We start from the raw sequence: 115,343 nt of genomic DNA, 5'->3' as shown, positions 1-115,343 counted from the left end.
GGTCATTTCTCCATTATTTATTTTATTAGTATCATAACCAAAACCTTCTGTTGGGATTCCGTTACTGTTTGCTAATAAATCCTGTCCTTTTTTATTGTACAGATCAAAAGTTCCGCTTAATCTGTTACTAAAAAATGAAAAATCTAAACCGATATTGGTTGTCGTTGTTTTTTCCCATGATAATTCAGGATTTGGTCTTGAATTAATATAACCCTGATTTCCTCCAACATTTGGATTAGCATAATAACCTGCCGTTAAATAAGGTGCTGAGTCTTTGGCCACGTTTCCTCCGATACCATACGAAGCACGAAGTTTAAGTGCGTTTATCCATTCAACTGCAAAAAAAGATTCTTTATCAATATTCCAGGCTGCTCCGGTAGACCAGGTTGGCTTATTTTGATATTTATTATCTGTTCCCCAAAGGTTAGAACGGTCCCAGCGTAAACTTCCTGTTACTGAATATTTTCTGTCATAAGTATAACCACCTGTTCCATAAAAAGAGACATAACGGTTTACCAATTCACGATCTCCTGCGAAATCATTAACTCTCATAGATCCTCCAAAAACAGACCCGTACACTTTAAGCAAATCTGCCTGATTTACGGGGGTAAAAGATAAAGTCTGCTCATCCCAGCCGTAACGTGTGTTGTCACCATATTCTACTTTTGCGTGACGTATTTCCATACCTGCAATGGCAGTTACGTCGTGCACTTTATTAAAAGTCTGATCAAAATTTAACTGCTGACGGAAATTGTAAGCATTAGAAAACTGATTCGTTTCTTTTAAAATATCTCCGTAAGGCAAATTATAAACCGCTTTGTTATTAGCAATCGTTGCCAAACCGTTTACTGTAGACCTAACATCAAAAGATTCTTTTTCTCTTATTAAACTGCCACGGTCAACACCATACTCGTACTGAAACATTGCATTGTAAGTAAGTGCTTTACTAAACTTTACATTAAATTTTGCAAAAGTTCTGTTCAGGAAGTTTTGCCCTTCATTTATATTTCGTCCAAATTCTTCCATTGGCGTAATATCCATGTTGTAAAGACCATACGTCTGCATGGACTGCAATGTAAAATTATTGAATCGGGATGCTGCGGTAGAAATAAAATTTGAGCCATCATTATTTACTAATTGACTGTACATCTGAGTTTTAAATCCTGGCACAAAAGCATTGTACGTTTGTGTATTACTTTTGCCGTAATTGATGTAAGTACCTAAATCTAAAGTAAGCCAACTCGTAATTTCTGTTGAGTTTTTCAGGTTTAAACCAATAGACTTATTATCAGAATACTTGTCTTCCAGTTTATTATCTTTATAAGTCAAAGAAGCATTGAAACTGTTCGTTTCAGAAGCTTTCCCTAAACTTACGTTATATTGTGTCATAAATTGACTGCGTTTTGCGTATCTGGCAATATCATCATAATATTTATAACCTTGTCCAGCCAGTGCATTTAAACGGTTATTTGCTTCTGTCTGCGAAATATTTCCAGCATATCCATTTAACTGCGCCTGCATTCCTAAACTTGTAAATACAGCATTATTTAGTAATGATTTTGCATAAACAGCACTGTTTGCTCCTTGCAAATTAGGGTTTTTAGCAGCCCATCCTTTTTCTAAATCAATTATATCTGCTGAACTGGTTAGGTTTCCGGTATAATTTCGATAAGGAGTAATGGTTAAATTACTTGAAAAAGAAATATTTGTTTTTCCGGCTTTTGCTTTTTTGGTGGTAATTACAACTACACCATTTGCTGCACGCGCACCGTAAATAGAAGATGCTGCTGCATCTTTAAGAACAGTAATACTTTCAACATCCTCTAAGTTTAAGTTAGGAAGATTTTCCTCTATACTAAAATAAGGAGTGAATTTTGTATTTTCTATCGGAAAACCGTCAATTACATATAATGGAGTTGTTAACCCATTCATAGTCGTAGTCCCACGGATTTTACCATCCTGATATCCAACAATACGTCCTTCTAATATTTTATCTAAACTGCTTAAACGCTGTTCCTGAAAATCTTTTGCTTTTAAATTAGAGAAAGATCCTGTTGACTGCTCTGCTTTAATATTCTGATATCCGGTTGTTAATACCACCTCACCTAATTCCTGAATATCTTCCTTCAATACCACATTGATAACACTTCTTCCTTCCACTTTTATTTCCTGTCTAACGTATCCTAAATAAGCAAAAGCCAAAGTAGTTTCGCTGTTTACAGTAATAATCTGATAGTCTCCGTTAAAATCGGTTTGTACACCTCTTCCTGAACCATTGTCAGAAATGGCAGCACCTACTAAAGGCATCCCTTTCTCATCGGTTACCCTTCCTTTTACGATAAAATCCTGTACAAGTACTTCTTTTACTGCAGCTACAGGTTTTTCAACAGGTGCTTTTTTTGGTGTCAAAACAATATGGGATCCACTCACTTTGAAATCAGTACCTGAATTTTTAAAAATCGTATTCAATATCGTTTCAATAGATGCATTAGTTAAGTTAACATCTATTTTGCGGTCTAAATCAACCGATCTTACGTTATATACAAATCTGTAATCACTGGTGTACTCAAGCTTTTCAATTGCTTTTCCAACAGTCATATTGCTGGCACTGAAAGAAAGTCTGGCCTTTTGAGAATAGGTCACACCCGCTTGCATAACAGACAAGGTGGTTAGTAATAATAATGTCGTCAGTTTCATTTTTAAATCAAATTTCAAAAAAGGCTTGTCGAACCTGATTTTGTTCAATAGTTTTTTCATACTTTTAAAATGTTTTTTAGTGTAATTGGTTATTTAACTGATTGCATTCATACAACCGGGAAATGTTGGCGCATTTTCCGGTTTTTTATAAACAGCAATCCTTATTTTGGACTTTTGTTACATAGGCATTTAATTTATTTTAGATTGTTGATTTTAGATTTTTCAATCTTGTCTCTTTATTTATTCTCTTTATTCTCTATTTAATCGTAATTTTATCTCTGTTAATAGTATAATCTATTGCGTAACTGTCGCTAAAGTATTTCAGCACCACTTCAATTGGCTCATTATCAAAACGGGCATTAAAAATTTCTTTTCCAAGCATTTTATTCCTGTTAATGAAAGTCACATTATAGCGACGTTCCAATTTTTTGATAATATCACTAAATGAAGCATTTTTAAATACTAAACTTCCTTTTACCCAGGCTGTATAATAATCTGTATTTACTTCTTCTGTCGTAATTGCAAACTGTCCTTTTGTATTTGAACCTTTTGAACCCGGTTTTAAATACACCTGATTTTCATTTGTTCTCTGACCTTTATAAAGCGAAACTTTACCCTCGACCAGCACAATATCAGTGCTACTATTATCCCTGTACGCATCTGCATTAAACCTGGTTCCCAAAACCTCAACACTTACTTCCTGTGTCTTTACCGTAAACGGATGCGCCTTGTCTTTGGCAACATCAAAAAAAGCTTCACCTGCCAATTGTACCATTCTTCCCTGATTTTTTAAAAACTGTACCGGATATGTCAATTGAGTTCCGGCATTCAGATGTACAAGGGTTCCGTCTGATAGCTGTACTTCAAATTTTTTACCGTACGGAATTTTAATGGTATTGTAAACCAATTTCCCTTCAGCATACGCTTTATTGTACACCAGCCTGTTTTTTTCCTGTCTTCCAATTATGTTGCCATCTTTATCGGTTAGGTTTCGGGTGTCAGCGGTATCAATTTCCTCTTCCGAATTGTTATCTAATTGCAATACAATTTCATCCTGCCTCGGAATAATAACATTTTGTTTCTCATTTGATACATTCGAATTTTTATAAAAATAAAATCCGCCTAAAGCAACCACCAAAATCGCAGCATATTTATAATAAGAAGAAAACCTTCTTTTATAAAAAACATTATTTTCTTTCTGAATCCTTTCTGATAGCTGTCTTCTAACCTCAGCAGAATCAAAACTATTCACAGCGGTATCAATTGCGTAATTTGTCTTTACAAATTCCCTGAACTCAATTTGGTTTCCCTCATCCTTTAACCACTCCGTCAGCATTTCAATCTCATCCTGACTGGCCTGATTTGTGATAAATTTCACCATTAATTCTTCTGACTTTTTTACTGTCATATTATCTTTTTTTAATATTATTACGAAGCCAAAAAGAAAAACCCTAACAATTTGATAAAGTTTTTTTGATTTTGCTGATTTTTTTATTTTTCACAAGTCTTTTCTTTCAATAAATTCTACTAATTCGATAGAATTAAATACATAAATACTCTATCTTTGCAATTTTATGGTTTTTTTATTTGTAATAAAATTCAAATAGAAAATCTAAATAAGCGCCAATTTTAAAGAATTATACCTGCTGATTTAAGTCTTAAAATTTTAAATTTATATATTTGTTACTATGAAAACCGATGATTACAACGATAACAACACCCTAATTGAGTCTCTAAAAAATGGAGATGAAGGTGCCTATACTTATCTCATCGATACTTACCATCATAAACTTTGTGTTTATGCCAACAGCCTTGTCAAAAATATTTACAGTGCCGAAGACATCGTTCAAAATGTCTTTATAAAAGTTTGGGAGCAAAGAGCCCGTTTAAAAACCGATCATGCCATCAAAAGTTTTCTTTATAAATTAGTTTATAATGAATTCATCGATTTGTACCGAAAAAATCAATCCTTGTTTTCTCTCGAAAAAACCTATCATGATGCCTTAAATTCGGTTGTTGCTGAAGATGACTCTGAATCTTTTCAACGCGTATTAAAGGTAGTAAATAAAGAGATAGAAAGTTTACCTCCTAAGTGCAAGGAAGTTTTTATTTTAAGCAAAAAAGAAGGTCTGACCAATATCGAAATTGCGGAACATCTGGAGGTATCCATTAAAACCGTTGAGGCTCAAATTACCAAAGCCTTTTCAATTCTGCGTTCTTCGCTTGAAGAAAGGGTAAAAAGTGCCTTGTTTTTATTATTCGGAAAAAGAAAAAAATGGGGCATTAATTAGACCTTTTAAATTTCATTAACGAATATCTTTCTTGTTTTAAAAAAATTAAACACAACTTTGCAAAATTTCCAAATTAAGATCCTTACATTTGCAACTTAGTTGCGTTACTGTGACTGAAATTCCCAAACCAAGAATGAATAAAAAGAAATTCGTCATAATTAATCTTTTAATGTCTGTAACGGTATTGTTCGCAATGCTTTTTCAGACGGTTCACTCTTACGAGCATATTTATACGCAAATTCATGAGAAACATTGCGACCATAAATACACTCCGGGTCAAAAGCAAATCACCCACAGCCATGATGTAGAGAATAATTGTTCTATATGTCATTTTGGATTTAGCACATTTATTCCCAACACATTTTCTACTTATACCTTTCATAAAACACACATTCCTACTGTACAGGAATTCGCTTACAACCTAATAACTGCAGCGTTTTTCAAGGGCAGTCTTTTTTCTTTAAGAGCACCTCCTGCTCTGGCTTAGTTTACTATATTACTTTAAAAAGAATCATTCATTTGCTTTTAACAGAAAGTGAAGAACACTCCTATTCGTACGTCTTTTTCTAACGGAAACTTTTCCGCTGAAATTATATTACGCCTTTTTTTTAAAATATTACATCGTAAACTCCTTCCTTATTCCGACAATACGATTTGGTTCAAAAGCGCCTTGGTGTTTTTGTGGATCAAATCATTCCATATTCATAATTCCAAACAAATATAAAAGATGCTTACCGCAGAAAACCTGACTAAAAAATACGGCGATCAAATTGCTTTGAATGCTTTGAATTTAACCATTAAACAAGGAGAAATTTTTGCGCTGTTGGGACAAAATGGTGCCGGAAAAACGACTACCATAAATTTGTTTCTGGGTTTTATAAAACCAACCCATGGCGAAATTAAAATCAACAATATTTCGGTAGTTACCGATGCAGATAAGACCAAAAAAGATGTGGCATACATTCCTGAAACGGTAATGTTATACCCAAATCTTACTGGACTGGAAAACCTGAAATTCTTTTCGTCCCTTGCCGGATTTAAATATTCAACCGGAGAACTGACTTATTTTTTAACCAAAGCCGGTTTGCAAATTACGGCTCATGACCAAAATCTGGGCGGTTACTCAAAAGGAATGCGCCAAAAAGTGGGTATTGCAATTGCTATAGCCAAAAGAGCAAAAGTGTTATTGTTAGACGAACCTACGAGCGGTTTAGACCCGAAAGCTTCCAACGAATTCTCTCAAATCCTGAAAGAACTTTCGGCAGACGGAACGGCTATTTTGATGGCTACACACGATATTTTCAGAGCCAGAGAAGTCGCCACACACATCGGAATTATGAAACAAGGCAATCTGGTGACGATTATTGAAGCCGAAAAAATATCAGCAAACGAATTGGAAGATTTGTATTTACAAACTGTTTAAAAAGGAAGAATTTCCATCTACATAAAAAATGAAACATATATTTATAGTACTGTTTTTTGTCTTTAGCTCTGCTTACTTAAAAGCGCAGACAAATACAAAAAGTAACGACAGTATCGCTAAGGATTCCATTAAAACGGAAGCCAAATTAAACGAACTCCAAGCCGTAGAAATCATAGGCCGTTCTTCCCGAAAATACAACAGCGATTATTCTTTTGGCGCAACAAAAACGGCTTCGCTTAACAAAGACATTCCACAATCAATTTCTACGGTTACCAAAGAATTAATTGCAGACAAAGCCGCAATTTATCTGGCCGATGCGGTAAAAATGACAAGCGGTGTGATTCCGGCAAGTTATTACAATCAATACACCATCAGAGGGATCAGCCAGAACGAAGAGGGACAAATCATCAACGGAATGCGTACCCGCCAATATTATTTCCTGCAGCCGCTTACCAGTAATATTGAGCGTGTCGAAGTAATTAAAGGCCCGTCGAGCGCCACTTTCTCATCTGTAGATCCGGGCGGAAGTATAAATTTAGTTACCAAAAAACCTTTGGCAACTGACCGAAAAGAAATAAGCCTGAGTGCCGGAAGCTTTAGCACATTCAGAGGAACGCTGGATTTTACCGGCCCTTTAAATGAATCAAAAACATTATTGTATCGTGTAAATGCAGCGTATCAGGAAGCAAAATCGTTTCGTGATTTAGTGGGCAATAAATCGTATTTGTTCTCCCCGTCTTTCAGTTATATTCCGAATGAAAAAACGGCTGTCAATACCGAATTGATTTTGAGCGACATGACAGGAATTCTGGATCGCGGGCAGCCTATATTTGGAGCTGTTGCCGGTGTTACAAGTCTGAACAAAACACCAATAAGCCTGAATTTAGGTGCGCCAAGTGATTTTTTTAAATCGAAAGAAATGATTTTCACTACCAATTTCTCTCATAAATTCACTTCAAAAATTGGTTTTAATGCCTCTTACATGAAACAATCCTGGAGAGAAGATTTGCAGGAACACCGAACCACAAACGGATTTGCCGTAGACATGAACAACCAGCCTGTAACAAGCCTTGCGATGATGCAGTTTGTACAGCGCCAGCAATACTGGAATGTGGACAACTTAACCGCCTTTTTAAATTTCGATTTCAAAACCGGAAAACTGCATCATAAACTACTAACGGGTTACGATTTAAGCAGCTGGAACAAAACAAAAGGCGGCGGACAAAACGCAGCCAGAGGTTACCTGTTGAAAGACGGAACTGTTGCAAGCACTTTTGTACCCGCAAATGCATCAAATTATCAAACTACTACAATTGACGGCGTTGTTTTCCCAAAACCAAATGTGAATTATTTTAATTTAAATAATCCGACTTATACTGTAAGAAGCCCTGATGATTATACTTTGAATGTCAGAACAGCATTACCATCGGCTTTAACCACTACGAATGCTATTTATATTCAGGACCAGATTCAATGGGACAAGTTTACGTTTCTTTTGGGATTACGAAACGAATGGTTTGAAGACATCACCAATTACGAGACGAATAACGAATTAACCGTTAAGAAATCGGCTTTACTGCCTCGTGTGGGAATTACGTATGCAGTTAATACCGCTATCAATGTTTATACGACTTATCTCGAAGGATATCAGCCACAATCGAACACTGTTACGTTGATGCCACAAACAGGAAGTTTACCAGGTGGAAGTTTGTTTGATCCACTCGAAAGCAATTTGAAAGAAGCAGGTTTAAAAGCGACTTTTTTAAACAATTCAATGAGTTTTAACGCAGCTGTTTACGAAATAAACCAACGCAATATCCTGATGAATGCCAACGATCCTGTAAATCCTGATTTACTGGTAACCAGAGGTTCTGAGCGCAGCCGTGGTTTCGAATGTGATTTGGCCGGATACATCACCCCGGACTGGCAAATCAATGCTTCGTACAGTTATATCGATGCCAAAATTACCAACGATCGCAATGCTTCCTTAATTGGCGCCAGAAAACAAAACACGCCAAAAAACAGCGCCAACTTATGGACCCGTTACAATTTCAAATCCGATTCTGCTTTGGATAATTTCGGAGTTGGTTTTGGAATGCAGTATCAAAGCAGCAAAATTCCATGGTTTACAAGAGATTTTACACTTCCTGATTTTACCATTTTTGATGCCGCTGTCTATTATAAACCAGAGAAAAGCAACATTCAGGTTGCTGTAAATGCAGGAAACATTTTCAACAAAACCTATTGGCTGGGCGCTCAGAATTATTTGAGATTATTTCCCGGAGCCCCAAGAAATGCTACGCTTACCGTAACTTATAAATTTTAATCTGTAGTTATGTCATTACACATAGAAAATTTAATAGCCCAACATTTCAGAAAATCTGTTTTTAAAAATCAGGCTGTTTATATCATTACGCTTTTTATTGGTATTTTATTGCTGTACGCTGCTTTTTCGGGCTGGGAGAATTACACGAATCAAAATGAAACCAGCGAAAAATACCAGCATGAATCCAGGGAAGACTGGTTGAAAAACCCGGATAAAAACCCACACCGAATGGCACATTACGGAAATTTTGCTTTTCGAAAAAGTACTTCGTTAAGCGTTTTTGAATTTGGAATGGAACCTTTTTTCGGAAATGCCATTTATCTGGAAGCTCACAAACAAAATACAGCCAATTTTTCTGAAGCCGGATTTTCAAACAGCATGCTTCGTTTTGGAGAAATCAGTATTGCTATGGTTTTACAAATTTTGCTGCCATTATTGATTTTTTTCCTCGGATTTAATTCGGTCGCAGCCGAAAGAGAAAACGGAACATTAAAATTACTTTTGAGTCAGGGTATCAGCTGGAAACAGCTTTTAATCGGCAAAACACTCGGCATTGCATCTGTCATTATGATGCTTTTTATCCCTACGATTATTATTTTGGCTTTCGTTTGGCTATTGCTTCAGAACTTTGCCGTTTCATTTGACGAGACTGTTAAAATGCTCTTGTTTATTGGTTTTCATTTTCTATATCTGTTATTTTTTTGCGCCATTGCCGTTTTGATTTCGGCGCTAAGCAAAACTTCAAAAAAAGCGTTGATTTCGTTAATTGGGATTTGGTTGGTTTTTACCATTATTCTACCGAGAACAACGCAGGCAATTGGCGCTTATATTTACGAAGCGCCTTCAAAAATTCAGTTCAACAGCGATATTGAAAAGGACATTCTGAAACAAGGTGACAGCCACAATCCGAATGATCCGCATTATAAAGCGATAAAGGATTCTCTGCTTCGGACTTACAAAGTAGATTCGGTTCAAAAATTACCCTTCAATTATTCCGGTTTTATTATGACCGAAGGCGAAAGAATAAGTTCGAATATTTACAACCAACATCTTGAAGATTTATTGGAGATTTATAAAAAGCAAAACAGTTTTTCAAAAACAGTTTCGTTTATAAATCCGTATATCGCCATGAAAAATGTATCGATGGGATTGTCGAATACCGATTACGATTCGTACATCGATTTTCAGAAACAGGCTGAAGCGTATCGTTACGACATGGCACAAAAAATGAATGCTTTACAAATCAAATATATCAGCAACAAAAAGCCGGGACCAAATGACAAACCGCTCACAATTGGCAAGGAACACTGGGCTGACGTACAGGAGTTTCATTATGAACCAAAAGGGATTTTTGATATTTTGAAAAGCGAAATCATTTCAATTATCTCTATTATCCTCTGGATTAGCCTGCTTTTTATCTTTATAAAAATTGCTGCTAAAAACCTAAAAGCCATTTAATACCGATTGTATATTCAATATAGTACAATTGCATTGTACTATTTTCATATTACACCGGTATTATACCAGAATATTTTGAACTAAAATATAAATCAAATTGATATAATATGTTAGCATTATTATTTAAAAATTTCATACGCTCGAAAGGAACCAAAATTGGATTACTTTTTTTGCTGGGTATCGGGTTCATAAGTCTTTTGATTGGGCATCAGTTTCAGGAAAAACAAGGCCGGAATATCAAAGAAGCAGCGACTTATCAAAAAGAACATATTGCAAGAAATGCTGCATATCATTCAGACGAAATGGGACTGCTGCTCTATTACATCAAATTCTCTCTGGTCAATAAAACCTTCCCGATAAACAGTCTGGCAATTGGGCAGCGGGACGTAAATCCATCCATACAAAGTGTTACGATTCGGGGTCTGGAAGGTCAGAAATACGATTCGGAATTAAATAATCCGAACAATTTGATGTTAGGAAACATTGATTTTAGTTTTGTACTGATTTATCTTTTTCCGCTCCTTATTATTGCTTTTACGTATAATGTAGTTTCCGAAGAAAAAGAATCCGGAACTTGGAAAATCGTGGCAACACAAAGCGATAATACGTTTTTGTACATCCTGAAATTGTTTTATATCCGAATTTTAAGCTTAGTTACACTTCTAACTATAGTACTATTTATTGCCATTTTCTTACTCAATATCCCATTTAACAAATCACTTTTTACTTTTTACATCATCAGTATTTTATACATCTTTTTTTGGTTTGCAGTTTGTTTTTTTATCGTATCCCTGCAAAAGAATTCCAATTTCAACGCCGTGATTTTATTAACGATCTGGCTGTTTCTGATTATTATTCTTCCGGCAACCATCAATACCTATATCGTAAATAAATACCCTGTTCCGGAAGCTTTGGAGCTGACGCTGAAACAGCGAAATGCGTACCACGAAAAATGGGACATGGATAAAAAAGCGACAATGGAGAAATTCTATAGTCATTATCCGCAATTCAAAAATTATACTTTGCCCGATGAAGAATTCAGCTGGCTCTGGTATTATGCGATGCAGCAAATGGGCGACGACGAATCGGCAGTTCAGTCAAAAGAACTGGAAACAAAACTGAAGCAGCGAAACGAAGCCGGTCAAAACATCGCACAATTTATCCCGACGCTGCACACTCAGATTCAGTTAAACGAAATTGCCAAATCTGACTTAGGAAACCAGCTTTTGTTCATGGAAAAAACAAACCGGTTTCATGAAAAACTGCGCTTGTATTTCTACCCAAAAATCTTTGATAATGCCGATGTAAAAAAAGAAAACTGGTCTAAATTTAAGGTAGAAACTTTTGAAGATACTTCAGAAACGAATTTCATAAAAACCTTTTTACCGTTGGTATTATTCAATTTAATACTGATGGGTTTGGGATGGAGGAATTTCAGAAAAGAAAAACAAATCGTTTAAATTACCTGCTAAAACTATAGAGAAAAGCATGTTATTTCAATGCCCTCAAAAAGTGAGATTCACTTTGGGGGCATTTTTTATGGAAAGATAACCAAATCAAATTACAAACTCATTATATCATTTAAGATTTAAAAAATCATATTTTGTTATATAAAAACAATTTTTAGCATTAAATTGATTAAAAAAACTATTTTTTCACATATTAAAAACAGAAAAAACCTACTTTAAACACTCGTTTATGATTAAAAGATTAATTATTAAATCTATTTTTATGGGAAAATTTTTCCGAATCTACTATTTTTAAACAGCTAAAAAAACTTTTTAATAACTAAAAAACTACAATTGATAAATTTTCACTAAAAACAATTGTAGGTATTGTACTACACTTTTATTTATCCTTCATTTGCACTTTTTAACATTTATCGAATACGAATAAACATCATAAATAATGAAAAGCATACTAGCAATTTTATGGTTTGGAACTTTTTTTTGTTCTAATGCCCAGAATAAAATCACCTTTAGTTATGATTCCCTGACAGGAAATCAAGTTGTGAGATCTCTTTGTCTAAACTGCCAGACAGGTAAACCGGCGAAAAAAATTGAAGCCATAACAGACGAAGACTTACTTAAATTTTCTGCTGAAGACGTTATTTCTTATTATCCTAACCCTGTAAAAGAAGAGCTCTACCTAAAATGGGAACTTACTAACGAAAATTTTCTTACTTCCATACAAATAATCGGGATTTCGGGACAAGTATTAAAAACATACCAAACCTCTAAAAGTACTAATTATCAAAACGTTCCTTTTCAAAGTTACCCTGACGGGATTTATATTGTTTCGCTGGCCTATAAAAACGGGGAACAAAAAACAATAAAAATTATTAAAAAATAATAATAGTATGAAGCAATTTTACCTTTCAATTTTATTCATAAGTTTTACTGTTTTTTTATCTGCCCAAACCAATCCTACAGGTTCTTCTGCAGAAACAGGTGTTACTGCCGGAAATCTGGCTGTAACTTTATCAGGAGGAGCTTCGTATACGATCCCCATTGCAGTACCTCCGGGAATTAACGGAGTTGTACCGCAAATTAGTTTGTCCTACAATAGCCAGAATGGCCCCGGCCTTGCAGGTTATGGATGGAATGTTTCCGGAATCTCTAAAATTACCCGAATTCCTACTACAAAATTCCATGATGGGAAAATTGATCCTGTGGATTATGTAAATGACCGTTTTGCCTTAGATGGTGAACGATTACTTGTAAAAAAAGGAACAGGAGGAGTTTATGGTGCTAATGGTACTCAATATGAAACTGAAAATTTCTCTAATGTCAAAATCACCTCGTATATAAATCCAACCTATCTCTATTCAGGGCCAGTATATTTTCTGGTAGAATATCCTGACGGTTCAAAAGCTCATTATGGACACCAAAACGGCGGAGGTACATTTTTGGAATGGGGAATTACCTATTGGGAAAATGCCCAAGGTATCAACATTCACTACGAAAATTACGGAGAAAAAATACATAAAATTACATACGGAAGCCGCGGTTTAGCTACACCTATAAATGAAATTAAGTTTAAGTATCAACCCAGATCAAGGAAAGAAAATTTTTATATTGGCGGAGTTAATGAGATTAAATATGATAAATTAAGTGAAATTGAGATAAAAAGCAATAATATAGGATTCAGGAATTATTCTTTGGAATATACCCAATCCTCTCAAAACTATGACCAATTAAGCAAAGTCACAGAAAAAAACGGTGATAAATCAAAGAGCTACAATCCGACCGTTTTTCAGTACGACAATACCGAAAGCACAATCAATTATATTGATAATCCGAATACCTTAGACGTTAATAACGTCTCTTCTTTAAATGCCAATACCATAACAGGAGATTTTGACGGAGATGGTAATATGGATTTTATCTTATATCCAACTACGGGATCTAACGCCAGAAATAAATCTTGGTTATTTACAGGTATTAATCCTAACGGTAACGCAAAAACAACTATAAACCAGGGTCTTCTCTTAAACACAGGCCCTTTTGATGAAATTTTTCCCGTTTCCTTTTTGACCTGGAACAATAAATACTGGTTTAGTAAAGGCTGGACTGTCTTAAAAACAGATGCAACGACAAATATATCAACCTTTACAACATATGCTACCGATGGCTCTTCTTTGGTTTATTCCCAAGGTTCCAAACAGCATACATTTCCTAAAATAACACATAGTTTTACAGCGTGCAATAATGCTCCGGTTACTGTAGAAGAAGTTATACCGAAAAATTATTTAAATGGTGATTTTAATGGCGATGGTTTAACCGATCTTATCATTATAGAAAAACCATTTTCTTATACCACAAAAGTTAATTGCTCGGTTAAAGTTATAGAAACACAAACGTTTCCGGGAGGTAAATCATACTTTGTCAATTTAGACAGCAGAATCAATTCTAATTTTGTCAATCCGGCAGGAATTTTACCAATTACCCCAAACAGCAAATGTTATATAGCCGATTATAACGGAGACGGAAAATCTGATATTTTCATATTCGATACGGGAGTATTGAAAGTTTATACCCTGATTGAAAATAATACTTTGGTCGAAATATCTAAAACCATTAATTCTAATATTAGAGTGGATGTCACAATTGTAATTGGAGATTATAATGGAGACGGAAAAGCAGATTTTATAATACCAAGCCCGGAAACTCCTAACTGGTGGTATAGATTTCCATCAAAAGGAGGTGCAGATGAAAAAGGGAATGGATATACCATAGAAAGCTTACCTAATTATGCACCATTTAACGCTAATAACCCAAATAGCAGCTATAACTACTTTGCCACTGATTATGATAATGATGGGAAGAGTGATTTAACTATTGTAAAAAATACTGTAAAAACTCAATATTTCTTCAACCCTCTAAAGGTGATTAAAAAAGGAACTATACAAGTTAGTACCTATACAGAAACAGCTTTAAATACTTTTATAAAAAAAACAGCTATTACTTCTGAACAAGAAAATATCGACATTTACGCTTTACCAATTTACTTACCTTCTACAGATAGTAAGCAACCACGACTTGAAATTGCATTTATAAATCAAAATAAACTACATTTTTTCTATTCGCCAAAAGACAGTTCTAAAGATGGTTTGTTAAAAAGTATCACCGCAGGAAATGGCGTGAAGGAATCTATAACCTACCAGCCTTTAGACGAAATATACGAAAATGATTACTATCCCATCTATAAATCAAGCCAGGGAACAGAAACCTACCCTTATTTTGATATCGTCTCCTCGCCCGATTTTCAAATCGTTTCTAAAATAGAGAAAAAGAGCGGCAATGTCTCCAAAAAGCAATTATACGGGTATTATGGAGCCGTAACCCATCTGAATGGTCTTGGTTTTATGGGATTCAGATCTATTATGAAAACCAACTGGCATGACAGCAATACCCCAATAATGAGTTCTGTAAGCAATAGAAACATAAAATTAAGAGGAGCAACAACTGAGAGTTATGTATTACCTTATTTAACCTATCCTTACGATGGTTTTTCACCGTCAAGCTTTACCTCTAAAACCACTTTATCTTATACGCCCTCAACTGCAGAGGCCGCTTTGCAGGAAAATAAAGTTTTTAAACTGCAAAATACAGGCAGCGTACAGGAAAATCGTTTAGAGAATACTAGTGTAACTACTACTAATACTTTTGATTCTGATAACAATATCAAAACCATCACTAGTGTTACTCAGGGATCAGGCGACACTCAGACTGCCATCACCTCAATAGATTATCAGGACGTCATCACAAGTCCTCTTTATATATTAGGAAGACCTTACCAAAAAACTCAAAGTGTCAGCGTTACCGGTGCTCCTACAATGAGCAATACGGAAGTGTATACCTATAATTCTAATCAGTTATTATCGGATATAGAAAAGAGCGCAACAGGAACAGCTACGATAAAAGAACATAATGATTATGATTCATTTGGGAATGTTACCAAAAAGACTATTATAGCACCATTTCCTTTACAGCCCAGAAGTACACAGTACGAATATGATGCATCCGGACGCTTTGTAACCAAAATAACGGACAACGATTTATTGGCATCAACCTTTGGATATGATTTGAATAATGGCTTACTAAAAAAAGAAACCGATTCAAACGGAAGGTCAACCTCATATACTTACGATTCGTGGTTTAAACCTTTAACCGTAAAAGACGATCAGTTAAACTTAACAACCTCGACATCTTATACAAAATCACACGATAATCATAGCGGGTCACGAACCACTATTATAACAAATGCTCCTGATGGCCCTGTTTCCTTTCAAATATTTGATGACCTGGGACGAAAAATAAAATCCGGAGTTACAGATATAAATGGCGATTATTCTTATATGGATTTCGAATATGATCTATATGACAGAAACTACAAAACAAGTGAACCTTATTCCGAATCTGATCCCATACAATGGAATGAGACCAAGTTTGATCTCTACGGCAGACCAACAGAAACAAAACTGTTTAATCAAAGAACGACTACTGCCAGTTATTCAGGGCTTGTTTCTACGATTACTGACGGATTAAAAACCAAAACCATCACTAAAAATGCTGTTGGAAATGTAATTTCTACTGACGAAACGCTGGGCGGGACAATTAATTATTCCTACTTTGCCAATGGGAATTTAAAACAGACCCGTTACAACGGCATCAGTATCAATATGGAGCAAAATGGCTGGGGCCAAAAAACAGCTCTTATTGATCCTTCGGCCGGTACATTTGGATATAAGCACAATGATTTTGGAGAACTTGAAGAAGAAACTTCGCAAAATGGCAATGTAAAAACGACTATTGCCCGTGATGCAAGCGGAAGACCTTCCAAAAAAACAATGACAGGACCGGGTACCAATAGTGAAACCACTTATACCTATGACGCTGCAAAATTACCATTAACAATAAGTTACAAAGATTTAAATGATCCTTCGGGAGCAAATGATATTTCAACTTCTATCGTTTATGATGATACATTTAAACGTCCAACTTCGATTACAGAACAAAAAACCGGTGTTTATAAATTTACCAGAACTTTTAACTATGATAATTTGGGAAGGGTTATTACCGAAACCAAAACCGCCGAGGCCGGCGGAAAAAGCAGTACTGTCGTAACTAAAAATGTATATAAAAATGGCGCTTTGTATCAGATTCTGGATATTAACAATAAAACATTATGGCAGGTAAATACCGTAAATGCTAAAGGACAGCTATTGGAGAGCATAACAGGTAATGGCATCAAAATGACCAACACCTATGACACTAATGGTTATATATCTAAAATACAACATGATAAAACAACAAACCCAACCGGAAATATTATAACCCTTACTACTAAATTTGACAAAAACACAGATAATTTGGATAGCCGAATCAACAGTGCTTTTGGAAATTATACAGAGGATTTTGATTATGACGAACTGGGCCGATTAAAAGAGTTTAAGAATAAATATGGTGTTCAGGAAACCCAAACTTATAATGCTTCCGGAAAGATAACCGGCAATAATTTAGGAACATACGATTATGATCCGGTTAAAAAATACCAGAATACCTCCATCACATTAAACCCTGAAGCATTAGACTACTATACTGCCAGAGGAAATATTTTTAGTGATAACATGGAAAGTGAAACAGGCTGGTTCAATTATTATGGAGGATCAACAGTAACATTTGATAAAACCACAGCAGCCCATTCAGGCTCAACTTCATTAAAAATCAGTAATGATGACACTTATGAAAAAATAACACATACTGACAAATGGATTGATGTTGATAATACAGCTGATACTGAATATACTTATTCTGCTTGGGTTTATGGAGATAGCCCTGTAGCCGAGGTTTTCCTGTTCATGAAAACTTCACAGGAAACCGGTTATTATTCGGTTGTTGATCATAAAACCATAGCAGCTACCAATCAATGGACTAAAGTAGAAAAGACATTTCTGGTTCCTGCCAGTATCAAAAAATTAAGCATTCGTCTGGATAATGACGGAATTGGGAATGTCTGGTTTGATGATGTACAAATTAGAAAAACCAACAACAATCCTAAATTAGACATTACCTATAACGCCTTTAAAAGCCCGATACAAATTGAGGAAACCGGTGTAGAGAAAATCAGTTTTACTTACAATGCCGATGACCAGCGCAGTACCATGTATTATGGAGGTTTAGAAGACAAAGAATTAAGACCGTTACGTAAACATTATGCTGCAGACGGCAGTATGGAAATCAAACAAAACACCACTACCGGTGCCATAGAATTTGTAACTTATATTGCCGGTGATGGCTACAGTGCCCCAATTGCTGTAAAAAGCGATGGTGTAAACCCTGCAAATTATTTATATTTACACCGCGACTATCAGGGAACCATTTTGGCCATAACCAATGATGCTGGGGCTGTTGTCGAAAAAAGATTATTTGATGCCTGGGGCGACCTTATAAAAGTACAGGACGGTGCCGGTAATACCCTTAACGGCTTAACTGTCCTGGACAGGGGCTATACCGGACACGAGCACTTACAAAGTGTAGGACTGATCAATATGAATGCAAGGCTATATGATCCTTTACTTCATAGGTTTTTACAGGTTGATAATTACATACAGGATCCTGCCAATACGCAAAATTACAATCAGTACGGGTATGTTTTAAATAATCCGTTGTTATATACAGATCCTAGTGGGAATACTTATGGAAATGATAAAGATTGTGTAAATTGTTGGCACGAAATTAATAACCAAATTGGTGGAGGTGCTTTTAAGTCTATTGCTAATCTCTTTAAGGATGGTAAAAACGCAGAATGGTTTAAAAAAAATGCCGGAGAAATTGGTAGATTTGCTGGTCGTAATTTACAAGAAGCGGCTAACTACGTAGGGCGAAACATAGAGTCCCTTGGAAGAGATATAGGAAAATTTTTGGGTATAGGCGGAGGAGACGGACCACCACCTAATTTGAGTAGTTATGTGAATTTGAATACTCAAACTGGCAGCGGACAATATTATGGAGGTGACGGTAGTGGCAATTTTATGGATTATCTCAGTAGATTTGTTTATGAAACTGATCAATACAATCCAATAGCTCTATTGTGGGATGGTATTAAAGGGAACATAACCGGAACTGACAGATATAATAATGAATTATCAGGGTTTGAGGCTAACATGAAAATTGTTAGCGCAGTTCCTATGACCAAGGTTGCTAGTATAGCAACAAATAGTGGGATAAAAGGAATTTCTATGATGAGCTCAAGAGCTCTGACTAATGGACAATTAGTTGAAAGTGCCGCTATTAGGGCTGAAAGAGCTATTGGAGGTGTTGGTGGCGTAGCAGGTACTGCAAAACATCAATATGCAAGTACACTCTTAAATCGTTACCAAAGAATCTATGGAAATAGAGGTTTAGAAACAGGATTATCTTTTAACAATAATTTAAGATTAGGTGCGGGTAATCGTGGTTTTCTTGATGTAATTGATCATACAAATGGAGTTATATATGATTTTAAATTTGGAAAAGCATTTATGAGTCGAGCTCAATACAATAAATATTTTAACAACTTCGGATTACCGATATATATAATCAGACCCTAATAAATAATGGCAATAGATAAAGAAATAAAAAAGAAAGTCACTGAGGAATGGTTAAATGTCTTTCCTCAGCTTTCAGCATTTGCACAGAACAAATTATACAAGATTTTAGGTTCTTGCATAATAGGGATAGAGTTAATAAAGTCTCCATTCTCTGAAGAATACAGCCCCTATTTTGTAATATATTCATTGTGGGAAAAAGATATGAAAACTTGTTTGAGTGGACCTATTTTGCTGAGCAGATTAAAAAATAAAAAAGGTTTCGAATATAATATCCCCTATGAAAAACACAGTATGTTTTTTGATGATGTATTAGATAGCATTCAAAAACAAAGCACATTGTCATTTGATGAAAATATTTCTTTGAAAAAATTAATATCCATATTGGATGAATATTCCAAAACATCACCATTAAGTGCTGCTCCTAATTCGTACCTGCAGGCAGCACTTCAGGAAGCAAAACTAAAAATAGCTTTATTTGTTGGAGTTGCAGAAGCAAAAAGCATATTGGAACAAATCAATAAAAGAAATTGGGACTTAAACCACTTTAAAGCTTGTGGTATAGATGTAAACGGATGGCTTCAAAGTTTACAGACAACTATAATCAACAGAGATGAATTTTTAAAGCAAATAGAAATAAACAAACAGGATAAAAAAATTGCAAAATTAAAGAGTTCAGAGCTTACATTATAAATAAAGAGGTGGCTCTAAGAGAAATAATCAGACCTTAAAATTAATAATGGCAATAGAAAAAGAACTAAAAAAGAAAGTTATTGAGGAGTGGTCAATCACGCTTCGGGACAAAGAGTTGCACAAAGAATCAGTACTGAATTTAATCATACATTTATTACTCCCCGCTCCCCGAAGAGTTCTTTTTGAAAAACTGCGCAAATGTCTCTGACTTTGCGCAATTTTTTTTGCTTCATATTGAACACAAAACGTCTCAAAAGTCTCCGACTTTTTCCGTTTATGTCTTGATAGAATTTTATATTATGAAGTTTTGTTTTAAAATCAGAGACTTTGAGATGTCTACGGTTTTTAAATATATTTGTTTAGAATAGCGCAAAGTCGGAGACATTTGCGCAGCGTGTTTAGATTTTTGAATGAAGACTTCGCGGAGCTGAGGGATACTTCTGAAATAGATTTTGCAAAAACCTTTTTACCGTTGGTATTATTCAATTTTATACTGATGGGTTTGGGATGGATTAATTTTAGAAAAGAAAAACAAATCGTTTAAATTTATCTGGTTAAAACCCCCGCTCCCCGAAGAGTTCTTTTTGAAAAGCTGCAAATGTCTCTGACTTTGCACAATTTTTTTTGCTTCATACTGAACACAAAACGTCTCGAAAGTCTCCGACTTTTCCGTTTATGTCTTGATAGAATTTTATATTAAGAAGTTTTGTTTTAAAGTCAGAGACTTTGAGATATCTACGGTTTTTAAATATGTTTGTTTAGAATAGGCAAAGTCGGAGACATTTGCTGCAGCATGTTTAGATTTTTGAATGGAGACTTCGAGGAGCAGAGGTGGAAACTTTTGAAGATACTTCAGAAACGAATTTCATAAAAACCTTTTTACCGTTGGTATTATTCAATTTAATACTGATAGGTTTCGGATGGATAAATTTCAGAAAAGAAAAACAAATCGTTTAACATCTATCTTCAAAACAAAAAGACTGCTCCAATCCGGGCAGTCCTTTTGTTTTTAATCTCTAAAATAAATTACGCTCTAAACAAAGCATATTTATTGTAATCATATAAAACTTTGTCGTAAGGCACTAATAAGGTTTCTATTTTTTCTGAAGATTCTTCAAAAGTGATTCCCGCTCCCCGAAGAGTTCTTTTTGAAAAGCTGCGCAAATGTCTCTGACTTTGCGCAATTTTTTTTGCTTCATATTGAACACAAAACGTCTCAAAAGTCTCCGACTTTTTCCGTTTATGTCTTGATAGAATTTTATATTATGAAGTTTTGTTTTAAAATCAGAGACTTTGAGATGTCTACGGTTTTTAAATATATTTGTTTAGAATAGGCAAAGTCGGAGACATTTGCGCAGCGTGTTTAGATTTTTGAATGAAGACTTCGCGGAGCTGAAAATCTGACTTAGGAAACCAGCTTTTATTTATGGAAAAAACAAACCGGTTTCATGAAAAACTGCGCTTGTATTTCTACCCAAAAATCTTTGACAATGCCGATGTTAAAAAAGAAAACTGGTCGAAATTTAAGGTAGAAACTTTTGAAGATGCTTCTAAAATAGATTTTGCAAAAACCTTTTTACAGTTGGTATTGTTCAACTTGCTGCTGATTGGTTTTGGATGGAGGAATTTCAGAAAAGAAAAACAAATCGTTTAAATTTATCTGGTTAAAACCATAAAAAAGACTGCTTTTTAAGGCAGTCTTTTCTTTTTAAATTCTATAAATAAATTACGCTCTAAACAAAGCAAATTTATTGTAATCGTATAAAACTTTGTCGTAAGGCACTAATAAGGTTTCTATTTTTTCTGAAGATTCTTCAAAAGTGATTCCATTGTGCTTTCTGAACAAATAAATCTCTCTCAGGCAATTAGACAAACTCTGATGAATTTCGGATGTAAACAATGGTAATTGCTTATCTCCTACTAACAAATCTATCTGGTAATTTGAACTGCTTTTTGAAAGATTGTTTCCAATTATTCTAATGGTGAACTTAGTACTTTTTCCGTGTTGTTTTCCCTGATAATGTATTACCATGACTTTATATTTAAAGGGTTAGAGTTTATTTTGTTGTTAACTTAAAATAGCTTTTCAATTCAATAATTAAAATTATAAAAAAAAACAAAAAGCTACAATTTCTGGTATTAAATTATATTTTTTTTAGCATAGCAGTAATTTAGACTTTTTACGTTTAATCAAAAAGCCTAAATCACTTCATAAAAAAAACCGTAACGAATTACGGTTTTTTCACAATTAACTAAATATATTTAATCAACTTTTTCACGAGTAAAATTCATTCATAAGCACGATTAATTTTTTGTAATTATTGTATAATATCTTTTTCTGCATTTATTTCTAATAAAAAAGGATTTCCGTTTTTATCAAACATTGTCATATTTAAAGAATCTAATAACGCTATTTTTTTGGAAACTGTTCCCTGAAATTGATTATAAGAGAGATTCATTTCTTTTAAATGCTGAAGATTTTCCAAATCTTTTGGAATTTCTCCAATAAAACTGTTATCAAATAGACCCAGGTTTTCTAAAGAACTTAAATTCCTTATCTTATTACTCAGACTGCCCGATAATTTATTATTATTTAAAAGCAATATTTTCAATGTTGAAATCTCGTATAACGAACCCGGTAATGAGCCTTCTATCTGATTACTAAAAAGCGAAAATACTTCCAGTTGCTTCAAATTGCCAATACTGTAAGGTAATTTTCCTGATATTTTATTATTTGAAAAGTCTATAACTTTCAAGTTTACCAGATTAGAAAATTCATCAGGCAATTCTCCTTTTAAGTTATTATCGGATAAATTTAGCCCGACAACTTTCTCATTATTTGTTTCAACGCCAAACCAGGTAGAAACCGGTAAAGACAAATCCCATTTTACTTTCCACTCAGCGCCGTTTGTTGCATGATATATTTTAACAAGGGCATCTTTCTCTCTATCAGAAACCGTATCTGCAAATGCTGAACATGATAAAAAAAACAATAATAACAAAAAGGTTATTTTTCTCATAGATTGCAAAATTATTTCGAGTTCAAAATTATAGGTTTTTAAATTACAGGGCAAGGAATGTCGATAAAGTGTTAATAACTAAAAAAACAGCTTTAATGCCCCAAGACAAAACATCCTTCAGTATAAAATTTTGACTAAATTTGATTAACTAATTATAAAACCTCATAATCATGGAAATTAACTTTATCACCTTTTTGGCTGCAGCAGTTGTTACACTTGTAATTGGATTTATTTGGTATCATCCGAAAGTCTTCGGCAAAATCTGGATGAAAGAAAATAATTTTACTGAAGATGATCTCAAAAAAGGAAATATGCTCAAAATATTTGGGTTTACCTATATTTTCTCGGTACTGATTTCTATGGCTTTGATGCCTTTTGTAATTCACCAATCAGGTGCTTTAGGAATGATTGGCGGCCTACCTATGATAGAAAGTGCAAAACCATCTTTTCATGCTTTTATGGCTGATTACGGAACGGCTTTCCGTACTTTTAAACACGGTGCTCTTCATGGTTTTATGGCGGGTTTATTTTTTGCTTTTCCTGTCATTGGCATCAATGGTCTGTTCGAAAGAAAATCATGGAAGTACATTTTTATTCATGCAGGATACTGGATCGTTACACTTACCATCATGGGCGGAATTGTATGCGCATACGCTTAATAATCATAAAAAATAAATCCGTTTGAAATCTAAATTCAAACGGATTCTCTTAATAATAACTTAAAGCAAATACGTTATTGCAAATATTGTCTAATTTTGAATAAATTAGCTCACACCTCTTGAATACAACTTATTCTTTCCAAATATACAAAAGCGCTTCATTACTTCCTTTAGAATGGAATTTACTGGCTTCAGATAACATTTTTTTGACCAGAGAATACCTCGAAGTACTGGAAAATTCCTGTCCGGTAAATATGATTTGCCATTTTATTGGAATTTTTGAAGAAGAAAAACTTGTCGGCATTGTTATAACCCAATTTCTATTTGCAGAAAAACTGGAATCATTTGGAGAACGAGACAAATGTTTAAAAACTTCTGTCCGAAATTTTGCTCTCAAGAATTTCGCTTCACATGTCTTATTTATTGGAAACAACATGCTTACCGGACAAAATGCTTTTGCTTTTGATAAAAACGTAAAGCAATCAAAGGCAATTAAAACACTTCATAAAGCAATTAACCAGCTTAAAAAAGAGTTGAAAGCTAATGGAAGAAAAGTTCATATTACCAGCATTAAAGATTTTACTGAAACAGAAATCAAACCCTTACAGGCTGAATTCAAAAATAATTATACGTTTTCGACACAACCCAATATGATTTTCGAAATAAATCAAAATTGGAAAACAGAACAGGATTACATAGACGCCTTATCCAAAAAATACAGGGATCAATACAAGCGTGCAAGAAAAAAATCAGATGGAATCGAAAAGCAAAAAATGTCTTTAGCAGATATTAAAAGGTATGAAGATGTTATTTATGATTTATACTTTCATGTGGCAAAAAATGCGCCTTTCAATACTTTTTTTCTCGCCAGAAACCATTTTAGCTTTTTTAAGGAGATCATGAAAGATAACTTTTTATTGTATGGTTATTTTTTAGATGGAAAACTAATTGGATTCAATACCTTAATAAAAAACGGAGAGGTCATGGATACGTATTTTTTAGGTTATGACGAAAATTTACAACGCGAGAAAATGCTTTATCTAAATATGCTTTACGACATGATTGGATACTCTATTAAAAAAGGTTTCAGAAAAATTGTTTTTGCCAGAACTGCTCTTGAAATTAAAAGTTCTATTGGAGCTAAACCTTTAAAAATGTATGGTTTAATCACCCATAGTAACACTTTAATTAATCACAATATAGCAAGATTCTTTAATTATCTGGAACCTAAAACCGAATGGCAGGAACGAAATCCATTCAAATAAACTGCCGAAAAATTTTTACCGGTTTAAGGAATCGCAATTTTCATTTGCTTGTGCAGTATATGAATTTCCAAGGAAGTCTGGGCACCGCAATATTCGCCATCAATCTGAAAACTTACCGGATAATCAGTTTCTATAAGAGCTTTATCTGTTGAAATAATAACAACATCCTCTGAATCTATAGGCATATTGCCGGTAATAATTTTTCCGATTAAAAGTAAATCCAGGTTTTTTAAGATAACCAATTCAAACTTACCATCATTCATTGCTCCATTTGGATTGATAGTCACGCCTGTTCCGTATTTTTGAGAGTTGGCAATTACGATCATTCTTGCAGTATGTTCAACCGTTTTTCTATTTGCTGTAATTGTTGCAGTAAATGGTTCGTTTGATTCTGTCAGGGTTGTAAATGCCTGCAAAGCATATCCCCAAAAACCTCGTACATCACTCTCCTCATAGTTTTTTACCAAATCGGCATTTAGCCCTAAATCGCTTAAATGAATACTTTTTTTGCCGTTAATGCAGATCATATCCATTTCGATATAATGATGCAAAAAAGCAATTTTAAGATTTTCCTCAATTGTTGAAGGCAAATTTAAATCGACTGAAAGTCCATTTGCAGAGCCGGCCGGTAAAATACCAATAATTACATCGTGCTTCTCCATGGATTCGGCAACCATTTTTATAGTTCCATCACCTCCTGCAACTATAATTCTTTCAGGTAAATATTGACTGTAAAGTGATTGTATTTCTTTTTGATCACTTTTTCCCGTAGTTTCATATACTTCTAAATCAAAATGATTTGTAACTGCAAATTCGCTTACAGCCTCGATTAAATCTGATTTATCCAAATCTCCGGAAATTGGATTTACAACAAATAGGATGTTCTTTTTCAAAATTTTATTCTTAAAACCAATTAAATTAATTAAATTACGATTACATAAATATACGTAATTAATGAAACCAATTTTACAATTATATCGCGGTTATGCAAATGAACAAGAGTTAATTGTAATGGGGCATGTTTTGAGAAGAGAACACAATTACGATTTTGAGAAAAAGAAACTCAAAAACGCAAAATCGATTCTTAGATTGTTCCGAATAAAAACCATTCAAAATTTTGATGTTTATCTTCATTACAATAATGAAGTAATCCATACTAAAACTTTAGAAGATGGTTATTTTAAATTTTGTATTCCGTTAGAAAAAGAAACCCATTTTGGATGGATGCCGTATGAAATCAGTTTGAAATACAAAAATGAAACAGTTCGCTGCGAAGGCAGTTTTATAAGACCTCACAAAGGTAAACTCGGGATTATATCGGATATTGATGATACTTTTTTGATTTCACATACGAATAACTTCTTTCGAAAAATTTATATTTTACTTTTTAAAAATGTTAATGACCGTAAAGTTTTTAAAGATGTTGTTTCACATTATCAGGCATTGAGTTCTGCAGGAAGAAATAATACCGAAGAAGTAAATGCTTTCTTCTACATTTCGAGCAGCGAATGGAATTTATACCGGTTTATTGCTAAGTTTTCCCGAATCAACAAACTTCCAAAAGCCGTTTTTTTACTGAAAGACATCAAGAGGGGAATCACCGATTTTTTTATGAGCGGAAGAGGAAATCACGATCATAAGTTCGATAAAATAAAACATGTTGTCGAATTTTATCCTACCTTAAAATATGTTTTAATGGGTGATGATTCACAACACGATCCGATTTTGTACGAACGGATCTGCAAAATATTCCCTGTTACTGTAATTGCAGTTTACATCAGGCAAACTGGAAAATCACAGAAAAAAAAGGTCAAAAAGATTTTAAACAATATAGAAAGTCTTGACGTTTCAGTTTGTTATTTTAAAGAAAGCAGTAAAGCGATTGAACATTCAAAATCTATTGGGATTATTAAATAGATTTTGTTTCAGGTTTCAGGTTTCAGGTTTCAGGTTTTAAGTTTCAAGCTTTGAACTGAATAAAATATTTAACCGCAAAGCACGCTAAGATTTTTTGATCGCGGGGTTTCATAAACGCAAAGTTCGCAAAGCTATCTATTAATAAAGCTTTGCGAACTTCGGGTATTATATGCAAACTATAAAAAAACTTAGCGTGCTTTGCGGTTAAATTTAATCGTCAAGATTACAACCTGAAACCTGAAACAAAATTTTTAAGCATTAAAATTATCAATCTCTTCCTGAACGATTTCCCAGTCCAAAAGCAATTGATCTAAATCTGCTTTCTTTTTGTTGTAAGCGGTAAAAAATGAAGCGTCTTCAATATGTTTATCATAATTGGAAGCCAGCATTTTATCATCATGCTGAATGTCTTTTTCTAATTGTTTGATCTGACTTTCAACTTTACTCAGACGGTTTTGAAGTGCTTTTCCTTTTTTCTTATCTTCATAAGATGTTTTGTTATTCTCTTTTGGAGCAGCGGCTTTTACAACATCTTTTTTCTCTACTTCACGCATGTTTTCCAGATTACGCTGTTCTAAGAAATAGTTGATATCACCCAGATATTCCCTGATTTTCTGATCTTTGAATTCGTAAACGATATTTGACATTCCCTGAAGGAAATCCCTGTCGTGAGAAACCAGTAATAAAGTTCCGCCAAATTTTTGAAGCGCCGCTTTTAAAACGTTTTTAGATTTAATATCCAGGTGGTTCGTAGGCTCATCCATCAGCAACACGTTTATTGGCTGCAGCAATAATTTACAAAGTGCCAGACGATTACGCTCGCCTCCGGAAAGTACTTTTACTTTCTTCTCTACATCATCTCCACGGAAAAGGAAAGATCCTAACATATCACGTACTTTCATACGATTCGTGTCGGTTGCCGCATCTTCCATAGTTTGAAGCAGCGTAATTTCTCCGTCTAAATATTCAGCCTGATTTTGAGCAAAATATCCTAATTGAACATTGTGTCCCAATTTGATATTTCCCTGATATTCAAATTCGTTTACTAATGCTTTAATGAAAGTCGATTTCCCTTGTCCGTTTTGACCAACAAAGGCAATTTTACTTCCTCTTTCAACCAATAAACTAATATCTTTAAGAATCGTTTTGTCTCCGTAAGCTTTTGTAACGTTTTCAGCTTCGATTACTACTTTTCCTGGCTCTTTAGAAACCGGAAACGAAATATTCATTACCGAATTATCATCTTCATCAACTTCAATTCTTTCTACTTTATCCAGTTTTTTAATCAATGATTGTGCCATCGAAGCTTTTGAAGCTTTTGCACGGAATTTCTCGATTAATTTTTCTGTTTCTTCGATCTTTTTCTGCTGATTCTTTTGAGTCGCTAATTGCTTTTCGCGAATCTCATGGCGCAATTCTAAATATTGAGAATAGGGCTTATTAAAGTCGTATGCCTTTCCTAAAGAGATTTCGATTGTACGATTGGTAACATTGTCCAGAAACATTTTATCATGCGACACAATTACCACAACGCCGGGATAATTTCGAAGAAAACTTTCTAACCAAATGATACTCTCAATATCCAGGTGATTCGTTGGCTCATCCAGAAGCAAAACATCATTTGACTGCAATAAAAGTTTTGCAAGCTCTATACGCATTCTCCAACCTCCTGAAAAAGTTTCGGTTTGGTTATTGAAGACTTCTCTTTTAAAACCTAAACCTAAAAGAATTTTTTCTGTATCCCCAACATAATTATAACCTCCAAGAAGTTCAAAACGATGTGTATAATCAGATAAATCTTCTATGATTTGTCCGTATTCTTCACTTTCATAGTCCGTTCTGGTAACCAATTGATGATTAACTTCTTCCAGCTTTTTTTCTACAATTTTAATTTCAGTAAAAGCTTCATACGCTTCTTCCAAAACTGTTCTTCCCTGTTCAAAATCAATATCCTGACGCAGGAATCCCATTTTGATATCTTTCTCCTGAGAAATAACTCCTGAATCAGGTTTAAAATCTCCAGCCAGCATTTTAAGCATTGTCGATTTACCCGCCCCATTTTTACCAACAAGACCTACCCGGTCACCGGCTCCTAAACGAAAAGTAACTTCTTCAAATAAATATGTTCCCCCAAAAGAAACCGAAAGATTGTGTATATTAAGCATTAAAATGTTGTTTAAAGTTTAAAGTTTCATATTTTGACACCTTAAACAGAGAATGAAAATTGTAAATTTGCATTACCGGGATAAATGGTAAACTAAATTTTTTGCAAATGTTAAAAAAAGGATCGAAACTAAATAGTATTTTAACAGGAAGTTGTCCTAAATGTCAAAATGAGAGCATGTATTTGGATAAAAACCCGCTTCATTTGACTAAAGTTCTCAAAATGAACGAAAATTGCAGTCATTGCGGATTAAAATACCAATTAGAACCTTCCTTTTTTTATGGTGCAATGTATGTAAGTTACGGACTAAATGTAGCTGTCGGAATTGCTGCTTTTATAGTTTCGTTCGTATTTTTCGGAGTCACGATCGAACAATCTTTTTTATCGATTGTAATTACTTTAATCGTTTTATTCCCTTTTGTTTTAAGACTTGCCAGAAATTTATACATCAATATGTTTGTCTCATATGATCCTAAGTCCGTCCAGAAATAAGAGACTTTAAATATCTTTTATGGAATCGTTTAATATCTGCTTCACGATCGATAGGCTCACCATTTTCGATATGATCAAATAATTTCTGCGCAAGAGACGGGCCAAGCATTACACCTCGAGTACCCAAACCATTCAGAATATGAAGTGTTTTATGTGCTTCATGAGTTCCTATAAGAGGTCTTCTATCAGCAACAGTAGGACGAACACCTCCAAAATGTTTTACAATTTCAAAATCACATGTAATAATTTCTTTTATACGCTCTAAAAGTTCTTTTTTACCTTCTTCAGTAGGCCCTTCGGTCTTATCATACCAATTATAAGTAGCACCAACTTTAAAAAGTCCTTCACCTAACGGCAATATAAAAACACTCGTATTTACAATAACATCCAGATCTAAATCTGGTGCTTTTATTACAAACAACTCTCCCTTTGTACCGTCCAAAGGCAAATAATTAAAAAAAGGATTTTTATGCAAGCCAAAACCTTCAGCGAAAATAATATGCTTTGCCTGAATATTTTTATATTGAATCCCTAAATCTAAGAATTCAATATCCTTACTTTCAAAAGTTTCTTCACGCAACAAATTATTATCAATCAAATATTCTTTATATTTTTCTAATAACAACGATGTATTGATATATCCTGTATGCAAAACCTCACCATAATCGTACGGAGAATCAATACCATTAAACTTTTTAGAAATTAATTTAGTAGATAAAAAGGGTTCCAGATTTATTCTATCTGAAGCTGCAAACCAATTATTCTGCTCTTCAATAGAGAAAAACTTTCTCAAAACAGGCATTTTAAAATTAAATTTCTCCTTCAACTTATCTTCCACGTGATTATAAAAATCATTCATCAAAACTAATTGTCGACTAGCATCCCAAACTTCACTAAAACGCTTTAAAATCACTGGATTATACAACCCACCAGCTACTCTTGAAGAATTTTGAGATTTATCATCAATAAGCAAAATAGTTTTGTTGTTTTTTAGGGCAACTTCAGCAAAAGAAATTCCGGCTAATCCAGATCCGACAATTAAATAATCAAGCATTGTGTAATATATAAAATAAAAAACTCTTACTACAAAGGTAGCAAGAGTTTTTGTTATAATGTAACATTGAAACTTAGTAGTTCCACATATCTTGTTCGAAATTACGAATCTTTTCTTTTACTCTTTCAGACTCTAACAACTGATTTTGTGCATTATCTTTCATGTATTCTTTAATCTCACGATCACCATACATGTTTTCCTCTTTATACACAACAGCGTTAAAACGTCTGGAGTTCAGGATTTGATCGAATGAAATTGGAAGAGCAGAGTTGCTGTCGTTAAAAGCTTTTGCTTCATGTAAAGCCTCTCTTGAATTTGGATAAAAAACCCAAAATAACTCAATATAATCCTTTTCATCACTGTTCATCGTATAAACATCAGGAGTTACAGGACAAATTCCAAGTAAACGATATTTCAATTCACTCTGGCGTTTGTCAAAATACCAGTATCCTTTAATTTTATATTGTGAAACATCGGCTGCAGTAAGATCTTGTTTTAAAATATACTCAGATGGTACTGTTCTTGTTGCACCAACAACTTCATCAACATAAGTAACTACTTTCTTTTTACCTGTACCAGTAACTACTTTTTTCTTAACCACATGTGATTTGTAATCATCAGGGTATTGATTAATTAGTTCTCTACCAGCATCAGTTGTATCAATACGAGATAATGACCCTTCGATATCTTTCAAAGATTTTTTAGTATTGAAATAACTATCAGAATAAACCTCAGTTATTTTGCCATTTTTCATAGCCTTCGTCAAAACATCGTAAAGAGAACGTCTATCTGAACCAATATTAGCCGTATCTACAGGAAAATATAATGGAAAATTGATTTTTTCATTTAAATCAATAATTTCCCAAGTAGTTTTTCCCATTAATACATCTCTATCATCTACATAACCATAAGCCAAAGGCTTGTCATTGTCTGAGATAAGCTGTGCAGGAGTTTTTAGCCCAATTTGCGCAGGTGTCTTCGCGTTAAGCAAGTTTGATTGCGCATTAGAAGTATAACTTCCGGCGATAGAAACAACAGCTATTAAAAAATTTCTTACTTTCATCATGATATCATTATAAGATATTGAACGTAGTTTTACCTACTTTATTATTGTATTTCGTAAATTACCGGAGCAGTTCTTGGTAATAAATAACTACCAGCCCCAACAAGTTTAGTTTTAATTTCAGAAATAGTAACCTGATCTCCTCTTCCTGCTTTAGAAAGAACTGATTTACATTGTGCATTTAATCTATTACCATTAACAACAACCGTAGGCTGTCCGGCAATTTTTAAATTAAATCCAACTACATCTAAACCAACTTCAAAATCAAAATCAAGTAATTTAGCTCCAATGGTAGCAATTTCTAAGTTAGATTTAGGCCCTTTAACAACACCCATTTCACCTCTGATTGTACCTGTTGGACCAGGAATACCTTTAATTCTGAATGTTTTCTTATCTGATACTTTATCACCGTTAGGTAATGTTCCTGTAACAGAAATTGTCGCCTCTGTACCTGAACCAGGGCTCATATTATACTTTCCTGGTTTACCCGCAGAAGATAATCCCGGAGCACTAGCTACAACTTTATTATCAGCTACACCTGCAAAAGATACAGAAATTGGGTTAACAACTCCTCTATAAACAACATTCATTTTATCCGCAGAAATTGTAGCAGAATTTGGTCTTGGCACTACAACGTATGTTCCACTAAAAGGAAGAGGAATTGGCTTACCATTTTCAATAAAATTAAATGATCCACTGATATTTTGCTCTCCTACTCCACCAGCAGTCATTTCAAGTACAGCCTGACCATTAACTAATTTCCCAGGACCTTTGAATCCAGAAAATTGAGCATTTGGGTCATATTTTCCTAAAACTACCTTACCTGTAACTTTTTCTCCTTGAAAATAAGCATTTTTATCTAAAACTACGATTGCTTGAAATTTACTATAAGATGCTTCAGAAACAGCAGCTTTACCTAAGGCAGCACTGTAAACATCAGATTCTGTCTTTTGCACATCATTTTGCCAAGCTGAAAGTTTAGCTAATGAAGCTACAGCTGGAAACCCTTTAAAATGATAAGCAAGATATTTGTCTTTCAAACCTTCTTTATTAGCCACATCAGAAACATCAAATTTCTTTTCAACCTCTGCAATTATCGAAGCATACTTATTGTTTTTATCTGTTAATGCAGCTTTTATGTCAGATTTATACTTCTCGATTTTAGAAATAACTTCATTTCCTTTAGCTGTATATCCTTCTCCTGTAAACCAGTTATCGATATTATCACCTTTATCCATAGACTCATAAGGTAATTTCCCAGTTTCTTTATCATTTTCAAACCCTTTTAAAACATCACCTTTTAAGCCTCCGATGTATGCATAAAATTCCTTTGAAATCTTTTCAACTTTATGAGCTGTTACTGCTGCTGTAGCAAATTCTCCTTTTGATTCAGAAGCTTTTAGATCCAATGAAGACAACATAGTTGCATTGTTTGCGACTGAAGCAGTATTTGCATTTTCAAACTTTTCATTCATTAATCCAAAAGCAGATAAAACTTCTTTGGACATATTCATTGCTAACATTGCGATGAAAACCAGATACATCAGGTTAATCATCTTCTGTCTAGGGGTTAATTTTCCTCCTGCCATTTTTTTCTAATTAGTTTTTATTAATAAATTTAATATATAGTTAAAAACTAATTATCCTTTGTTACTCATTGCAGAAAGCATACCACCATAAACATTGTTTAAAGAAGCAATATTAGCAGTCATAGATTGCATTTGCTCTTTTAATTTAGATGCATTCTCAGCGATTTCTTTGTTAGCGTCAGCATTTCTTGCCGCACTTTCTAATTGAACTTTATATAAGCTGTTTAATGATTCCATTTGAGCAGCAGCCATTGATAATTCTTCACTGTATTTTTTAGTTGAAGCAATAGAATCTACAGTAGGGGAAATAGCTTTAGCAGCTCCTTCAAAATTTTTGATACTGTTTCCTAAGCTTGACATTAATTCTCCATCAATCTTAGCTTCTTTAAGCATAGCATCTAATTTTTGAGACAACAATCCCTGAGCATCAGATGGAGCTTCAACTTTATCTGCTTTCTTTTTTGCCTGACCATTTGCTAATTCAGGATACACAAGAGTCCAGTCTAATTCATCCTCTACAGGTTCAAAAGCCGATAGTGCAAAAATTAACGCCTCTGTAACTAATCCGATTGAAAGCATTAGAGTCCCTGTTAAAGGTCCAATCTCAAAGTGAGTAATTTTGAATAATGCTCCAATAATTACTACTGCCGCTCCCATACCATAAGCGAAATTCATTGCTTTTTTACTTAATAATGCCATAATAATACTCTTTTTTTAGGTTTTAAATAGATTTGGTTATTGAATTTAATTTACTTTTTATTTTTTACTACCAGTTGCCTGAGTTCCCATATAATCCTGTACAGTTCTGAACCCAATATAACTTCTTGCAGAATCTGCATATTCATGATCACGTGTTCCTACTTGTAAAAAGTAAGCTACATCTTTCCAAGAACCACCACGAACAACTTTTCTCTGATTGTTTCCATCAATAACATTTGGATTCATTGTAGAAACATATTCATACGCATTTGGATTATAAGCTGAATCTGTCCATTCTGAAACATTACCAGCCATATTATATAATCCGTAACCATTCATTTCATATGATTTAGCCTCAACTGTATATAAAGCTTCATCTGCAGCATAATCTCCTCTACTAGGCTTGAAGTTAGCTAAGAAACAACCTCTATCACTTCTCGTATAAGGACCACCCCAAGGATAAGTTGCAGATTCCAGACCTCCTCTTGCAGCGTATTCCCATTCTGCCTCTGTAGGCAATCTGAAAGCATTAATTAAATCACGTCCTTTTTTCTTTGATTTAATATAACTATTTTTATTTAAAGTTCTCCAAGCACAGAAAGCTTTAGCTTGTTTCCAGGTTACTCCTACTACAGGATAATCACCGTATGCTTTATGCCAGAAATAATCATTATGCATTGGCTCATTATACGAATAAGCAAAATCTTTAATCCAAACAGCTGTATCAGGATAAATTGGCACCTCTTCTGTTTTCACAAAGTCCTTTCTCTTACCAACTTTAGCTTTTGCAGCAGCCTGAATATCCATCCATGAATAACGGAATTTCAATTTATTCACATCAATTGTTCTTAAACCATTATACGATTCTTCAATTGGCAAATACATCGAATCCATTACCTCAGCATAATACTCATCCGGATAAGCTTTTGTATCTTTTATTAACTTAACTTTTTTGTTTAATTTTCTTCCAGCATAAGGATCATCTTTTGTACCTACACTGTAATAATTATCATACATATACTTATCATAAGCTGTCATTTTATCAGGCTCAGAATCATTAAATGCATAATCTGCAATACTACCGGCATTTTTACCTTTACCAGTGCTTCCTGCCCCTGATTTTTGACCAGTTTCATCAGCTAAAATAGCTAAACGAACCCTCATTGTAGAATCTTTTACCCATTCTACAAACTGACGATATTCAGCATTGGTAATTTCTGTTTCATCCATATAAAAAGAACGAACTGTTACTGTTTTTGTCGGAGCATCTTCTACCGCAGCTAAATCACCATCTGATTTACCCATAATAAAAGATCCACCTGGAATCAAAGTCATTCCATACGGCTTTTCAGGATGCCACTTTCCTCCTTGCACACCAACTAATTCGCCTTTATCTCCGGATTTACCGCAGCTAATTACTAGTGTTAACATTGTCGCAAATGCAATAAACTTCTTCATATAAATTTGGGATTTCTATTCATTATTTTAAGTCGTAAACGTATTTATTATTTTTTAAAAAAACAATACTAAATCTATATTTATTTTAAGGTTCAAAATTAATGTTAAAAAAAATAAAAAAAAAATATATTATCGATAAAGCGTTTAAAATAACCGACAAATAACAGATATTTTCATTTTACATATTCTTAATCCTACTAAAATAAATATAACAAAATCTTTATAAAATCAAAAAATCATGACTTTTCGGTAAAAAAATTGATTACAGAGCGTTTTTTCGTTGTGCTTTCCACCATCTTTCCGGCAATTCCTGATTACAAGCACATAAATATTCATCATAAGAACAAGGTAACAACGTATTTCTTTTCAATTTATTGTTTCCATTAGATAAAAAAGGAATTTCAATCCACCAACGATCTGTCTTATCACTTTTATAAAAAATCAATTCTTCATCTTCAAGCGGAACAATATACTTTAAATAATTTGTTCTGCTGCCAAAAGGATATTCCTTAGAACGATAATGATAACCTTCAACAAAATACCAAATTATCTGAGCAATTATAGCAGATTCCTGGATACTACTATTGTGATTAAAGATTCCAAATGAGGAAACCTTATCACTAATTCCGGCATAACGTGCCAATGAACAAATCTCTTTTCCATTAAATCCGTTTGGCTCAAAAGAAACTGTATTTCCTGAATCTGAAGACTTTACCGAATTCAGATCGATACTAACCAAATCTGCATCTCTAAAAACCGGCTCAGCCAAAGCTATTTTGTTTGAAATTTCACCTAACCGATAAGCATCAAAAAACAACTTTTCGATCAAATCAATTTCTTCCTGAGAATTATAATAGGTTTGATACCCTATATTACAATAATTAAAAAGATTATTCGGTTCGTCAATTATGATTTTTGTCAGATAAGAATTTGAGGAAACAGTTTCATTTTCTTTACCAAAATCAAATCTGTTATCCACAGAAACCATATTAACCATTTGCTCCAGATCATCGTAAGCACGGTACAAAGCATAAGTCAAATCCTGTGAACCTCCTATAACTATCGGAATGACTTTATTTTTTATTAAAGATGAAGTTATTTTTTTTAGTGCAAAATAAGTATCTTCTACCGACTCCCCTGCCAAAACATCTCCTAAATCAGCAATAGACGCATCCCAATTCCCAGGAAACATACCGTATAGTTTTTTACGAACTGCTGTCAGGTTAACTTCATTAACAATATCAATATTTCTACGATCTTCTAAAACACCAATAATAGCAATATTAATCTTGCTAATATCAGGGAATTGATCCTGAGTATGCAAAACAATTTTACTACCCAATTCTTGAGAAGATAACGAACTAATATATTTTAAAACTCCTTCGTTAACTGGTTCCAGAAAATCAAATTCCATTTTTTATTTCTTTTTAGCAGCTGGCTTTTTAGCCGGGGCTTTCTTTGCTGTTGTTGCTTTTTTTGCTGGTGTTTTCTTTGCCGGAGTCTTTTTCGCAATCATCTCCTGAACTTCCGCCAATGTTAATTTAGTTGCATCAACATCTTTGCTTAATTCAATTTTGATTTTTCCTTTAGTAATAACAGAACGACCCCAACGTGCTTTTTCAACCAAGATTCCTTCGTCCTCCCAATTATGAAGAACCTTATCTATATTTTTTTGTAATTTATCCTCAATTAACTCCTCAATATCCGCCTGCGATAAATTATCAAAATTGTATTTTTTACTAACATTTATAAAAAGACCATTCCATTTGATAAACGGACCGAAACGTCCCGCACCTTTTTGAACTGCCTCTCCTTTATAAACTGCAATCGGTGCATCGGCAAGCGCTTTTTCATCTATTAACTCCTTAGCTCTTTCTTTTGTAACCGCCAAAGGATCTTCGCCTCTTGGTAAGGAAATAAAAACACTTCCATGACGTACATAAGGTCCGTAACGCCCATTACTCACTTCAACTTCCTCTCCTTTATACTCCCCTAAATTTTTAGGCAGTAAGAATAAATTCAAAGCTTCTTCTAAAGTAATATTTCCAATATTCTGATCTGCCATTAAACTGGCAAACTTTTTATCTTCATCATCCGCTTCTCCAATTTGAGCCATCGGACCAAACTTTCCTAAACGAACAGATACCTGTCTTCCATCAGCATCTTTTCCAAGAATTCTTTCACCGCTTTCTCTTTCCGCATTTGCTTCAACATCTTTAACATTTGGATGAAACTTATCATAGAATTCCTGCATCATGGTTGCCCAATCAATATTCCCTTCGGCAATTTCGTCAAAATCCTGCTCAACCTTTGCTGTGAAATTATAATCCAGAATATTTCCAAAGTTTTTTACCAGGAAATCCGTAACGATTGTTCCGATATCTGTAGGAACTAATTTTCCTTTATCTGAACCTGTATTTTCTTTTAATATCTTTTCACCAACTTTACTGCTTTGCAAAGTTAGCTGTGTATAATTACGTTCCTGACCTTCAAGCGTTCCTTTTTCAACATAATTTCTGTTGATAATTGTAGAGATTGTTGGCGCGTAAGTAGACGGACGCCCAATACCTAATTCTTCTAGTTTTTTCACTAAAGATGCCTCTGTATATCTTGCAGGTGGTCTTGAATATCGTTCTGTTGCTGTAATATAATTATTAGCTAATTTTTCATTCACTTTTAAAGCTGGCAACATTCCTTCCTGTTCTTCTTCGTCATCATCATGACCTTCTAAATACACTTTTAAGAAACCTTCAAAAAGTAAAACTTCTCCGGAAGCTGTAAAAATTTCACTATGATTATTTGCTTCAATTTTTACGTTTGTTCTTTCAAGCTGCGCATCGCTCATTTGCGAGGCAAGAGTTCTTTTCCAGATCAAATCATACAAACGAGCCTGATCACGATCGATATTTACTGTATGACGTGACATATCAGTAGGACGAATTGCTTCGTGTGCTTCTTGAGCTCCTTTGCTTTTATTAGCAAATGTTCTGGGTTTTGAGAACTCTTTTCCGTAAGATTTTATGATCTCAGCTTCTGCAGCATTCATTGCCTCTTTAGAAAGGTTCACGCTATCCGTTCTCATATAAGTGATAAGTCCGGCCTCGTATAAACGTTGGGCTAATTGCATTGTGATCCCTACCGGCAAATACAATTTTCTTGCTGCTTCTTGTTGAAGCGTAGAAGTTGTAAAGGGCGCTGTTGGAGATTTTTTGGTAGGTTTAGTTTCTAAATCGGCTACCTTATATTGTGATCCGATGTTTTGATTTAAAAAATCCTCGGCCTCTTTTTTTGTATTGAAATTTTTTGGCAATTTAGCTTTGAAAGCTTTTCCGGATTCATTCACAAATTCTGCCACTACAGAATAACTTGCAACTGCATTGAAATTCTGAATTTCTCGTTCTCTTTCAACAATCAAACGAACTGAAACTGACTGCACACGTCCGGCAGAAAGCCCCCCTTTAATTTTCCTCCATAAAACCGGAGATAATTCATAACCTACTAGACGATCCAAAACACGACGTGCCTGTTGCGCATTTACTAAATTATAATCAATTTCTCTTGGGTTATCAATTGCTTTTAGAATCGCAGATTTTGTAATTTCATGAAAAACAATTCTTTTGGTTTTTTTTGTATCCAGTTTCAGTTCTTCCGCCAAGTGCCATGAAATAGCTTCTCCTTCGCGGTCCTCATCGCTTGCTAACCAAACCATTTCGGCATTTTTAGATAGTGATTTTAGTTTCGTTACCAAGGCTTTTTTATCAGGAGAAACTTCGTATTTAGGCTTAAAACCATTTTCGACATCTACTCCTATTTCCTTGGAAGGTAAGTCGGCTATGTGACCATAACTCGACTCCACCTGAAAATCACTCCCGAGAAATTTCTCGATCGTTTTTGCCTTTGCAGGTGACTCCACTATTACTAAATTCTTTGCCATTGCTCTTTTTTTCTGCAACAAAAGTAGAAGTTTTTTTTAAATATCAACTCCGATAATTCATTTTTGAAGTATTTTGATATTATGTTTCTAAAAATTGAAGATTTATCTGAAAAGAGATTCATTATATATAGGTACAATTTTTAAAGGTTGATGTCTCTGAAATGTTCTTTTTAATACTAAAGTTTCTAGCCCGGATTGAAGTGTAAAGCCCGGAGTTAAAAAGCAAAAGTTTCCTGTTTTAAAAAAGCGACCAGCGGAAGCTCTTTTTAAAACATTTAGAAACTTTGCTTTTTTAACGAGGACTTGAAACGGAAAGCCGGAAATAGCTCCTAATAAGTAAAATGTAATTTGTGAAATGTATTTGTAAAACAATGCTAACAAACGATTCTGAAAACATTGTTAATTCTTTATCTGACATCTTGTCATATTAATGGTATTTGCGCTATCTTTGCACTTTGAAATTTTACAATGGAAAAGATTATTGAAGAAAGCAAACAAGGCGAAAATCTTGTTTTAGAAAATAAACCTGAGAATACTAAAAAACTATTTATAGAAAGTTATGGTTGTGCGATGAATTTTTCGGACAGTGAAGTCGTTGCTTCCATTTTATCTGACGGAGGATATAATACTACTTCGGTATTAGAAGAAGCCGATTTGGTTTTGGTAAATACTTGTTCTATTCGGGACAAAGCTGAGCAAACCATTCGTAAACGTCTGGAAAAATATAATGCTGTAAAACGTACGAATCCGAAAATGAAAGTAGGCGTTTTGGGCTGTATGGCGGAACGTTTGAAAAGTCAGTTTCTGGAAGAAGAAAAAATAGTTGATCTTGTTGTGGGTCCGGATGCTTATAAAGATCTGCCGAATTTATTGGCAGAAGTTGAAGAAGGTCGCGACGCCATCAATGTAATTTTATCCAAAGAAGAAACTTACGGAGATATTTCGCCTGTTCGTTTAATGAGTAACGGAATCACAGCTTTGGTTTCGATCACTCGTGGCTGCGATAATATGTGTACGTTTTGCGTTGTGCCTTTTACACGCGGACGTGAACGTAGTCGTGAACCACAAAGTATTATGAATGAAATTCAGGATTTGTGGGATAAAGGCTTTAAGGAAATCACACTTTTAGGACAAAATGTTGACAGTTATCTTTGGTACGGTGGCGGTTTGAAAAAAGACTTCGTAAACGCTTCTGAAATGCAAAAAGCAACTGCGGTTGATTTTGACCAATTATTAGAAATGGTTGCGGTTGGTTTTCCTAAAATGAGAATTCGCTTCTCGACTTCGAACCCTCAGGATATGCACGAAAGTATTTTGCATGTTATGGCAAAATATCCAAATATCTGTAAACACATTCACTTGCCGGTTCAGTCCGGAAGCAATAGAATCTTGAAAGAAATGAACCGTTTGCATTCCCGTGAAGAATATATGGCTTTGATTGATAAAATCAGGGCGATTGTTCCGGACGCTTCGATTTCGCAGGATATGATTGCCGGTTTCCCAACTGAAACAGAAGAAGATCACCAAGATACGATGAGTTTGATGGAATATGTGAAATACAATTTCGGTTATATGTATTCGTATTCGGAACGTCCTGGAACTCTTGCCGGAAGAAAAATGGAAGATGATGTTGAAGAAGAAACCAAAGCCAGAAGACTACAGGAAATTGTCGATTTACAACAAAAACACGCCTGGTTTAGAAGTGAGGAATTTGTTGGAAAAACAGTTGAAGTTTTAATTGAGAAAGTTTCTAAAAAATCTAAAGAAGAATTCTCAGGAAGAAATTCTCAAAGCATCACAGTAGTTTTCCCTAAAGAGAATTATAAAATTGGGGATTTTGTAAATGTGAAAATAACGAGCTGTACAAGTGGAACTTTAAAAGGTGAAGCGGTTGGGTATTCTGAGATGAATTAAAAAATTAACAATTGATAATTGATAATGACCAATTTTGTTTTTCGTTATCTATAATAATTATCAATTGTAAACTATCAATTAGTAATTAATATGGAAACAGTTCAAGCAATAAAACAACGATTTGAGATTATTGGTAATGATCCGAAATTAAATCGTGCTATCGAAAAAGCCATTCAGGTTGCTCCAACTGACATTTCAGTAATGGTAACCGGGGAAAGTGGTGTTGGTAAAGAAAATATTCCTAGAATTATACATTCGCTTTCGCACAGAAAGCACGGAAAATATATTGCCGTAAACTGCGGTGCCATTCCGGAAGGAACTATTGACAGTGAACTTTTTGGACACGAAAAAGGTGCTTTTACAGGTGCAACCAGTACGCGTGAAGGTTACTTTGAAGTAGCCGATGGCGGAACAATTTTTCTTGACGAAGTTGGTGAGTTGCCTTTAACAACCCAAGTTCGTTTACTTCGTGTTCTTGAAAATGGCGAATTTATAAAAGTAGGTTCTTCACAGGTTCAAAAAACCAATGTGAGAATTGTTGCGGCAACGAATGTGAATTTATTCAATGCTATCGAAAAAGGAAAATTCCGTGAAGATTTGTATTATCGTTTAAGCACTGTCGAAATCACATTACCTCCTTTGCGTGAACGAAATGAGGATATTCATTTATTGTTCCGAAAATTTGTAGCTGATTTTGCTCATAAATACAAAATGCCACCTTTAAGATTAGATGATGATGCTGTTCAGCTTTTACAAAAATTCAGATGGAGCGGAAATATTCGTCAGCTTCGAAATGTTGCTGAACAAATCTCCGTTTTAGAAACCAATCGTGATATAAAACTTGCTACTTTACAATCGTATTTACCTGCTGAAGGAAGCAATCTCCCTTCTGTTATCAGTGACAGTAAAAAAGAAAGTGATTTCAGTACCGAAAGAGACATTTTATATAAGGTACTTTTTGACATGAAAAGCGACCTGAACGATTTGAAAAAACTGACTCTTGAACTGATGAAAAACGGTTCATCAAAAGTACAGGATATTAATCCGAATTTAATTCAGAAAATATACGGAAATCAGCAAAACGACAGTGAAATTGATTTTGAAGAAGAACCAAGAACAGCAGTCATGAAACCGGCAACACATGAAGATAATTATCATATACAAGATGACAACAATTATTTAGACGCTGAAACGATTGAAGAAGAAGAGATTTTACGCTTAGAACAAAAAGAAATCGAAATGATTAAGAAATCATTAGAGAAGAATAAAGGTAAACGAAAGGCCGCAGCTGATGAATTAGGAATTTCTGAGAGAACCTTATATCGAAAAATCAAACAGTTCGACTTGTAATTTACCACAAAGACTAAAATGTTTTTACCAAAATAAATATCTTTGACCCGGACGTTGGCGAACCGGCAAACAACTCTTAAACTAAAAAATGAAAAACTTAAAATATATTTTAATCCTGTTAATCGCTACTACCTTTAGTGGCTGTGGTATATATAATTTTACAGGTGCAGCACCGATTGATGCCAAAACATTTCAGGTAAACTTTTTTCAGAATAACGCAGATTTGATTGAACCGGGAATTGACAGAGAATTCACACTAGCATTACAGGATTTGATTATGAACCAGACCAATTTAAATCTGGTAAGTTCTAATGGCGATTTACTCTATGAAGGCGAAATTACAGATTACCGAATTACACCAATGACTGCAAGTGCAGTGACAAACAACGGGGATGCTGCGGCCTCACAAAACCGTTTAACAATCCGTGTAAATGTTCGTTTTTCAAACAAAAAGAAGGAAACAGACGATTTTGAAAAAACATTCGAATTTTATCATGATTATCCTGCTCAATCGCAACTTACCGGAACTGTTTTAAATGAAGCTATCAAAGATATATTTGAAAGAATTACTCAGGACATCTTTAATGAGTCATTAGCAAAATGGTAAAACTATTGGTTTGTTTAATCGTTAAATCGATGAACAAAGACTAAACAATTAAACATAAAAACGATTAAAAAATAAATAATGAACGTAACAAATTATACTTACCTAATTAACAAACCTGATGCTATCACAGAAAAGCAGACAGAAGCATTAGGAAGTGTTTTGAATGAATTTCCCTATTTTCAAAGTGCACGTGCATTACGACTGAAGGGACTTTACAACCAAAACAGCTTTAAGTATAATTATGCCTTAAAAGTTACAGCTGCCCATACATCAGATCGGTCTGTTTTGTTTGATTTTATTACTTCTGAGACTTTCACTTCTATTCAGGGCGAATATTACGACCGTAAGCTTAGAGATCTTTTAAACATTACTGTTTTTGACAGCGAAATTGTTTCAGCAGAAGAAAAAAAGAAACTGGCAGAGATGCATATTGATCCTATTGAAAAGTCTATTTTAGATTCAATTAAAGAAGCTACAACCGTGGTAACTTTTGAAGAACCTGTAAAAACTGAAGAAAAATCAATTGAACCAATTACGAAACAATCTATTTTAGATTCTTTCAAAGAAGTAACAACCAATATTTTTGAAGAGTCTGCCAAAATTGAAGAAAATCCAATTGAATCAATTATAGAGCAACCGACTTTAGATTCTTTCAAAGAAGTAACAACCAATGCTTTTGAAGAGTCTGCTAAAATTGAAGAAAATCCAATTGAAACAATTATAGAGCAACCGACTTTAGATTCTTTTAAAGAAGTAACAACCAATGTTTTTGAAGAATCTGCCAAAATTGAAGAAAATCCGATTGAATCAATTATCGAGCAACCAACATTAGATTCTTTTAAAGAAGTAACTCCAACTATTGAAGAAACACCTATTATAAAGGAAATAACACGAACTTTTTTTGATGAAATTGTAGAAGATGAAATTGCAGAAGTAAGAATTGAGCCAATTGAAAAATCAACATATACTTCATTACAAGAAGCCTCAGCAGTTATTTTTGAAGAAGTACCTGTAGTTGAAGAATCCAAAGTAACTGAAGAACCAAAAGAAATTGAAGTTCCGGAAACAGTAAAAACTGCCGAAGAAAATCTGGAAATAGGAAAACCATTGGATTTTTCTGTTAATGAAAAACACTCTTTTCAGGAATGGCTGCAATTAGCCCGACCAGAGCCAATTGACAGAACAAATGAAGATTCAATAGAAGCTGTAAAATCAGAAACAAAAGTTGAAAACCTAGTCGAAAATGAAATGATAGACGAAGAAAAAAAGAAAAAAGCAGAAATAATCGATAAATTCATCGAAACAAATCCAAAAATCTCTCCTATAAAACAAACTGCAATAACTCCGGCGGTACAACCTGATTCTTACAAAGAAGATAATTCTTACTTAATGACAGAAACCTTAGCCAGAGTATATTTGGAACAAAAAAAATACACAAAAGCAATACAAGCATATGAAATATTAATTTTGAAATATCCAGAAAAAATTACTTTCTTTGCAGACCGCATATCGGACATAAAGATTTTACAACAAAATAACAATAACAATAATTAAGTAATGAGCACATTTTCAATTTTTTTAGTTTTAATCACAATAGTTTGTTTTCTATTGATCGTAGTAATCATGGTGCAGAATCCTAAAGGTGGAGGATTATCATCTACAATTAGCGGAACTCAAATGTTAGGTGGAGTACAAAAGACAACTGACTTTTTAGACAAAAGTACCTGGACATTAGCTACTATTTTGATTGCTTTAATTTTGCTTTCAAGTTTAAGTTTTACAGGATCCCTAAGCGATACCGATTCTAAAATTATTGAAAAAGCTGAAGCGCCTGCTGCAACTACACCAGCTGCTCCGGCTCAAGGAACTCCTGCTCCGGCAACTCCTGCAGCTAAATAATAATTTAAAAAAAATATTAAATGCCAGCCTGTCAAAGCTGGCATTTTTTTTAGGAAAAAATGTCAGTTTTACGAGCATGGCATAATTTCTGAAACTCAACTGAACATTAAAAATCGTATAACTTATAATAATATAAAATCATGGCCTTAAACATTAAACCGCTTTCAGATCGCGTACTTATTGAACCTGTTGCTGCTGAAACTAAAACTGCCTCAGGGATTTTTATTCCGGATACTGCCAAAGAAAAACCACAAAAAGGAACTGTAGTTGCAGTAGGAAACGGATCTAAAGATCACACTATGACCGTAAAAGTTGGCGATACTGTACTTTATGGAAAATATGCAGGAACAGAATTAAAACTGGAAGGAACTGACTATTTGATTATGCGTGAGGATGATATTCTTGCGATTATCTAAAATAAACATTACGTATTAAGTACTCAGTATTAAGAATTAAGACTAAAGTAACTTGAAACAAATTAAACTTTAAACAAAAAATAAAAAAATGGCAAAAGATATAAAATTTGATATTGAAGCACGTGACGGATTAAAACGTGGTGTTGATGCATTGGCAAATGCTGTAAAAGTAACACTTGGACCTAAAGGTCGTAATGTAATTATCGGGAAATCATTTGGTGGACCAACGGTTACTAAAGATGGTGTTTCTGTTGCAAAAGAAATCGAATTAAAAGACCCATTAGAAAATATGGGCGCACAAATGGTAAAAGAAGTTGCTTCTAAAACCAATGATTTAGCGGGTGACGGAACTACAACTGCTACAGTTTTAGCTCAGGCAATCGTAAAAGAAGGTCTTAAAAACGTTGCTGCAGGTGCAAATCCAATGGACTTGAAACGCGGAATCGATAAAGCAGTTGAAGCGATCGTTGCTGACTTAGCAAAACAAGCTAAAGTTGTTGGAAGCGATTCAGACAAAATCAAACAAATTGCTTCTATCTCTGCTAATAATGACGAAGTTATTGGTGAATTAATCGCTACTGCTTTCGCAAAAGTAGGAAAAGAAGGAGTTATTACTGTTGAAGAAGCTAAAGGAACTGACACTTTTGTTGACGTTGTTGAAGGGATGCAGTTTGACAGAGGATATCTTTCTCCTTACTTTGTAACTAATCCTGAGAAAATGGAAGTTGAATTAGACTCTCCATACATCTTATTATACGACAAAAAAGTTTCTTCTTTAAAAGAATTACTTCCAGTTTTAGAACCAGTTGCGCAATCAGGAAAACCATTATTGATTATTGCTGAAGATGTTGATGGAGAAGCTCTTTCTACATTAGTAGTAAACAAATTGAGAGGTGCTCTTAAAATTGCTGCTGTAAAAGCGCCAGGCTTTGGAGACAGAAGAAAAGCAATGTTAGAAGATATCGCTATCTTAACTGGAGGAACTGTAATTTCTGAAGAAAGAGGTTATACCCTTGAAAATACCACTATCGAAATGTTAGGAAACGCAAAAAGAGTTTCTATCGATAAAGACAATACAACTATCGTAAGTGGTGCAGGTGAAGCTGATATCATCAAAAATAGAGTAAACCAAATTAAAGGTCAGATGGAGACTACTACATCTGATTATGATAAAGAAAAATTACAGGAACGTTTGGCTAAATTAGCCGGAGGTGTTGCCGTTCTTTATGTTGGTGCTGCTTCAGAAGTTGAAATGAAAGAGAAAAAAGACAGAGTTGACGATGCTTTACACGCAACTCGTGCTGCTGTTGAAGAAGGAATCGTTGCCGGAGGTGGTGTTGCTTTATTAAGAGCCAAAATTGCTTTAGCAGACTTAAAAGCAGACAATGCTGACGAAGCAACCGGAATCCAGATTGTTTCTCGTGCTGTTGAAGCTCCTTTAAGAACTATCGTTGAAAATGCCGGTCTTGAAGGTTCTGTTGTTGTAGCCAAAGTTTCTGAAGGCTCAGGCGATTTTGGATACAACGCAAAAACTGACGAATATGTTGATATGCTTGCAGCTGGAATTATTGATCCTAAAAAAGTAACTCGTGTTGCACTTGAAAATGCTGCATCTGTTTCTGGAATGATCTTAACTACAGAATGTGCATTAATTGATATTAAAGAAGAAAGCGCTGGCGGTATGCCAATGGGTGGCGGTATGCCGGGAATGATGTAATCATTTCTTTTCTTAAACTTAAAAACGCCAATTAGCTTAATGCTAATTGGCGTTTTTTAATTAGAAAATGTAGCAATTAGAAAATTAGATAATTGGATTTTTAGATTACTGGATTATTTGAAAATAAGATAATTTGTATCCATTAACTAATTTTCACATTTCTTAATTGAATTAATTATCTCAAAATAAAGCCTTTGCTTATTATATTTTTTAACTTTAGTAAATATTCAGAAGCCTTTTGATTCATTCACTAAATACTACACGATGAAAAAATTATTCTCACTATTGCTTTTACTCGTTTTTATAAGTTGTAAAAAAGAAGTTTCTAATCCGGCAGATGCCATTTTTTATGGAGGTGATATCATAACCATGGAAGGCGAAAAGCCAATTTACGCAGAAGCTATAGCTGTAAAAAAGGGAAAAATATTTTTTGTTGGAAAAATGGCTGAAGCCGAAAAATTTCAAAGCAATGAGACTACTATAAATGATTTGAAAGGAAAAACACTACTTCCTGGATTTATTGATGCTCATGGCCATGTTTGGAATGCAGGTTTTCAAGCTGTATCAGCCAATTTATTACCTGCGCCAGACGGAACTGCAAATGATATTCCAACCATAATTTCTTTATTGAATGAATGGAAAACAAAAAATTCGAAAACCGTTGGAAAATATGGCAGGATAATAGGTTTTGGATATGACGATGCTCAACTAAAAGAAAAACTTCCTCCTACGGCAGATGATCTAGACAAAGTTTCTAATACGGTTCCTGTTTTAATAATTCATCAATCTGGTCATTTGGCTGTTATGAACCATAAAGCATTAGAATTGGCTGGTTATTCTGCTGCTACAAAAGATCCTGCTGGTGGTGCCATCCGAAGAAAAGAAAACTCACAAGAACCAAATGGCGTTTTAGAAGAAATGGCAATGTTTATTCCGTTATTTAAAATAATGGGAACGCTGGATACGGTTGCAAACGAAAAAATAGCCGCAGCTGGTATTGCTGCTTACACCAAATTTGGATTTACAACTGCACAAGAAGGCAGAGCCAGCAGTGACGCCTGCAACACCTGGTCGAAATTAGCCAACGAAGGTAAACTTTCTATAGATATTGCTGCTTATCCAGACATTCAAACTCAGATGGATTATATGAAAACTCACGGGGTTCAGAAAGAGTATAAAAATCATTTTAGAATTGCAGGTGTAAAACTTTCGTTAGACGGTTCACCACAAGGCAAAACAGCTTGGCTAACAAAACCATACAAAGTACCGCCTCCAGGAAAACCTAATACCTATTTGGGCTATCCTGCATTTCCAAATAAAAGTGATGCAATAGCCCTGGTAGATTCGGCTTATGCAAATAACTGGCAAATTTTGGCACACTGTAATGGAGATGCTGCAGTTGATGAATATATTACAGCTGTACAACACGCCAAAAAATTGTATGGCAAAAAAGACCGAAGATCTGTTGTCATACACGCACAAACGGCTCGTTTTGATCAATTAGACAGCATGAAAGTATTAGGTATTATACCTTCCTTTTTTGGAATGCATACTTATTATTGGGGCGATTGGCACAGAGATGAAACTTTAGGAAAAGAAAGAGCTTATCGTATTTCGCCAGCGGCCACAGCACTAAAAAAAGGAATGCTTTTTACCCAACATCATGATGCTCCAGTTGCATTACCCAATAGTATTATGATATTATATTCGGTGGTGAATAGAATTAGTAGATCGGGAGATGTTATTGGCCCGGAAGAAAGAATTAGCACTTATGATGCTTTGCGATCTATAACCAGTTGGGCTGCATATCAATATTTTGAAGAAAATTCTAAAGGTTCACTTAAAGAAGGAAAACTAGCCGATTTTGTTATTTTGGATAAAAACCCATTAAAAGTTACACCCAAAAAAATCATCGATATTCAGGTTTTAGAAACTATTAAAGAAGGGAAAACTGTTTACAAATTACCCAATTAAAGAATGTGACAATTAGAAAATGTATTATAATTAGATCATGATTCTTCACTATCTATAAATTTTCTAATTGTCACATTCTCTAATTAACTAACCACCTTATAAGTAGGATCTTCAATCACATTCACTTTAATAACTGCTTCGGCATTTTTGAGTAATTCTCTGCAATCCGGACTTAGATGCTGTAGTTCGATGGTTTTGTTGAGCTGATTGTATTTTTTTGTCAGATTATTTAAAGCTTCAATTGCCGACATATCAGAAACCCTGCTTTCTTTAAAATCAATTATAACGTGATCAGGATCGTTTTGAACATCAAATTTCTCTATAAAAGCTGTCACAGATCCAAAAAATAATGGCCCGTAAATTTCATAATGTTTTACGCCATTTTCATCTATATAATGTCTTGCACGAATTCTTTTGGCGCTTTCCCAGGCAAAAACCAAAGCCGAAATAATTACCCCAATTAAAACTGCCAGAGCCAAATTGTGCAAAACAATTGTAACCAAAGCAACTAAAATTCCAACGAAAATATCATGTTTTGGCATTTTATTAATGATTCTGAAACTCGCCCATTCAAAAGTGGTAATTGCCACCATCATCATTACGCCTACCAAAGCGGCCATTGGCAATTTCCCGATTACAGGTGCTCCAAAAAGGATAATTACTAAAATGGTTAAAGCCGCAATAATTCCGGATAGTCTTGCTCTTGAACCTGCACCCAGATTTACCAGAGTTTGTGCAATCATAGCACAGCCACCCATTCCGTAAAAAAAGCCGTTTAGAATATTTGAACTCCCTTGTGCGATACATTCTCTATTACTGTTTCCGCGTGTTCCGGTAATTTCGTCGACTAAATTCAGCGTAAGCAAACCTTCTGTCAAACCAACAGCCGCTACAATTACTGAATACGGGAATATCACTTTTAAGGTTTCAAATGAAAAAGGAATATTAGGAATATGAAACGGAGGAAATCCGCCCTGAACTGAAGCAATATCTTCAACAGTTTTAGTTTCGATATTAAAAACAATTACCAAAGCAAAAACGACAATAATGGCAACCAAAGAAGCCGGAACTGCTTTTGTAATCTTCGGAAAAACTAAAACAATTGCAATGGTTAAAGCAACTAATCCAAGCATGATATACAAAGGCGTTCCCTGCAGCCACAAAACCTGACCGTCTACCATGGTTTTAAACTGTTCTAATTGCGACATAAAAATCACTACCGCCAAACCGTTTACAAACCCAAACATAACAGGCTGCGGCACCAGCCTAATAAATTTTCCAAGTTTAAAAAGTCCGATGCAAATTTGTACAATTCCTCCAAGTGCTACGGCTGCAAAAACATATTCTATTCCGTGCGATTTCATCAAAGCAATTAAAACAATTACGGTTGCTCCTGCCCCACCGGAAATCATTCCGGGTCTTCCACCAAAAACAGCTGTTACCAAACCCGCAATAAAAGCCGCATACAAACCCACCAAAGGCGGAAATCCTGCCAAAATAGCAAACGACAACGATTCCGGAATCATGGTCATGGCTACGGTTAAACCTGCTAAAATTTCGTTTTTGTAATTGACTTTTTGAGTAAAATCGAAGAGTTGGAATGCTTTTTTCATAGGAGCGTAAAATTAGGAAATTTGAGGATTGGAAAATGAGATAATTTTTGATTGTTGTGATACCCATATCAAAGACTGTAAATTCTCCATAAAACATTTCATGAATCATGTCTTAGATTTTCTTTTAAAACAAAAAACATATATATCTAAAAAACAAACAATTAAATCCAAAAAAACTGTATTTTGTAATAAAAAACCGTATAAATACCTATTAATAATACTTAAACAAATGTTAATATTGCTTAAGCCTAATTTATTAATCAAAAACTAATCTATTATGAAAAAAATATTACTTACGACATTTTTCTTCTCTTTTGCAATTAATTGTTGGGGACAGGAAAAAGAAAGACATACAAGTGTAGAAAAAGACTATCACGATAAGGATTTAAAAAACGAAAAAAATACTTCTATTAGAGGTCGAGTAAATCGAAGTGTAAAACCTGAAGAAACAAACACTTATGTTATTGAATACGATTTTAAAAATGGCGTTTATAATCGTAATCTCTTAAACTTAAAAGTTAACACACCTGTAGTTTTCAAAATTGTAAACATTAATCGTCTTGCTTATGATGTAAAGGTAACTCCACGAGATTCAGTTTTGGCAGATACTGGCTGGGAAGATGGAGTTTTGGAATTTCTTAAAGAGAATGCTTTACCAACAGCAAACGCTGCGAAAGAAAAAGAAGAAGCTAAAGTCACAGCAAGTACAGAAATTAAAAAGTTAGACGATAATGATGTAAAAAACATCCTACCAGACAATACAAACAAAACAACAATGATAAAAAATATGAATGATATTTCATATAATATGAATTTGGGAATTAATCAATTGGAACAAAAAATTGCAGATAATAAAATAGCAAAATTAGAACTAGAACAAAAAAAAACAGAAACAACAACAAAAATAAATACAATTGATTTAGAAATTAACAAAAATGATTCAGGCTTAAGCAGTGAAAAAGTAGACATTCTTAAAAAAGAAAAAGAAAATCTACAAAAGAGTTTAGCCATAATAGAACAAAAAATTGGAGATAATAATTCAATAAATAATCAAGATTCACAAAAACTAGAGGAAACAAGAAAAAAATTAAAAATCATTGATGCAAATTATCAACAGTTAGAATTAGATTACACTGCACTTACTACAAGTTTTTATAAGCTAAAAGAAATCTATTTTAAAATCCTAAAAGTAAATGATTGCTACAATGAAGTACGTCTTGACATGAGCAATCCATTATTAGCAAAAACAATTACAGCAGAAAAAGCAGCTAAATTAAAATCTATGTTTCCGGAACTCCGGACAGAGTATAAGGATTTTCTAGGAACTTATATACAATTGGGACATGAGTTTTATATACTAAATCATAATGAAAAAATCTTTAATTTAGATTTTGGAGGTCAAAGTAAATTTTTAGACCCTAGTAAAAACATGAAACTATTGGCTGATAATTGGAATGAAGAAATTAAAAAAGCAGATGTACCAGCCCTTATACATGAAATGGACAGAGCTTTGGAACTATTACAAAGCCCTGAGGTTTATACCTATGTTTCAAAACCGATACAGCCTGTAAAAGATATAGTGATTTTTGATGTAAAAATTAAAAAGCACAATCAGGACAAGCCAGATCATAATGACAATAGAGAATTTTCATACAAAGAATACACAAAAGGAGGAATGCGATTTGATGCAGGGGTAGGTTTTGCTATAAGTTATTTTGATGATGCAGCACAATATGAAATAGCACCAAATGATAAAGGTATTGATGTAATTACATTAAAACAAAAAAACTTATGGGTTCCCTCTTTTGTTGGAATTTTTACAGCCGGTTTTAGAAGCAACAATTTAGCTTCCTTTGGTATTAGCGCAGGTTTGGGACTTAGTGCAAATGAAGGAAAAGTTCAGATAAATAACTTTTATTTTGGTCCAAGTATTACGCTAGGGAGAGAGAATAGATTATGTATTACTGGAGGAATAACAGTGAAAGGTGTGGAAGAACTTAAAAGTAGTTTGACAGAGGGCACACCTGTTACAAACACCAATGAAATAAGCAGTTTTACCAACACTGCATATAAATTTGGACCTTTTGTTTCCTTAACATATAACCTTACCAAAGGGATAAGAAATAACGTTAAATATCTTAAAAAATAATTATTGATTCCAACAAATATTAAGATGTAACTTATAAATCTGCGTAAAATATATTCTGTTTTTACGTAGATTTTTTTTAAATTATCAATCATCTCAAGAACAATTATTCATACCAAAAAATCACTAATTTCAGTGACTAATTCCTACAAAATAATAATTTACTTTTATCCTGTTTAAAAATAATTTTAAACGTTAAAAACTAAATTATGCCATTAGAAAACCTAAACGGATTACATTACACCGCTGCTGAGAAAACCGCTGTTGCAGCAAGTTTAACTACTATTGAAAATGCACTGCTTGCAAAATTTAAAAACCTTTCGGCTGAGGAGCGCACTAAGTATGGAAGCGTAAACGAACAAAATAAACTCTTTATTAATAAGGTTAAAGACTTTAGAACCAATCAGCCCGGTTTGAGCAGCCCTGATGTTGACTGGACTGAGTTTCAAAATGATATCGATTCGCGCGAATTTCTTCAAACTACTATCGCCCGTTTAGAAAGTATGACGCAAAGTTTAAAAAACAATAAAATCCTGCATGATTATGATTGCTATCAGACAGCCTTAATCGAATACGATTACACCAAATACAAGGCCGGAACTAAAGCAACAGGTTATGAGGTAAAAGCAGCCGAATTGTCGCAGTTCTTTTCAAAAAACTCAGCTGCCAAAAAAGCAGAAAAATCAGAAATTTAAACCATTAATAAGAACCTCCCGAGAAACAATTTCGGGAGGTTTTTTATTGTTTTACATTCAAAAACCTCTCCATTTCGGTTAAAAGCTAGTCGCTTGGGGTCTTAAGGCGCATCGTTCGGGTTCAGAGCTATTCTATTGAGGTCTGACACCTCGATAGACAGGTTCAGAACCGCAAAATTAGGGTTAATAACCACTTCTTTTAGGCAGGATAACGCCATCGAATAAGTTTATAACCTAAATCCCGGGGTTAAAAACCGCTTCAATTGTATTTAAAACCCCATAAGACTAATTAAAATATTTTTTCAGATCTCAAAAAATGTTGCTAAGTATCGTAAATTCCGTACAAATACTAACGATTGTTCAGTCATTTATTAGTAATCTTGTAGTACAAATTCGTCAAAAAACTAACGAGTCACCTGAACAAAATTTAATTAGTAATCTAATCCTAGAATTATGGAAATTGAAAATTACTTTATTGGAAAAAATAAGAAAGAAATTTTTATAACTGTTACGGTTTCAACACATGGTATTGCTGTGACAGAAGTAAAATTGATTATTAATGGCAGTATATTTAACAAAGGCGCTTCAACCAATGGAGCCGGATTAATTAGCAGAACTAGTTTGGGATTTGCATCACAATTAGACGGAGGTACTATAAAGATTGAAACGGATATTGTACTTACTAAAATTCCAAAATCTGCCTGGGGAAGTTGTTTTGAAAACTTACAGATTCATTATTATCTGGAAGGTGGAGAACCAGATCAAAAAAATCCGTTTGAATTGCTTTCTGCCGAAAAAAAGAAAAGCAGTAGTGGAGAAACTATTATCGCAACCAAAAGAATCAATTTAGTCAATAGATAAAAAACCATAAAATCTATTCCTATTGTATTCATATTCAACAACCAAAAATTCAATTACCATGAAAAATATTCTTATTATAACAGCTGTAATATGGAGTACGTTTTCTCTGAAAGCCCAAAATATTGAACTTAAAGATTTGAAAAATCTTAACACTCCCGGGTTTCAAATTCTTGATATAGCACCAGGCACTATAGACAGACCGGCAAATCCCAAAGCATTTGCTGCAAGTGTTATGAGTTTAACCAATAATGGCACAGCTATTCCTAAAAATTTTGCATTAGAAGTAACTCCATACTGGTATTTTAAACCTAAAAACGCTACCGTTTTTCAATATTTAAACATAAAAGATGAAGCAGGTAAATCTAACACATTCACGGGTATTTTTAACAAAATGAGTATTTCTTTAGCTTCGGTTTTTAATGATTCTACTTCGGGAAGTTTAATTAAAAACACAAACTATATTGCGTTTGGCCTAAAGACAAATCTGATTACTTACAGAAACGAAAAGCAAAATCAAAAATTAAAAAATGCTTTGGCTAATTTTTCTAAAAGGATATCAGATCTACGACCGCATCAAAATGATGCTGATGCTCTGGAGATAGAGTTAAACAGGATTGATAATAAAATCAGAGCACTCTACACAAAACTAAAAGATGAAACTGATAATGCTGCAAAAGACAGTATCAATACAGAATATCAAAACGCAATTGCAAGCAGGGCACTTCTACAAAAAAAGATAGATGATTTTGAAAATCAGGCTCCGGATTTGCTGGAAGAAAACATTAAAAAAGATACTCTGATTCAGAATTATTTAAAGGAGCTGGATGATCTTCCTTTACTTCAGGTAGATGTTGCATTTGCTTATTCTGAAGCCTTTCCGGACAACACAACAAAAGACAAGCGGTTTAACAGAAGTGGTTTATGGATGACTGCTGCACTAAATGCTTTTAGTGTTGATAAAGCTGAACTCAATGACAATCTTGCCTTTATATTGTGCACCCGATTTATAAATGACAATGTATTAAAAGAAGGTTCTTTAGATGTTTTTAAGAAGGAAAATGCATTTGATTTGGGTTTTAAATTAGAATATTCGATCAAAGATTTATCCATTTCTTATGAGTACATAAAAAGAGATTATTCAGATAAAAGTAACTTAAACAGTGAAAGAAAGGTGGGGGCAATACAGTATAAAATAAGTGACGGATTATATGTTACCGGTGCTTATGGTACTAATTTTGGAATTGACAAAAATCTTTTTACCCTATTTGGAATAAATTATGGCTTTGGAAAATCTTCCTTAAAGACAAATTAAAATTGAGATTATAAAAAATCAACATAACCAATAATAGCTTGTAATTCTATTTAAAATTATTCCTACAAGATAACTCATAAATAATAATTTAAAATTCTAAACTTTTTTCAGCCAAAGGCAAAAACAGGTATTTATACGTATATCCAGAATTAAAATTAGTTTGATACTTGCAAAGAATAATTTTAACGCTAATTTTTAGTTATCCGTAAGGAAATTGTAAATGATTTTTTTTTTGAAACAACTAGTGAGATTTTAATCCTTAACACGATTTAATCTCACTTTTTATTTTAAGAACCTGTTTAAAATCAGTATCATTCTAATAAATTATCCCTCTCCAAATCCAAAATTTCTTTTGTATTGGCTTCAATTAACAGATCCAGAAATTTGTTGTAGCCGTTTTCAACTTTATATTCTAATTCGTTTTTGTACACCGGAAACAAACTGTAGATATTTATTTGTCTGTCCTCGCTGTAGAATTCTGTAAATTCTTCGTCAAAAGTCACCGATGGCAGTACGATACAACCTGAAAATTCGGTTTCTTCACCATAAGGTTCAAAATCTGCTGTAGCCTGTAAACTATGTCCGACAGCCAGCCAGGATTCATTATAATGAGGAACTCTTGCTGCTTCTTTTAACATCGAAATAATCCAGCTGTTTTTTTCTTTGCCTGTGTATAATGTATCAAATTCGATGCTTTTGGGCAATAAAACCATCAGTTCACAAAATTGATATTTTTCAGGGTTTTCGATACCTTCAGGCACATTCATTTTTAACAAACTCATTCCGGAAGTAATTAAGATGTTGAAATCATGATCCGCCTGATTTATTAAAAAAACATCTAAGTGAAAATCTAATGAAACTATTTCATGAAAAACGGTAATTTCATCATCTTCAAAAAACTGACCTAAATGCCGGTCAAAGCTTTCTATATTTTTATAAAAATGTTCTTCGCCATTAATATCTTTAAGTACATCTCTGTTCATTGCCAATTTACTTTGTCATTAGTATTTTCTATAAAAAGTTCTTGTAAAACTAACCAAATCTTTAATACAAATAACACATTGTAAAATACTTCAGATAGTTTTAAAACTAACCTTAATCAATTAAATTATGCTAAAAGATTTAACAAATAGCATATTGAAAATCAATTATCTAGGAAAAATTAAGTTCAAAAAATTTATTTCACAGACAAATGAATGATTTCAGGTGTTAAAAACATCAATTATTAGTTGATTTTTATAGCTTTGTATAAATCCACATCTTACCAATTCCAACTTCAAAACAAATTATAATACCTAATACCAATGCGATCTATTATTTCGATATTATTATTTTTAACATTAGTCTTTTCAGACTCTTACGCTCAATTGAGCTCTGATAAAATATTTGAAAGTTTTAAACAGGGAGAACGTACAAACTGTTCATCAATTGCTTTTATTAAGGCTTCTTTAAACATATATGGGCTAGATAATCTTTTTCTTACTGAAAAATTAAACGACAGCTTATACCAAATAACATTAAAAAATAATGCTACGTTTAAACTGAAAATTGATGAGTTAAATAAAGCTAAATTTTCTGCCGGATTTGTATTTATTAAAATCAATGAAGGCAGCAAGAAAATAACAGACTATGCCGAGTTGACCTATGCGGTAATGGCAAAATACAAGCAGATTATAGACAAACAAAAAACTTTTGATAAAGCCCTGGAGGACTTAGAAGATGGTGAAGTACATACTCCAACTATTTATAAATATTTAGGATTTCAAAAAGGCAGGCACGTGCAAGAGTTAAAACGTCTTTCAGGAAGCGAATTTTGCGGAGTTGTAGCCTGGTCTAATGCCCATGCTGTTTTTGTTTGCGAAGATTTTATGGATTATTATGGCAATAAAAAAAGTTTATGGGATAAGTATCCGGGACGTTTTAGAATATTAAAATCATAACCCAAACTTTAATATAAATACCACTCCTAAATCAAATTTCGAGTGGTATTTTTGCGTTTTAAAAATACCACTCGAAAAAAGTCCCAAAATTAATATGACACGAGAACATTACATTCCTTTTAACAAGGAATTCTTACTCGATCAACAAATAGCTGCTTTTGCAGAAGATCAGAAAAAAGCACACGATTTTAAAAAATTATTCGATATCATCGAACATTACTATCATTATGAAGCTTTTAATCTTAATCGAAATTTAAAACAAAACTACGCTTTATTCGATCCGGATTTAAGCGAGAAAGAACGTGAAGGATATGTTGGCAAAAGTGATTTTTTGATTTTTAAAGAAACGCTCCAAAAAGTTTTAGAACATGGCAACTATCGCCGTATCGACAAGGAAACATTAGACAAAGCTTTTGAGGATTCAGATTTAATTGGCTTAAAACTTTCAATAGATTTTAATGCCTTCAAAGACTATGAATTGTATGTTCGCGGTCACCACAAAACAAAAGAAAAAGTTACAAAATATATTTTCTGGAAAAAAGAAATAGAAATTGAGTACTATGACCGTGTTATGATTTACCTGAATTATAATGAAGCCGATTATCTTACAAAGAAAAAGGTAAAATTAGGAAAATCACCTGTTGACCCCGGATCAATCGTTTTGAAAATCTTTAAGCGCGTTCCTAAAAACGATCTTGAAACGATTTTTCCTAATGCGATTCCAAAAATGTCTACTACAGACAAACTTTTACTTTGGATTCCGGGAATTTTTGGTGGAATTTCATTGTTAAGTGCAAAAGTAATCCCGGCTTTGATTAATATGTATGAGGCTTACGAAACAGGAGAAGCTATAGATTTATTAAATAGCAAAACCTCTTTGAATCAGGGATTGATTGCATTGGGAATTTTATCTGCCTATTGCTTTCGCCAGTATAATAACTTTGTAAATAAGAAAATCAGATATTCTAAAATGCTTTCAGACAGTTTGTATTTTAAAAATCTGGGAAATAACAGCGGTGCCTTTTATTCGCTTTTAAATTCATCTGAAGAAGAAGTGCTTAAGGAAACTATTTTGGCATACGCTTTTTTACACAAGAGTAAAAATCCGTTAACAGCCGAAGAAATTGATTATCAAATAGAGTCCTGGTTTAAAATAAAACTTAACACCAACCTTGATTTTGATGTGAAGGATGCCTTACAAAAATTAAAAAACATTGGTCTTGGAATAGAAACCAATGGTAAATGGGAAGTCATTTCTCTTGAAAAAGCCCTAATTAAAATTGATGAATTATGGGATGATGCTTTTGATTATAATCAAAAATAACTTTTACTTCAGGTCTTAACTAAATATATACATTTAAAATAATTGTAACCCGTTGGGTAAAATTAAAAATAAATCTCAGGCTAGGTACATTCGTCTTCGCTCAGGATAAACTTAGTCGAAGCCCTTTCGTGTTTAAAAGTCTTCGACTCTACTCAGGATGACATCAATTCCTTAAATTATAAATGATGTTTTATTCCCTATTTTTATATTTTTTATAATCAAATCAATTTTTTTAATCAATTTCACCCAACGGGTTAATTGTATATATTTCTTAGTCACTCATCATCATGTACTTACCACAGAAAAAAAATGACAATATCATAAAAAACGAATAAAAAAATCGAATAATCCTTATTAAAACATCCTACAAAGTATTAAATAAAAAAAAACAAGCCTTTAGTCGATTTATTTTGCGCTTTGTCGATTTAATTTGTAATATTGAAGAGATTAAAAATAAAATCAAAAAAAAGGTTAAAGGCTGATATTTTTTATTTTTCATACGTTTTTACAAAAAAATATTTATCGAAATAGTTAAAATGATGCTTTTAAAAAAATAATTAACGAATAATTGAATTTTAAAAGTTATGACAAAAAAAATGCTTCTTGGTCTTTGGATTTCATTTCTTATAATTGCCATTTTTGTCCTTATTTTGGGGAAATGGATTCAGTTTGGTTAATAAAATTCATTTAACATTTCCATGAAACATTCGGATTATAAATAAATTCAGAATGGTTTCTGACATTATAATAAGTGCTTACTAAATTAGTAAACAAAAAAGAGAACCATTAAGTTCTCTTTTTTGTTTACTTTAAAATTATTTTTAGTAATCTATTCATTTTCAACTTCAATATAATCTTCTACTGTTTCGCCTAACGCTACAAGTTCAGGTTTAGAAGCTTTAAGCGCATTGAATCTTTCTAATTGCTCAAAATCATCTTCGTCACCACTGAAATAAGGAAAAACATCCATAATTGCAGACTCTGAAATTGCCGGAATAGTATAATCTCCCATTGTATTTTTCATAACTGCAACAGTATTATCATACGCTTCTTTTACATCATTAGCCTGCACCAGTATATACATATTAGTTTTGCGTTCTTTTCCGCTTTCTTCATCAAAAGCTATTAAGGAAACTTTCGATTTAAACCAACGGTCTGCATTTTCGAACGGATGAATCTCTGCGTAATTTGCTACTTTTATATTGGTTATTTTAAATTCTTCACTTACATAAGCCTTCATTTCTTCATTAATTCTGCTTTCAGCTTCTGTATAAGAAATTGCATCAACTAAATAAGGCTCTGTAGTAACCTTTTGTGATCCAATATCATCCGTTTTTCTATATTTTACTTTGCATTCATACCAAATTGCGCTCATCTTTGTTTTTTTTAAGGATGCCAAAGATAGATTTAAACGCAATTAAAATCATCTTTTCGCAAAATAGATATTCACAATTTTAAAATATAGAATCACTGCCAAAGTTTACAACAAACTCAAAAATATTTAATAGCTTTGATACAATCCTAAACCCTGAAAAATGAGAACATTAGAACAATGGTTTGAAGAATACGCTGTTAGCCATCAGAATCCAAAAAACAAGGCAATACATTATGTTTGCGTCCCGGCCATATACTTTTCTATAGTAGGGTTATTAATGAGTATTCCGAGTAATTTAATAGCCAACACTTTTCATCTGAATGTTCCCATAATCGAAAACTGGGCTGTAGCGATACTACTTTTTGTACTTGTTTTTTATATCCGGCTTTCTGTTTCTATGGCTATTAAAATTGCATTTTTTTCGTGTATTTGCTTAATTACCAATTATTATATCTCACAATTTGTCCCTTTATGGATATTTTCAATTAGTGTCTTTGTTGTGGCCTGGATCGGACAATTTTATGGACATAATATCGAAGGTAAAAAACCTTCTTTCTTAAAAGATCTTCAATTTTTACTAATTGGACCTGCCTGGGTGGTAGAAAATTTATTTTCTAAAAAATAACTAAAAAACATTATTCCTTTCAAATCTGATTTACTTTAGAAATTTATCAGCTTAATACGTGTGTTTTACAAAATTGATAATAGATTTAGAAGTAAGCTCAGGATATTGATGCTGTGGTGCATGACCTGTTCCGCTATAAACAATCATCTGAGCATTAGTCATTTGATTGAAAACTGCATACCAATTTTCTACTGCAAAACTCACATCGTGATCACCGCAGATAATTAGAATGGGCGTTTTTGTTTTTTTTATCTGATCTCTAAAATTCAGTATATCCTCTCTAAATCCCTCTCCTCCATTAAAATAAATCTGAAAAACTTCCATAGTTGATGGGATTTTTGAAACATCAATCTGTTTATGAATTCGTTCATGAGAAGCTTTTGCAGCAGCTATACTAAAAGCCGATTTTGGTTCAAAAAATAAAACCACTTCGTCATCAAAATCATTAATAGGTTTTAACGCTGCATCTAAAAAAACCTGCTCAAAAGGCACTTCATTTTTACCCGGTGGATTTGTCCCTACTAAAATTGAATGCGTCACTAAATTGGGATATAATAGAGTTGCTGCCTGGGCTACCAATCCGCCATAAGACCAGCCTAAAACTACAATCGTGTCCAGTTTTAAAGCACTGGCAAGATCTTTTACATCCTGGGCAACAAGTGTAATTTCTGAAGACATATTTCCGGTAGAAGAACCTATTCCTGAATAATCAAAGGTTATAACATTAAATTTTTTAGCCATCATTTTTATAAATAGAGGATCCCAGGTATCTAAAGTTCCCCTAAAACGGTTTATAAAAATTATCGTCCTGCCTTTTCCATAGGAACGATAAGCTATTTTTCTGTCTCCTAAATCCGCAAAACTTATTTTAGTTTCGTAAACTTTTTTCATAAAATATAATTTAAAGATTAAACCGTTTGACTTTTAGAGCGAAGAGCTGCATGCCTTTAACTATTCTGAGAGAATCTGAATCAATCTGTTAAATATAGCAAAAAAACCTTTAATACAACATTAACTTATTGTAATACAAAACATTAAATACAAAAAACTTATTTCCGGAATCAGGTTCTAATTTATTTGAGGAAGATAATCTTAAAAAGAAGATTTTTTAAAACATAAAAAAACCTATTTCGTAATGAAATAGGTTTTAAAGTGATCGCGGAGGGGTTCGAACCCCCAACCCTCAGAGCCGAAATCTGATATTCTATCCAGTTGAACTACGCGATCAAAATGTTTTAAATTTCAATTTTCAAACTCTAAATTCCAATATTAAACTTGGAATTTGGAGTTTTTATTTGAGTTATTCCATTTGGAATTTATTACGAAAGTAATTTTTTAACAATTGTAGAAATGGTTTTTCCTTCTGCAGTTCCTCCTAATTGAGCAGATGCTAATCCCATAACTTTACCCATTGAAGCAATTCCTGAAGCTCCTGTTTCAGCAATAATTTTAGCAATTACGGCTTCTACTTCTTCTTCGCTTAACTGGGCTGGTAAAAACTTCTCAATTACTGCAACCTGAGCCAATTCCGGCTCAGCTAAATCAGGACGATTTTGTTCGGTAAAAATTCTGGCACTTTCTTTACGTGTTTTTACCAATCTCTGAAGTAGTTTTATTTCTTCATCTTCACTCAATTCTTCTTTAGAACCTGAAGCGGTTGAAGCTAATAATAACTCAGATTTAATCGCTCTTAATGATTCTAACGCTACTGTATCTTTTGCTTTCATGGCCGTTTTTATTTCGTCCATAATCTGTGCTTGTAAACTCATCTTTCTTTTTATTTTAATAAGCAGCTGCCTATCAATTCATCTATTTTAATTCGAATATTTTGAATTTCATTCAAATACTAATTAAGATTGCTTTTAAAACCTAATATTGAGAAATCAAATTCTAAATTCTGTGCGAAGATAAAAAAAATAACCCGAAAATTAAATCCAATTTTCGGGCTATCCAAATATTATGATTTTTAAAACTAATCTACGTTGTCGTGTAAGAATGAATTATTTGAACGCAATTGCAAATCGTTATTGCTGTCTGTTCCAACTGAAATTCTTGAATTGGTATTATTTGATTGTGAATTCGACAAATCAATACCTAATCTTTTGTAAGCCGGCTCTTTTTCCAGCTCATCAATTCTGGAAACATTGTTGTGAAATTTATAATTGAATTCTTTTAGTTTCTTTCTTCTTTCTTCAGCTCTTAAGCGTAATGTTTCCTCAATTGTTAATTCCATTGGAGAAACTTCTGAAGTTGTTGTAAAATCAGGTTGGCTTGCAAAATCTACCCGTGGTTTCAATGTGATATTCAATTCCTCAGGAACAACATCTTCTATCACTTTCTCAACTGGTTTTGATGCCATTAAATCATTTTCAACCTCCATATATTCTTCCAACGAATATTTGATAATACCATTTTCAGAAAGTTCTGTAACCGGAACAAACGAAACCGGTTCATTAACTTTTATATTACGGGTTTCATTTGTTAATTCGAATAAAATTTTATTGTCCTCAACAACCGGTTCTTTCTTTACTTCCGGCTCTGCTCTAAAAAGAGGCAAGTCGAATGAAAAGGTAGTCTGCTCTTCTCTTTCAAAAATTCTTTGTTCAACCTGTTTTGTTTCCTGAAAAGATTGCACTTCAGGACTTGAAATAGTAAAATCAATATCTGTAATTGGCGAAACGATCTCAAAAGTCACGTCAAGATTTTTAATAAACTCAGACATTACCACTAACTCTTCCTGATTGATAGTTGGAGCAACAGCAACCGGAGCTATCGGAGTTGGTAATACCGGAGCAATTGTATCTTCCATTAAATCAAAAACAACTTTTTCTTCTGATTTCGCAATAGGTGTTTCAGCATTTAAATCAAAAGAAGTAACTGATCTGTTTGTTAGGTTATGAACACTTCTTTGCTCGTCTTCCAGTGTATGAATGATTTTTTTAGGTTCTGTATTTACGATTTCGTTTTGTTGTTCAACATCAAAACCAGTTGCAATAATAGTTACAGCAATAGCTTCACCAAGAGTTTCGTCTTCACCAACTCCCATGATAATATTAGCATTATAACCAGCTTCTGCCTGAATATGATCGTTGATTTCTCCAATTTCATCCAGCGTAATTTCGTTTGATCCAGAAACGATAAGCAACAATACGTTTTTGGCTCCTGTAATTTTGTTGTCATTTAATAACGGAGAATCCAATGCTGAAACAATAGCTTCTTTAGCTCTGTTTTCGCCAGCAGCAACAGAAGATCCCATGATGGCAGTTCCACTGTTTGACAAAACAGTTTTAGCATCACGTAAATCGATATTTTGAGTATAGTGGTGTGTGATCACTTCGGCAATACCTCTTGAGGCTGTTGCCAAAACTTCATCCGCTTTAGAGAATCCGGCTTTAAAACCAAGATTTCCGTACACTTCTCTTAACTTATTATTATTAATTACAATTAACGAATCTACTTGTTTACGCAATTTTTCGATTCCTAAAAGTGCTTGTTCCTGACGAACTTTCCCTTCAAACTGAAAAGGAATAGTCACAATACCCACTGTCAAGATCTCTCTTTCTTTTGCCAATTGCGCAATTACCGGAGCAGCACCGGTTCCTGTTCCACCACCCATACCAGCGGTAATAAATACCATTTTAGTACCACGGTCTAACATTTTTTCGATATCAGCGATGCTTTCAATAGCAGATTGTTGTCCTACATCAGGATTAGCTCCTGCACCAAGACCTTCTGTTAAATTTACCCCTAACTGAATTTTGTTTGGAACAGAACTGTTTTGTAATGCTTGCGAATCTGTATTACAAACGATAAAATCCACACCCTTAATTCCTTGTTGGAACATGTGATTAATAGCGTTACTTCCGCCTCCTCCTACACCTATTACTTTGATTACATTTGATTGGTTTTTTGGTAAATCAAATGAAATACTTCCAAATTCTGAGTTGCTCATCATCTTTTTGGTTTTTGAAATTCTTATTTAATACATTTTTTACTTCTTGACTTGGGGCCAATAGTAATTTCCTTTTCTCTTATTCTTTTATTCTGCGTTGTCTAAAAAATCTTTGATTTTATCGACATATCTGTCAAAAAATGATCTTCTGATTTTAGTCTCTGTAGATTCTTCAACAGTAACATTATTTCTAACTTCTCTTGGCTGCTCAATAGTTTCTACTCTTTCAACGTAGTTTTCTTCAACTTCGTATCGTTGTTGTACCGGCTGTTGTGCAGGATTCGGCACATTTCTGTAAACAACTCTTGGCTGCTCATTTACAATCTCCATTCTTACAGCACTTTGCGTACTGTTTTCAATGCTATTCATTACTAATCCAACTGCTGTTGCAAATAACGGGCTGGAAATTTCTTCACTGGAGTTCCCTGCTAAATGCTCGTTTGGATACCCAATTCTGGTATCCATACCGGTAATATATTCTACTAATTGCTTAATATGTTTTAACTGTGCTCCACCACCTGTAAGAACGATTCCTGCTATTAATTTTTTACGAGGATCTTCATGTCCATAAGCTTTAATTTCAGCAAAAACCTGCTCAATTATTTCCACCACGCGGGCATGAATAATTTTAGACAGATTTTTAAGAGAAATCTCTTTTGGCTCTCTTCCTCTTAAGCCCGGAATAGAAACAATTTCGTTGTCTTTATTTTCTCCCGGCCAGGCAGATCCGAATTTTATTTTTAAAAGCTCTGCTTGTTTTTCGATAATCGAACAGCCTTCTTTAATATCCTCTGTAATTACATTTCCTCCAAAAGGAATTACAGCTGTATGACGAATAATTCCATCTTTAAAAATGGCCAAATCTGTTGTTCCTCCACCGATATCTATAAGTGCAACCCCAGCTTCTTTTTCTTCCTGACTTAAAACTGCATCTGCTGAAGCTAATGGCTCTAATGTCAATCCTGACAATTCAATTCCTGAACTCTGAATACATCTTCCAACATTTCTAATTGAAGAAGCTTGTCCAACAACTACATGAAAGCTGGATTCCAATCTTCCTCCGTACATTCCGATCGGTTCTTTTATTTCAGATTGTCCATCGATTTTAAATTCCTGAGGTAAAACATGAATAATTTCTTCACCCGGCAACATCGCCAGTTTATTCACCTGATCGATCAAAAGCTGAATATCTTTTTCGCCAATTACTTCTTCCGGATTATTACGGCTTATGTAATCTGTATGCTGAATACTTCTGATATGCTGTCCTGCGATCCCAACAACCACATCTTTAATTTTGTAACCTGAATTCGTTTCGGCTTCAAGAATAGCTTGCTGGATCGATTGAATAGTTTGCGTAATGTTGTTTACAACACCTCTCGCAACACCCAAACTTTTGGATTTACCAATACCCAAAATTTCCAATTTACCATACTCGTTCTTTTTGCCTATCATGGCAACTATTTTGGTTGTTCCAATATCTAGACCTACTGCAATGTTATCTTTTTCCATTTTCTATTATTTTGTGCAAACTACTTGTTCCGTAAACCTCAGATCAATTTTTTTATATTTGTATAACGAACTATCTAAAACAGCCTTTTGAAAAAAGGCCTTATAATTCCTGAATTTTTCATCCACTTTCATTGTTCTTCCAAAATCAATGAAGTAATTATAATTTCTATTAAACATTTTTAAGCTACCATTAGGCATAATTTCTATTGCAATGATGTTTTTTTTCAAAAACGCATCGTCATAAATTGTGCGAAATAAAGTAGCTAAATCTTCGTTATTTTTTTTATTTATTATCCCCGAAACAAGAGGAACCCGCGCCGTAAAATTGTCTGACAAAGGCATTTTATTCCCTTCATAGTCAATATAAAAAGAGCTCCCACCATCATAAACTCTTACTATTGGCGTCCTCTGTTTTACCCGCGCTTTTAGAACTCCATCGATACTTACAAAAACATCTGATTTTTCAATCATCTCTTGCGTATCAAGGCTTTTTTCTATTTTATTCAAATCTAACTCATCTTTTCGGATACTGGAAGCGTCTCTTTTATTTTCTATCAACAATTTATTAACCGTTTCAGTCTTCACAAAAAGCGTATTCTCTCCTACAAAAACAACCATAGATTTTTTCAATTTCCTATCTCCGTTTCGATGTTGCGCAAACGAATACAAAAAGAGAACGAGCCCTAAAATGAGAATCAATCGAATATTTGTCCAATTAAATATTTTCATTTAAAATCTTTTTAATTGATGGCACCATTTCTCCAATATCACCAGCTCCTATTGTTACAATTATTGGCGCATCATTAGCTTTAATTTCCGACAATAAATCTTCTTTTGCAACTATCTTTTTATTGGGATTAGTCATTTTACCCAAAAGCCATTCAGAGGTTACTCCTTCCATAGGGAGTTCTCTTGCAGGATAAATATCCATTAGAAAAACTTCATCAAACTGTGATAAACTTTCTGCAAATCCATCCACAAAATCTTTTGTTCTGCTGAATAAATGCGGCTGAAAAATTGCCAGTACTTTTTGATTCGGATATAATTCCCTTACAGCCTGGTGCACCGCATTAATTTCTGTTGGATGATGTGCATAATCATCAATATAAACTAAATTTTCAGACTTAATCTGATACGAAAAACGTCTTCTGATTCCGTTAAAAGACGCAAGTGCTTTTGCAATAGAATCCGTTGATGTTCCAAAAGTTTTTGACATTGCAATAGCCATTAATGCATTCATTAAATTATGCTTGCCCGGCAATCCAAAACGCAAATCCTTCATGATTTCTGATGGCGTCTGAACATCAAAAACATAACTTCCATTTTCTATTCTAACATTAAACACCTTATAAACAGCATCTTCATTGATAGCACATTGCACTCCGTCAAGAGGCAATTCTTTAGTTATAAAGAGATTATTTTTATCTTCAACCTTAGAAGCAAATTCTACAAACGAAGCCTCGATAGCATCGCTCGTTCCATATATATCCAAATGATCCGCATCCATTGATGTGATACAAGCAATATTTGGATGCAAATGCAAAAATGAACGATCAAATTCATCTGCTTCAACAACTGTGACTGTTTTTCCGTTTCCAATTAAATTAGAATTATAATTCTCTACTATTCCACCCACAAACGCCGTAACATCGGCACCGCTTTCATACAATATATGTCCTAAAATACTTGAAGTTGTCGTTTTTCCGTGTGTTCCTGCAACGGCAAAACTAAAAGTGTCTTTGGTAATGATTCCCAAAACTTCGGCACGTTTTTTAACTTCGTATTGTCTCTCTATAAAATAATTCCATTCCGAATGTGATTTTGGAACAGCCGGTGTGAAAATTACTAATGTATTTTCTACATAATAATCTTTCGGAATCAAACCGATGTTGTCTTCAAAATGAATATCAATTCCGCTTTCAATTAATTCACTTGTCAGCATAGAAGGCGTTTTATCATATCCTGAAACCTGTTTCCCGATATATTTAAAATAACGGGCCAGAGCACTCATTCCGATGCCTCCAATACCAATAAAATAAACGTTTTGTATCTGATTTAAATTCATTTTTATTTCCTTTAAGCATTAAGCTTTAGGCTTTATGCCTTCAACTTTTATCTTTATTACTTAATTCTCTTATATTCCTTTGCCTATATTATTCTTTAGATAGCGCATCAACCTTAAAGCTTATTGTCTATAGCCTACTGAATTAACTTGACAATCTGCGCTACAATATCTTGTGTTGCTTTTGGTCTGGCTAATTTTTTAATATTATCACGTAGTTGCTTTTGTTTCTCTTCATCTTTCAGGAGTGATTCAAAAACAATGCTAAACTCACTATCTAATTGTGATTCTCTTAATAAAATTGCGCCTTTCTGCTCTACAATTGCCTGTGCATTTTTAGTCTGATGATCTTCGGCTACATTTGGTGACGGAATAAAAATCACAGGTTTCCCCACAATACATAATTCTGAAACTGATGAAGCACCTGCCCTTGAAATGATTACATCAGCAGCTGCGTAAACAAAATCCATTCTTTCAATGAAATCAACCACTTTTATATTTGGCTGATTGTATTTTTTATAATCATCAAAATATAATTTTCCACACTGCCAGATAACCTGCACATCCTGTGAAAGAAAATTATCTAATTCTTTTTCTATTAACTGGTTAACTCTTCTAGCACCTAGACTTCCTCCCAGAACCAATAAAGTTTTTTTACTTGGATCCAAGCCATAAAAAGCAATGGCTTCATTACGTTTTGTATCAATATCAATTAAATCCTGACGAACCGGATTTCCAGTTAAAACGATTTTCTCTTTAGGAAAAAATCTGTCCAAATTTTCATAAGCAACACAAATAGCGTTTGCTTTTTTACTTAATAATTTATTAGTAATACCAGGAAACGAATTTTGTTCCTGAATAACTGTTGGAATTCCTGCTGATCCTGCTGCCTGCAATAAAGGCCCACTGGCAAAACCTCCGGTTCCAATAACCACATTTGGTTTGAACTGCTTAATAATTTTTCTGGATTTCCATAAACTACTAATCAATTTAAAAGGAAACATCAAATTTTGCAAAGTCAATTTTCGTTGCAAACCAGCAATCCAAAGTCCTTTTATTTCGTAACCTGCCTGAGGTACTTTTTGCATTTCCATTTTATCTTGGGCACCAACAAAAAGAAATTCAGCATCAGGAAATTGTAATTTTAATTCGTTTGCAATCGCAATTGCAGGATAGATATGCCCTCCTGTTCCTCCTCCGCTTAATATGAATTTATAATTCGCCATACTTTTAATAGCTATTTATCTTATTTGTTTAACACTGCATTCATCGGATTTCTTGAATTATCTTCAATAGAATACATTTCCTCTTCTTTATATACTGCATCAGCAGACAAATCTTCTTCGGCAAGTTCTTTGTCAATTAATCTTTGAAGCGCTTCTTTTCGTCTTTCCTTTTCTTGCTGCTCTTCTGCAATTTCTTCCTCTTTTTTGGTTACACTAATGATAATTCCCAAAGAAAAGCAAGTCATCCAGATTGAACTTCCTCCCGAACTTATCAGCGGAAGCGTTTGCCCAGTTACCGGCAATAATTCTACTGCAACCGCCATATTAATCATTGCCTGAAATATCATTGGAAATCCGAGACCGACGACAACTAATTTTCCAAATAATGTATTGGCTTTATGCGATGCAATCACAAATCGGAACAACAACAATAAATACAAAAGCAAAATTGATACTCCTCCTACTAAACCATATTCTTCAACCACAATGGCATAAATAAAATCGGAAGAAGATTGTGGTAAAAAGTTTTTCTGAACGCTTTTTCCCGGTCCTAATCCGCCTAATCTTCCTGATGCAATTGCAATTTTTGCTTTTTCTATTTGATAATCATCTTCATCAGGTTTGTCTGTGGTAAAATTTTCGATACGACTTCCCCACGTTCCAACCCTGCTAAAAAATCTTGAATCTGGAAATGCTTTTGCAACCAACAAAAAGAACATCAACATTGCAATACCCGAACCAATAATAAAACCTATATATTTTAATGGGTATTTACCAATAAATGTCAGCATAATTACCATAGAAAAAATTAACGCTGTAGTCGAAAAATTCGCTGGCAAAATAAGTGCCAATGTGATAAAAACCGGCAACCAAAGCTGTATCAGCGAAACCTGAAAAGGCTCATTTTCTTCTTTCTTTTTTGACAAATAACGTGCTACGAAAATAAACAGAACAATAGATGCCAAAGTCGAAGTCTGAAAAGTGATTCCGATAAAAGGCACCTGAATCCAACGACTTGCATTTGCTCCGGCAATTACGGTTCCTTTCAACAATGTATAAAGCAGCAAAAACCAAACAATTGGCAAAGCAATTTTTGAAATCGCCCTGAAATAATGATATGGCACTTTATGCACCCAATAAATAATCAAAAATCCTATACAAATGTGAGCTAAATGTTTTACCAAATACCCCAATGTATTCCCAGTTCCATGACCTATGTACGCCAAATTACTACTCGCACTAAAAACAGGCATAAACGAAAACAGTGCTAATAAAGCCACGAATGACCATATTACCCTATCTCCTTTTAGTTTGTTTACGAGCTCTTTCATTGTTGATTTGTTTCAGGTTTCTTTTGTTTCAGGTTTCAGGTTTCAGGTTTTAAACTTGAAACCTGAAATTTTAAACTATTTCTATAAGTTATGAACCGCTTGCTTAAACTGTTTTCCTCTGTCTTCGTAGTTTTCGAATAAATCGAAACTTGCACAGGCAGGAGACAATAAAACAGCATCGCCTTTTTCTGTTAAACGTTGTGCCGTTTTTACAGCATCATTCATATTATTTACTTCCACCATGATGTCAACTACATTTCCAAAGGCTTCAATAATTTTACGATTATCAATACCTAAGCAGATGATAGCTTTTACTTTTTCGCGAACCAATGACATCAATTCATTATAATCGTTCCCTTTATCTACACCTCCCACAATCCAAACTGTTGGAACATTCATGCTGTCTAAAGCAAAGAAAGTAGCATTTACATTTGTCGCTTTAGAATCGTTGATGTATTGTACATTCTGAATCTTAAGTACTTTTTCTAAACGGTGTTCAACACCTTGAAAATTTGATAAACTTTCGCGAATTGTTGCATTTCTAATTTGCATCAATTTTGCTACAGAGCTTGCTGCCATTGCGTTTTTCATGTTATGTTTTCCTTCTAACGCAATGTATTCTGTTTCCATTGTAAACTCTTCCTGGTTGATCTTTATTTCCATTTTGTTGTTATTTATAGAAGCCCCTTCACTGAATGATTTAGTCAATGAAAAAGGAATTAATTTTGCTTTTGTTTTATTATTTTTTAACCATTCTGTGCTTGCCTCATCATCTGAATCATAAATGAGATAATCACTTTCAGTCTGATTCATTGTTATTCGAAATTTTGAATCAATGTAATTTTCATATTTATATTCGTATCGATCTAAATGATCGGGACTGATATTTGTTATTATGGCAATATCAGGCCTGTAATCTATGATTCCGTCCAGCTGAAAACTACTTAATTCAAGAACGTATGCATCGTATTTATTTTCAGCAACCTGCCATGCAAAACTTTTTCCGATATTGCCACCTAAACCTACATTTAAACCTGCCGACTTTAACAAATGATACGTCAGCATTGTCGTTGTGGTCTTACCATTGCTTCCTGTAATTCCGATTGTTAGTGCCTCTGTAAAAGGTTTGGCAAACTCAATTTCCGAAATCACTTTAACTCCTGCTGCAATTAGTTTTTTTACGATTGGAGATTTCTCAGGAATTCCCGGACTTTTCATGACAACATCGGCATTTAAAATCAGCTCTTCGGTATGCTGTTCCTCTTCCCAGGGAATTCCATTAATGATAAGAACTTCTTTGTAACTCTCTTTTATTTTTCCAAAGTCAGATACAAAAACTTCGTATCCTTTTTTCTTCCCGAGAATAGCGGTCCCTACACCACTTTCTCCCCCTCCTAAAACTACCAGCCTCATCTATCTTAGTTTTAAAGTAACGATTGATAATATGGCCAGCATAATGGCAACAATCCAGAATCGGGTTACAATTTTACTCTCGTGATACCCCTTTTTCTGATAATGATGATGCAATGGCGCCATCAGGAAAATTCTACGGCCATCGCCAAAACGTTTCTTCGTATATTTAAAGTAAGCAACCTGAATTATAACTGAAGCGCTTTCGGCCAGAAAAATTCCGCAAAACAAAACAATCAATATTTCTTTACGAACAGCAATGGCTAAAACTGCTATAATTCCACCAATGGTTAAACTTCCTGTATCGCCCATAAATACGGAAGCTGGATACGAATTATACCAAAGAAACCCAATCAAGGCACCTACAAAAGCCGATATAAAAACTGTCATCTCTCCGGAATTGGGGATGTACATAATATTGAGATAATTCGAAAAAATAATATTCCCGGAAACAAATGTAAATATTCCGAGTGCGAGCACAGATATTGCAGAGGTTCCCGCTGCGAGTCCGTCTATTCCATCAGTTAAATTAGCTCCGTTTGAAACTGCGGTGATGATGAAAATTACAACCGGAATAAAAATCAGCCAGGCCCATTTCTCATAACCTTCACCTGTCCAGGCTAAAACTTCAGCATAATCAAACTCATTGTTTTTCACAAACGGTATTGTAGTCGCAGTTGATTTTTCTTCAACAGGAGTTTGAAGAACAACTGTTGTATTAGTATTTTTGAAGCTTCCACTATAGCCCGTATCAGTTCTTACTGTAACTGCAGGATTAAAATAAAGAACAGTCCCTACAATAATTCCCAGACCTACCTGGCCAATAACCTTGAATCTTCCTTTAAGACCTTCTTTATCTTTTTTGAATATTTTAATATAATCATCTACAAAACCAATTGTACCCATCCATAGTGTTGTTACAATAAGCAAAACAATATAAATATTATGCAGCCGTGCAAACAACAGAACCGGAATTAAGGTTGCAAAAATGATAATAAGTCCTCCCATGGTTGGAGTTCCTGCTTTTTCATTTTGACCTGCAAGCCCCAACTCACGTACTGTTTCTCCAACCTGTTGACGACGCAAAAAATTAATCACCCTTTTACCATAAATCGTTGATAAAAGCAATGAAAGCAATAAAGCCAAACCTGATCTGAAGGTGATGTACTGAAAAACACCTGTTCCAGGAACATCTAATGTTTTGTCTAAATATTCAAATAAATAGTATAACATATCGTTATTTTTTTAAATTCTAATTTCGAATTAAATTCCAATCTTTAAACTCCAAATTCTAACGTTAAATTGAATTTTGGGATTTGGAATTTTCACATTGTTATTTTCTTAGTTGTTCCAAAAGTTCTTTTACCGTTTCCATATCGTCAAAATGGTGACGAACACCATTTACTTCCTGATACGTTTCATGTCCTTTACCTGCAATTAGAATAATATCATTTGGCTGAGCCAATTGACAAGCAGTTTTTATAGCCTGTTTTCTGTCTGTAATTCTCAGGATTTTTTTGTAATTATGAGCTTCGACTCCTTCTTCCATTTCATTTAAGATCACTTCAGGATCTTCATTTCTCGGATTGTCTGAAGTTAAAACAGCCTTATCACTTAAATTCGCAGCGATTTGTGCCATAATTGGTCTTTTAGCCTTATCCCTGTTTCCACCGCAGCCAACCACTGTAATCAATTGTTCATTTTTGGTACGAATGTCGCCAATTGTTTTTAAAACATTTTCCAAAGCGTCCGGCGTATGAGCATAATCAACAATTGCTGTCACATTACCTTCTGAAACAATATATTGAAAACGACCAGAAACACTCTCTAAATCAGACAACAAACGCAACGCTTCAAGACTATCCATACCCAATTCAATTGCGGTTCCATAAATAGCTAATATATTGTAGGCATTAAAAGTACCGATCAGCTTTACCCAAACTTCATTATCATTTACTTTTAATAATAATCCTGACAATTGGCTTTCTAAAATCTGTGCTTTAAAATCGGCATACGTTTTTAAAGCGTATGTAAATTTTCTTGCCACCGTGTTCTGCAACATTACAGTTCCGTTTTTATCATCAATGTTTGATAAAGCGAAAGCTGTTTTAGGCAATGAATCGAAGAAGGATTTTTTTACATCCCTGTATTCTGCAAAAGTTGGATGATAATCTAAATGATCGTGCGAAAGATTCGTAAAAACCCCTCCTACAAAACGCAAAGCCTCTGTTCTTTTTTGATGAATTCCGTGTGAACTCACTTCCATAAAACAATGCGTTACGCCAGCCTCAATCATTTCATTTAAATAATGATTAATTGTAATGGAGTCCGGAGTTGTATGTGTTGCTTTATATTCCGTTTCATCAACCATGATTTTTACCGTTGATAATAAACCAACCTTAAAACCAGCCTTTTGAAACAGTTGAAATAATAAAGAAGCAATTGTCGTTTTACCGTTTGTACCGGTTACTCCAACCAATTTTAATTTTTCAGAAGGATTTCCAAAATAATTAGCCGCCATAAAAGCCAAAGCCGTATTGGTATCTTTTACTTTTATGTACGTAATTCCATTTTTAATAGTTGAAGGCAATGTATCACAAATCACTACTGTCGCACCTAACTGAATCGCTTTTTCGATATAATCATGACCATCAGAAAGAGTCCCTCGAATCGCTATAAAAATATCATTTTCTTCAATTTTTCTTGAATCAAAATCAATTTTATGAATAGCAATATCTGTTGAACCTGTTACAGATTCAATAGCTACTTTATATAATATGTCTTTTAGTATTTTCACGATAATTCTAATACTATTGTTGTGTTTTTATTAATATTTTGTCCTGGCTGGATCGATTGTTTTTTCACCTTTCCTACACCAATTACTTTTACTTTTAAATCAAGATTCTCCAATAACGCTACAGCATCCATTCCCGGCATTCCTTTTAAATTCGGAATCAGTTTTGGCTTTTTATTTGATTCAATATCAAACTTATCATAACTGTATTCCTGTTTTGGAATTTTGGAATCCAATCGTTTAATTTTATTTGTAGATGGCGCATCGGTAAATATCTTTTGGGCTATCCTTTTAAAAACTGGCCCTGCCACATCTGCTCCGTAATAATTATTTTTAGATGTATTTGGTTTATGAACCACTACTATACAAGAATACTTCGGATGATCTGCCGGAAAATATCCCACAAAAGAAGACGCATAATACAATGCTGACTTCCCTTCTTTTCCTCCATAATTCATCTGAGCCGTTCCTGTTTTTCCAGCCATTGAAAAATCTTTCGAATACAATTTAGAAGCCGTTCCTTTTTTAACCACATTCAACAAAACAGCTTTTAGTTTTTTAATCGTTTCCGGCGAACAAACCTTTGGATTAATCACTTCTGTATCAAATTTCTTAATTGATTTGTTCCATTCTTTAATTTCAGATACAAACTGTGGTCTTACCATTACGCCATTATTTGCTACCGAATTATAAAATGCTAATGTTTGCATTGGTGTAACTGAAACTTCATATCCAAAAGCCATCCACGGAAGTGAAATACCTGACCAGCTTTTATCTCCAGGATGCGGAATAATTGGCCTTCCTTCTCCTTTAAAATGCAACCCTAAGGTTTTGTCTAAACCAAAATTTCTGATATGATTTACAAACTTTGATGGATTGCTTTTATAATTCTCATAAACTGCCTGAACCATCACTGTATTTGATGAAAGTTCAAATCCACGAGCTAACGAAATCTTCCCATAGCCACCCGTATGCGAATCACGCACGGATCTTCCATAATATTTAACAACGCCACCATGACTATCATACACCGTGCTTGTATCAGCTACTTTATCTTCTAAAATTGCCATTAAATCGACTAATTTAAAAGTAGAACCCGGTTCATGAGACTCAGCTACGGCATAGTTTGTAGTTTCAATATACGATCCGTCTTCTTGTCTTCCTAAATTAGAAATTGCTTTTACATAACCGGTCTCTGTTTCCATTACTACTACACAACCGTGATCGGCTTCGTAATCTTCTAATTGTTTCAAAAGAGCATGATGCGCAATATCCTGAATAAAAACATCAATTGTAGAAATTACATCATAACCATCTACAGGATCAACTTCGTTTAAGTCACGAATAGGCTTCCATTGTCCTTTTGCGATTTTTTGTTTTAAAATTTTCCCGTCTTTTCCGTTCAGATAACTTTTAAAAGCCCATTCAATTCCCTTTCCAACTTCAACTCCGGTTGCAGGATCAATTCGGTCGTAACCAATTGTTCTTTCTGCAATTTTACCTATCGGATGTTTTCTCACTGTTTCCTGTTCAACAATGATTCCACCTTTAAAAGCTCCTAAACTAAACAGCGGAAACCCTTTAATCCTCACGTATTCAGTATAACTTAAATTACGCGCAATCAAATAATAACGGTTTTTATTTTCTCTGGCTTTTCTTAATTCATTCTGATAATAACCACTTGGTCTTCCAAGGATAACAGACAAAGAATCTGAAAGAGGCTTTATATATTTCTCGAAATTTTCTTCTTTTGGTGCTTTTGAATCGAATCGGATTTCATAATTAGGTATTGACGTTGCCAGTAAACTTCCATCTGCAGAATATATATTTCCTTTATTAGCAGGAATTACAAAATTTCGAACCGTACGCTGTTTCGCCAGTTTTCTGTAATAATCCCCTTCAACCCATTGAATATTGGTTAATTTAACAACAATAGCAATTGCCATCAAAAAGATGAAAACTGCTACGAGGTAAATTCTGTAGGATATATGTTTATCGTCTACTGCCATATTCTTTGAAAGAAACTTTTTTCTTCTTCTTTTTTAACTTCTATTTTTATCGGTGGAACTGTTGATGGAAAAATTTGCTTCTCCAGCATTTTATTCGATATCGTTGATTCCATTTTCAACTTCATCAATTCTGAACGTCGGTCTACAAATTCAGATCGCAATTCTTTTACTTCGTTATTGAGCTTTGCAATTTCAAAAACTTTTTGTTCGTATCGCTGTGTATTTGCAATCATTATTATAGCAAGTAAAATGATAAAAACAATAAACCGCCAGTTTTTTACTGCGTCATCATTAATCAGAAATCTTGCCTTTAATATACCAAATACACCACTTTTCATTTTCTACCTATTATATTATATCTTTTCGGCAATTCTTAGCTTTGCACTTCTTGCCCTGTTATTGATTTTGATTTCAGCATCATCGGGAACAATCAGTTTTCCTATTGTTTTAAACGGCACTGAAAAATTTCCAAAAAAGTCTCTTTCCGGCTCTCCTTCAAACATTCCGTTTTTGATAAATCTTTTTACCAGTCTGTCTTCTAATGAATGGTATGAAATCACTGAGAATCTTCCGCCTGGATTCAAAATTTCTAATGATTGTTCAATAAATTCTTTTAAAACATCCATTTCCTGATTTACCTCAATTCGAATCGCCTGATAAATTTGGGCTAATATTTTATTTCGAACCCTTTCCGGTAAATATTTTGCCAAAACTTCTTTCAATTCATCTGTAGTTTTGATTGGCTGATACTCTCTTGCTTCTATAATTGTTCTTGACAAAGCCGGTGCATTTTTCAATTCGCCATAATCCAGAAACACTCTTCTCAAATTTGCATCATCATACTCATTAACAACCTTATATGCGTTTAAATCATTTTTCTGACTCATTCTCATATCCAGATCCGCATCAAAACGTGTCGAAAACCCTCTTTCCGGAACATCAAACTGATGTGACGAAACCCCTAAATCTGCCAAAATTCCATCAACCGCTTTTACTCCGTGAAAACGTAAAAATCTTTTTATGAATCTGAAGTTCTCATTAATCAAAGTAAAACGCTCATCAGGTAATGCATTTGCCAGGGCGTCTTCGTCCTGATCAAAAGCAAATAATTTTCCGTTTGGCCCCAATCGTCTCAAAATTTCTTTTGAATGACCTCCACCTCCAAATGTTACATCTACATATATTCCGTCTGGCTTAATATTTAAACCATCAACCGTAGGATGCAGCAAAACCGGATTATGATATTCCATTGTCGTCGTCATTAATATTTCCCATTACTTCTTCGGCTAAATCTGCAAAATCCATATCTTCGCCGCTTATTGATTTTTCATATAAATCCTTATCCCAAATTTCCACAATATTAACCGCAGATGAAAAAACCACATCTTTTGAAATACTTGAAAAAGAAACCAAATCCTTTGGAACCAACAACCTTCCTAATGCATCAATCTCTACCATTTTAACTCCGGCAGTAAATCTTCGAATAAAATCATTGTTTTTTTTTACGAAGCGATTCAGCTTGTTGATTTTCTGCATCATCAAATTCCACTCTTCCATTGGATACAATTCCAAACACGGTTGAAAAACAGAACGCTTCAAAACAAATCCGCTTTGAAGAGATGAAGTCAATTGCTTTTTTAAAGGTGCAGGTATCATTAACCTTCCTTTAGCATCGACTTTACACTCGTATGTTCCTACAATTGTGTTCAAGAAAAATTCATTATCAAGTTATAGAGCAAAAATATAAAAAATATTACCACATTTTACCACAATCTACCACTTTGTTAATAAGTTTAACCACTTTACCCCCACAACTCTTAATCCATACACTATCAATAGTTTAACTAATTATTATCGAATCTTCAATATCATTAATTAATCAAAAAAATTAAAGCCTGTTTTTCTTAAAAAAATAACTATTATACTGCTTTCTTAACATTTACAACACATACTCAAATCATCCATAAAACCTGATTTTTAAACACTTATATATTCTACTAAAATTATGTAGTTAAAAAACGGTATCAAAAATTCATTTTTATTTATTAAACCCTATATTTGTCCAAATTGAAATTGGCATTAGATTAAATGGACAAACACTACAAAAAAGAAGGCAAATACAGTTATTTTGAAGCTGGAGAAGGAACCCCTATCGTAATTTTACACGGATTAATGGGCGGTCTTAGTAACTTTGATGGTGTCGCACAATATTTCCCATCTAAAGGATACAAAGTTGTAATTCCCGATTTGCCAATATATACCCAAAGCATTTTAAAAACGAACGTAAAAAGCTTTGCAAAATACGTTAAAGACTTTATCGCTTTTAAAGGTTTCGACAAGGTTATTTTGTTAGGAAATTCATTAGGAGGCCATATTGCCCTTTATCATACAAAATTATATCCGGAAAAAGTTTCAGGACTCGTAATAACAGGAAGTTCAGGGCTTTACGAAAGCGCAATGGGAGACAGCTATCCAAGAAGAGGCGATTATGAATACATCAGAAGGAAAGCCGAAGAAGTATTTTACGATCCTAAAATCGCAACGCCGGATCTTATTGACGAAGTTTACGCAACTGCCAATGACCGCATTAAATTAATAAAAACATTAACCATTGCCAAAAGCGCCATTCGTCACAACATGGCAAAAGATTTGCCAAAAATGACGGTTGACACCTGTATCATCTGGGGTAAAAACGACACTGTTACACCTCCAAATGTTGCAGAAGAATTTGATAAATTATTACCCAATTCAACATTATATTGGATTGATAAATGTGGACACGCCGCTATGATGGAACATCCTCAGGAATTCAACGGAATTCTTGAAGAATGGCTTACCAAAAAGAATTTATAGCATCTAAACTTTTTTATCTTTAAGGGTTTTAAAATACAAAACATGAAAATCACCACAGCCGAATTCATTGTCAGCAATTCTGAAGTTGCAAAATGCCCTCAGGAATTCTTGCCTGAGTATGCATTTATAGGAAGATCAAACGTAGGCAAGTCGTCTTTGATTAACATGCTTACCAACCATAAAAATTTAGCAAAAACTTCAGGACGACCTGGAAAAACACAATTAATAAATCATTTTAAGATTAACAACAATTGGTTTTTGGTCGATTTACCAGGTTACGGATATGCTAAAGTATCTAAAAAAACGAAGTCTGTTTTTCAACAATTCATAACAGATTATTTTGAAACCAGAGAACAATTAGTCTGTGCTTTTGTTTTGATTGATATTCGGCATGAAGCTCAAAATATTGACATTGAATTTATGTCTTATATGGGCGAAAGCGAGATTCCGTTTTGCATTATTTTTACTAAGGCCGACAAAATCAGCAAAGTAAAAATTGATTCGCATATTGCGGCATACAAAAAACAAATGTTTGCAAACAACTGGGCCGAAATGCCTCAATATTTTGTAACATCCTCTACAGAAAGTACCGGGAAAGAAGAACTTTTATCCTATATAGACGAAGTGAATCAGGAGGTTTTTAAAAACAATTCACAGTTTTAAATTTCAACTTTAGAAATTCCAAATTCCACTGAAAAAAAAACTTTCAATATAAAAATCCCAAATTCCATTTTAAATATAGAGTTTGGGATTTTTTACTATTAATCATTCTTTGAATCCTGAATTATTATTTTAATGAACAACCTTAAAGCATTATCTTTTTTTTTAAATTATATTTGACCTAAATTAATTTCATTCTTTTATGAAGAAAACTCTTTACTATTTACTTTTATTATTTTTATCCTCCTGCAATGTCACGCACTACTTTTTACATAGTACAGATAAAGTGAATAGTCTGGATTTTTCTAAAGGTACCTGGCTTATCGGCGATATTGAAGTTGATCAAAATACAAAAACAAAACTAACTCGTTTTGTCATAGCTGATTTTTCAAAATACTTAGGAAGAAGAGTAAAGTATTCGATGGACGAACGATCATATTTAGCCACGAAACAAGTCCCTTTGAAATTAGACAAAGCAGCCATTTTGGATCTCAAAAAAGCAGCAGATTCTGATTATTACGTAAATATAAAATGTAAAAACGCAAAAAACGACTTTAGTAGTTTTGAATTTCAAAATCATTTTTATTACAAAAAACAGATGACATACGCAGAAATTATTTTAGAAGTGTACGATTTGAATCGCGGTGAAATAATTTACTCTCAAGCAGCCGGAGGATGTCTGGAAGAAGACCTTAGTATTACCAACCAACCCACATCGGTAGTAATAATGGGATGCTACAGGAAAATCATAAATGACATCAAAAAAAATTCAATCAAACCTGTAAAACGCTTACCTACCTATGAGGAGAAAAAAAATTTCAAATCCAGATTGTTGTAAATCATAGAATTTGAAATTTTTTATTTATTATTTTTTTGCTATCTGGTTAATTCCAGTTTTTCTGCAAAATAGTCACAGAAATCTTTCATAGTGTCTGCCATTTTTTCGTCATCCGTAGCGCGTTTAAAAGTATCGGACATTGCCACTAATGTTTGGTGAAAGAAAATTTTCATTTCATCTACCGGCATATCTTTTGTCCATAAGTCAATTCGCATGCTTTCTTTGGCTTTGCTGTCCCAGATAGAAAGCATAATTGCTTTTGCTTCCTCAGCCTCTACCCCTCCGTCTTTAGCGGTCCAGGATAATTTTTCCGGAACACGGTTTTCGTCTAATTCTATATTGAATTTAATTTCTGATTTTATTGTATCTGACATTATTTCTTAGGTTTGTATTTTGATTTTTCGAAAATTTCTTTTGCATTTATTTTTAATAATTCCGGCAAAGTTACACTATTATTTTTCATATACGAGCGTACCACTTGCCAGCCAATCCATGCGCCCACTCTTCCCGGAGAATCATTATCTATTTCCAGATAAAATTTAGAGAACGGAGCCGGAACTATAAATCGGGTTGTAAGCTTAGGATCTACACTATACAACATTTCTTTTTCGATAAAGTAACGCCACATATACGCTTCATTTTCTTCACACCATTTTATCTGTTCAGGTGTGTAACCCATTTTTTCTGCATCTGTAAACTCAGGCAAAAGCAAATCTTTGGCATATAATTGTTTTCCTTCAAAAATCATTTGCGAAATCAGATCTTTATCAGCATAAGCCGGAATATTTCTGTAAGCAAAGCTCGAAACAACATCCGGCATGATTTGCCTTTCCTCAAAATTTTGTTTCAGATAATTAGGAAACGGATAGAATTTATGTTCTTTCCCCAGATATAATTCCAGTGCCACGATAACCAGACTATCTGCATAAATAGCTTTAGTATTATAATCCATCTCTCCGATTATTGTAATAACTTTTGGCGTTTTTACTTTTGGAAAATAATATTTAACATGCTGAAAAAGCGTATTGAATTCTTTACGAACCGGTTCAAAATTGGAATATTTTTTTTGAACTTCACTATAAACCTCTCTCCAGATTGGTTCCTGCATTTTACTCAACCAAACATTATCATCATTACCTGCAGGAAAAAAGAAAGGAAACTGTTTTTTTACTTTTGCTAAATCCTCAGGTTTGCTTTCAAAAAAAACTTTATCAAAACGTTCTACCTTAATATCAACCGGAATTTCTTCAACAGCTTTTTCTACTTTGTTTTTTTGATCACATGATAAAAAAAACAAGGACAGAACCATTACAAAGCGATATAATTTCATTTTATTTTAATTAGATTTGTGTTACTTATCTTAAGTAAAAATGTACTTAAAAATATTTGTGCAAATATACATCCCTACATCTTAAAACTTGAATTATTATGGCTAAAAAAAGCACTATTCAAACAGAAAAAGTAAATACCCACATTGTAGAGTGGCTGAAAAATTATGCTAATAAAGCAAAAGTGAATGGTTTCGTAATTGGAATTTCCGGAGGAGTTGATTCTGCCGTTACCTCAACTTTATGCGCCCAGACCGGTTTAAAGGTTTTATGTGTTGAAATGCCTATTCATCAGGCAGAAAGTCAGGTTTCAAGAGGAAGAGAACATATTGAACAATTAAAAAAACGCTTCCCGAATGTTTCCAGCACAATAACTGATTTAACCGCTACATTTGAATCATTTAAAGCAGCCGTACCAAAATCTGATGATGAATCAAAAGTAAATCTTTCATTAGCCAATACACGCGCTCGTTTACGAATGACTTCTTTATATTATCTGGCTGGAATTCATGGACTTTTAGTTGCCGGAACCGGTAATAAAGTAGAAGATTTTGGCGTTGGTTTTTACACGAAATATGGTGACGGAGGAGTAGATTTGAGTCCAATTGCCGATTTAATGAAATCTGACGTTTATGCTTTGGGAGAATTTTTAACAATTCCGCATTCGATTTTAACAGCTGCACCTACAGATGGTCTATTTGGCGATAACAGGACAGATGAAGATCAATTAGGAGCAAGTTATGACGAACTAGAATGGGCAATGCTCGCTGAAGAAGCAGGAAATTCGGGAGCTGATTTCAGCGAACGTGAAAAAACTGTCTTTGAAATTTACAAACGTTTAAACACCAACAACAAGCATAAAATGGAAGCAATACCGGTTTGTGAAATACCAAAAACGTTAAAATAGCATTTTTAACATTTGTCAGCTATAAACTACAGAATTTATTTATTAATTTTACAACTCCAAAAACAATGAACAATTCTAAAAAGGTAAAATTATGATTAAAGTATGTCTAGCAGACAACCACCCTGTGACTCACTTTGGTGTTAAGTCGTATTTTAAAGACCATGACCAAATTTCAATTGTCGCCAACGTAGGTAATTTTTCAATGGTAAGAGACATTCTTCAAACAAAGGAGATTGACATCCTAATTCTGGATCTGGAATTAGAAGGTCTTTCAAGTATTTTTGAAGTAAAGTCAATTTTGAAAAATTTCCCAAAAACGAAAATTGTAATTTTTAGTGATCTTGCTGAGCAAATGTATGCTCCAAATGCAATTAAGGCGGGAGTTTCCGGGTATGTGCACAAAACAGAGAAACTTGAAACATTAGGTGTTTCAATTATCAAGGTACACGAAGGAAAAGTTATTATCAATGAAACTGTACGTAAAAACATGGCGCTTATTGCTAAACAAAGCAAAAGCGAACGTTTGTACAGAAAACTTTCTAACCGTGAAATTGAAGTTTTACGTTACTTAAGTGACGGTAAAAAGAACAATGAAATTTCTAAAATTTTAAACCTGAACGAAAAAACAATTAGTACTTACAAACTAAGACTATTGACTAAATTAAACGTGACTAATTTAGTTGACTTGGTTAATAAAGCTAAGACTTTAGAAATCATTTAATGGTATCGTGACATTACTCTTCCTAGTTTTTTCGAAAAGGAATTAACTAATTTTGAGTAATCAACCACCATAGACAAAAGCTCTGTATTATCTGAATTATCAGGTTTTATAGAGCTTTTTAGTTCTTCGATAATGCGATCAACCAAAAACCAGCGCATTGACATAATTGTCTCGGTAACATATTGAGCAATACCTTCCTGTTTGCTTTTTGAAAAAATATTTTGACCTTCCCAATTGTGCAGTGTCACTTTTTCATCTTCCATTAAAATATCTGTGACTTCCTGAGCAAAATCAGGCTGCAAACGCATTAAATATTGTTCCAGACTAAATTTATCATTTTGAAGATAGAAACCAATTAAATCTGTAAAAATATCCCGAAACAAATTATTAGAAAGCTCTACTTCATCTTCCTGTAAGCTCAGATAAATTCGCTGAAAAACTTTGTATTCCTTCTTTTCAGACACCATTACAATTTCCCCTTCTTCATTATTTTTCAGAAGCACATCTTCAAATTCTTCTGTTTTATCACCATAAAGCAATAAAATCTCAATTACTTTTCGCTCCAAACGATACAATATATCAACCTGTTCTGCTTGTTGCTGTACTGAATATCCTGCCTCTCCCGGATAATAATCCTCTGGCGGTCCATTTCTTGGATCTTCCGGATCACCTCCTGAAAACTGAGTGTTTTTTGACTGTTGATTTCTAACAACTTCAAAAGGTTTTTGCTCCTGTTTTTGTTTTTTGTTAGCTTCTGTAATGTCTTTTTGAATCAACTGTGCCAGCGTACTTATCAAAACCTGCTCAGAGATATCCATAATTCGCGCACATTCCTGCGTATAAACTTCACGCTGAATACGATCCGGTATTTTAGAAATACTGGTAACCATATCCCGAATCAAATCTGCTTTTTTTATTGGATCGTTCTTAGCTTCTTTCATCAAAATTGAAGCTTTGAACTGTATAAAGTCTTTGCTGTTTTCTTCTAAATAAGCAACCAGATCATCATAAGAATTTTTCCGGGCAAAACTATCCGGATCTTCCCCATCAGGAAAAGAACAAACCCTTACATTCATCCCCTCTTCCAGAATCAAATCGATTCCGCGAATAGAAGCCCTCAAACCAGCAGCATCTCCGTCAAAAAGAACTGTAATATTTCGAGTCAGACGATTTATCAAACGAATCTGATCTGGAGTTAATGCGGTTCCTGATGAAGCCACAACATTTTCGATTCCGGCCTGATGAAACTGAATAACATCTGTATATCCTTCAACCAAATAACAATTATTTTGTTTGGCGATTGATTGTTTGGCCTGAAAAATTCCGTAAAGCACCTTGCTTTTATGATAAATCTCACTTTCAGGCGAGTTTAAGTATTTTGCTGCTTTTTTATCATTCGTTAAAATACGTCCTCCAAATCCTAAAACACGTCCGGACATACTTTCTATAGGAAACATTACCCGCCCTTTAAAACGATCAAAAGGACGGTCATCTCTTGGAATTGTCAAACCTGTACTTTCCAGAAATTCGAGTTTATATCCTTTACCTAAAGCTTCTTTGGTTAAAGCGTCCCAGGTTTCGGGAGAATACCCCAGACTAAATTTTTTGATGGTTTCATTTGTAAAACCTCTTTCTTTAAAATACGAAAGCCCAATAGCTTTTCCTTCCTCTGAATTTAAAAGTGTTTTATGAAAATATTCTTTTGCAAATTCTGAAACCAGATACATACTTTCGCGAACATCAGTTATGGCTTTTTCAGCATCTGTCTGTTCGGTTTCTTCAATCTCAATATTGTACTTTTTGGCTAAATACCGAATGGCTTCCGGGTACGTAAATTGCGAGTGCTCCATTAAAAATTTAACAGAGTTCCCACCTTTTCCTGTACTAAAATCTTTCCAGATCCCCTTTGCAGGAGAAACCATAAACGATGGCGAGCGCTCATCTGAAAAAGGACTCAAACCCTTAAAGTTACTTCCGGCACGTTTTAAATTAACAAAATCACCAATAACCTCCTCTACACGAGCAGTTTCAAAAACAGAATCAATTGTACTTTGTGAAATCAAAACGCAAAAATATTTTTAAAGTTGAAAGCCTGTAAAAGTACATAAATCCATCCTGAAAATTACTTGTTTTACATAAAAAAAGCACCTCTTTCGAAGCGCCTTTTCTACTAACTAACCAAATTATATTCTTAATTAAAATCGAAACGAAGTCCTAACGAAATATTATTTTCTTTCACTAAATTATCCTGAAACAACGGATTCAAATCATACTTTAAATACAAACTCAATTCTTTGTAACCAATGTAGGAACTTAATCCGTAAATGAAGTTATTTACATTGTATTCGCCTTTTATCGTCGATTTATACTTTAAATCATCTTCTTCAAACTTTAAAATTTGTTTTGATTTTAAGTTAATTCCGGCATAACCTCCAACCCCAAAACGAAAACTTTTATGGGTTTTGAAATAAGTATTTCCGTTGCTTTCTTTTGGTTTTGTAAAATCAAATTCTAAATGAACCGGAACAACTAAATATACATTTCTAAAACGTGACTCTTTTAAATTTACCGGATTAACCTCTAAATCGGTTTGATTACCGTTTACCACAAAACTGCGATTATTTGTCGGACGAATATTATTGTACATTAATGACAATCCGTATTTAGCATGCAATAAATTATCCGTTTTTATTAATCGTGTGTTATAGGTAAAACCCCATTCGTAAAAATGCGACCCCATAAACTTGTAATTTGAATCCTGAAGTTCACCGTCAGCCATCATGTTATTGAGACCCGCTGCAAAAACAAATTGAGAAGTAGTTCTTTTTTCTCCACGAATAGAATCTTTATCACTGTTTTTTCTGGACCAACGAATCGTATAAGAAGATGGAATATCTTTTTCTTTTAGTTTTCCGTCAACTTTTTCCTGCACAAGTTCATTTAGTTCGTTTTGCGCCAAAGTCACTTTTTCTTCAATAATAACCGCTCTGGCTTCAGCTAATTCTTTTTTGCGTTTGTCTGCCTGTTCGCGCGTTATCTTTCCTTCGGATAACTGTTCATTTACGGCTTCAATTTCTAATTTAAGTGTTTCTTTTTCTTCCTTAGTAATTTTCTCTATTTTAATCGCAATATGCTTCGCTCTTGATTCAAAAGTTTCCTGTCCTAACACTTTACTGACAAATAAAAAGACTAAAATAACGAGGTGAATGGTAAAATTTTTCATGATTGATTTTTTAAATTGATTGATGATTTTTTAATTGATGATTGTTGTTGGTTGATTGTCTAAATTGATTTTTGAGATTGAAATTGACATTGCCAATTATTCCTGCTGATTTCGGCTGGCTACGGCAACTTTTACTGTCTGGTAATTTTTATTGACTTTTGAAATTACTTTTTCCCTGAACGAAAGTTCTAACTCTCCATCGACCTGATTAAGTAAATCGTTCACATTTACTTTTATCTTTGATTTTGTTTTAACCGAATTTTCTGCGATAACTTTATTTTCTGCTGTTTCTAATAATTGATCGACATTTGAATTTTTAGCATTTTCTGCAATTACTGTTTGATTGTTGATTGATTGTTTTTCCTGATTGTTTTTGATGATGACTGAAGACTCCGCTATTTGATTTGATTCATTTTGTATAATTTTATTTGAGATTTGATTACGTTTTTTTTCTTCTTTATTTAAATTTTCCTTTGAAGGATTTTCTACAACCGCAATTTCTGTTTTTACTAAATCTGAGTCATTCGAAACTGATTTTACAACCGAATCTTTTTTAGCATTCTCTTCAACAACGACACTTTTTGGCGTTTCATCTGCATTCTTATTTTGATTAAAAAAGAAAGTTCCAACCAACAAAAAACCAACAACACTTGCTGCAACATAAAGCCATTTATTACTCTTTCCCGGCTTCTTCTCTTCGGCTACACTAAGCATCGCATCCAATCTATCCCAGGCTTTATTACCTGGTTCAATGGTGCGCTGATTTAGTTTTTCACGGAAATCCTTTTCAAAATTATTCGGTTCCATTATCTTGTTTTTTTAAAATAGTAATTTTTGTTTGCAGCATTTTTCTTGCGTGCGATAATTGCGATTTTGATGTTCCTTCATTAATACCTAACATCTTTGCAATTTCATTGTGTTTATACCCTTCAATCGCATATAAATTGAAAACCATTTTGTAGCCATCCGGCAAAGCATCAATTAAATACTGAATCTGTTCTACTGTAAACTGACTGTCGATTTCGTTGAAACTTTCTTCTATAAAAAATTCATCTTCGGCAAATTTTACTTTTTTCTGAACCCTTGAATACGAAATACATTCGTTAACCATAATTCGACGAATCCAGCCTTCAAAACTACCTTTGTGTTCAAAACTCTTCAGATTCGTAAATACTTTCATGAAAGCGGTTATCATTACATCTTCTGCCAATTGGATGTCTTTAATATATTGACGACAAACACTCAACATTTTTGAAGAAAACCGACTATAAATCTGCTGTTGCGCTTGTCGGTTATTTTCGACAGCCAACTTTATTATTTTGGTTTCTTCCTGATGTAACTGAATAATTTTCATTAATAAGCGTTCCGGTTTTGTTTTACTAACAGACTTCTATTAGCATAGACGAGATAAGTTTTAAAATGGTTGCATGAAGTTGTGAAAATTTTCAATAATAAAAAATTCCAAATTCCAAAAACACAGAAAAAACAACTGACTTACAACAAAGTAAATCAATTATCTAATTTTCTAATTGACAAATTATCTAATTATTTCTTTCTTTCAATAACGTAATTCACCATTAAAATAAGGGCATCTTTAAACTCAGAATTAGAGTAATTCTTTAATAACGAAAGTGCTTCCTGCTGGAATTCGACCATTTTATTTTCGGCGTAAGCCAAACCATTATTGTTTTTCACAAAAGCAATAACTTCTTTTACGCGCTTTTTGTCTTTGTTGTGGTTTTTGATGGAGTTTATCAGCCACTTTTTTTCCTGCGGGGTGCAAGTATTTAGAACATGAATTAAAGGCAACGTCATTTTTTGCTCCTTAATATCGATTCCGGTTGGTTTTCCGATGGCTTCTTCGCTGTAATCAAATAAATCGTCTTTGATTTGAAACGCCATTCCAATCAATTCGCCAAACTTTCGCATGTTCTCTACCTGAATATCGTCTTCAATTACCGATTTGGCACCAAGCGCACAACAGGCTGCAATAAGAGTAGCCGTTTTTTTTCGGATGATTTCGTAGTAAACATCTTCGGTAATATCGAGTCTTCGGGCTTTTTCTATCTGAAGTAATTCTCCTTCGCTCATTTCGCGGACAGCTACAGAAATAATTTTTAAAAGATCAAAATCACCATTATCAATTGAAAGTAAAAGTCCTTTTGAAAGTAAATAATCCCCAACCAGAACGGCAATTTTATTCTTCCAAAGTGCATTGATAGAAAAAAAACCGCGACGGCGATTACTGTCGTCTACTACATCATCATGAACCAAAGTTGCCGTATGAATCAACTCAATTACTGAAGCTCCACGATAGGTTCTTTCGTTTACAATTCCTTCAGAAACCATTTTCGCAGTCAGAAAAACAAACATCGGACGCATTTGTTTTCCTTTACGGTTTACAATATAATAGGTAATACGGTTGAGCAGAGCAACCTTTGAAGTCATTGATTCATGGAACTTTTTTTCAAAAAGTTCCATTTCGTTAAAAATGGGCTGTTTTATTTGAGAAGTAATATTCATTTCGTTTTCAAATATACCACTTTGAAAATAAATTTAACAGTATAAAATTAGTTTTAGAAGTAATTTTATAGAACATTTAACCTTCTTTATTAGCTAATTGCCCACAAGCAGCATCAATATCTTTTCCGCGGCTGCGGCGAACTTTTACCACTACTCCAATATTTTCCAACGCTTTTATGTAAGCCATAATCGATTCTTCTGAGGCCTGTTGAAACTCTCCATCATCAATAGGGTTATATTCTATTAAATTTACCTTGCAAGGAACATATTTACAAAACTTAACCAAAGCATCAACTGAGGCTTTATTATCGTTGATTCCTTTCCAGACCACATATTCGTACGAGATTTTGCTTTTGGTTTTTCTGTACCAATATTCCAAAGCTTCACGCAAATCTTTTAAAGGAAAATTTTTACTGAAAGGCATAATTCGGGCACGGATTTCATCAATTGCCGAGTGTAACGAAACTGCTAATTTGAATTTTACATCATCATCAGCCATTTTTTTAATCATTTTTGGAATCCCGGAAGTCGAAACCATAATTCGTTTTGGCGACATTCCTAAACCTTCAGTTGATGTAATCATATCAATAGCTTTAATGACATTGTTGTAATTCATTAAAGGTTCTCCCATTCCCATAAAAACGATATTCGAAAGGGGGTGATTGTGATACAAACGGCTTTCTTTGTCAATTGCGATAACCTGATCGTAAATTTCACCCGGCTCCAGATTTCGCATACGCTTTAATCTGGCTGTTGCACAAAAGTTGCAATCCAGACTGCAGCCTACCTGACTGGAAACACAAGCTGTTGTTCTGGTTTCTGTAGGAATCAAAACCGATTCTACCACTAAACCATCATGCAGACGAACAGCATTTTTTACCGTTCCGTCACTGCTTCGCTGCATCGTATCAACTTTAATATGATTAATTACAAAGTTATTTTCAAGCATCGCCCTTGTAGGCTTTGCCACATTGGTCATATCATCAAAACTATGTGCTCCCTTGCTCCATAACCACTCATAAACCTGATTACCACGAAAAGCTTTGTCATTATTAGCAACAAAAAACTCACGTAACTGATCTTTTGATAAGGCTCTTATGTCTTTTTTCTCAATTTGCATGGTGCAAAGTTACTAAGTATTTATGGAAACCTTTTCATTCTGAAAAAACTTTACGTCAATCTTTCAAAAATGTAATTTCTGGCACGGGAATTGTCTTGCACTCAAAAGGAAAATAATCTTACAAAGAGCGCTTAATTTTAAATTTTGTACTTTTATTTTTTCAGCTTTATACCCTTTATATTTTATCAATTTTAAAAAATTAATTAATCATGAAAAAACAAATTTTAAGTTTAGCAGTTATCGCTTTGTTAGCATTCGGTGTTCAGTCTTGCGGAGACAAAAAAGAAACAAAACCTGAAGACGAATTAACTCTTGGAAACAAAGTTGACTCACTGACAACAGATATTGAAGAAGTAAAAGACAGCGCAGTTGTGAAAGCAGAAAATGCAGCCGAAAAAGCAAAAACAGTTACCGAGGAAGCAAAAGAAAAAACCAAAGAAACCATAGAAGAGGTAAAAGATGCAACTAAAAAAGGTGCTGAAAAAGCGGAAGCTGCTGCAAAAGCTGCAAAAGACGGAACAGTAAAAACGGCTAAAGAAGTAAATGAAGCATTGAAAAAATAATTTCATCAGAATTCAACATTGAAACCATCCAAAGCGGATGGTTTTTTTATACCAAAAAGTGATCTGATATTTTGTATTTTTGCTTTCAAATTAGAAGATACTATAAGATGCATTTTATTTCACAAGACTTAGAAGATTATATTGAGCAGCATTCTGAAAACGAGCCGGAATTGTTAGCAAAACTGAATAAAGAAACTTACCAGAAAATTCTTTTACCAAGAATGTTAAGCGGGCATTTTCAGGGGCGTGTTTTAAGTATGCTATCTAAATTGATCCGACCGGTAAATATTTTGGAAATTGGAACTTACACGGGTTATGCTGCTTTGTGTTTGTGTGAAGGAATGCAGGAAAAAGGACAGCTTCACACCATTGACATCAAAGAAGAGTTAGTTGATTTTCAGCGTAAGTATTTTGATGCATCACCATGGGGAGCACAAATTTTTCAGCACTTAGGTGAAGCAATCGATATTATTCCGACACTGGATGTAAAATTTGACTTAGTTTTTATTGATGCCGATAAAGAAAATTATATTAATTACTGGGAAATGATTGTTCCGAAAATGAATAAGGGCGGAATCATTTTGTCTGATAATGTTTTGTGGAGTGGGAAAATCCTGGAACCGGTTCACCCAAATGATGTAAGTACCAAAATACTTTTAGAATACAATTTGCTTTTGAAAAATGATCCAAGAGTAGAAACGGTTTTATTGCCAATTCGTGATGGATTGACAGTGAGCAGGGTTTTATAGTTTTTTAAGTTACTAAGGTTCTGAGATGCTAAGTTTCTAAGTTTTCAGTCTAGTTTGTCATTTCGACGAAGGAGAAATCACACTTGCGAATCAACAAAGATTGGCAAATTTCTTTGCGGAGTTTCTTGTGTGATTTCTCCTTCGTCGAAATGACAAGATTTTCGTTAATCTTCAACTTATTCTAACTAAATCAACAAACAATTTACTAATATATTCTTCTAAAAACAAGCACCTTAGCCCGGATGGGAGCGGCATCCTTTTGTTTTTTTCTTTAAAAAACAAAAGATATAGCGAACAGCCGGAAATAGCTCCTGAAAATTATCCAGGAAAATACTTTGGCTTTAAATTTTGATAGACTTTGAACATCAAAAAACCGAAAAGCGCTCCGAAAAAATAACCTGTAAGAATGTCTCCAGGATAATGCAAGCCTAAATAAATTCGGCTATAAGCGAAGATTAAAGGCCATAAAAAGATAAATCCAAGGTATTTAAAATGACGTTTGAGAACCAGAAATAAAAACGTAGCCACAGCCATAGTGTTAGCCGCATGACCAGAGAAAAAACTATATGATTTGCGGGATTGCACTACCCTGATTATGGTATTGATTTCAGGATTGTTGCAAGGGCGTAAACGCTGAAATGTATTTTTGAAAAGATTGGTTGCCTGATCTGTAAAAGCAATTAAAACAGCTATAAAAAGCAATAAATACAAGGTTTGCTTTCCGCCTATTTTTCTATAAATAAGATAAAACATCAATAAAAAAACCGGAGTCCAATTTAACTGGCTCGTGATAATCAGCCAAAATTTATCGAATGTTTCGGAACCTAAACTGTTAAGATACACCAGTAAATTAGTATCTATTTCTCGTATTTTTTCAAGCATATTATCTTTGGCGTTTTACAGGTCCTGAGATTGAATCGATATCTTCTTTTACTTTGTCAATTTCTGTTGCGGTATCTCCTAAAAAGCTTCCGGAATCTCCAAGCAAATTAGTTTTAGCATCATTAATCTGAGCATTGATATCTCCCGTGATACCGGTTAAGGATTTTGTATCAAGACCATTTGCCTCTGCACCTTTTTGAATTTCACTTTTAATATCGTTCGTTGCATTTTTTAACTGCGCCATCGCTTTACCCATTGTGCGGGCAATCTCAGGCACTTTATCTGAGCCAAAAAGCATTAGTACTATAAACAGTATGAAAACTAATTCCCCTCCTCCTATACCAAACATATCTTTTATTTTTGTGTGCCACAAATATATTAAATTTTGAAGCGGTGTGTTCTAAAAATTAACTTAAAAAAAAGGCTCTATTTCCAGAGCCTTTTAATTTATATTTAATCAAATTTTGATTTTTCTTCGGTTTTTGGCCATGAATTATTGGTTACATCGATATCCGCAGTCAGTAATTTTGGATCGATCTGAATGCTTTTGATCGCTTTTGAAGTTGCATACACTTTTTTAGCCGACTCATTACCTTTTCTCCAGATTTGAGCCGGATATTTGTAATTATCTTTTGAACCGTCTTCATACGTGATTTCAACCAAAATTGGCATAATCATTCCGCCCGGTTTATTAAACTCTACTTCATAGAAATATTTAGGCGATTTTATGCTTGCTTTTTCCTCTGCCGTAAAAGTCTGATCTACATAATCTGCCAACGGTTTGAAATCTTCTACTTTTAGAGCTTTTTTCTTAGACGAATCTACGTCGGTATTATCACCAGAAACTAAATAAACAAAAGGGCCTTTTTCGTAACCGAACCTTCCTTTTCTAACTCTTACATCTTTTAAATCTGCTGTAGGGGTTTCAGAAACATAATATTGTTTCACCTCTTTGATTCCGATATCTACAAAATCTGTTGAATAAAACCATCCTCTCCAAAACCAGTCTAAATCAACTGCCGAAGCATCTTCCATTGTTCTGAAGAAATCTTCGGGAGTTGGATGTTTGAATTTCCATCTGTTGGCATAGGTTTTAAAAGCATAATCAAACAATTCTCTTCCCATAACAACTTCTCTTAAAATATTAAGGCCGGTTGCCGGTTTTCCGTACGCATTATTTCCAAATTGGTGAATGGTTTCAGAATTAGACATAATTGGTTCCAAAAACTTCTGGTCTCCGCTCATGTACGGAACAATGTTTTTTGCAGGCCCGCGTCTTGAAGGAAATTTTGAATCTAATTCCTGTTCTGCCAGATATTCTAAAAATGAATTTAACCCTTCATCCATCCAGGTCCATTGGCGTTCATCCGAATTTACAATCATTGGAAAGAAAGTATGTCCCACTTCGTGGATTACAACACCAATCATTCCGTTTTTAACTTCTCTGCTTGTAACACCATTTTCATCAGGGCGACCAAAATTCCAGCAAATCATTGGATATTCCATACCCTGATCTTCAGCCGAAACTGATACTGCTTTTGGATACGGATAATCAAAAGTATGTGAAGAATAACTTTTTAAAGTATGTGCGACTGTCATCGTTGAAGTTTCGCCCCAAAGCGGATTGGCTTCTTTTGGATAAACAGATTCAGCCATTACAGTTCTGTTTCCAATTTTTACCGCCATTGCATCGTAAATGAATTTTCTTGAAGAAGCAATTCCGAAATCGCGTACGTTTTTTGCACTGAATTTCCATGTTTTTTTCTTTTCAGAAAAACCTTTTTCAGCCGCTTCAGCTTCAGCCTGCGTTACAATTACAACCGGCTTGTCAAATGATTTTTGAGCCTGTTCGTAACGTTTTACCTGTTCCGGCGTAAATACTTCAGCTCTGTTTGTTAATTCTCCTGTAGCATCAATAATATGATCGGCAGGAACTGTAATATTTACATCAAAATTCCCAAAAGGAAGCGCAAATTCACCGCTTCCCCAGAACTGCATATTCTGCCAACCTTCAACATCATTGTAAACTGCCATTCTAGGATAAAACTGAGCAATTACATATAATTTAGTACCGTCTTTTTCAAATAATTCATAACCGGAACGTCCGCCCTCTTTTCTGTAATTATTGATGTTATACCACCATTTTATTGAAAGCGAAATTTTTTCTCCCGGTTTTAAAGGTGAAGCCAGATTAATACGCATCATGGTTTCGTTGATTGTATAAGACATCGGGGCCCCTTTAGCGTCTTTTACAAGTTCAATATTAAAACCACGTTCTAAATCTTTCTTCAAATATTTATTTGAAAAACCTTCCAGAGGCAGTACCTGATTAATTTTTTCACCTTCAGCCAAAGTAGATTGTGTATTGGCTTTTGCCTGATTCTGATCCAGTTGAACCCATAAATACTCTAAAATGTCGGGTGAATTGTTAGAATACGTAATCGTTTCGGATCCACTTAATTTTGAGTTTTTATCGTCTAATTCTATATCAATTTTATAATCTGCCTGTTGCTGATAATAAGCAGGACCCGGCGCACCTGATGCTGTACGAAACATATTTGGCGTAGCCATCAAATCATACATCTGGCTAAATTTGTTTGTATCGTACTTTCCCTGTTGTTTTGGAGCAGCAGTTGTATTTTTTTCCTGAGCCACTAGCATAGCCGGAAAAAGCAATAATAATGAAAGTCTTTTCATATGCAGAATTTATTCTTTTCTAATTGGTCATATGTAATTCACATAAAATCATTGGTAATTGCAACCTACTTTTAAGTCATGCTCATTTCATAAATATTTTTGGAATTTTTTGAAGCCGTGAAAATAGCAATTAAAATAACAATTTTACCTGTTCATTAATACTTTAACACTTCTTTCCTTGAAGATTCCGTAAAGAGAACACTTCTTTTAGTACCAAATACTGAAATATGTGTAATATTTTGCTGTTCAGCATTCCAGTCTGTCAAAACAGTGTTTGAAATTTCTAATGTTTTAAGTTTTTCAACGGCTGTAATTCGGGAATAACACACCAGAACATCGTCTGCCTCAAGTTCTTTTGATAAATAAGCAATTGACTTTAGCTGACCGTTAATTTTGATAGTGAAATTTTCCGAAAGGTATTTTTTTAGCAAATCAACATCTGCCTGAGTTTCTTTATCAGTTCCGATAAATGTTTTTTTATGGTATTTTTTTTCGATTCCCTTGTTCAGATCGTCCACAAATATCCGTGAAGTAATCTGAATCATTTTTTTTTCAGCGGCATAATTTATCTGAAAAACACCCATGTAAAATTTATGAAATGCAAATGATGACAGGGATAAAAATAATATTCCGATTAAGAAATAAAGTGTATTCTTTTTCATTTCTGATTCATCTCAGCTTTTTTGAATTCTTTGTTTTTATTGATCATAAAATCTATCATTTCAAATTTCTGATCTGTTTTTAAGTGTCTTTTCGATTCGGAGTCGTTAGAACAGTACATCAAAAACAAATCTATCTCATCTTCTTTTAACCCCAGCGTTTTGATGTAAAAGTCAGGTGTAAAATTATCTTTGGCATACGCCACAAAAGCAATATCACTTATCACTTCTTCTTCAACCTCTTTATCTTTACGAAGCAGTTTTTTAACGTCTTTAAAAATTCGGACAAAATCAGTTCCGTATTTAATCGTCTGGTCAGAATACATTGCTGTGTTTTTAGCAGTTGATTGTTTGTCATCTTCAAATTGCGTGTCAACAAAACGCTGTGAACCGCCGTCAAGAGAACTAATTTTTAATTCTTTATGTACCAAAACCTCTTTTAACTCTATATTAACTAAATCCAAAGGCACTGAAAAAAGTACTTCTGCAAAGTCTTTCTCTGTCAATACAATCTTTTTAGACTGAAACGCCAAACCTGTAAACAGTAAAGTATCTTTTGGTCTGGCCAAAATATCAAACAATCCTTTTGGACCAATATAAGTTCTGATTTTAGCATTTATGTTCATCACATAACCTGTCTCTATAGGAAGAGAACTATTAACCACCTGGCCGTGCAAAGACTTTCTCGAATTCGTTTGCCCTATTATTAATTGACAAAATAAACACACTACAAATATTCCAAACTTATTTTTCATTTTCTATGATTTTTAGATATTCCTGAGCCAAACCTGTTATTAAAAACATACTCATTGTTTTATTCTTAGTATTCAAAGATACAGCAAATTCAGGACTATCCACGCAATAAAGCTGAAATCCTTTGATATGTTCCAAGGGAATTTTAAGACGATCTGTATAATAGTTTTCTTCAAAAAGATATTCCATCTTTCTAAAAAGAACTTCTTTTTTCTCAATTTTAACCTCCTTTTTCAGCATGGCTGTTCTTCCTGAAATCGAATTCAGTATTTTATCTACCGACGTTGATGTTGCCGTGTAAACCTTTCTTTCGGCAGGAGTGTATTTTTTTTGCCCATGCGGAATAATTCCGAGATTTTCTGCCGTAATATGGGCATTCTCATTGACAATTACTTCCTTTAACTCGATTTCTTTTGCTGACATTTTTATCAGAAGTGAATTTGAAGCCAAATCATCAGCAGTAATCCGACGTTTAAAAGGATCTAAATTTACTGAAGAAAAAACCAGAACATCTCCTTCTTTCACCACAATAGAAAACATCCCGTTTATGTCTGAAACAGCCGTTACCTGTGTATTGTTGTTGATAATATTCACGCCATCCACAACAGTAGACTGCTCAAAAATCTGTCCTTGAATTTCTTTGACACCAGAAGTTTGCCCAAAAGAAATCTGAACAATAAACAAGAAGATGATATATAGGATATTATTTATTTTCACTTGAAATTATTTCATTGTATTTCAACGCCAATTCACTCATTAAAAGAGTTAATTTAGATTTGTCTTTTTCCTTTAAAAGCATTTTTACCTGTTGGTTCTCGACTAAATAAAATTTAAATCCACGAATATATTCCGAAGGAATCTTTAAATAATCAATATAGTATTCTTCTTCAAACAAATAGCCTAATTGCTCAATATTATGTTCTTTTTTTTCAACTTCTACGTTTGTTTTTAATTTTTTAGTTCGACCATTTATTTTATTAATAATTGGATCTATATCCAGTAATCCTCCTAATAAACCTAAAAGAGCAACAGGCTTAAAATCTCCGGCAGTTGCTAATTTTCGTTCCGCCGGTGTATATTTTTTTTGCCCTTTTGGAATAATTCCGAGATTTTCAGCTGTAATATTGGCGTTTTCATTTACAACTACTTCTTTTAGCTCATTTTTTTTTTGTTGTCATTTTCACCTGAAGCGAATTTGAAACCAAATCTTCAGCCACTACCCAATGTTTTACTGGTTCTAAATTTATTGATGAAAAAACCAATACATCGCCTTCTCTTACCATAATTGAAAACTTCCCGTTTTCATCAGAAATTACTGATTGCTGATTAGTATTATTAATAATATTTCACCTTCAACAAAAAAAGACCTTTCAATAATCTGCCCCTGGATTTCCTTTGAATCAATTGCCTGCCCCAAAGAAATTTGCGAAACCGAAAGAAAGAAAATAATATGCGTGAGTTTATTTTTCACTAGCTAATATTTCTTTGTATTTAACTGCCAATTCTCCCAGCAAAAACTCTGTAGAGGTTTTATTTTTTGAATTCAGAATTTTTGTAAAACTTTCATTCTCTACCACATAATATTCAAAGCCTTTTACATATTCAAGAGGAATTTTAAGTCGGTCTACAAAATGATCCAAAGTAAACATGTTCTCCAAAAGCTTCATAAAAAACTCCTTTTTCTCAACAGCAACTTCTTTTTTAAGCATTGCAGTACGCCCGGAAAAAAAATTAAATAACGGATCTGCAGAAACCGAACCTCCAGCCATCATGTTTTCGGTATTTGCAGTGGGATTTAAAGCTGTAGCAGTGTGTAATTTTCTCTCAGCTGCCGTATAGCTTTTTTGTCCTGAAGGAACAATACCTAAAGCCACAGCATTAATATTATCATAACGTTTGATAATCACTTCCTGCAATTGATGCATTAGCAGGTTTAATTTCACAGTAAAATTAAGATCTGAAAAACTTTCCGGTGTCAATAAAACCTTATTTTCTTTAAATTGAATCGATGAAAAAACAAGTGTATCTCCACTTTTAGCCAATATAGAAAAAAAACCATCAGCAGTTGTAGTTACCATTGCTTCGGTTTGGGCATTAATAACATAAACCCCTTCCAAATCATTTGTATTTGAAATAATTCTTCCTTTTAAAATAGTACGTTCCTGAACCTGACACAAAACAGTCTGACACAAAAACAATACTAAAAAACAGACAATTTTGTTAATCAAAATAAAAAAATTAGAATTACTCTTAAAAATGTAAAAATATCCTAATGTGTTCCAAATTTAATACTAACAGCTTGGTAAAAATATGTTAATTAAAATTGGCTTTTAACACCCTAAAACAGCCTTTTTTAATACCTTTAAAACCTAAAAAATCCAGTTAGAATTTTATGAAAAATGTTATTATTGCAAGCACCTCAACTTTACACGGCGGTACTTATTTAGAATATCTCTTACCTACTTTGCAATCTCATTTCAAAAACTGCAAAACCCTTTTATTCATTCCTTATGCACGTCCGGGCGGAATTTCTCATGACGAATACACTCAAAAAGTATCATCCGCTTTTGAAACCATCAATATTTCAGTAAAAGGAATTCATGAATTTGAAAATCCGGAAAAAGCCATAAAAAATGCTGAAGGAATATTCACCGGAGGAGGAAATACTTTTTTGCTGGTCACTCAACTGTACAAAAACAATATTATGCAGCTACTTTCTGAAACAGTAAAAAACGGAACCCCTTATTTAGGAACCAGCGCCGGAAGTAATATTTGCGGACTTTCGATGCAAACTACAAATGACATGCCTATTGTTTACCCTCCTAGTTTTCAAACTTTAGCATTGATTTCTTTTAATCTGAATCCACATTATTTAGATCCCGAAGAACAATCTACTCACATGGGAGAAACACGCGAACAGCGCATAAAAGAATTTCATGCCTTTAATACGATTCCGGTTTTAGGATTAAGAGAAGGAAGCTGGCTTGAAGTAAAAGGAGAAAAAATTACTTTAAAAGGAGATTTATCAGCTCGATTATTTCGACAGAATCAGCTTCCGGCAGAATTAGATCCCGAAAGTGATTTGAGTAATTTAAAATAATCAAAAAACAAAAAAGCCTCAAACAATGTTTGAGGCTTTTAAAGAGCGAAAGACGAGGCTCGAACTCGCGACAACCAGCTTGGAAGGCTGGAGCTCTACCAACTGAGCTACTTTCGCATTAACAGGGTGCAAATATAAAAAATTAAATTGTTTTAAAAAATAAAAACAAAAAATTATTTAAATTTAAAATCTAAACCTAAGTTTCGATTAGAGCGAAAGACGAGGCTCGAACTCGCGACAACCAGCTTGGAAGGCTGGAGCTCTACCAACTGAGCTACTTTCGCATTACTGTGGTGCAAATATAGAAAATAAGTTAAGTTCAAAACAAGCTTTTTTTGAAAAAAAATAAATTAAAAATCACTATTTTTAGTAATCCATTTAAAATTAAATTGTTATAGCTTTGTTTTTTTTATTCAAAACATGACATTAATTAAAGAAATATCCGCTCAGGAAACTTTTATTGTAAGACATCCTGTACTTCGAAAAGGAAAACCAATAGAAACCTGCTTTTTTGATGGCGATGATTTAGAAACAACACATCATTTTGGATTATTCGAAAATTCAGATTTAACAGGAATCATTTCATTGTTCTTAAAAACCAATACTATCTTTACAGAAAATTTACAAGGACAGATTCGCGGCATGGCTATTTTAGAATCACACCAAAAAAAAGGTTTTGGGGAAGCACTCGTTAAACATTGCGAAACCTATTGTGTTACCAATCAATTTAATTTGATATGGTTTAACGCCCGAACTGCCGCTGTTGGATTCTATGAAAAAATGGGATATGAAATCAAAGGAAATTCTTTCGATATTCCCGAAGTTGGAGAACATTATTTAATGTACAAAAAATTATAAAATGAATAAATTTTACTTTCTGTTACTACTGTGTTTCTTTATAAGCTGCAAAGAAGAACAAAAAAATACTCTTCCTGAAATAAAAAAAGTCATCCCTGCCATTGTTATTACCGATGCAAAAACTGTTGACATAGATACTGCTCTTATAAATGCATATAACAGTAAAACATTAAAACAATTTTATCTTTCGTCTGACAACAAAACCATTTGGGGGAATCTTAAAAAAAGGACTTACATTTTATCGCAATTAAAAAAATCAGATGAGTTGGGATTAAATCCAAATGATTATCGGGTAAAAAAAATGGATGTTTACGAAAAACAAATCAACAAACTAAACAACAAACAACTTGCTGAATATGACCTGTTATTAACTCACAATTTTGAAAAATATGTCACCCATTTATATGAAGGGAAATTAAATCCTAAGTATTTATATCGGGACTGGGCACTTGTAGACAAAAATTTAGACATCAATACTGCTTTAGTAAAAAGTTTCAATCATAACACCTTAGACAGTTTAGTTGAAAATATTCAATCAAAAGCACAAACCTATAAACAATTATTAAACGCCTTAAAACTTATTAATAATTTTCCTGATGATAATATCAAAACAATTGAGGCTGCTGAAAAAATAGTACCCAAAGACACTAATACAGCATTAATCAACATAAAAAAAAGACTTTTATACTGGAATGACATGTCAGGAAATGACAGCCTGACAACAATCTACGACAATAAAACAGTTGAATCTGTAAAAAAATTCCAGGCCCGTCATGGGTTATTCCCGGATGGGGTTATAGGAGCAAGCACAATTCATGCTTTGAACTTTTCTAAAGAAAAAAGAAAACATCAGATTATTGCCAATTTAGAACGCTGGAGATGGTATCCAAATGAGTTTTCAGAAAATTATTTTATAGTTAACATCCCTGACTACAGTTTAAAGGTTGTAGAAAATCAGGACACAACCGCTGTTAGAAATGTTGTAGTTGGAACCAGCAAAAGAAAAACGCCAATTTTAACATCAACTCTTAAAACGATTGTTTTCAATCCAACCTGGACTGTCCCTCCTACTATCTTAAAGGAAGATGTAGTTCCGGCAATGAAACGCAACAGAAATTATTTAAAAAACAAAAACATCACCATTTATGATACCGCCGGACATATCGTTGATCCTGCAAACTGGAACATCAACAAACCCCGCAGTTACAGATATATCCAAAGCCCCGGCTACAACAATTCATTAGGTTTAATAAAAATTATGTTTCCTAACAATTATAGTGTGTATTTGCACGACACCAATCACAGAAATTACTTTGAAAGAAGCAATCGTTCTTTGAGCTCAGGTTGTGTTCGTGTAGAAAATCCACTGGAACTGGCGCAACATATTTTAGATGATTCTAAAAACTGGTCTAAAGATAAAATTGACACTATTATTGCCCGTAAAAAAACCACAAGCATTAGAATTACCAAAAAATACAAACTATATCAATGGTATTGGACAGCATGGAGCGAAAAAAATCAATTGATTTTTAGATATGATGTTTACAATCTGGATGAAGATTTGTATTCTAAATTAAGAAATTAGCTCTTCCATCGTAAAACTTCTTGATGGATGATAAATATACAAACACGATTTACCTTTAATTGTCTGAATAATTTCATTGGTCAATTCAACAGGAATGGCAGGACAGCCCTGGCTTCTTCCTAATCTTTTGTTGTTTCTGATAAAAGATTCAGAAACATAATCGGCACCATGCATCACAACAGCTCTTTGGCGGGCATGATCATTAACTCCTTTTTCTAAACCATCCAAACGTAAAGAAATACCATGTTTTCCCTGATAGATCTCGCCGGTTGCATAAAAACCTAAACTGCTTTGATAAGACGATTCAGTATTTGAAAATGCAGAAGCAAACTCTTCTCCGGTATTTCTGCCGTGAGCCACAAGAGACTGGAATAAAATAGTATTAGTAGTTAAATCTATAACCCAAAGACGTTTTAGGGTTGACGACAAACTAAAATCAATAAGCGTTAAAATATCTTTTTGAACAATTCCTTTTTCTTTTAATAAATAAAATCCTTTCAAGGCTTCAGTAAAAGTTTTCAGTTCCGGAAGAACAAAATTATTGGTATTTAATGCGTTATAAATGCTTTCTATTTTAATATCGACAACAGTACGTTTTTCAACTTTTGCGATGTTCATTGCTGTTACATTTTTAGTTTCAGCAGTATTTTTAGAGTCTGTCGCAAATGACAAAAACAAAAATAAAATTGCGGGATAAATCTTATAAATCATTGAATGCGTTTAGGTTATACTTATTTTGAGGCTTGACAAATTTATTATTTATTTGCAATTGACAAAATTAATATCACTAAAAGTGGGTATTTTTACTTAAACTTTAACAATTTGTCGCAGTAAAGGTTAAATTAAACTTACAAATATTTAATTTTAACCTTCCAATTCAACTCAATTTTACCAATCTGACATCTAACACCTTAGCCTTAAAAAAATAAATTCTGCAATTTTATTTTTTTTTCATACTGTAACAATTTTAAAAAAAACAGTCTATTAAATTCCAGAGTCACCTTAAACGAAATATTCATTTACAACAATTATGAAAAAAACGCTTTTATTAAGTATTTTATTAACTACTTTATGGTGTTCTGCTCAAAAGAAAGTTTTACAAGTCCAAAAAACCAGCGAATTAATTTCTATAGATGGAAAGCTGGATGAAAAAGAGTGGAATACCGCACTTACAGCTTCGGATTTTGTTATGTACAATCCTGATAATGGAAAAGCAATTCCTGATACCCAAAAAACCGAAATCAAAGTTTTATATAATGACAATGCCATTTACATTGGCGCAATGATGTATGATAATGAACCTGATAAAATATTAAAAGAAATCTCGCAACGTGACAATTTTGGTACTGCAGATCTTTTTGGGGTTTTTATAAATGGTTTTAACGATGGTCAACAGGATTTTCAATTTTACGTTTCGGCTGCTGATGTACAGGGGGACTGTATTATGACGGATGCTAATGGAGAAGATTATTCCTGGGATGCTATTTGGGAAAGCAAAGCAAAACTCACACCAAATGGCTGGATTGTTGAAATGAAAATTCCCTATGCCGCTTTACGATTTTCTAATGAAGACAAACAAACTTGGGGAATTAATTTTTTTAGGGAAATTAAGCGTCTTCGATATAAATATACCTGGAATTTAGTTGATTCTAAACTAGGAACATTTACACAGCAAAGCGGTATTTTAACCGGAATAGAAAATATTAAGCCTCCTACCCGATTATTTTTAATGCCTTATTCTTCATTTTATGTGAATGCTGATGCCAGTCAAAAAACATACGGAACATTGAAAGGCGGAATGGATATCAAATACGGAATTAACGATGCTTTTACGCTCGATGCCATTTTAATTCCGGATTTTGGACAGGCAAAATATGATGATCAAATTTTAAATTTAGGCCCTTTTGAACAGCAATTTAATGAAAACAGATCTTTTTTTACCGAAGGAACTGATTTATTCAGCAAAGGAAATATTTTTTATTCACGAAGAATTGGAGGAACGCCATCAACAGAACCTACTCTGAACAATAATGAAGAAATCATAGAAAATCCTCAAACCGTAAAACTTATAAATGCCTTGAAAATTTCAGGCAGAACAAAAAAAGGTTTAGGAATAGGAATTTTAAATGCTGTAACTGAGAAAACTTTTGCCTCTACAAGAAACACTATTACGGGTGATATCAGAAGACAGATCATTGAACCATTAACCAACTACAATGTATTTGTTTTAGATCAGCGTTTCCGAAAAAATTCATCAATATCTTTTATTAATACAAACGTAATACGAGACGGTGAATTTAGGGATGCAAACGTATCTGCACTGGCATGGGATTTAAACACCAAAGCAAATACTTATAATTTATCCGGAAATTTCAAATATAGCAATATTAACGAAATTCAAAATAAGGATGGAATTTTCAGCACTCTTAACTTTGCAGAAACAAGTGGAAATTATCGGTATAGCCTGGGCACAGATTTCGTCTCAAAAAATTTTGATTCAAATGATTTAGGAATTATTTTTTTAACCAACTACTATAATTTTTATGGAAGTGCCAATTATCGAATTCTAAATCCGACAAAACATTTTAATAATTTTAAACTCAATTATGATATGTACACCGAATTTAATAAAGAATCCGGCAAAGTACAAGACAACAATATTGAAGTAAGCATTGATTTTACCACTCTAAAAAATCATTATTTTGATTTTGGAATGACTATTATTCCTTTATTAGCGCATGATTATTACGAGCCCAGATCAGAAAACAGATATGTTATTATTCCAAAAAGATTAGGATTATGGAGTAATCTCTCGACGAATTACAACAATAAATTTGCTTTAGATTTTAATCCGTCAGTTACTTTTGCCGATGAACCGGGTCGAATGGCGTATGGAGCAAATATTAGTCCGAGATATCGTTTTAACGACAAACTTTTATTCACATACACGTTTAGCTTTTCCAGAAAAAACAACAACAAAGGTTATATCGACACTATTGATGACGAAATTATCAATACTCCGGAAACTATTCTATTTGCAAATAGAAATGTAATAACATATTCGAATACACTTGGAGGAAAATACGCCATTAACAGCAAAATGACGCTCAATCTCGCTGTTCGTCAATATTGGTCTTATGCCGAAAACAAAAACATTCTGCAACTTCAGCAGGATGGCACATTAATTCCTTTTACAACCTATACTGAGAATAAAAATTCGAGTTTTTATTCCTGGAATACCGATTTATCCTATTCATGGTGGTTTGCTCCCGGGAGTCAAATTTCTGCTCTGTACAGGAATAATGCCTCAAATTTTGAACGCATTATTGATAAAGAATTCGGTCATAATGTATCTAATTTATTAAACAATGAAGCACTTAAACACATTTTTTCAATAAGTGTTAAATATTTTATCGACTATAATGGGGTTAAAAATAAAGTCAAAAATAAGGTGTAGCCTGCATTAATTTTAAAAAATAAAGGCTTCTGTAATTAAATTATGATTTTTGAACAGACTTCATTTTATAAAGCATAATTGTTACAATCGTTTCTTGCGTATTTTATAAATGGCTTATCTTTGCCAAAAACTAAAAACCAATGAACAAAAAAGTAATCCTTATGATTTTAGATGGTTGGGGAAAATCCCCTGACCCTAAAGTATCTGCAATAGACAACGCAAATGTTCCTTTTATAAACAGCCTTTACCAAAATTACCCAAGCGCTCAGCTTCGTACAGACGGATTAAACGTTGGTCTGCCTGAAGGCCAGATGGGAAACAGTGAAGTAGGCCACATGAACCTTGGTGCCGGAAGAATCGTTTACCAGGATTTAGCCAAAATAAATTTAGCTGTAGCCCATCAAACACTTGCCAAAGAACAAGTTTTGGTTGACGCTTTTACCTATGCTAAAGACAACAATAAAAAAGTACACTTTTTAGGATTAGTTTCTGATGGAGGTGTTCACTCTCACACATCACATTTACGCGGACTTATCGATGCTTCACAGGAATATGGTTTAGAAAATGTATTCGTTCACGCTTTTACAGACGGTCGTGATGTTGATCCAAAATCAGGTGCAAAATACATTCAGGATTTAGAAAATCATATTCAGGATACTCCTGTAAAAATTGCTTCAATTGTTGGACGTTATTATGCGATGGACCGCGATAAACGTTGGGAACGTGTAAAACTGGCTTATGATTTGGTTGTAAACGCAATAGGAACTCCGTCAAAAAATGCGGTTGCGAGTATTCTTGACAGCTATTCAAAAGATGTTACAGATGAATTTATTGAACCAATCGTTATGGTTGATGAAGATGAAAAACCATTAGCAACCATCGTAGAAGGTGATGTTGTAATATTCTTCAATTTCAGAACCGACAGAGGCCGTGAACTTACTGAAGCCCTTTCGCAGCAGGATTTCCACGAACAAAACATGCACAAATTAAATTTGTACTATGTAACGCTTACCAACTACGATGAAACATATCAAAATGTAAAAGTTGTTTACAATAAAGATAACATTACAGAAACCCTTGGTGAAGTTTTGGAAAAAGCGGGTAAAAAACAAATCAGAATCGCTGAAACGGAGAAGTATCCACACGTAACGTTTTTCTTTTCAGGAGGAAGAGAAGTTCCTTTTGAAGGAGAATCACGTATTTTAAGAAATTCTCCAAAAGTAGCCACTTATGATTTACAGCCTGAAATGAGTGCATACGAATTGACTGATGCCCTTGTTCCTGAATTAAACAAAGGTGAAGTAGATTTTGTTTGTTTAAATTTTGCTAATGGAGATATGGTTGGTCACACCGGAATCATGGAAGCTGCAATTAAAGCCTGTGAAGCTGTAGATGCTTGTGCAAAACAAGTTATTGAAGCTGCTCTTGCCAACAATTACACTACCATTGTAATTGCCGATCACGGAAATTGTGAAACCATGATTAATCCTGACGGAAGCCCAAATACAGCACACACAACAAATCCGGTGCCGATTATTTTGGTAGACAAGGAATTAAAAAATATTCAAAATGGTGTTTTAGGCGATATTGCCCCTACTATTTTAGAATTAATGGGCGTTTCACAGCCTGAAGCAATGACTTGTCATTCATTATTATAGAAAACCACTTTTTTTTGATAGAAGAGAGGCAAGTTTCAGGACTTGTCTCTTTTTGTTTTTATATCAAGTGTCACCCAGAGCGGAGTCGATGGCTTGAGATTCAGACAGAGCTTCGACTCCGCTCAGCCTGACCTCACATTACACTATAAAATAATGATAGGTCCATTCAACGCCATAAATTAAAAGACCAATCAAACCTCCAACTAAAGTTCCGTTGATTCTGATGTATTGAAGATCTTTGCCGATTTCGAGTTCTAATTTTTCAGAAACTTCTTTACCATCCCAGCTTTTTACTGTTGACGATATTAAATCTCCAATTACCTTTTTATTATTCAGAAGAACCGAAAGCAAATCGTTTTTGATGAAATTATTAATTTTATCAATCATCATTTGGTCTTCGCTGAGCCCATTTCCGAAATGCTTAATCAGACCCGCAATATTTTTTCGAATTGAAGACTCTCTGCCTTTCTCTAAATCGTTTGTAATTGACAATTTTATTTCGTCCCAAATTCCGTTAATATAATCCTGCACTTCTTTTTTACCCGCAAAAGCAAGAATCAAATTATTGATTTTGATACGCATTTCTTCTGAGTTTTTTACTTTATTCAGAAAATCAGCAACATATTCGTCTATTTTTATTCTGACAGCACTTTCCGGATTTTTGGCTTCATAAAGAAATTCCTGCAAACCGTTAAAAATACCTTCTGAAATGCTTTTATCGGCCAGGCCAAAACTCAACAAAGGAGTTGATTCTTTTACTTTTTTCCGAATCAAATCTTTATTATTGGCCAATTCGGCACTCATTACTCCCAGAAGATTGGTCAATAATTCGTCTTTTACATTTCCCTTCTGCAGAGGTTCTAAAGCAAGTGCCACCCAGTCTCCAAAATTTATCGCTTCCAATTTTTCCTTAAACTGAACCTGAATAAATCGCTTTATATCTTCGTCTTTTATCGTTTTTAAAACTCCCGGAATAATATTTACCGCCACCAAATTGGCAATTTTATCTGCATTTTCTTCCTGCGAAAGCCAATCAGAGGCTTTTGTGGCAAAGTTAAATTCTTCTAATTTAATTTCAAGTTTTTCCCGATTAAGAAACTCTTCTGAAACGAAATTACCAAGATTCTCTCCTATTTCATTTTTCTTGGTCGGAATAATAGCCGTATGCCAAATCGGAATTCCGAGCGGATGACGAAACAAAGCCACAACCGCAAACCAATCGGCAATTCCGCCTACCATTGCCGCTTCGCTAAAAGCCTGCAGCATCGGAATTTTAAAATAAATCGCAATTACAAACAGAAGCACTGCTACACCCAAAAGTGCCAAAGCATTTAACTTCATTTTCTTTAAAGCTTTGACTTTTATTATATCCTGATTTGTAATAATCTCCATAATTACATACGTTTTTACTACTAATTTAGGGCTTTTTTCCGAGACCGTTAACCACTCATGAACTTTAGACAGCCACGAATTCACGAATTTTCTTTAAAAATTAATTAATCCATTTGTGCAATATGCCTTTTTTAAATTTTGTTTTGAGATAATTCGTTAATTCGTAGCAAAAATTTTTAATTAAAAATTGTACTTTTGCGAACTGAAAATGTGAAAAATATGATTATCCAAAAAACGAGAGAGGAAATAGAATTAATGCGCGAAAGTGCTTTGATCGTATCAAAAACATTAGGAATGATTGCTTCTGAAATTAAAGAAGGAGTTACTACGTTATATCTTGACAAATTAGCCGAGGAATTTATTCGGGATCATGGTGCGGTTCCAAGTTTTCTTGGTCTGTACGATTTTCCGAATTCGCTTTGCATGAGTCCGAATGCTCAGGTCGTTCACGGAATTCCAAACAATACGCCTTTGCAAAATGGTGATGTTATTTCTGTAGATTGCGGTGCTTTCAAAAATGGATATCATGGAGATCATGCCTATAGTTTTGAAATTGGAGAAGTTGCTCCGGAAACTAAAAAACTTTTACAGGTAACCAAAGAATCTCTTTATGTAGGAATCCGAGAATTTAGAGCCGGAAATCGCGTTGAAGATGTTGGAAACGCCATTCAGAAATATACAGAAGCACACGGATACGGAGTGGTTCGCGAATTGGTAGGACACGGATTAGGGCAAAAAATGCACGAAGCTCCTGAAATGCCAAATTATGGTAAAAAAGGAAGAGGAAAACTTTTTGTTGAAGGAATGGTCGTTGCCATTGAACCGATGATTAACATGGGTACAAAAAACATCAAACAGCTTAAAGACGGCTGGACAATCCTGACTGCTGACGGAAAACCAAGCGCACACTTCGAACATGACGTTGCTTTAATTGACGGTAAACCGGAAATTTTATCAACTTTCTACTACATCTACAAAGCATTAGGAATTGAAAGTAATGAAGAAGATGAATTTAGACAAGTGCCATTAGTTTTATAAGTTCATTCCACAGAGATTCACAGAGACCATTTACTAATATATAACACTAATGTTTTAGTAGAGAATAATATTTTTAATTTATTAAATTTAAAAATAACTACTTTTATAAAAAATAGTATCTAATGAAAATTAAACTCCAAAATATTGGAATTATAGAAGAAGCTGACATTAATATTGAGGGAATTACTCTAATAGCTGGTCAAAATGATTCTGGAAAAAGTACTGTTGGAAAAGTTTTATACTCTATAATAAAAGGATTTAATCAAAACATCAATCTTTTTTTAGATGAAAAGAATAATCGAATCATATATCGATATCAGGACATTTTAAAAGAATTAAAAAAAAATGTTTCAATAGACATTACAGAGTTTCAGACAAAAGAAATTAGTTTAGAATGGTTTGAAAAAATTGAAAAAACAATAAAACTTGAATCAACTGCAGAAGATTCAAAAAAAGCACTTTCAGATTCTTTAAGAATGTTAAAATTGTATTTTAATGTTGAATACAATACAATTGAGCAAAAGAAAGACGAAATAACAAATTGGCTTCGCTCTGAAATTGCGACACTTCATAATATATTTAATACAGATGCTTATTCTATAATTGAAATTGAGGATTTAGAAGGAAATGCTAAAATTAAACAATGGTTTAAGGAAATAAATTTTTATATTCTTGAATTAGATAACAATTTAGAAACGTATTTCAAAGAAGCTTATTTTATTGAAAGCCCTGCAATTATAGATGATTCATTACAAAGATTTGTTGGAAAAGACAGTTTACAGCTTCATAGCAGAAATAGACAAGAAGAGTTAGCAAAATCACTTTCAAATCCATTATCTACTAATATCTCCGATTACTCCACTATATATAGAGAAATATCCGAGATAATTAATGGTGAGATAACTATAGACTTATTACAAGGAGTAAAATATAAAAAAAACGAACAAGAAATCAATATTAAAAACACTGCGGTTGGAATTAAAAGCTTTGGATTAATTCAATTGTTATTAAAAAACAATCGCCTCAACAATAGAACTTTATTAATAATTGATGAACCTGAAGTACATTTGCATCCTACTTGGCAAGTTAAATATGCTGAAATTCTTGTAAAGCTTTCTAAGGATTTTGATATTCCAATGGTATTAACTTCTCACAGTCCTTACTTTATAGAAGCAATTGAAGCGTACTCTAAGAAAAACAGCTATGAAAATTCAACAAACTTTTATTTTGCTAAAAAAAATGAAGATGGTTTGTCTTCAAAAATTATTGATGTAACAAAAGATATAACTCCAATTTTAAGTTCAATATCTGATGCTTTTTATAAAATTCAAGATATAAATAATGAGGATTAATGATATTGAAAAATTCTTTACTGATAATGTAGAAAAAAAAGAATTACGGGAAATATCTTTTGACAAAGACAATCAAATTTCATTAATAAATTCAAGTAAGCCAAGTTTTGACTTTGATTTAATTAATCAGCAAATCAAAACTTCTGATACAATCTATTTTAAGAACGGAAAAATCATTTTTGTTGAGTTTAAAAGAGGTGTAATAAAAGATATTGACTTTCGATTGAAAGCAACTGAAAGCATTATTTCTTTTTATAGTTACATTTTCAAAAATGGATTTAAGGAAAAGATGTGTTTTCCCAATGAATTATTTGAAATCTACATAGTCTATGACAGAAATAATTCTTCACCTACAAGAACTATGGCTATTTCTGCTTCTGGAAGAAAACTAACTGAAGAATACAGACATTTTTTTTGCAAGTATCAAGTAATAGACAATGATAAATTCCAAAAACTATTTAAAATATAAATGAAGAAACTTTTTAAATTAGTACTTAATACAATCCCCCGTCCATTATTAATTCGTTTGAGTTATGTGGCGCGGCCAATTTTAGCTTTATCATTAAAAGGAAATAAATTTACCGACCCAATTGATGGAAAAAGTTTCAGATCATTTTTGCCTTACGGATACGGAAAACAGCGTAACAATGTACTTTCACCAAGTACGCTTTCATTAGAGAGACACCGTTTGCTTTGGCTGTATTTAAACGATCAGACTGATTTTTTTACAGCACCTAAAAAAGTATTGCATTTTGCTCCGGAACAGGCTTTTTACAAAAGATTCCGCAAGCAAAAAAATCTGGATTATACGACAACCGATTTGTTTTCGCCTTTAGCAGACGTAAAAGCAGATATCTGTAATTTACCTTTTAAAGACAACGAATACGATGTTATTTTATGCAATCACGTATTAGAACATATTCCGGATGATACCAAAGCCATGCAGGAATTATTTAGAGTTTTAAAACCGGGCGGAATGGCAATTTTGCAGATTCCACAGGATTTAAATCGTGAAGTTACTTTTGCAGACGATTCGATTACAGATCAAAAAGAACGTGCTAAAATATTTGGGCAATACGATCATGTTCGTATATACGGACGCGATTATTTCGATAAATTGAGAAGTATAGGTTTTATTGTTATCGAAGAAGATTACACCAATAAAATTGCACCGGAATTGGTAGAGAAATATTGTTTGGCAAAAGGCGAAATTATTCCGCTTTGCTTTAAACAGGAAAACTAATTTTTTTTCACCATATTAAGTGATATAAGTTCATTTAAAAGAGTTTTCAAAAATATCAGTTTTTTTGAAAACTCTTTCTTTTTTGTCCAAACCCAAATCATAAGCCTAACCAAATACTCTTAAACTTGGAACCTACAAAATCATTTCAGTTCTGTTTTGACATTAGTTTTGAAAAAAATCTGAATGCCTATATCCCTACAGCGTATGTTGTTGAAAATACTAGTGAAATTAAATATTTAGACAAAAAAGCAACCAAAGCTATAATTGAAAGTTTCGGAATTGATTTCGAAAATTTAGATCCCAATTCTAAAAAGACACTCACAATTTGCGAATCTTTAAAACCTGAATTTATTTTCAAGAAATTCGGTGCAAAAATCAAATCAGCTAAAACAATTGCCGATTTACAGAAAGATTCTAAAATTGATTTTGCCATTCGCCAACATTTAAAACTCAACTTGAGTCAGTTTTACGATTTGATTGTAAAAGAGCAATTTCCGTTATCAATAAATTTAGGTCCTGAAAAAGATTTTTACCGTTCCAGAGTCAGTATTGATCCGCTGGATTTTGAACCTCAGATTCAATTTGATAAACATTCAGCTGGCATTACCTATACCCTTTCGTTAAAAGAAAACAAAACTACTTTTTCACCTATGAATAGTAGTATCGACATTCTTTTAGATGAGCCGGGCTGGTTAATTGTCAATAAAAAATTAGGACGATTAAAGGAGCTAAATACTAAAAAACTGACGCCTTTTTTAAAGAAAAAATCAATTGAAATTCCATCAAAATTAGTTGATGATTATTTTAAAAGTTTTATTCCCGAAATAGCCAAGAAAATTGATATTGAAGCCACTGGTTTTGAAATGGAACAGCGTGATCAAATTATTTCGAGTACCATTCAGCCTGTTTATGATTTCTTTAAAAATTGTTATTACCTCAATCTTTATTTCGATTATAACGGTTATGTTTTTGACTCAGGCAAAACTAAAAAAACACATTCTTTTGTTGATTTCAGTATCGTTAACGAGCCCAAAATAATTCAGTTTAAAAGGAGTGCCGTCGAAATTTTATATACAAAAAAATTACTTGAAATTGGCTTAGTAAAAATCAAAAACGAACTGTTTGGACTGGAAACAGAAGCCGATGATCCTTATATCAATATTCAGTTGATTATTGACAATAAGGAAAAACTTGAAAGTTTAGGCTTTACGATTCAAAATCTGAAACTCGAAAGCAAAGAAATCATTACAGAAAGCAATACGATTTCGATTGCAAAAGAAACGAAAGCCGATTGGTTTGACATTAAAATTATCATTACGATTGGCAATTACAAAATCAATTTCAGTGAAATTATTCCAAACATAAAAAGCAAGGAAAGACTTTTTATGTTACCTGACGGAAATTACTTTTTGATTCCGCTCGAATGGTTCAGCAAATATGGCTCTTTGGCAAAATTAGCCAAAACAGAAAACGGAGCATTGCTTTTACGCAAAAGCAATTTTACGGCTTTAGACGGAATTTCAGAAATCGACAATGATTTGGACCAAATTCACAAAGCTGAATTCACAGGCTCAGATTTACTAAAAGCCACTTTGAGACCCTACCAAATTGATGGTGTAAAATGGCTTTTAGGGCATTTCAATTCAAATTTAGGTGCTTGTCTCGCTGATGACATGGGACTTGGAAAAACATTACAGACTTTGGCAGTTCTGGTTTCAGTTCAGGAACAATTAGGTTTTACAACCAAAACAACCAATTTTGATTTGTTTACAAACGAAACAACTGTCGAAAGAGAACCTTTGAAGGCTTTGATTGTTTTGCCTTCTTCTT

93 protein-coding genes, 3 tRNA genes and 1 pseudogene (2 of these 97 running past the window's edge) are annotated in these 115,343 nt (G+C 33.7%); 46 read left to right on the top strand and 51 right to left on the bottom strand.

Going from position 1 to position 115,343, the window contains the following annotated elements; translation table 11 throughout:
• Positions 1-2,757: the 5' portion of a SusC/RagA family TonB-linked outer membrane protein gene (locus tag FLV_RS00980; protein ID WP_243230149.1), read on the bottom strand. 822 nt of this gene lie to the left of the window's left edge; 2,757 of the gene's 3,579 nt are visible here — the first part of the coding sequence; the start codon lies at positions 2,755-2,757; the stop codon falls past the left edge of the window.
• Between the two features lie 196 nt (positions 2,758-2,953).
• Complete coding sequence (locus FLV_RS00975) at positions 2,954-4,105, bottom strand: FecR family protein (RefSeq protein WP_243230148.1); 1,152 nt, start codon at positions 4,103-4,105, stop codon at positions 2,954-2,956.
• Positions 4,106-4,385: 280 nt separating this feature from the next.
• Here FLV_RS00975 and FLV_RS00970 point away from each other — a divergent pair, with 280 nt between their 5' ends.
• From FLV_RS00970 to FLV_RS00925, 10 genes and pseudogenes are all read left to right on the top strand, one after another.
• Positions 4,386-4,988, top strand: coding sequence for an RNA polymerase sigma factor (locus FLV_RS00970; RefSeq protein ID WP_243230146.1), 603 nt, complete (start codon positions 4,386-4,388; stop codon positions 4,986-4,988).
• Between the two features lie 133 nt (positions 4,989-5,121).
• Complete coding sequence (locus FLV_RS00965) at positions 5,122-5,475, top strand: hypothetical protein (protein WP_243230144.1); 354 nt, start codon at positions 5,122-5,124, stop codon at positions 5,473-5,475.
• 240 nt (positions 5,476-5,715) lie between these two features.
• Positions 5,716-6,411 carry an ABC transporter ATP-binding protein gene (locus FLV_RS00960; protein WP_243230142.1) on the top strand — a complete coding sequence of 232 codons (696 nt, stop codon included), beginning with the start codon at positions 5,716-5,718 and terminating at the stop codon, positions 6,409-6,411.
• Positions 6,412-6,439: 28 nt separating this feature from the next.
• A complete protein-coding gene (locus tag FLV_RS00955; protein WP_243230140.1) occupies positions 6,440-8,737 on the top strand; it encodes a TonB-dependent siderophore receptor in 2,298 nt (765 codons plus the stop codon).
• Positions 8,738-8,746: 9 nt separating this feature from the next.
• Positions 8,747-10,195 (top strand): ABC transporter permease, encoded by a 1,449-nt coding sequence (locus FLV_RS00950; RefSeq protein WP_243230139.1) that lies wholly within the window; start codon positions 8,747-8,749, stop codon positions 10,193-10,195.
• A 107-nt stretch (positions 10,196-10,302) separates the two neighbouring features.
• The gene (locus tag FLV_RS00945) at positions 10,303-11,655 is read left to right on the top strand and encodes a DUF3526 domain-containing protein (protein ID WP_243230138.1); all 1,353 of its coding nucleotides are present in this window, start codon (positions 10,303-10,305) and stop codon (positions 11,653-11,655) included.
• 448 nt (positions 11,656-12,103) lie between these two features.
• Entirely contained in the window at positions 12,104-12,547 is a 444-nt protein-coding gene (locus tag FLV_RS00940) for a T9SS type A sorting domain-containing protein (RefSeq protein WP_243230137.1), read from the top strand.
• A gap of 7 nt (positions 12,548-12,554) precedes the next feature.
• Complete coding sequence (locus FLV_RS00935; protein WP_243230136.1) at positions 12,555-19,289, top strand: RHS repeat-associated core domain-containing protein; 6,735 nt, start codon at positions 12,555-12,557, stop codon at positions 19,287-19,289.
• 6 nt (positions 19,290-19,295) lie between these two features.
• Entirely contained in the window at positions 19,296-19,979 is a 684-nt protein-coding gene (locus FLV_RS00930) for a hypothetical protein (protein WP_243230135.1), read from the top strand.
• A 1,411-nt stretch (positions 19,980-21,390) separates the two neighbouring features.
• Positions 21,391-21,633: pseudogene (locus FLV_RS00925) on the top strand (ABC transporter permease); the annotation flags it as partial.
• A gap of 72 nt (positions 21,634-21,705) precedes the next feature.
• On the opposite strand, the gene FLV_RS00920 reads toward FLV_RS00925, so the two are convergent.
• Positions 21,706-22,011 carry a hypothetical protein gene (locus FLV_RS00920; protein WP_243230133.1) on the bottom strand — a complete coding sequence of 102 codons (306 nt, stop codon included), beginning with the start codon at positions 22,009-22,011 and terminating at the stop codon, positions 21,706-21,708.
• A 286-nt stretch (positions 22,012-22,297) separates the two neighbouring features.
• Positions 22,298-22,999 carry a Two component regulator three Y domain protein gene (locus tag FLV_RS00915; protein ID WP_243230132.1) on the bottom strand — a complete coding sequence of 234 codons (702 nt, stop codon included), beginning with the start codon at positions 22,997-22,999 and terminating at the stop codon, positions 22,298-22,300.
• Between the two features lie 170 nt (positions 23,000-23,169).
• On the opposite strand from FLV_RS00915, the gene FLV_RS00910 reads away from it, so the two are divergent.
• Together FLV_RS00910 and FLV_RS00905 are read left to right on the top strand one after the other, a co-directional pair.
• The gene (locus tag FLV_RS00910) at positions 23,170-23,658 is read left to right on the top strand and encodes a DUF1761 domain-containing protein (RefSeq protein ID WP_243230130.1); all 489 of its coding nucleotides are present in this window, start codon (positions 23,170-23,172) and stop codon (positions 23,656-23,658) included.
• A 119-nt stretch (positions 23,659-23,777) separates the two neighbouring features.
• Positions 23,778-24,923, top strand: coding sequence for a GNAT family N-acetyltransferase (locus FLV_RS00905; RefSeq protein WP_243230128.1), 1,146 nt, complete (start codon positions 23,778-23,780; stop codon positions 24,921-24,923).
• Positions 24,924-24,946: 23 nt separating this feature from the next.
• Here FLV_RS00905 and FLV_RS00900 read toward each other — a convergent pair whose 3' ends face one another.
• Positions 24,947-25,816: a diacylglycerol/lipid kinase family protein gene (locus FLV_RS00900; protein ID WP_243230126.1), complete on the bottom strand. Its 870-nt coding sequence runs from the start codon at positions 25,814-25,816 to the stop codon at positions 24,947-24,949.
• Between the two features lie 61 nt (positions 25,817-25,877).
• Between FLV_RS00900 and FLV_RS00895 the strand changes: the two genes are divergently transcribed.
• Entirely contained in the window at positions 25,878-26,840 is a 963-nt protein-coding gene (locus tag FLV_RS00895; RefSeq protein WP_243230124.1) for an App1 family protein, read from the top strand.
• A 251-nt stretch (positions 26,841-27,091) separates the two neighbouring features.
• Here the strand turns inward: FLV_RS00895 and FLV_RS00890 are convergent, their stop codons facing one another.
• On the bottom strand, positions 27,092-29,005 hold the full coding sequence (locus FLV_RS00890) for an ABC-F family ATP-binding cassette domain-containing protein (protein WP_243230121.1): 1,914 nt from the start codon (positions 29,003-29,005) through the stop codon (positions 27,092-27,094).
• Between the two features lie 107 nt (positions 29,006-29,112).
• Between FLV_RS00890 and FLV_RS00885 the strand changes: the two genes are divergently transcribed.
• On the top strand, positions 29,113-29,496 hold the full coding sequence (locus FLV_RS00885) for a DUF983 domain-containing protein (RefSeq protein WP_243230120.1): 384 nt from the start codon (positions 29,113-29,115) through the stop codon (positions 29,494-29,496).
• Here the strand turns inward: FLV_RS00885 and FLV_RS00880 are convergent.
• From FLV_RS00880 to topA, 7 genes are all read right to left on the bottom strand, one after another.
• Positions 29,477-30,550 (bottom strand): NAD(P)/FAD-dependent oxidoreductase, encoded by a 1,074-nt coding sequence (locus FLV_RS00880; RefSeq protein ID WP_243230119.1) that lies wholly within the window; start codon positions 30,548-30,550, stop codon positions 29,477-29,479. The two genes, FLV_RS00885 and FLV_RS00880, sit on opposite strands and share 20 nt — an antisense overlap.
• A 73-nt stretch (positions 30,551-30,623) precedes the next feature.
• Complete coding sequence (gldN, locus tag FLV_RS00875) at positions 30,624-31,613, bottom strand: gliding motility protein GldN (RefSeq protein WP_243230522.1); 990 nt, start codon at positions 31,611-31,613, stop codon at positions 30,624-30,626.
• Positions 31,614-31,657: 44 nt separating this feature from the next.
• On the bottom strand, positions 31,658-33,202 hold the full coding sequence (gene gldM / locus FLV_RS00870; protein ID WP_243230118.1) for a gliding motility protein GldM: 1,545 nt from the start codon (positions 33,200-33,202) through the stop codon (positions 31,658-31,660).
• 51 nt (positions 33,203-33,253) lie between these two features.
• On the bottom strand, positions 33,254-33,901 hold the full coding sequence (gene gldL, locus FLV_RS00865) for a gliding motility protein GldL (protein ID WP_243230117.1): 648 nt from the start codon (positions 33,899-33,901) through the stop codon (positions 33,254-33,256).
• A 57-nt stretch (positions 33,902-33,958) separates the two neighbouring features.
• Positions 33,959-35,359 (bottom strand): gliding motility lipoprotein GldK, encoded by a 1,401-nt coding sequence (gldK, locus tag FLV_RS00860; protein WP_243230116.1) that lies wholly within the window; start codon positions 35,357-35,359, stop codon positions 33,959-33,961.
• 262 nt (positions 35,360-35,621) lie between these two features.
• Complete coding sequence (locus FLV_RS00855; RefSeq protein WP_243230115.1) at positions 35,622-36,773, bottom strand: formimidoylglutamase; 1,152 nt, start codon at positions 36,771-36,773, stop codon at positions 35,622-35,624.
• A 3-nt stretch (positions 36,774-36,776) separates the two neighbouring features.
• On the bottom strand, positions 36,777-39,293 hold the full coding sequence (topA, locus tag FLV_RS00850) for a type I DNA topoisomerase (protein WP_243230114.1): 2,517 nt from the start codon (positions 39,291-39,293) through the stop codon (positions 36,777-36,779).
• A 468-nt stretch (positions 39,294-39,761) separates the two neighbouring features.
• Between topA and miaB the strand changes: the two genes are divergently transcribed.
• The 8 genes from miaB (at position 39,762) to FLV_RS00810 (ending at position 49,170) form a co-directional block, all read left to right on the top strand.
• Positions 39,762-41,207, top strand: a complete 1,446-nt coding sequence (gene miaB / locus FLV_RS00845) for a tRNA (N6-isopentenyl adenosine(37)-C2)-methylthiotransferase MiaB (protein ID WP_243230112.1) — start codon at positions 39,762-39,764, stop codon at positions 41,205-41,207.
• A 90-nt stretch (positions 41,208-41,297) separates the two neighbouring features.
• A complete protein-coding gene (locus FLV_RS00840) occupies positions 41,298-42,557 on the top strand; it encodes a sigma-54 interaction domain-containing protein (RefSeq protein ID WP_243230110.1) in 1,260 nt (419 codons plus the stop codon).
• 88 nt (positions 42,558-42,645) lie between these two features.
• Positions 42,646-43,164 carry an LptE family protein gene (locus FLV_RS00835; protein ID WP_243230109.1) on the top strand — a complete coding sequence of 173 codons (519 nt, stop codon included), beginning with the start codon at positions 42,646-42,648 and terminating at the stop codon, positions 43,162-43,164.
• Positions 43,165-43,242: 78 nt separating this feature from the next.
• Positions 43,243-44,718, top strand: a complete 1,476-nt coding sequence (locus tag FLV_RS00830) for a tetratricopeptide repeat protein (RefSeq protein ID WP_243230108.1) — start codon at positions 43,243-43,245, stop codon at positions 44,716-44,718.
• A gap of 3 nt (positions 44,719-44,721) precedes the next feature.
• Positions 44,722-45,063, top strand: coding sequence for a preprotein translocase subunit SecG (gene secG / locus FLV_RS00825; protein ID WP_243230107.1), 342 nt, complete (start codon positions 44,722-44,724; stop codon positions 45,061-45,063).
• Between the two features lie 140 nt (positions 45,064-45,203).
• Entirely contained in the window at positions 45,204-45,479 is a 276-nt protein-coding gene (groES, locus tag FLV_RS00820; RefSeq protein WP_012023920.1) for a co-chaperone GroES, read from the top strand.
• A gap of 88 nt (positions 45,480-45,567) precedes the next feature.
• Positions 45,568-47,196 carry a chaperonin GroEL gene (groL, locus tag FLV_RS00815; RefSeq protein WP_243230106.1) on the top strand — a complete coding sequence of 543 codons (1,629 nt, stop codon included), beginning with the start codon at positions 45,568-45,570 and terminating at the stop codon, positions 47,194-47,196.
• A 264-nt stretch (positions 47,197-47,460) separates the two neighbouring features.
• Entirely contained in the window at positions 47,461-49,170 is a 1,710-nt protein-coding gene (locus FLV_RS00810) for an amidohydrolase (RefSeq protein ID WP_243230105.1), read from the top strand.
• Positions 49,171-49,253: 83 nt separating this feature from the next.
• On the opposite strand, the gene FLV_RS00805 is transcribed toward FLV_RS00810, so the two are convergent.
• Positions 49,254-50,783, bottom strand: coding sequence for a SulP family inorganic anion transporter (locus FLV_RS00805; RefSeq protein ID WP_243230104.1), 1,530 nt, complete (start codon positions 50,781-50,783; stop codon positions 49,254-49,256).
• Between the two features lie 277 nt (positions 50,784-51,060).
• Here FLV_RS00805 and FLV_RS00800 point away from each other — a divergent pair, with 277 nt between their 5' ends.
• From FLV_RS00800 to FLV_RS00785, 4 genes are all read left to right on the top strand, one after another.
• Positions 51,061-52,932, top strand: a complete 1,872-nt coding sequence (locus tag FLV_RS00800) for a hypothetical protein (RefSeq protein WP_243230103.1) — start codon at positions 51,061-51,063, stop codon at positions 52,930-52,932.
• Positions 52,933-53,138: 206 nt separating this feature from the next.
• Positions 53,139-53,624, top strand: coding sequence for a hypothetical protein (locus FLV_RS00795; protein WP_243230101.1), 486 nt, complete (start codon positions 53,139-53,141; stop codon positions 53,622-53,624).
• A gap of 453 nt (positions 53,625-54,077) precedes the next feature.
• A complete protein-coding gene (locus FLV_RS00790; RefSeq protein ID WP_243230099.1) occupies positions 54,078-54,485 on the top strand; it encodes a hypothetical protein in 408 nt (135 codons plus the stop codon).
• 58 nt (positions 54,486-54,543) lie between these two features.
• On the top strand, positions 54,544-55,797 hold the full coding sequence (locus FLV_RS00785; RefSeq protein ID WP_243230097.1) for a hypothetical protein: 1,254 nt from the start codon (positions 54,544-54,546) through the stop codon (positions 55,795-55,797).
• A 311-nt stretch (positions 55,798-56,108) separates the two neighbouring features.
• Here the strand turns inward: FLV_RS00785 and FLV_RS00780 are convergent, their stop codons facing one another.
• Positions 56,109-56,780, bottom strand: coding sequence for a suppressor of fused domain protein (locus tag FLV_RS00780; RefSeq protein WP_243230095.1), 672 nt, complete (start codon positions 56,778-56,780; stop codon positions 56,109-56,111).
• Positions 56,781-57,101: 321 nt separating this feature from the next.
• Here FLV_RS00780 and FLV_RS00775 point away from each other — a divergent pair, with 321 nt between their 5' ends.
• Both FLV_RS00775 and FLV_RS00770 read left to right on the top strand, forming a co-directional pair.
• On the top strand, positions 57,102-57,737 hold the full coding sequence (locus FLV_RS00775) for a hypothetical protein (protein ID WP_243230094.1): 636 nt from the start codon (positions 57,102-57,104) through the stop codon (positions 57,735-57,737).
• Between the two features lie 94 nt (positions 57,738-57,831).
• Positions 57,832-59,061 (top strand): TMEM143 family protein, encoded by a 1,230-nt coding sequence (locus tag FLV_RS00770; RefSeq protein WP_243230093.1) that lies wholly within the window; start codon positions 57,832-57,834, stop codon positions 59,059-59,061.
• Positions 59,062-59,890: 829 nt separating this feature from the next.
• Here FLV_RS00770 and FLV_RS00765 read toward each other — a convergent pair.
• Positions 59,891-60,436 carry a DUF4494 domain-containing protein gene (locus tag FLV_RS00765; protein ID WP_243230091.1) on the bottom strand — a complete coding sequence of 182 codons (546 nt, stop codon included), beginning with the start codon at positions 60,434-60,436 and terminating at the stop codon, positions 59,891-59,893.
• Between the two features lie 160 nt (positions 60,437-60,596).
• Here FLV_RS00765 and FLV_RS00760 point away from each other — a divergent pair, with 160 nt between their 5' ends.
• Positions 60,597-61,061: a DUF962 domain-containing protein gene (locus FLV_RS00760; protein WP_243230089.1), complete on the top strand. Its 465-nt coding sequence runs from the start codon at positions 60,597-60,599 to the stop codon at positions 61,059-61,061.
• Positions 61,062-61,112: 51 nt separating this feature from the next.
• Here the strand turns inward: FLV_RS00760 and FLV_RS00755 are convergent, their stop codons facing one another.
• The 16 genes from FLV_RS00755 to mraZ form a co-directional block, all read right to left on the bottom strand.
• A complete protein-coding gene (locus FLV_RS00755) occupies positions 61,113-61,952 on the bottom strand; it encodes an alpha/beta fold hydrolase (protein ID WP_243230088.1) in 840 nt (279 codons plus the stop codon).
• A 262-nt stretch (positions 61,953-62,214) separates the two neighbouring features.
• Positions 62,215-62,288, bottom strand: a tRNA-Arg gene (locus FLV_RS00750).
• 92 nt (positions 62,289-62,380) lie between these two features.
• Positions 62,381-62,830, bottom strand: a complete 450-nt coding sequence (locus FLV_RS00745; protein ID WP_243230087.1) for a GatB/YqeY domain-containing protein — start codon at positions 62,828-62,830, stop codon at positions 62,381-62,383.
• A 203-nt stretch (positions 62,831-63,033) separates the two neighbouring features.
• Positions 63,034-65,016: a cell division protein FtsZ gene (gene ftsZ, locus FLV_RS00740; RefSeq protein ID WP_243230086.1), complete on the bottom strand. Its 1,983-nt coding sequence runs from the start codon at positions 65,014-65,016 to the stop codon at positions 63,034-63,036.
• Between the two features lie 84 nt (positions 65,017-65,100).
• A complete protein-coding gene (ftsA, locus tag FLV_RS00735; RefSeq protein ID WP_243230085.1) occupies positions 65,101-66,522 on the bottom strand; it encodes a cell division protein FtsA in 1,422 nt (473 codons plus the stop codon).
• A 6-nt stretch (positions 66,523-66,528) separates the two neighbouring features.
• Positions 66,529-67,251: a cell division protein FtsQ/DivIB gene (locus FLV_RS00730; RefSeq protein WP_243230083.1), complete on the bottom strand. Its 723-nt coding sequence runs from the start codon at positions 67,249-67,251 to the stop codon at positions 66,529-66,531.
• Positions 67,238-68,587 (bottom strand): UDP-N-acetylmuramate--L-alanine ligase, encoded by a 1,350-nt coding sequence (gene murC / locus FLV_RS00725; protein ID WP_243230081.1) that lies wholly within the window; start codon positions 68,585-68,587, stop codon positions 67,238-67,240. The genes FLV_RS00730 and murC overlap by 14 nt, the downstream gene beginning before the upstream one ends.
• Before the next feature lie 134 nt (positions 68,588-68,721).
• Positions 68,722-69,810, bottom strand: coding sequence for an undecaprenyldiphospho-muramoylpentapeptide beta-N-acetylglucosaminyltransferase (gene murG / locus FLV_RS00720; protein WP_243230080.1), 1,089 nt, complete (start codon positions 69,808-69,810; stop codon positions 68,722-68,724).
• 20 nt (positions 69,811-69,830) lie between these two features.
• Positions 69,831-71,141: an FtsW/RodA/SpoVE family cell cycle protein gene (locus FLV_RS00715; RefSeq protein WP_243230079.1), complete on the bottom strand. Its 1,311-nt coding sequence runs from the start codon at positions 71,139-71,141 to the stop codon at positions 69,831-69,833.
• An 81-nt stretch (positions 71,142-71,222) separates the two neighbouring features.
• Positions 71,223-72,554 carry a UDP-N-acetylmuramoyl-L-alanine--D-glutamate ligase gene (gene murD / locus FLV_RS00710; protein WP_243230078.1) on the bottom strand — a complete coding sequence of 444 codons (1,332 nt, stop codon included), beginning with the start codon at positions 72,552-72,554 and terminating at the stop codon, positions 71,223-71,225.
• Positions 72,555-73,784: a phospho-N-acetylmuramoyl-pentapeptide-transferase gene (gene mraY / locus FLV_RS00705; protein ID WP_243230077.1), complete on the bottom strand. Its 1,230-nt coding sequence runs from the start codon at positions 73,782-73,784 to the stop codon at positions 72,555-72,557.
• 100 nt (positions 73,785-73,884) lie between these two features.
• Positions 73,885-75,348 (bottom strand): UDP-N-acetylmuramoyl-L-alanyl-D-glutamate--2,6-diaminopimelate ligase, encoded by a 1,464-nt coding sequence (locus FLV_RS00700; RefSeq protein ID WP_243230076.1) that lies wholly within the window; start codon positions 75,346-75,348, stop codon positions 73,885-73,887.
• Positions 75,345-77,354 carry a penicillin-binding protein gene (locus tag FLV_RS00695; protein ID WP_243230075.1) on the bottom strand — a complete coding sequence of 670 codons (2,010 nt, stop codon included), beginning with the start codon at positions 77,352-77,354 and terminating at the stop codon, positions 75,345-75,347. The genes FLV_RS00700 and FLV_RS00695 overlap by 4 nt, the downstream gene beginning before the upstream one ends.
• A complete protein-coding gene (locus tag FLV_RS00690) occupies positions 77,345-77,692 on the bottom strand; it encodes an FtsL-like putative cell division protein (protein WP_243230074.1) in 348 nt (115 codons plus the stop codon). Before FLV_RS00690 ends, FLV_RS00695 begins: the two co-directional genes overlap by 10 nt.
• 15 nt (positions 77,693-77,707) lie before the next feature.
• Positions 77,708-78,616, bottom strand: coding sequence for a 16S rRNA (cytosine(1402)-N(4))-methyltransferase RsmH (rsmH, locus tag FLV_RS00685; protein ID WP_243230073.1), 909 nt, complete (start codon positions 78,614-78,616; stop codon positions 77,708-77,710).
• Positions 78,591-79,064 carry a division/cell wall cluster transcriptional repressor MraZ gene (mraZ, locus tag FLV_RS00680; RefSeq protein WP_243230072.1) on the bottom strand — a complete coding sequence of 158 codons (474 nt, stop codon included), beginning with the start codon at positions 79,062-79,064 and terminating at the stop codon, positions 78,591-78,593. Before mraZ ends, rsmH begins: the two co-directional genes overlap by 26 nt.
• 378 nt (positions 79,065-79,442) lie before the next feature.
• Between mraZ and FLV_RS00675 the strand changes: the two genes are divergently transcribed.
• From FLV_RS00675 to FLV_RS00665, 3 genes are all read left to right on the top strand, one after another.
• The gene (locus FLV_RS00675; protein ID WP_243230071.1) at positions 79,443-80,207 is read left to right on the top strand and encodes an alpha/beta fold hydrolase; all 765 of its coding nucleotides are present in this window, start codon (positions 79,443-79,445) and stop codon (positions 80,205-80,207) included.
• 42 nt (positions 80,208-80,249) lie between these two features.
• Positions 80,250-80,870: a ribosome biogenesis GTP-binding protein YihA/YsxC gene (yihA, locus tag FLV_RS00670; RefSeq protein ID WP_243230068.1), complete on the top strand. Its 621-nt coding sequence runs from the start codon at positions 80,250-80,252 to the stop codon at positions 80,868-80,870.
• A gap of 199 nt (positions 80,871-81,069) precedes the next feature.
• On the top strand, positions 81,070-81,705 hold the full coding sequence (locus tag FLV_RS00665) for a hypothetical protein (RefSeq protein WP_243230066.1): 636 nt from the start codon (positions 81,070-81,072) through the stop codon (positions 81,703-81,705).
• Between the two features lie 38 nt (positions 81,706-81,743).
• On the opposite strand, the gene gldC is transcribed toward FLV_RS00665, so the two are convergent.
• Complete coding sequence (gene gldC / locus FLV_RS00660) at positions 81,744-82,079, bottom strand: gliding motility protein GldC (protein ID WP_243230065.1); 336 nt, start codon at positions 82,077-82,079, stop codon at positions 81,744-81,746.
• On the bottom strand, positions 82,079-83,035 hold the full coding sequence (gene gldB / locus FLV_RS00655) for a gliding motility lipoprotein GldB (RefSeq protein ID WP_243230064.1): 957 nt from the start codon (positions 83,033-83,035) through the stop codon (positions 82,079-82,081). The genes gldC and gldB overlap by 1 nt, the downstream gene beginning before the upstream one ends.
• A gap of 98 nt (positions 83,036-83,133) precedes the next feature.
• Here gldB and nadE point away from each other — a divergent pair, with 98 nt between their 5' ends.
• Entirely contained in the window at positions 83,134-83,940 is an 807-nt protein-coding gene (gene nadE, locus FLV_RS00650) for an NAD(+) synthase (protein WP_243230063.1), read from the top strand.
• Positions 83,941-84,031: 91 nt separating this feature from the next.
• Positions 84,032-84,661 (top strand): response regulator transcription factor, encoded by a 630-nt coding sequence (locus tag FLV_RS00645; RefSeq protein WP_007810686.1) that lies wholly within the window; start codon positions 84,032-84,034, stop codon positions 84,659-84,661.
• Here the strand turns inward: FLV_RS00645 and dnaG are convergent.
• The 6 genes from dnaG to rlmN form a co-directional block, all read right to left on the bottom strand.
• Entirely contained in the window at positions 84,658-86,724 is a 2,067-nt protein-coding gene (dnaG, locus tag FLV_RS00640; protein WP_243230062.1) for a DNA primase, read from the bottom strand. The genes FLV_RS00645 and dnaG overlap by 4 nt on opposite strands.
• A 128-nt stretch (positions 86,725-86,852) precedes the next feature.
• Complete coding sequence (locus FLV_RS00635) at positions 86,853-87,884, bottom strand: hypothetical protein (protein WP_243230061.1); 1,032 nt, start codon at positions 87,882-87,884, stop codon at positions 86,853-86,855.
• 96 nt (positions 87,885-87,980) lie between these two features.
• Positions 87,981-88,691 carry a hypothetical protein gene (locus FLV_RS00630; protein WP_243230059.1) on the bottom strand — a complete coding sequence of 237 codons (711 nt, stop codon included), beginning with the start codon at positions 88,689-88,691 and terminating at the stop codon, positions 87,981-87,983.
• Positions 88,678-89,238 (bottom strand): RNA polymerase sigma factor, encoded by a 561-nt coding sequence (locus FLV_RS00625; RefSeq protein ID WP_243230057.1) that lies wholly within the window; start codon positions 89,236-89,238, stop codon positions 88,678-88,680. Before FLV_RS00625 ends, FLV_RS00630 begins: the two co-directional genes overlap by 14 nt.
• Positions 89,239-89,429: 191 nt before the next feature.
• Positions 89,430-90,407: a polyprenyl synthetase family protein gene (locus FLV_RS00620; protein ID WP_243230056.1), complete on the bottom strand. Its 978-nt coding sequence runs from the start codon at positions 90,405-90,407 to the stop codon at positions 89,430-89,432.
• 76 nt (positions 90,408-90,483) lie between these two features.
• Complete coding sequence (gene rlmN / locus FLV_RS00615) at positions 90,484-91,527, bottom strand: 23S rRNA (adenine(2503)-C(2))-methyltransferase RlmN (protein WP_243230055.1); 1,044 nt, start codon at positions 91,525-91,527, stop codon at positions 90,484-90,486.
• A gap of 209 nt (positions 91,528-91,736) precedes the next feature.
• Here rlmN and FLV_RS00610 point away from each other — a divergent pair, with 209 nt between their 5' ends.
• Both FLV_RS00610 and FLV_RS00605 read left to right on the top strand, forming a co-directional pair.
• Positions 91,737-92,090: a hypothetical protein gene (locus FLV_RS00610; protein ID WP_243230054.1), complete on the top strand. Its 354-nt coding sequence runs from the start codon at positions 91,737-91,739 to the stop codon at positions 92,088-92,090.
• Between the two features lie 107 nt (positions 92,091-92,197).
• Positions 92,198-92,839, top strand: a complete 642-nt coding sequence (locus FLV_RS00605) for an O-methyltransferase (protein WP_243230052.1) — start codon at positions 92,198-92,200, stop codon at positions 92,837-92,839.
• Positions 92,840-93,157: 318 nt separating this feature from the next.
• Here FLV_RS00605 and FLV_RS00600 read toward each other — a convergent pair whose 3' ends face one another.
• From FLV_RS00600 to FLV_RS00570, 7 genes are all read right to left on the bottom strand, one after another.
• Positions 93,158-93,721: a phosphatase PAP2 family protein gene (locus FLV_RS00600; RefSeq protein ID WP_243230050.1), complete on the bottom strand. Its 564-nt coding sequence runs from the start codon at positions 93,719-93,721 to the stop codon at positions 93,158-93,160.
• 1 nt (position 93,722) lies between these two features.
• Positions 93,723-94,070, bottom strand: coding sequence for a twin-arginine translocase TatA/TatE family subunit (locus tag FLV_RS00595; RefSeq protein ID WP_243230048.1), 348 nt, complete (start codon positions 94,068-94,070; stop codon positions 93,723-93,725).
• A 104-nt stretch (positions 94,071-94,174) separates the two neighbouring features.
• Complete coding sequence (locus tag FLV_RS00590; RefSeq protein WP_243230045.1) at positions 94,175-96,418, bottom strand: M1 family metallopeptidase; 2,244 nt, start codon at positions 96,416-96,418, stop codon at positions 94,175-94,177.
• 155 nt (positions 96,419-96,573) lie between these two features.
• Positions 96,574-97,080, bottom strand: coding sequence for a DUF6702 family protein (locus FLV_RS00585; protein WP_243230043.1), 507 nt, complete (start codon positions 97,078-97,080; stop codon positions 96,574-96,576).
• A complete protein-coding gene (locus FLV_RS00580) occupies positions 97,077-97,832 on the bottom strand; it encodes a hypothetical protein (RefSeq protein ID WP_243230041.1) in 756 nt (251 codons plus the stop codon). The genes FLV_RS00585 and FLV_RS00580 overlap by 4 nt, the downstream gene beginning before the upstream one ends.
• Positions 97,822-98,547, bottom strand: coding sequence for a carboxypeptidase-like regulatory domain-containing protein (locus FLV_RS00575; RefSeq protein ID WP_243230038.1), 726 nt, complete (start codon positions 98,545-98,547; stop codon positions 97,822-97,824). The genes FLV_RS00580 and FLV_RS00575 overlap by 11 nt, the downstream gene beginning before the upstream one ends.
• 743 nt (positions 98,548-99,290) lie before the next feature.
• Entirely contained in the window at positions 99,291-100,058 is a 768-nt protein-coding gene (locus tag FLV_RS00570) for a hypothetical protein (RefSeq protein ID WP_243230037.1), read from the bottom strand.
• A gap of 164 nt (positions 100,059-100,222) precedes the next feature.
• On the opposite strand from FLV_RS00570, the gene pepE reads away from it, so the two are divergent.
• The gene (pepE, locus tag FLV_RS00565) at positions 100,223-100,930 is read left to right on the top strand and encodes a dipeptidase PepE (RefSeq protein ID WP_243230036.1); all 708 of its coding nucleotides are present in this window, start codon (positions 100,223-100,225) and stop codon (positions 100,928-100,930) included.
• 44 nt (positions 100,931-100,974) lie between these two features.
• Here the strand turns inward: pepE and FLV_RS00560 are convergent.
• Both FLV_RS00560 and FLV_RS00555 read right to left on the bottom strand, forming a co-directional pair.
• Positions 100,975-101,047 (bottom strand) — tRNA-Gly (locus tag FLV_RS00560).
• Positions 101,048-101,141: 94 nt separating this feature from the next.
• A tRNA-Gly gene (locus tag FLV_RS00555) sits at positions 101,142-101,214 on the bottom strand.
• Positions 101,215-101,350: 136 nt separating this feature from the next.
• Between FLV_RS00555 and FLV_RS00550 the strand changes: the two genes are divergently transcribed.
• Complete coding sequence (locus tag FLV_RS00550; protein WP_243230034.1) at positions 101,351-101,788, top strand: GNAT family N-acetyltransferase; 438 nt, start codon at positions 101,351-101,353, stop codon at positions 101,786-101,788.
• 1 nt (position 101,789) lies between these two features.
• Positions 101,790-103,373 carry a murein L,D-transpeptidase gene (locus FLV_RS00545; protein WP_243230033.1) on the top strand — a complete coding sequence of 528 codons (1,584 nt, stop codon included), beginning with the start codon at positions 101,790-101,792 and terminating at the stop codon, positions 103,371-103,373.
• On the opposite strand, the gene FLV_RS00540 is transcribed toward FLV_RS00545, so the two are convergent.
• Positions 103,362-104,084, bottom strand: a complete 723-nt coding sequence (locus FLV_RS00540) for a murein L,D-transpeptidase catalytic domain family protein (protein ID WP_243230031.1) — start codon at positions 104,082-104,084, stop codon at positions 103,362-103,364. The two genes, FLV_RS00545 and FLV_RS00540, sit on opposite strands and share 12 nt — an antisense overlap.
• Positions 104,085-104,403: 319 nt before the next feature.
• On the opposite strand from FLV_RS00540, the gene FLV_RS00535 reads away from it, so the two are divergent.
• On the top strand, positions 104,404-106,830 hold the full coding sequence (locus FLV_RS00535) for a DUF5916 domain-containing protein (protein ID WP_243230030.1): 2,427 nt from the start codon (positions 104,404-104,406) through the stop codon (positions 106,828-106,830).
• A gap of 140 nt (positions 106,831-106,970) precedes the next feature.
• Entirely contained in the window at positions 106,971-108,488 is a 1,518-nt protein-coding gene (gene gpmI, locus FLV_RS00530; protein ID WP_243230029.1) for a 2,3-bisphosphoglycerate-independent phosphoglycerate mutase, read from the top strand.
• Between the two features lie 138 nt (positions 108,489-108,626).
• Here gpmI and FLV_RS00525 read toward each other — a convergent pair whose 3' ends face one another.
• Entirely contained in the window at positions 108,627-109,880 is a 1,254-nt protein-coding gene (locus FLV_RS00525; RefSeq protein WP_243230027.1) for a DUF445 domain-containing protein, read from the bottom strand.
• A 219-nt stretch (positions 109,881-110,099) separates the two neighbouring features.
• Here FLV_RS00525 and map point away from each other — a divergent pair, with 219 nt between their 5' ends.
• The 5 genes from map to FLV_RS00500 all read left to right on the top strand — a co-directional run.
• A complete protein-coding gene (gene map / locus FLV_RS00520) occupies positions 110,100-110,918 on the top strand; it encodes a type I methionyl aminopeptidase (protein WP_243230024.1) in 819 nt (272 codons plus the stop codon).
• Between the two features lie 122 nt (positions 110,919-111,040).
• Positions 111,041-112,270, top strand: a complete 1,230-nt coding sequence (locus FLV_RS00515) for an AAA family ATPase (RefSeq protein WP_243230021.1) — start codon at positions 111,041-111,043, stop codon at positions 112,268-112,270.
• Complete coding sequence (locus tag FLV_RS00510) at positions 112,260-112,739, top strand: hypothetical protein (RefSeq protein WP_243230019.1); 480 nt, start codon at positions 112,260-112,262, stop codon at positions 112,737-112,739. Before FLV_RS00515 ends, FLV_RS00510 begins: the two co-directional genes overlap by 11 nt.
• Positions 112,740-113,513: a class I SAM-dependent methyltransferase gene (locus FLV_RS00505; protein WP_243230017.1), complete on the top strand. Its 774-nt coding sequence runs from the start codon at positions 112,740-112,742 to the stop codon at positions 113,511-113,513.
• Positions 113,514-113,638: 125 nt separating this feature from the next.
• On the top strand, positions 113,639-115,343 hold the 5' portion of the coding sequence (locus FLV_RS00500) for a DEAD/DEAH box helicase (protein ID WP_243230014.1). Its footprint extends 1,196 nt past the window's final position; the window shows 1,705 of its 2,901 coding nt (coding positions 1-1,705); its start codon is at positions 113,639-113,641; the stop codon falls past the right edge of the window.

Source organism: Flavobacterium pectinovorum (genome assembly GCF_022802975.1).
Taxonomy (GTDB): domain Bacteria; phylum Bacteroidota; class Bacteroidia; order Flavobacteriales; family Flavobacteriaceae; genus Flavobacterium; species Flavobacterium pectinovorum_B.
Note: the sequence above shows the minus strand (reverse complement) of the source record. Positions and strands in the feature narration are given on the sequence as shown.

Coding starts and splice junctions, on each gene's coding strand:
- FLV_RS00975 (WP_243230148.1), bottom strand. CDS start 4,105: ATGACAGTAAAAAAGTCAGAAGAATTAATGGTGAAATTTATCACAAAT.
- FLV_RS00970 (WP_243230146.1), top strand. CDS start 4,386: ATGAAAACCGATGATTACAACGATAACAACACCCTAATTGAGTCTCTA.
- FLV_RS00965 (WP_243230144.1), top strand. CDS start 5,122: ATGAATAAAAAGAAATTCGTCATAATTAATCTTTTAATGTCTGTAACG.
- FLV_RS00960 (WP_243230142.1), top strand. CDS start 5,716: ATGCTTACCGCAGAAAACCTGACTAAAAAATACGGCGATCAAATTGCT.
- FLV_RS00955 (WP_243230140.1), top strand. CDS start 6,440: ATGAAACATATATTTATAGTACTGTTTTTTGTCTTTAGCTCTGCTTAC.
- FLV_RS00950 (WP_243230139.1), top strand. CDS start 8,747: ATGTCATTACACATAGAAAATTTAATAGCCCAACATTTCAGAAAATCT.
- FLV_RS00945 (WP_243230138.1), top strand. CDS start 10,303: ATGTTAGCATTATTATTTAAAAATTTCATACGCTCGAAAGGAACCAAA.
- FLV_RS00940 (WP_243230137.1), top strand. CDS start 12,104: ATGAAAAGCATACTAGCAATTTTATGGTTTGGAACTTTTTTTTGTTCT.
- FLV_RS00935 (WP_243230136.1), top strand. CDS start 12,555: ATGAAGCAATTTTACCTTTCAATTTTATTCATAAGTTTTACTGTTTTT.
- FLV_RS00930 (WP_243230135.1), top strand. CDS start 19,296: ATGGCAATAGATAAAGAAATAAAAAAGAAAGTCACTGAGGAATGGTTA.
- FLV_RS00920 (WP_243230133.1), bottom strand. CDS start 22,011: ATGGTAATACATTATCAGGGAAAACAACACGGAAAAAGTACTAAGTTC.
- FLV_RS00915 (WP_243230132.1), bottom strand. CDS start 22,999: ATGAGAAAAATAACCTTTTTGTTATTATTGTTTTTTTTATCATGTTCA.
- FLV_RS00910 (WP_243230130.1), top strand. CDS start 23,170: ATGGAAATTAACTTTATCACCTTTTTGGCTGCAGCAGTTGTTACACTT.
- FLV_RS00895 (WP_243230124.1), top strand. CDS start 25,878: ATGAAACCAATTTTACAATTATATCGCGGTTATGCAAATGAACAAGAG.
- FLV_RS00890 (WP_243230121.1), bottom strand. CDS start 29,005: ATGCTTAATATACACAATCTTTCGGTTTCTTTTGGGGGAACATATTTA.
- FLV_RS00885 (WP_243230120.1), top strand. CDS start 29,113: ATGTTAAAAAAAGGATCGAAACTAAATAGTATTTTAACAGGAAGTTGT.
- FLV_RS00880 (WP_243230119.1), bottom strand. CDS start 30,550: ATGCTTGATTATTTAATTGTCGGATCTGGATTAGCCGGAATTTCTTTT.
- gldN (WP_243230522.1), bottom strand. CDS start 31,613: ATGAAAGTAAGAAATTTTTTAATAGCTGTTGTTTCTATCGCCGGAAGT.
- gldM (WP_243230118.1), bottom strand. CDS start 33,202: ATGGCAGGAGGAAAATTAACCCCTAGACAGAAGATGATTAACCTGATG.
- gldL (WP_243230117.1), bottom strand. CDS start 33,901: ATGGCATTATTAAGTAAAAAAGCAATGAATTTCGCTTATGGTATGGGA.
- gldK (WP_243230116.1), bottom strand. CDS start 35,359: ATGAAGAAGTTTATTGCATTTGCGACAATGTTAACACTAGTAATTAGC.
- FLV_RS00855 (WP_243230115.1), bottom strand. CDS start 36,773: ATGGAATTTGATTTTCTGGAACCAGTTAACGAAGGAGTTTTAAAATAT.
- topA (WP_243230114.1), bottom strand. CDS start 39,293: ATGGCAAAGAATTTAGTAATAGTGGAGTCACCTGCAAAGGCAAAAACG.
- miaB (WP_243230112.1), top strand. CDS start 39,762: ATGGAAAAGATTATTGAAGAAAGCAAACAAGGCGAAAATCTTGTTTTA.
- FLV_RS00840 (WP_243230110.1), top strand. CDS start 41,298: ATGGAAACAGTTCAAGCAATAAAACAACGATTTGAGATTATTGGTAAT.
- FLV_RS00835 (WP_243230109.1), top strand. CDS start 42,646: ATGAAAAACTTAAAATATATTTTAATCCTGTTAATCGCTACTACCTTT.
- FLV_RS00830 (WP_243230108.1), top strand. CDS start 43,243: ATGAACGTAACAAATTATACTTACCTAATTAACAAACCTGATGCTATC.
- secG (WP_243230107.1), top strand. CDS start 44,722: ATGAGCACATTTTCAATTTTTTTAGTTTTAATCACAATAGTTTGTTTT.
- groES (WP_012023920.1), top strand. CDS start 45,204: ATGGCCTTAAACATTAAACCGCTTTCAGATCGCGTACTTATTGAACCT.
- groL (WP_243230106.1), top strand. CDS start 45,568: ATGGCAAAAGATATAAAATTTGATATTGAAGCACGTGACGGATTAAAA.
- FLV_RS00810 (WP_243230105.1), top strand. CDS start 47,461: ATGAAAAAATTATTCTCACTATTGCTTTTACTCGTTTTTATAAGTTGT.
- FLV_RS00805 (WP_243230104.1), bottom strand. CDS start 50,783: ATGAAAAAAGCATTCCAACTCTTCGATTTTACTCAAAAAGTCAATTAC.
- FLV_RS00800 (WP_243230103.1), top strand. CDS start 51,061: ATGAAAAAAATATTACTTACGACATTTTTCTTCTCTTTTGCAATTAAT.
- FLV_RS00795 (WP_243230101.1), top strand. CDS start 53,139: ATGCCATTAGAAAACCTAAACGGATTACATTACACCGCTGCTGAGAAA.
- FLV_RS00790 (WP_243230099.1), top strand. CDS start 54,078: ATGGAAATTGAAAATTACTTTATTGGAAAAAATAAGAAAGAAATTTTT.
- FLV_RS00785 (WP_243230097.1), top strand. CDS start 54,544: ATGAAAAATATTCTTATTATAACAGCTGTAATATGGAGTACGTTTTCT.
- FLV_RS00780 (WP_243230095.1), bottom strand. CDS start 56,780: ATGAACAGAGATGTACTTAAAGATATTAATGGCGAAGAACATTTTTAT.
- FLV_RS00775 (WP_243230094.1), top strand. CDS start 57,102: ATGCGATCTATTATTTCGATATTATTATTTTTAACATTAGTCTTTTCA.
- FLV_RS00770 (WP_243230093.1), top strand. CDS start 57,832: ATGACACGAGAACATTACATTCCTTTTAACAAGGAATTCTTACTCGAT.
- FLV_RS00765 (WP_243230091.1), bottom strand. CDS start 60,436: ATGAGCGCAATTTGGTATGAATGCAAAGTAAAATATAGAAAAACGGAT.
- FLV_RS00760 (WP_243230089.1), top strand. CDS start 60,597: ATGAGAACATTAGAACAATGGTTTGAAGAATACGCTGTTAGCCATCAG.
- FLV_RS00755 (WP_243230088.1), bottom strand. CDS start 61,952: ATGAAAAAAGTTTACGAAACTAAAATAAGTTTTGCGGATTTAGGAGAC.
- FLV_RS00745 (WP_243230087.1), bottom strand. CDS start 62,830: ATGAGTTTACAAGCACAGATTATGGACGAAATAAAAACGGCCATGAAA.
- ftsZ (WP_243230086.1), bottom strand. CDS start 65,016: ATGATGAGCAACTCAGAATTTGGAAGTATTTCATTTGATTTACCAAAA.
- ftsA (WP_243230085.1), bottom strand. CDS start 66,522: ATGGAAAAAGATAACATTGCAGTAGGTCTAGATATTGGAACAACCAAA.
- FLV_RS00730 (WP_243230083.1), bottom strand. CDS start 67,251: ATGAAAATATTTAATTGGACAAATATTCGATTGATTCTCATTTTAGGG.
- murC (WP_243230081.1), bottom strand. CDS start 68,587: ATGAATTTAAATCAGATACAAAACGTTTATTTTATTGGTATTGGAGGC.
- murG (WP_243230080.1), bottom strand. CDS start 69,810: ATGGCGAATTATAAATTCATATTAAGCGGAGGAGGAACAGGAGGGCAT.
- FLV_RS00715 (WP_243230079.1), bottom strand. CDS start 71,141: ATGAAAGAGCTCGTAAACAAACTAAAAGGAGATAGGGTAATATGGTCA.
- murD (WP_243230078.1), bottom strand. CDS start 72,554: ATGAGGCTGGTAGTTTTAGGAGGGGGAGAAAGTGGTGTAGGGACCGCT.
- mraY (WP_243230077.1), bottom strand. CDS start 73,784: ATGTTATACTATTTATTTGAATATTTAGACAAAACATTAGATGTTCCT.
- FLV_RS00695 (WP_243230075.1), bottom strand. CDS start 77,354: ATGGCAGTAGACGATAAACATATATCCTACAGAATTTACCTCGTAGCA.
- FLV_RS00690 (WP_243230074.1), bottom strand. CDS start 77,692: ATGAAAAGTGGTGTATTTGGTATATTAAAGGCAAGATTTCTGATTAAT.
- rsmH (WP_243230073.1), bottom strand. CDS start 78,616: ATGACGACGACAATGGAATATCATAATCCGGTTTTGCTGCATCCTACG.
- FLV_RS00675 (WP_243230071.1), top strand. CDS start 79,443: ATGGACAAACACTACAAAAAAGAAGGCAAATACAGTTATTTTGAAGCT.
- yihA (WP_243230068.1), top strand. CDS start 80,250: ATGAAAATCACCACAGCCGAATTCATTGTCAGCAATTCTGAAGTTGCA.
- FLV_RS00665 (WP_243230066.1), top strand. CDS start 81,070: ATGAAGAAAACTCTTTACTATTTACTTTTATTATTTTTATCCTCCTGC.
- gldC (WP_243230065.1), bottom strand. CDS start 82,079: ATGTCAGATACAATAAAATCAGAAATTAAATTCAATATAGAATTAGAC.
- gldB (WP_243230064.1), bottom strand. CDS start 83,035: ATGAAATTATATCGCTTTGTAATGGTTCTGTCCTTGTTTTTTTTATCA.
- nadE (WP_243230063.1), top strand. CDS start 83,134: ATGGCTAAAAAAAGCACTATTCAAACAGAAAAAGTAAATACCCACATT.
- FLV_RS00645 (WP_007810686.1), top strand. CDS start 84,032: ATGATTAAAGTATGTCTAGCAGACAACCACCCTGTGACTCACTTTGGT.
- FLV_RS00635 (WP_243230061.1), bottom strand. CDS start 87,884: ATGAAAAATTTTACCATTCACCTCGTTATTTTAGTCTTTTTATTTGTC.
- FLV_RS00630 (WP_243230059.1), bottom strand. CDS start 88,691: ATGGAACCGAATAATTTTGAAAAGGATTTCCGTGAAAAACTAAATCAG.
- FLV_RS00625 (WP_243230057.1), bottom strand. CDS start 89,238: ATGAAAATTATTCAGTTACATCAGGAAGAAACCAAAATAATAAAGTTG.
- FLV_RS00620 (WP_243230056.1), bottom strand. CDS start 90,407: ATGAATATTACTTCTCAAATAAAACAGCCCATTTTTAACGAAATGGAA.
- rlmN (WP_243230055.1), bottom strand. CDS start 91,527: ATGCAAATTGAGAAAAAAGACATAAGAGCCTTATCAAAAGATCAGTTA.
- FLV_RS00610 (WP_243230054.1), top strand. CDS start 91,737: ATGAAAAAACAAATTTTAAGTTTAGCAGTTATCGCTTTGTTAGCATTC.
- FLV_RS00605 (WP_243230052.1), top strand. CDS start 92,198: ATGCATTTTATTTCACAAGACTTAGAAGATTATATTGAGCAGCATTCT.
- FLV_RS00600 (WP_243230050.1), bottom strand. CDS start 93,721: ATGCTTGAAAAAATACGAGAAATAGATACTAATTTACTGGTGTATCTT.
- FLV_RS00595 (WP_243230048.1), bottom strand. CDS start 94,070: ATGTTTGGTATAGGAGGAGGGGAATTAGTTTTCATACTGTTTATAGTA.
- FLV_RS00590 (WP_243230045.1), bottom strand. CDS start 96,418: ATGAAAAGACTTTCATTATTATTGCTTTTTCCGGCTATGCTAGTGGCT.
- FLV_RS00585 (WP_243230043.1), bottom strand. CDS start 97,080: ATGAAAAAGAATACACTTTATTTCTTAATCGGAATATTATTTTTATCC.
- FLV_RS00580 (WP_243230041.1), bottom strand. CDS start 97,832: ATGAAAAATAAGTTTGGAATATTTGTAGTGTGTTTATTTTGTCAATTA.
- pepE (WP_243230036.1), top strand. CDS start 100,223: ATGAAAAATGTTATTATTGCAAGCACCTCAACTTTACACGGCGGTACT.
- FLV_RS00550 (WP_243230034.1), top strand. CDS start 101,351: ATGACATTAATTAAAGAAATATCCGCTCAGGAAACTTTTATTGTAAGA.
- FLV_RS00545 (WP_243230033.1), top strand. CDS start 101,790: ATGAATAAATTTTACTTTCTGTTACTACTGTGTTTCTTTATAAGCTGC.
- FLV_RS00540 (WP_243230031.1), bottom strand. CDS start 104,084: ATGATTTATAAGATTTATCCCGCAATTTTATTTTTGTTTTTGTCATTT.
- FLV_RS00535 (WP_243230030.1), top strand. CDS start 104,404: ATGAAAAAAACGCTTTTATTAAGTATTTTATTAACTACTTTATGGTGT.
- gpmI (WP_243230029.1), top strand. CDS start 106,971: ATGAACAAAAAAGTAATCCTTATGATTTTAGATGGTTGGGGAAAATCC.
- FLV_RS00525 (WP_243230027.1), bottom strand. CDS start 109,880: ATGGAGATTATTACAAATCAGGATATAATAAAAGTCAAAGCTTTAAAG.
- map (WP_243230024.1), top strand. CDS start 110,100: ATGATTATCCAAAAAACGAGAGAGGAAATAGAATTAATGCGCGAAAGT.
- FLV_RS00515 (WP_243230021.1), top strand. CDS start 111,041: ATGAAAATTAAACTCCAAAATATTGGAATTATAGAAGAAGCTGACATT.
- FLV_RS00510 (WP_243230019.1), top strand. CDS start 112,260: ATGAGGATTAATGATATTGAAAAATTCTTTACTGATAATGTAGAAAAA.
- FLV_RS00505 (WP_243230017.1), top strand. CDS start 112,740: ATGAAGAAACTTTTTAAATTAGTACTTAATACAATCCCCCGTCCATTA.